This is a genomic window from Agrobacterium sp. T29, from assembly GCF_006970545.1.
In the GTDB taxonomy this organism is placed as follows: domain Bacteria; phylum Pseudomonadota; class Alphaproteobacteria; order Rhizobiales; family Rhizobiaceae; genus Agrobacterium; species Agrobacterium leguminum.
The window spans coordinates 1874553-1987131 of sequence record NZ_CP040640.1 but is presented as its reverse complement, the minus strand read 5'-3'; the positions used below and the strand labels follow the sequence as shown (position 1 = coordinate 1987131).

At 60.4% G+C, this 112579-nt stretch carries 110 protein-coding genes and 1 pseudogene (2 of these 111 only partly in view); 54 read left to right on the top strand and 57 right to left on the bottom strand.

Translation table 11 applies throughout. The annotated features are described in order from the left end of the window. The 4 genes from FGF54_RS10090 to queF form a co-directional block, all read left to right on the top strand. Positions 1-524, top strand: the final stretch of a protein-coding gene (locus FGF54_RS10090; protein ID WP_065655678.1) for a branched-chain amino acid ABC transporter substrate-binding protein. Its footprint begins 583 nt before the window's first position; 524 of the gene's 1107 nt are visible here — the last part of the coding sequence; the start codon falls outside the window, past its left edge; the stop codon is at positions 522-524. Between the two features lie 68 nt (positions 525-592). Then, positions 593-994, top strand: coding sequence for a glyoxalase superfamily protein (locus tag FGF54_RS10085; protein ID WP_142779575.1), 402 nt, complete (start codon positions 593-595; stop codon positions 992-994). A 155-nt stretch (positions 995-1149) separates the two neighbouring features. Continuing rightward, complete coding sequence (locus FGF54_RS10080) at positions 1150-2052, top strand: cation diffusion facilitator family transporter (RefSeq protein WP_142780196.1); 903 nt, start codon at positions 1150-1152, stop codon at positions 2050-2052. Positions 2053-2068: 16 nt separating this feature from the next. Beyond that, positions 2069-2533 (top strand): preQ(1) synthase, encoded by a 465-nt coding sequence (queF, locus tag FGF54_RS10075; RefSeq protein WP_065655680.1) that lies wholly within the window; start codon positions 2069-2071, stop codon positions 2531-2533. A 24-nt stretch (positions 2534-2557) separates the two neighbouring features. Here the strand turns inward: queF and FGF54_RS10070 are convergent, their stop codons facing one another. Next, the gene (locus tag FGF54_RS10070; RefSeq protein ID WP_142779574.1) at positions 2558-3310 is read right to left on the bottom strand and encodes a DUF2076 domain-containing protein; all 753 of its coding nucleotides are present in this window, start codon (positions 3308-3310) and stop codon (positions 2558-2560) included. Between the two features lie 100 nt (positions 3311-3410). After that, complete coding sequence (locus tag FGF54_RS10065) at positions 3411-4001, bottom strand: HupE/UreJ family protein (RefSeq protein WP_142779573.1); 591 nt, start codon at positions 3999-4001, stop codon at positions 3411-3413. 236 nt (positions 4002-4237) lie between these two features. On the opposite strand from FGF54_RS10065, the gene FGF54_RS10060 reads away from it, so the two are divergent. After that, positions 4238-4819 carry an ATP-dependent Clp protease proteolytic subunit gene (locus FGF54_RS10060; RefSeq protein WP_003523060.1) on the top strand — a complete coding sequence of 194 codons (582 nt, stop codon included), beginning with the start codon at positions 4238-4240 and terminating at the stop codon, positions 4817-4819. 72 nt (positions 4820-4891) lie between these two features. On the opposite strand, the gene FGF54_RS10055 is transcribed toward FGF54_RS10060, so the two are convergent. Continuing rightward, positions 4892-5161, bottom strand: coding sequence for a pentapeptide MXKDX repeat protein (locus tag FGF54_RS10055; RefSeq protein WP_142779572.1), 270 nt, complete (start codon positions 5159-5161; stop codon positions 4892-4894). A gap of 218 nt (positions 5162-5379) precedes the next feature. Here FGF54_RS10055 and FGF54_RS10050 point away from each other — a divergent pair, with 218 nt between their 5' ends. Beyond that, the gene (locus tag FGF54_RS10050) at positions 5380-5895 is read left to right on the top strand and encodes a sigma-70 family RNA polymerase sigma factor (RefSeq protein WP_003523063.1); all 516 of its coding nucleotides are present in this window, start codon (positions 5380-5382) and stop codon (positions 5893-5895) included. Further along, positions 5892-6536, top strand: a complete 645-nt coding sequence (locus tag FGF54_RS10045) for an NrsF family protein (protein WP_142779571.1) — start codon at positions 5892-5894, stop codon at positions 6534-6536. The genes FGF54_RS10050 and FGF54_RS10045 overlap by 4 nt, the downstream gene beginning before the upstream one ends. 63 nt (positions 6537-6599) lie before the next feature. Here FGF54_RS10045 and FGF54_RS10040 read toward each other — a convergent pair whose 3' ends face one another. After that, positions 6600-7682, bottom strand: a complete 1083-nt coding sequence (locus FGF54_RS10040; protein ID WP_142779570.1) for an esterase-like activity of phytase family protein — start codon at positions 7680-7682, stop codon at positions 6600-6602. Positions 7683-7959: 277 nt separating this feature from the next. On the opposite strand from FGF54_RS10040, the gene FGF54_RS10035 reads away from it, so the two are divergent. From FGF54_RS10035 to leuA, 4 genes are all read left to right on the top strand, one after another. Continuing rightward, entirely contained in the window at positions 7960-9138 is a 1179-nt protein-coding gene (locus FGF54_RS10035) for a benzoate/H(+) symporter BenE family transporter (protein WP_142779569.1), read from the top strand. Between the two features lie 36 nt (positions 9139-9174). Next, positions 9175-9468: a BrnT family toxin gene (locus FGF54_RS10030; protein ID WP_065655686.1), complete on the top strand. Its 294-nt coding sequence runs from the start codon at positions 9175-9177 to the stop codon at positions 9466-9468. Next, a complete protein-coding gene (gene brnA / locus FGF54_RS10025) occupies positions 9425-9667 on the top strand; it encodes a type II toxin-antitoxin system BrnA family antitoxin (protein ID WP_020808480.1) in 243 nt (80 codons plus the stop codon). Before FGF54_RS10030 ends, brnA begins: the two co-directional genes overlap by 44 nt. A 317-nt stretch (positions 9668-9984) precedes the next feature. Next, positions 9985-11694, top strand: a complete 1710-nt coding sequence (gene leuA / locus FGF54_RS10020; protein WP_142779568.1) for a 2-isopropylmalate synthase — start codon at positions 9985-9987, stop codon at positions 11692-11694. Between the two features lie 213 nt (positions 11695-11907). Here leuA and FGF54_RS10010 read toward each other — a convergent pair whose 3' ends face one another. Further along, the gene (locus FGF54_RS10010) at positions 11908-12858 is read right to left on the bottom strand and encodes a metallophosphoesterase (RefSeq protein ID WP_142779567.1); all 951 of its coding nucleotides are present in this window, start codon (positions 12856-12858) and stop codon (positions 11908-11910) included. 66 nt (positions 12859-12924) lie between these two features. On the opposite strand from FGF54_RS10010, the gene FGF54_RS10005 reads away from it, so the two are divergent. Next, complete coding sequence (locus FGF54_RS10005) at positions 12925-13416, top strand: NUDIX domain-containing protein (protein ID WP_142779566.1); 492 nt, start codon at positions 12925-12927, stop codon at positions 13414-13416. Between the two features lie 16 nt (positions 13417-13432). Here FGF54_RS10005 and FGF54_RS10000 read toward each other — a convergent pair whose 3' ends face one another. Continuing rightward, the gene (locus tag FGF54_RS10000) at positions 13433-14425 is read right to left on the bottom strand and encodes a glutathione S-transferase family protein (RefSeq protein ID WP_142779565.1); all 993 of its coding nucleotides are present in this window, start codon (positions 14423-14425) and stop codon (positions 13433-13435) included. Positions 14426-14721: 296 nt separating this feature from the next. Here FGF54_RS10000 and FGF54_RS09995 point away from each other — a divergent pair, with 296 nt between their 5' ends. Together FGF54_RS09995 and FGF54_RS09990 are read left to right on the top strand one after the other, a co-directional pair. Then, the gene (locus tag FGF54_RS09995; protein ID WP_142779564.1) at positions 14722-15291 is read left to right on the top strand and encodes a GNAT family N-acetyltransferase; all 570 of its coding nucleotides are present in this window, start codon (positions 14722-14724) and stop codon (positions 15289-15291) included. A gap of 337 nt (positions 15292-15628) precedes the next feature. Then, complete coding sequence (locus tag FGF54_RS09990) at positions 15629-16942, top strand: MFS transporter (protein ID WP_142779563.1); 1314 nt, start codon at positions 15629-15631, stop codon at positions 16940-16942. Between the two features lie 59 nt (positions 16943-17001). Here FGF54_RS09990 and FGF54_RS09985 read toward each other — a convergent pair whose 3' ends face one another. Next, positions 17002-17967, bottom strand: a complete 966-nt coding sequence (locus FGF54_RS09985; protein ID WP_142779562.1) for an MBL fold metallo-hydrolase — start codon at positions 17965-17967, stop codon at positions 17002-17004. An 87-nt stretch (positions 17968-18054) separates the two neighbouring features. Here FGF54_RS09985 and FGF54_RS09980 point away from each other — a divergent pair, with 87 nt between their 5' ends. Continuing rightward, entirely contained in the window at positions 18055-19008 is a 954-nt protein-coding gene (locus FGF54_RS09980; RefSeq protein WP_142779561.1) for a LysR substrate-binding domain-containing protein, read from the top strand. Positions 19009-19331: 323 nt separating this feature from the next. On the opposite strand, the gene FGF54_RS09970 is transcribed toward FGF54_RS09980, so the two are convergent. From FGF54_RS09970 to FGF54_RS09950, 5 genes are all read right to left on the bottom strand, one after another. After that, on the bottom strand, positions 19332-19745 hold the full coding sequence (locus FGF54_RS09970; RefSeq protein ID WP_142779560.1) for a GNAT family N-acetyltransferase: 414 nt from the start codon (positions 19743-19745) through the stop codon (positions 19332-19334). Between the two features lie 89 nt (positions 19746-19834). Next, positions 19835-21919 carry a hypothetical protein gene (locus FGF54_RS09965; protein ID WP_142779559.1) on the bottom strand — a complete coding sequence of 695 codons (2085 nt, stop codon included), beginning with the start codon at positions 21917-21919 and terminating at the stop codon, positions 19835-19837. Position 21920: 1 nt separating this feature from the next. After that, positions 21921-24731, bottom strand: a complete 2811-nt coding sequence (locus tag FGF54_RS09960) for a DUF4159 domain-containing protein (RefSeq protein WP_142779558.1) — start codon at positions 24729-24731, stop codon at positions 21921-21923. After that, entirely contained in the window at positions 24728-25654 is a 927-nt protein-coding gene (locus FGF54_RS09955; RefSeq protein WP_003523086.1) for a DUF58 domain-containing protein, read from the bottom strand. The genes FGF54_RS09960 and FGF54_RS09955 overlap by 4 nt, the downstream gene beginning before the upstream one ends. A 25-nt stretch (positions 25655-25679) precedes the next feature. After that, complete coding sequence (locus tag FGF54_RS09950) at positions 25680-26690, bottom strand: MoxR family ATPase (protein ID WP_142779557.1); 1011 nt, start codon at positions 26688-26690, stop codon at positions 25680-25682. A gap of 175 nt (positions 26691-26865) precedes the next feature. Between FGF54_RS09950 and FGF54_RS09945 the strand changes: the two genes are divergently transcribed. From FGF54_RS09945 to FGF54_RS09935, 3 genes are read left to right on the top strand one after another with little or no spacing between them, the layout of a single operon-like run. Beyond that, complete coding sequence (locus FGF54_RS09945) at positions 26866-27495, top strand: DUF1285 domain-containing protein (protein WP_142779556.1); 630 nt, start codon at positions 26866-26868, stop codon at positions 27493-27495. Continuing rightward, entirely contained in the window at positions 27492-28124 is a 633-nt protein-coding gene (locus FGF54_RS09940; protein ID WP_003523089.1) for a CoA pyrophosphatase, read from the top strand. The genes FGF54_RS09945 and FGF54_RS09940 overlap by 4 nt, the downstream gene beginning before the upstream one ends. Beyond that, on the top strand, positions 28121-29377 hold the full coding sequence (locus tag FGF54_RS09935) for a CCA tRNA nucleotidyltransferase (protein ID WP_142779555.1): 1257 nt from the start codon (positions 28121-28123) through the stop codon (positions 29375-29377). Before FGF54_RS09940 ends, FGF54_RS09935 begins: the two co-directional genes overlap by 4 nt. Before the next feature lie 24 nt (positions 29378-29401). Here FGF54_RS09935 and FGF54_RS09930 read toward each other — a convergent pair whose 3' ends face one another. The 3 genes from FGF54_RS09930 to hemF all read right to left on the bottom strand — a co-directional run bounded on the left by FGF54_RS09930 (position 29402) and on the right by hemF (position 31120). Next, the gene (locus tag FGF54_RS09930) at positions 29402-29587 is read right to left on the bottom strand and encodes a DUF1059 domain-containing protein (RefSeq protein ID WP_003523091.1); all 186 of its coding nucleotides are present in this window, start codon (positions 29585-29587) and stop codon (positions 29402-29404) included. Between the two features lie 228 nt (positions 29588-29815). Continuing rightward, the gene (locus FGF54_RS09925) at positions 29816-30085 is read right to left on the bottom strand and encodes a hypothetical protein (protein WP_078051779.1); all 270 of its coding nucleotides are present in this window, start codon (positions 30083-30085) and stop codon (positions 29816-29818) included. 123 nt (positions 30086-30208) lie between these two features. Then, positions 30209-31120: an oxygen-dependent coproporphyrinogen oxidase gene (gene hemF / locus FGF54_RS09920; RefSeq protein WP_142779554.1), complete on the bottom strand. Its 912-nt coding sequence runs from the start codon at positions 31118-31120 to the stop codon at positions 30209-30211. Between the two features lie 129 nt (positions 31121-31249). Between hemF and FGF54_RS09915 the strand changes: the two genes are divergently transcribed. Next, positions 31250-31525: a hypothetical protein gene (locus FGF54_RS09915; RefSeq protein WP_003523094.1), complete on the top strand. Its 276-nt coding sequence runs from the start codon at positions 31250-31252 to the stop codon at positions 31523-31525. A 35-nt stretch (positions 31526-31560) separates the two neighbouring features. Here FGF54_RS09915 and FGF54_RS09910 read toward each other — a convergent pair whose 3' ends face one another. Next, a complete protein-coding gene (locus tag FGF54_RS09910) occupies positions 31561-33213 on the bottom strand; it encodes a Na/Pi cotransporter family protein (RefSeq protein ID WP_142779553.1) in 1653 nt (550 codons plus the stop codon). A 172-nt stretch (positions 33214-33385) separates the two neighbouring features. Then, entirely contained in the window at positions 33386-33847 is a 462-nt protein-coding gene (locus tag FGF54_RS09905) for a tRNA (cytidine(34)-2'-O)-methyltransferase (protein ID WP_142779552.1), read from the bottom strand. Positions 33848-34081: 234 nt separating this feature from the next. Between FGF54_RS09905 and FGF54_RS09900 the strand changes: the two genes are divergently transcribed. The 3 genes from FGF54_RS09900 (at position 34082) to FGF54_RS09890 (ending at position 39397) form a co-directional block, all read left to right on the top strand. Continuing rightward, entirely contained in the window at positions 34082-34957 is an 876-nt protein-coding gene (locus FGF54_RS09900; protein ID WP_142779551.1) for a phosphodiesterase, read from the top strand. Between the two features lie 380 nt (positions 34958-35337). Further along, on the top strand, positions 35338-37188 hold the full coding sequence (locus FGF54_RS09895) for an ABC transporter ATP-binding protein (protein ID WP_142779550.1): 1851 nt from the start codon (positions 35338-35340) through the stop codon (positions 37186-37188). A 199-nt stretch (positions 37189-37387) separates the two neighbouring features. After that, positions 37388-39397, top strand: a complete 2010-nt coding sequence (locus FGF54_RS09890) for an ABC transporter ATP-binding protein (RefSeq protein WP_371259715.1) — start codon at positions 37388-37390, stop codon at positions 39395-39397. A gap of 9 nt (positions 39398-39406) precedes the next feature. Here FGF54_RS09890 and FGF54_RS09885 read toward each other — a convergent pair whose 3' ends face one another. Continuing rightward, positions 39407-40339 (bottom strand): endonuclease/exonuclease/phosphatase family protein, encoded by a 933-nt coding sequence (locus FGF54_RS09885; RefSeq protein WP_142779549.1) that lies wholly within the window; start codon positions 40337-40339, stop codon positions 39407-39409. 309 nt (positions 40340-40648) lie between these two features. On the opposite strand from FGF54_RS09885, the gene petA reads away from it, so the two are divergent. From petA to FGF54_RS09860, 5 genes are all read left to right on the top strand, one after another. Continuing rightward, positions 40649-41227 carry a ubiquinol-cytochrome c reductase iron-sulfur subunit gene (gene petA / locus FGF54_RS09880; protein WP_035239587.1) on the top strand — a complete coding sequence of 193 codons (579 nt, stop codon included), beginning with the start codon at positions 40649-40651 and terminating at the stop codon, positions 41225-41227. A 14-nt stretch (positions 41228-41241) separates the two neighbouring features. Further along, complete coding sequence (locus FGF54_RS09875; RefSeq protein WP_003523102.1) at positions 41242-42564, top strand: cytochrome b N-terminal domain-containing protein; 1323 nt, start codon at positions 41242-41244, stop codon at positions 42562-42564. 22 nt (positions 42565-42586) lie between these two features. Beyond that, complete coding sequence (locus FGF54_RS09870; protein WP_003523103.1) at positions 42587-43471, top strand: cytochrome c1; 885 nt, start codon at positions 42587-42589, stop codon at positions 43469-43471. Between the two features lie 82 nt (positions 43472-43553). Beyond that, complete coding sequence (locus FGF54_RS09865; RefSeq protein ID WP_142779548.1) at positions 43554-43946, top strand: GFA family protein; 393 nt, start codon at positions 43554-43556, stop codon at positions 43944-43946. A 92-nt stretch (positions 43947-44038) separates the two neighbouring features. Further along, the gene (locus FGF54_RS09860; RefSeq protein WP_142779547.1) at positions 44039-44581 is read left to right on the top strand and encodes an adenine phosphoribosyltransferase; all 543 of its coding nucleotides are present in this window, start codon (positions 44039-44041) and stop codon (positions 44579-44581) included. A 43-nt stretch (positions 44582-44624) separates the two neighbouring features. Here FGF54_RS09860 and FGF54_RS09855 read toward each other — a convergent pair whose 3' ends face one another. The 3 genes from FGF54_RS09855 to ychF form a co-directional block, all read right to left on the bottom strand. Beyond that, positions 44625-45092 carry a MaoC family dehydratase gene (locus tag FGF54_RS09855; protein WP_142779546.1) on the bottom strand — a complete coding sequence of 156 codons (468 nt, stop codon included), beginning with the start codon at positions 45090-45092 and terminating at the stop codon, positions 44625-44627. Then, positions 45089-45562, bottom strand: coding sequence for a MaoC family dehydratase (locus FGF54_RS09850; RefSeq protein WP_065655710.1), 474 nt, complete (start codon positions 45560-45562; stop codon positions 45089-45091). The genes FGF54_RS09855 and FGF54_RS09850 overlap by 4 nt, the downstream gene beginning before the upstream one ends. A gap of 299 nt (positions 45563-45861) precedes the next feature. Beyond that, on the bottom strand, positions 45862-46965 hold the full coding sequence (ychF, locus tag FGF54_RS09845) for a redox-regulated ATPase YchF (protein WP_035260423.1): 1104 nt from the start codon (positions 46963-46965) through the stop codon (positions 45862-45864). Positions 46966-47206: 241 nt separating this feature from the next. Here ychF and clpS point away from each other — a divergent pair, with 241 nt between their 5' ends. After that, positions 47207-47518: an ATP-dependent Clp protease adapter ClpS gene (gene clpS, locus FGF54_RS09840; RefSeq protein ID WP_065655944.1), complete on the top strand. Its 312-nt coding sequence runs from the start codon at positions 47207-47209 to the stop codon at positions 47516-47518. Positions 47519-47521: 3 nt separating this feature from the next. Here the strand turns inward: clpS and FGF54_RS09835 are convergent, their stop codons facing one another. From FGF54_RS09835 to FGF54_RS09815, 5 genes are all read right to left on the bottom strand, one after another. Beyond that, complete coding sequence (locus FGF54_RS09835; RefSeq protein ID WP_142779545.1) at positions 47522-47974, bottom strand: GNAT family N-acetyltransferase; 453 nt, start codon at positions 47972-47974, stop codon at positions 47522-47524. 7 nt (positions 47975-47981) lie between these two features. Then, complete coding sequence (gene pth / locus FGF54_RS09830) at positions 47982-48698, bottom strand: aminoacyl-tRNA hydrolase (protein ID WP_142779544.1); 717 nt, start codon at positions 48696-48698, stop codon at positions 47982-47984. A 118-nt stretch (positions 48699-48816) separates the two neighbouring features. Beyond that, positions 48817-49530 (bottom strand): ABC transporter substrate-binding protein, encoded by a 714-nt coding sequence (locus FGF54_RS09825; RefSeq protein WP_080853117.1) that lies wholly within the window; start codon positions 49528-49530, stop codon positions 48817-48819. A gap of 17 nt (positions 49531-49547) precedes the next feature. Continuing rightward, complete coding sequence (locus FGF54_RS09820; protein ID WP_142779543.1) at positions 49548-51935, bottom strand: EAL domain-containing protein; 2388 nt, start codon at positions 51933-51935, stop codon at positions 49548-49550. Between the two features lie 297 nt (positions 51936-52232). Further along, positions 52233-52841 (bottom strand): 50S ribosomal protein L25/general stress protein Ctc, encoded by a 609-nt coding sequence (locus FGF54_RS09815; protein WP_003522887.1) that lies wholly within the window; start codon positions 52839-52841, stop codon positions 52233-52235. A gap of 305 nt (positions 52842-53146) precedes the next feature. On the opposite strand from FGF54_RS09815, the gene FGF54_RS09810 reads away from it, so the two are divergent. The 3 genes from FGF54_RS09810 (at position 53147) to adh (ending at position 57987) form a co-directional block, all read left to right on the top strand. Further along, positions 53147-55231 carry a bifunctional diguanylate cyclase/phosphodiesterase gene (locus FGF54_RS09810; RefSeq protein ID WP_142779542.1) on the top strand — a complete coding sequence of 695 codons (2085 nt, stop codon included), beginning with the start codon at positions 53147-53149 and terminating at the stop codon, positions 55229-55231. Between the two features lie 105 nt (positions 55232-55336). Then, a complete protein-coding gene (locus FGF54_RS09805) occupies positions 55337-56296 on the top strand; it encodes a helix-turn-helix domain-containing protein (RefSeq protein WP_080853118.1) in 960 nt (319 codons plus the stop codon). A gap of 173 nt (positions 56297-56469) precedes the next feature. Then, complete coding sequence (gene adh / locus FGF54_RS09800) at positions 56470-57987, top strand: aldehyde dehydrogenase (protein ID WP_059757421.1); 1518 nt, start codon at positions 56470-56472, stop codon at positions 57985-57987. A 132-nt stretch (positions 57988-58119) separates the two neighbouring features. Here the strand turns inward: adh and FGF54_RS09795 are convergent, their stop codons facing one another. Beyond that, entirely contained in the window at positions 58120-60384 is a 2265-nt protein-coding gene (locus tag FGF54_RS09795) for a methyl-accepting chemotaxis protein (RefSeq protein WP_142779541.1), read from the bottom strand. A gap of 189 nt (positions 60385-60573) precedes the next feature. Here FGF54_RS09795 and FGF54_RS09790 point away from each other — a divergent pair, with 189 nt between their 5' ends. The 5 genes from FGF54_RS09790 (at position 60574) to FGF54_RS09770 (ending at position 65242) form a co-directional block, all read left to right on the top strand. Continuing rightward, a complete protein-coding gene (locus FGF54_RS09790; protein WP_142779540.1) occupies positions 60574-61413 on the top strand; it encodes a glycosyltransferase family 2 protein in 840 nt (279 codons plus the stop codon). Positions 61414-61433: 20 nt separating this feature from the next. Then, entirely contained in the window at positions 61434-61721 is a 288-nt protein-coding gene (locus FGF54_RS09785) for a lipid-A-disaccharide synthase N-terminal domain-containing protein (RefSeq protein ID WP_031233742.1), read from the top strand. Further along, positions 61696-63204, top strand: coding sequence for a glycosyltransferase family 39 protein (locus FGF54_RS09780; RefSeq protein WP_168208050.1), 1509 nt, complete (start codon positions 61696-61698; stop codon positions 63202-63204). Before FGF54_RS09785 ends, FGF54_RS09780 begins: the two co-directional genes overlap by 26 nt. Then, on the top strand, positions 63194-64042 hold the full coding sequence (locus FGF54_RS09775; RefSeq protein ID WP_142779539.1) for a phosphatase PAP2 family protein: 849 nt from the start codon (positions 63194-63196) through the stop codon (positions 64040-64042). The genes FGF54_RS09780 and FGF54_RS09775 overlap by 11 nt, the downstream gene beginning before the upstream one ends. Before the next feature lie 258 nt (positions 64043-64300). Beyond that, entirely contained in the window at positions 64301-65242 is a 942-nt protein-coding gene (locus FGF54_RS09770; RefSeq protein WP_142778744.1) for an IS110 family transposase, read from the top strand. Positions 65243-65433: 191 nt separating this feature from the next. Here FGF54_RS09770 and FGF54_RS09765 read toward each other — a convergent pair whose 3' ends face one another. From FGF54_RS09765 to lgt, 6 genes are all read right to left on the bottom strand, one after another. Next, positions 65434-66366, bottom strand: coding sequence for a ribose-phosphate pyrophosphokinase (locus FGF54_RS09765; protein WP_003522877.1), 933 nt, complete (start codon positions 66364-66366; stop codon positions 65434-65436). Positions 66367-66587: 221 nt separating this feature from the next. Then, positions 66588-67337, bottom strand: coding sequence for a hypothetical protein (locus tag FGF54_RS09760; protein WP_142779538.1), 750 nt, complete (start codon positions 67335-67337; stop codon positions 66588-66590). Positions 67338-67426: 89 nt separating this feature from the next. Next, positions 67427-68578: a Xaa-Pro peptidase family protein gene (locus FGF54_RS09755; protein WP_142779537.1), complete on the bottom strand. Its 1152-nt coding sequence runs from the start codon at positions 68576-68578 to the stop codon at positions 67427-67429. Between the two features lies 1 nt (position 68579). Next, complete coding sequence (gene pgeF / locus FGF54_RS09750) at positions 68580-69374, bottom strand: peptidoglycan editing factor PgeF (protein WP_142779536.1); 795 nt, start codon at positions 69372-69374, stop codon at positions 68580-68582. A gap of 151 nt (positions 69375-69525) precedes the next feature. After that, positions 69526-70626 (bottom strand): class I SAM-dependent methyltransferase, encoded by a 1101-nt coding sequence (locus tag FGF54_RS09745; RefSeq protein ID WP_142779535.1) that lies wholly within the window; start codon positions 70624-70626, stop codon positions 69526-69528. 15 nt (positions 70627-70641) lie between these two features. Then, positions 70642-71454, bottom strand: a complete 813-nt coding sequence (gene lgt, locus FGF54_RS09740) for a prolipoprotein diacylglyceryl transferase (protein WP_035239431.1) — start codon at positions 71452-71454, stop codon at positions 70642-70644. A 308-nt stretch (positions 71455-71762) separates the two neighbouring features. On the opposite strand from lgt, the gene FGF54_RS09730 reads away from it, so the two are divergent. The 4 genes from FGF54_RS09730 to FGF54_RS09715 all read left to right on the top strand — a co-directional run bounded on the left by FGF54_RS09730 (position 71763) and on the right by FGF54_RS09715 (position 74128). After that, the gene (locus tag FGF54_RS09730) at positions 71763-72026 is read left to right on the top strand and encodes an accessory factor UbiK family protein (RefSeq protein ID WP_003522871.1); all 264 of its coding nucleotides are present in this window, start codon (positions 71763-71765) and stop codon (positions 72024-72026) included. Between the two features lie 428 nt (positions 72027-72454). After that, entirely contained in the window at positions 72455-72955 is a 501-nt protein-coding gene (locus tag FGF54_RS09725) for a YbjN domain-containing protein (RefSeq protein ID WP_003522870.1), read from the top strand. A 1-nt stretch (position 72956) separates the two neighbouring features. Next, a complete protein-coding gene (gene proC, locus FGF54_RS09720; protein WP_065655726.1) occupies positions 72957-73775 on the top strand; it encodes a pyrroline-5-carboxylate reductase in 819 nt (272 codons plus the stop codon). Positions 73776-73786: 11 nt separating this feature from the next. Further along, entirely contained in the window at positions 73787-74128 is a 342-nt protein-coding gene (locus FGF54_RS09715; RefSeq protein ID WP_142779533.1) for a tRNA-binding protein, read from the top strand. Between the two features lie 172 nt (positions 74129-74300). On the opposite strand, the gene FGF54_RS09710 is transcribed toward FGF54_RS09715, so the two are convergent. From FGF54_RS09710 to FGF54_RS09690, 4 genes are all read right to left on the bottom strand, one after another. Continuing rightward, positions 74301-75680 (bottom strand): ATP-binding protein, encoded by a 1380-nt coding sequence (locus FGF54_RS09710; RefSeq protein ID WP_003522867.1) that lies wholly within the window; start codon positions 75678-75680, stop codon positions 74301-74303. Between the two features lie 31 nt (positions 75681-75711). Beyond that, positions 75712-76425 carry a response regulator gene (locus FGF54_RS09705; RefSeq protein ID WP_003522866.1) on the bottom strand — a complete coding sequence of 238 codons (714 nt, stop codon included), beginning with the start codon at positions 76423-76425 and terminating at the stop codon, positions 75712-75714. A gap of 2 nt (positions 76426-76427) precedes the next feature. Further along, complete coding sequence (locus FGF54_RS09700) at positions 76428-76934, bottom strand: MarR family winged helix-turn-helix transcriptional regulator (protein WP_031234081.1); 507 nt, start codon at positions 76932-76934, stop codon at positions 76428-76430. Between the two features lie 241 nt (positions 76935-77175). Next, on the bottom strand, positions 77176-77775 hold the full coding sequence (locus tag FGF54_RS09690; RefSeq protein ID WP_142779532.1) for a DUF1236 domain-containing protein: 600 nt from the start codon (positions 77773-77775) through the stop codon (positions 77176-77178). A 231-nt stretch (positions 77776-78006) separates the two neighbouring features. Here FGF54_RS09690 and FGF54_RS09685 point away from each other — a divergent pair, with 231 nt between their 5' ends. Further along, positions 78007-78651: an MBL fold metallo-hydrolase gene (locus tag FGF54_RS09685; protein WP_020811278.1), complete on the top strand. Its 645-nt coding sequence runs from the start codon at positions 78007-78009 to the stop codon at positions 78649-78651. Between the two features lie 118 nt (positions 78652-78769). Here the strand turns inward: FGF54_RS09685 and FGF54_RS09680 are convergent, their stop codons facing one another. From FGF54_RS09680 to FGF54_RS09665, 4 genes and pseudogenes are all read right to left on the bottom strand, one after another. Continuing rightward, a complete protein-coding gene (locus FGF54_RS09680; protein ID WP_003494703.1) occupies positions 78770-78985 on the bottom strand; it encodes a cold-shock protein in 216 nt (71 codons plus the stop codon). 444 nt (positions 78986-79429) lie between these two features. Then, on the bottom strand, positions 79430-80332 hold the full coding sequence (locus tag FGF54_RS09675; protein WP_003522862.1) for a DMT family transporter: 903 nt from the start codon (positions 80330-80332) through the stop codon (positions 79430-79432). A 150-nt stretch (positions 80333-80482) separates the two neighbouring features. Next, positions 80483-80794, bottom strand: a complete 312-nt coding sequence (locus FGF54_RS09670) for a hypothetical protein (protein WP_142779531.1) — start codon at positions 80792-80794, stop codon at positions 80483-80485. A 146-nt stretch (positions 80795-80940) separates the two neighbouring features. Continuing rightward, positions 80941-81868: pseudogene (locus tag FGF54_RS09665) on the bottom strand (EAL domain-containing protein). Positions 81869-82079: 211 nt separating this feature from the next. Between FGF54_RS09665 and FGF54_RS09660 the strand changes: the two are divergent. Continuing rightward, complete coding sequence (locus FGF54_RS09660; protein WP_003522859.1) at positions 82080-83282, top strand: pyridoxal phosphate-dependent aminotransferase; 1203 nt, start codon at positions 82080-82082, stop codon at positions 83280-83282. A 58-nt stretch (positions 83283-83340) separates the two neighbouring features. On the opposite strand, the gene FGF54_RS09655 is transcribed toward FGF54_RS09660, so the two are convergent. Next, complete coding sequence (locus tag FGF54_RS09655; protein ID WP_059757467.1) at positions 83341-84447, bottom strand: calcium:proton antiporter; 1107 nt, start codon at positions 84445-84447, stop codon at positions 83341-83343. A 194-nt stretch (positions 84448-84641) separates the two neighbouring features. On the opposite strand from FGF54_RS09655, the gene FGF54_RS09645 reads away from it, so the two are divergent. Further along, positions 84642-84908, top strand: coding sequence for a DUF2188 domain-containing protein (locus tag FGF54_RS09645; protein ID WP_003522857.1), 267 nt, complete (start codon positions 84642-84644; stop codon positions 84906-84908). A gap of 109 nt (positions 84909-85017) precedes the next feature. On the opposite strand, the gene FGF54_RS09640 is transcribed toward FGF54_RS09645, so the two are convergent. Beyond that, a complete protein-coding gene (locus FGF54_RS09640; RefSeq protein WP_003522856.1) occupies positions 85018-85962 on the bottom strand; it encodes a LysR family transcriptional regulator in 945 nt (314 codons plus the stop codon). 89 nt (positions 85963-86051) lie between these two features. On the opposite strand from FGF54_RS09640, the gene FGF54_RS09635 reads away from it, so the two are divergent. Both FGF54_RS09635 and FGF54_RS09630 read left to right on the top strand, forming a co-directional pair. Beyond that, positions 86052-87089, top strand: a complete 1038-nt coding sequence (locus FGF54_RS09635; protein WP_142779530.1) for an NAD-dependent epimerase/dehydratase family protein — start codon at positions 86052-86054, stop codon at positions 87087-87089. After that, a complete protein-coding gene (locus FGF54_RS09630; protein ID WP_142779529.1) occupies positions 87089-87478 on the top strand; it encodes a DUF6220 domain-containing protein in 390 nt (129 codons plus the stop codon). The genes FGF54_RS09635 and FGF54_RS09630 overlap by 1 nt, the downstream gene beginning before the upstream one ends. A gap of 53 nt (positions 87479-87531) precedes the next feature. Here FGF54_RS09630 and FGF54_RS09625 read toward each other — a convergent pair whose 3' ends face one another. The 4 genes from FGF54_RS09625 to trxB all read right to left on the bottom strand — a co-directional run bounded on the left by FGF54_RS09625 (position 87532) and on the right by trxB (position 91557). Further along, complete coding sequence (locus tag FGF54_RS09625) at positions 87532-88644, bottom strand: alkene reductase (RefSeq protein WP_142779528.1); 1113 nt, start codon at positions 88642-88644, stop codon at positions 87532-87534. Positions 88645-88771: 127 nt separating this feature from the next. Then, a complete protein-coding gene (locus FGF54_RS09620) occupies positions 88772-89062 on the bottom strand; it encodes a helix-turn-helix transcriptional regulator (RefSeq protein ID WP_003522852.1) in 291 nt (96 codons plus the stop codon). Positions 89063-89661: 599 nt separating this feature from the next. Then, positions 89662-90558, bottom strand: a complete 897-nt coding sequence (locus FGF54_RS09615) for a LysR family transcriptional regulator VtlR (protein ID WP_020011327.1) — start codon at positions 90556-90558, stop codon at positions 89662-89664. 24 nt (positions 90559-90582) lie between these two features. Next, complete coding sequence (gene trxB, locus FGF54_RS09610) at positions 90583-91557, bottom strand: thioredoxin-disulfide reductase (RefSeq protein ID WP_003522850.1); 975 nt, start codon at positions 91555-91557, stop codon at positions 90583-90585. A 266-nt stretch (positions 91558-91823) separates the two neighbouring features. Here trxB and FGF54_RS09605 point away from each other — a divergent pair, with 266 nt between their 5' ends. Continuing rightward, a complete protein-coding gene (locus tag FGF54_RS09605; protein ID WP_020811379.1) occupies positions 91824-92291 on the top strand; it encodes an Lrp/AsnC family transcriptional regulator in 468 nt (155 codons plus the stop codon). A 31-nt stretch (positions 92292-92322) separates the two neighbouring features. On the opposite strand, the gene FGF54_RS09600 is transcribed toward FGF54_RS09605, so the two are convergent. After that, complete coding sequence (locus tag FGF54_RS09600) at positions 92323-93378, bottom strand: glycosyltransferase family 4 protein (protein WP_142779527.1); 1056 nt, start codon at positions 93376-93378, stop codon at positions 92323-92325. A 90-nt stretch (positions 93379-93468) separates the two neighbouring features. Continuing rightward, complete coding sequence (gene greA / locus FGF54_RS09595; RefSeq protein WP_003522847.1) at positions 93469-93945, bottom strand: transcription elongation factor GreA; 477 nt, start codon at positions 93943-93945, stop codon at positions 93469-93471. A gap of 221 nt (positions 93946-94166) precedes the next feature. Here greA and FGF54_RS09590 point away from each other — a divergent pair, with 221 nt between their 5' ends. The 3 genes from FGF54_RS09590 to FGF54_RS09580 all read left to right on the top strand — a co-directional run bounded on the left by FGF54_RS09590 (position 94167) and on the right by FGF54_RS09580 (position 98138). Further along, the gene (locus FGF54_RS09590; RefSeq protein ID WP_142780193.1) at positions 94167-95399 is read left to right on the top strand and encodes a putative DNA modification/repair radical SAM protein; all 1233 of its coding nucleotides are present in this window, start codon (positions 94167-94169) and stop codon (positions 95397-95399) included. Further along, entirely contained in the window at positions 95399-96847 is a 1449-nt protein-coding gene (locus tag FGF54_RS09585) for a UdgX family uracil-DNA binding protein (protein WP_142779526.1), read from the top strand. Before FGF54_RS09590 ends, FGF54_RS09585 begins: the two co-directional genes overlap by 1 nt. A 151-nt stretch (positions 96848-96998) precedes the next feature. Then, positions 96999-98138 carry a GGDEF domain-containing protein gene (locus tag FGF54_RS09580; protein WP_142779525.1) on the top strand — a complete coding sequence of 380 codons (1140 nt, stop codon included), beginning with the start codon at positions 96999-97001 and terminating at the stop codon, positions 98136-98138. A 79-nt stretch (positions 98139-98217) separates the two neighbouring features. On the opposite strand, the gene FGF54_RS09575 is transcribed toward FGF54_RS09580, so the two are convergent. From FGF54_RS09575 to FGF54_RS09565, 3 genes are all read right to left on the bottom strand, one after another. After that, the gene (locus FGF54_RS09575) at positions 98218-98406 is read right to left on the bottom strand and encodes a hypothetical protein (protein ID WP_142779524.1); all 189 of its coding nucleotides are present in this window, start codon (positions 98404-98406) and stop codon (positions 98218-98220) included. Positions 98407-98704: 298 nt separating this feature from the next. Then, positions 98705-102193 (bottom strand): carbamoyl-phosphate synthase large subunit, encoded by a 3489-nt coding sequence (gene carB, locus FGF54_RS09570; RefSeq protein WP_142779523.1) that lies wholly within the window; start codon positions 102191-102193, stop codon positions 98705-98707. Between the two features lie 157 nt (positions 102194-102350). Beyond that, positions 102351-103217 (bottom strand): LytTR family DNA-binding domain-containing protein, encoded by an 867-nt coding sequence (locus tag FGF54_RS09565; RefSeq protein WP_168208049.1) that lies wholly within the window; start codon positions 103215-103217, stop codon positions 102351-102353. A gap of 47 nt (positions 103218-103264) precedes the next feature. On the opposite strand from FGF54_RS09565, the gene FGF54_RS09560 reads away from it, so the two are divergent. Both FGF54_RS09560 and FGF54_RS09555 read left to right on the top strand, forming a co-directional pair. Then, the gene (locus FGF54_RS09560; protein ID WP_142779522.1) at positions 103265-103753 is read left to right on the top strand and encodes a DUF2306 domain-containing protein; all 489 of its coding nucleotides are present in this window, start codon (positions 103265-103267) and stop codon (positions 103751-103753) included. Positions 103754-103850: 97 nt separating this feature from the next. Beyond that, positions 103851-104768, top strand: a complete 918-nt coding sequence (locus FGF54_RS09555) for a neutral zinc metallopeptidase (protein WP_142779521.1) — start codon at positions 103851-103853, stop codon at positions 104766-104768. Between the two features lie 30 nt (positions 104769-104798). On the opposite strand, the gene FGF54_RS09550 is transcribed toward FGF54_RS09555, so the two are convergent. Both FGF54_RS09550 and FGF54_RS09545 read right to left on the bottom strand, forming a co-directional pair. After that, positions 104799-105278: a DUF2938 domain-containing protein gene (locus tag FGF54_RS09550; protein WP_142779520.1), complete on the bottom strand. Its 480-nt coding sequence runs from the start codon at positions 105276-105278 to the stop codon at positions 104799-104801. Positions 105279-105401: 123 nt separating this feature from the next. Then, entirely contained in the window at positions 105402-107492 is a 2091-nt protein-coding gene (locus FGF54_RS09545; RefSeq protein ID WP_142779519.1) for a methyl-accepting chemotaxis protein, read from the bottom strand. A gap of 329 nt (positions 107493-107821) precedes the next feature. Between FGF54_RS09545 and FGF54_RS09540 the strand changes: the two genes are divergently transcribed. Then, on the top strand, positions 107822-109219 hold the full coding sequence (locus tag FGF54_RS09540; protein WP_142779518.1) for an MATE family efflux transporter: 1398 nt from the start codon (positions 107822-107824) through the stop codon (positions 109217-109219). Positions 109220-109257: 38 nt separating this feature from the next. Here the strand turns inward: FGF54_RS09540 and carA are convergent, their stop codons facing one another. Next, the gene (carA, locus tag FGF54_RS09535) at positions 109258-110463 is read right to left on the bottom strand and encodes a glutamine-hydrolyzing carbamoyl-phosphate synthase small subunit (RefSeq protein WP_142779517.1); all 1206 of its coding nucleotides are present in this window, start codon (positions 110461-110463) and stop codon (positions 109258-109260) included. Positions 110464-110798: 335 nt separating this feature from the next. On the opposite strand from carA, the gene FGF54_RS09530 reads away from it, so the two are divergent. Then, positions 110799-111251, top strand: a complete 453-nt coding sequence (locus FGF54_RS09530; RefSeq protein ID WP_003522833.1) for a GatB/YqeY domain-containing protein — start codon at positions 110799-110801, stop codon at positions 111249-111251. Between the two features lie 282 nt (positions 111252-111533). Here FGF54_RS09530 and FGF54_RS09525 read toward each other — a convergent pair whose 3' ends face one another. After that, entirely contained in the window at positions 111534-111863 is a 330-nt protein-coding gene (locus FGF54_RS09525) for a BrnA antitoxin family protein (RefSeq protein ID WP_035260970.1), read from the bottom strand. Then, the gene (locus tag FGF54_RS09520) at positions 111826-112119 is read right to left on the bottom strand and encodes a BrnT family toxin (RefSeq protein WP_080707245.1); all 294 of its coding nucleotides are present in this window, start codon (positions 112117-112119) and stop codon (positions 111826-111828) included. The genes FGF54_RS09525 and FGF54_RS09520 overlap by 38 nt, the downstream gene beginning before the upstream one ends. 174 nt (positions 112120-112293) lie before the next feature. Here FGF54_RS09520 and dnaG point away from each other — a divergent pair, with 174 nt between their 5' ends. Continuing rightward, a protein-coding gene (gene dnaG / locus FGF54_RS09515; RefSeq protein WP_142779516.1) for a DNA primase crosses the window boundary here: on the top strand, positions 112294-112579 show its start. It continues 1700 nt past the right edge of the window; only the first 286 of its 1986 coding nucleotides appear in the window; the start codon lies at positions 112294-112296; its stop codon lies beyond the right edge, outside the window.

Here is a 112579-nt window from a genome sequence, read left to right as displayed (position 1 = left end):
ATGCGCTGACGCCCGGCGAAAAGGATCTCGGTGCGCTGACGGCCCGTCTGAAGTCCGACAATGCCGACATCGTCTATTTCGGCGGTTACCATCCGGAAGCGGGTCTTCTGGTGCGCCAGCTGAAGGATATCGGCTCCAAGGCTGCCGTCATCGGCGGTGACGGCCTATCGAACAGCGAGTTCTGGAACATCGGTTCGCAGGCTGGCGAAGGCACGATCTTCACCAATGCCTCGGATGCGCTGAAGAACGACGATTCCAAGGCCGCTGCCGAAGCGCTGAAGGCCGCCAACATTCCGGCGGAAGCCTTCACGCTCAATGCTTACGCTGCCGTCGAAGTGCTGAAGGCAGGCATCGAGAAGGCCGGAAGCGCCAAGGATTCCGAAGCCGTCGCCACGGCCCTGAAAAGCGGTGACGCTTTCCCGACCGCAATCGGCAAGGTGACCTACGGCGAAAACGGCGACCTGACCTCGCAGGCCTTCTCGCTGTTCAAGTGGCAGGACGGCAAGATCGTCGCAGCCGAATAAGCTGATCCTACCGGCCGCACCCTGTGCGGCCGGTATCGTTTTACGGACGGAAAAGGGGTTGGGGCAGTATGGGCGATGCCGGGAAACAGACTGTTGGAGACATCGGCTTCGGGCGGATATTCCCGATCGTCAGAATTTTCGACGAGGCCAAGGCGCGGGAGTTCTATGTCGATTTTCTCGGTTTCGAGATCGACTGGGAACACCGCTTCGGCGATAATTTCCCGCTTTACATGCAGGTTTCACGGGCCGGAATGGGGCTTCACCTCAGCGGCCATCACGGCGATGCGACGCCGGGCTCCAACATCTTCGCCACCATGCACGGCGTTCACGCCTATCAACAGGAACTGGCGGCGAAAGATTATCGCTTCATGAAGCCGGGCGTCGAAGAACTGCCATGGGGCGATGTGATGGAAGTGACCGATCCGTTCGGCAACCGCATTCGTTTCAGCGAGCAGAAAAGCGAAGAGTGATGTTTTGGGCCTGAGCGCAAGGCCCTTGACCTTGTTCTCCGTTTGAACGATAGAACGCGCCAATAGCGAACCGCGCGCACGGAGACCCCGTGCGCGCGGTTCGTGCGTTTTGGCAATCGGTCATGCAATTCGTTCGCATCCGCACGGGGGCAAAAATGAACAGTGAAGGCAATACGCTGGTCCGGAAGCTCGCATTCTGGAGCATTCCGCTTTCTTTCGGCGTGCTGGGCCTCAAGCTCGTGGCCTGGTGGGTCACGGGCTCGGTCGCGCTTTTATCGGACGGTCTGGAATCGACCGTCAATGTGGTCGCGGCCTTCATCGCCTATTTCGTCATTCGTTACGCGCAGAAGCCCGCCGATGACGACCACCAGTTCGGCCACCACAAGGCGGAATATATTTCCGCCGTCGTGGAAGGCGTGCTGATCGTCGTTGCCGCGCTGCTGATCGTCCAGGAGGCCTGGGGCGGTCTTTTCAACCCGAGGCTGCCGGAAGCGCCGGCCCTTGGTCTTGCCATCAATGCGGCGGCGGGCGTCATCAACGCCATATGGGCGACGATCCTGATCCGTGTGGGCAAAAGACACGCCTCACCGGCACTGGCCGCGGACGGCCATCACATCATGTCCGATGTCGTGACCTCGGCAGGCGTTCTCGTCGGCCTTATTCTGGCGCTGCTGACGGGTTATGCCATTCTCGATCCGCTGCTCGCCATCCTGGTGGCCATCAACATCCTGTTCCAGGGATCCAAGGTCATTCTGCATTCGCTTGGCGGGCTGATGGACCGGGCCGTGGAGCCGGAAGAGGACGAGGCGATCAAGAAGGCCATCGCCGAACATTCCGGCGGCGTCATTGGCGTACACGATCTGAGGACACGCCGGGCCGGCTCGGCCGCCTTCATCGATTTTCACGTCGTGGTCCCTGCTGTCATGACGGTGCGCGAGGCGCATGATATTTGCGACCGCCTTGAAGATGCCATAAGGGACGTCATACCGGGCGCCAGCCTTGCCATTCACGTCGAGCCGGAAGGCGAAAAGGCGCATGGCGTCAAAGTGATTGTTTGAAAAACAGGAGTTTTCCATGTCCGTGACGGATGTTTCCGGCCTGTCGCAGCTGGGCACGAAGGTCGATACGCCAGAGAGCCCGGAAAAGGCCGTTCTCGAAAAGGTGCCGAACGGCAATGCCGGCACCGATTACGTGGTGCGCTTCACCGCACCCGAATTCACCTCGCTTTGCCCGATGACCGGCCAGCCGGATTTCGCCCATATCGTCATCGACTATATCGCCGGCGACTTTCTGGTGGAATCCAAGTCGCTGAAGCTGTTCCTGCAATCCTTCCGCAACCACGGTGCATTCCACGAGGATTGCTCGGTCTATATCGCCAGGCGGCTGGTGGAGCTGCTGCAGCCGAAATGGCTGCGCATCGGCGCTTACTGGTATCCGCGCGGCGGCATTCCGATCGACGTCTTCTGGCAGACCGGACCGGTGCCCGAAGGCGTATGGCTGCCGGATCAGGGGGTTCCCACCTATCGCGGTCGCGGCTGATCCGGCTTTTACGAGACTAAAGGTTCAGGCGAACGAACCGTCGTCGCCTGAATCGAAATCCGCATCGTCGGCGCTGTCGTCATCGGCCTGCTGGATATCGTCGTCGTCGTTGTTCTGGGGGCTGGCGTTGTCGCCGTAATAATTATTGATGACGGTTTCCTCGACAGGCGCGTTACCGGCAGCATTGCCGCCGCCGAAGGGCGAGCCAAGGCCGAGCGACGACATGTGGCTGCCGAAAATGCCGCTCAGCGAATTGGCGAGCAACATACCGCCGGCGACACCCGCGGCCGTTCCGAGCGCACCCTGCAGAAAACCACCGCCCGAAGAACGCCCGAATGCGGCGGACTGCTGGCTCCAGGGGCCGCCGGGTTGCTGGCCGGCTGGCGATCCCCAGGGACCGGCCGTCTGGCCAGCGGTATCGTTTCGCCATGAGGTTTGCGGGGCAGCCGGGGAGGGGGCAGGCGTGGGTGCCGGCGGCTGCGGCTGGCCGGTTCCGAAGATGGAACTCAGAAAGCCGCCCTGCGCTGCGGCCTGCGGGGCGCTGTTGCCGCTTTCCAGCGCGTGGATACGGTCTTCGAGCTGCTTGATATGGGCTGCCGCCGCCTCCAGACCCTTTTCCTGAACGATGACCGCCTGGGCAAGATAATAGGGGGCTGCGGGCTGATCGCGCACGGCGTCTGCGATCAGTGTTTCAGCGTCGCGGTCACGCGGGGTGGCGGATGCGGTTCTGGTCCTGTCGAACAGGGCCTTGAGAAGCTGGCTTTCTTCCGGTGACATATGATGCCTCCTTACCGTGAAGCGAAAATCCACGATAAGGAGGTAGGCCTCAATTCCGGCTTTTCAAAGCAGCCCGAATTTTAAATTTCGGTAATGATCGTCAACCGCCGAAGGCGAGCGAGAGACCCGCAATCGCCGTCAACGCGCCAACCGTGCGGCTGGCTGCCGAACCGAAACGGGCAATGCCGAGGCCGAGCGCAATTCCGGCCGCATGCAGGATGGCGGTGGCGATCATGAAGCCGATGCCGAATTGAAGCGCGCCGGCGCTGCCGAGTTCACCGCCATGGGCGTGGCCGTGGAAAAGCGCGAAAGCACCGACCACGGCAGCAGCGGCTGCCGTGGGAAGCCTTGCCGCCATGGCAACGAGCAGGCCGAGACCGATGACGGATGCGAGAATGGCCGGTTCGACGAAGGGAAGCCCGATGCCGTAGACCGCCATCAGGAAGCCGGCGGCCATGGTGCCGACGAAGGCGGAAGGCACGATCCACAGCGCCTTGCGGTCGCCCTGCGCCACGGCGATCTGCGAGGCCCAGATGCCGACGGCCACCATCGCCAGAATGTGATCCGCACCAAAGAACGGGTGGGAGACACCGGCCATGAAGGAGCCGTGTTCTTCCGGGTTCAGGTGGGCGAAAGCGGGCAGGGCGGTAACGCCCAGTGCGGCGGCAGTGAGGCTTAGTCTTTTCAGCATGGTTCCCTCTTGAAATTATGGCCGTCCGCAACGGAATCTTGGGGCTTCCCGCGGCAGGCGGCGCTGCAATGAGGCGTCAACGATATCGCGAAGGCCGACAGGCTGTCCATGCGTCATCTGCCGGGGGTGCAGTTTATTGTTGGCGGGCAAACCTTGCCTTTTTCTCTCATTGCCTTACGTAACAAGTCGCACTATGTCCGAAGGGCATGCACGAATTTTGCTGGAGAGAGCCGTTGATGAACGAAGACGAAGACGACAAGAGCAAGGAACTGCCGATCGGCAAGGAAACGGAAGCGAATCTTTTCAAGTCGCGTTCGATCTTCATCTATGGTGGCATCACGCAGGAACTGGCGCAGAAGGTCTGCACGCAGCTCGTGGCTCTCGCCGCCGCCAGCGACGACGACATTCGCGTTTACGTCAATTCGCCGGGCGGCCACGTCGAATCGGGTGATTCCATCCACGACATGATCAAGTTCATCAAGCCGAAGGTCTATATCATCGGCACGGGCTGGGTCGCTTCCGCCGGCGCGCTGATTTACGTTTCGGTGCCGAAAGAACGTCGCCTCTGCCTGCCGAACACCCGCTTCCTGCTGCACCAACCCTCCGGCGGTACGCGCGGCATGGCATCCGACATCGAAATCCAGGCCCGCGAAATCATCAAGATGAACCAGCGCCTGATCAAGATCTTCTCCAAGGCCACCGGCCAGAGCGAAGAAAAGATCGCCAAGGATATCGATCGCGATTACTGGCTCGGTGCGGAAGAGGCCAAGGATTACGGCCTCGTCGGCAAGATCGTCGAGAGCCAGTCGGAACTCTGAGGTTTCGATTTTTCAGTTGAGAAAGCCCGTATCGGTGAAAACCGGTGCGGGCTTTTTCCTTTCAGGCCGGCGTTATTTCATCATGTCGCAGGCCTTCATCATGTCGGCCTTTTTCATCTTGTCCATTTCCATGCCGGCCTTGTGCATGCAATCCTTCTTGCTGGCTTTCTTGCCGGCCATGGACATGCCGTCCTTTTTCATCGTCTCCGTCTTCATGGTGTCGTTATGCATGGTATCCTTCTTCATCGTATCGGTTTTCATGCTTTCGGCATGGGCGATGCCTGCGAAGGAAAGAGCGGACAGAAAGGAAGCGGCGGCGATGGCGGTGAAAATGCGGGTCATGAAGGGTCTCCTCTGGATGTCGTTGAATGTCCGCCGGCATCGTGCCGGGGCTCACGATTGTCCATTCGTCCGGGAAAGGCCGGCCGTTACATCTTCACGCGCTTGTGACGACAAGTTCGGGCGAGATTTTTTTAAAGCCACTATGTAACAATATCCTGCCGATTGCGAATAACCCGATAGTGACGATGACAGGCAGCCCTTCGGAAGAAACACTGAAAATGCTGATGCTGCGTTCCCTCGATGGGGACGAAGGCGCCTACAGGCATTTGCTTCATGCCCTGAGACGGCTGCTGATCGCCTATTACGGCCGGCGCATGGCTGCTGCCGCCAGAGGCGATGTCGAAGATCTTGTGCAGGAAACCCTGTTGTCGCTTCACGCCAAGCGGGAGACCTATGACCGTGCGCGACCCTTTACGGCCTGGTTCTTTTCGATAGCGCGCTACAAGCTCATCGATCACTATCGGGGCCGGGGTGCGCGCCTGCTGGCGGAAGTGGAACTCGATGAAACGCTGGAGGCGGAACCGTCCGTCGACGCGGTCACGGCCCGCATGGATGTGGAGCGGCTGCTTGATGAGTTGCCGGAACGGCAACGGGATCTCATTCGAAGGGTGAAGCTCGAAGGTCACTCAATTGCCGAAGCGGCGCAAAAATCCGGCCAGACCGAGCTTGCGGCGAGGGTCGGTATTCACAGAACGCTGAAAGTCCTGGCGGCAAAGTTGCGGGGGGACACGTGAGGAAGACGGAAGACATCATCGACCAACTGGCGGGCGATCTGAAACCCGTACCGGCTTTCGCGCTGGAGCGGAGGCTGGCGTTCGTGGCCTTGCCCGCGCTCGGCGTTTCGCTGCTGCTGATGGTCGTCATTCTGGGGCTTCGCAGCGATATGAATGACGCCATGACCGAACCGGGTTTCTGGGTTAAATCCGCCTATAATGCCCTGCTGGCCGTGGCCGCATTTTTCGCCGTCATGCGTCTTGCGCGGCCGGAGGGCGACAGGGGTGGCCTGTTTGCGTGGCTTGCATTGATTTTTGTGGCCATGGCGGTCATCGCGCTCGTCCAGCTTGGATTTGCCGTGCCCGGCACCTACAGGACCCTCATTCTCGGTTCGTCGGCGCTGCATTGCCCGTTTTTGATCGTTGCTTTCGCACTACCGCTGTTTATCGCAAATTTCGCGGCTCTCAAGCGTTCGGCTCCCGCTGATCCCACGCTTGCGGGTTTTGCCGCGGGCATTGCCGCGGGTGCGGCCGGGGCGTGGGTCTATTCGTGGTTCTGCACCGAAAACGGCATGGCTTTCGTGTTGATCTGGTATTCGCTGGGCATCTTGTTGACCGGCATCATCGGCGCTTTTGCCGGTTCACGTCTGCTCCGCTGGTGAAGGCAAGATTGCCGATGCCGGCCCGGACATGGTCCAGAACCGGCATTCTGCTTCATGCGGATTTCATTGACCCAGATTGGCGGGAATTGCGAATGCCGCAAACTGGGTGAACTGCTTGCCGGTGTTGAAATTGTCATCGGCGGCGATGACGAAGAGTTGCTTGCCATCCACCACCGGGCCGAAAGCGAAGCTTTCGATATTGTCGATATCGAGGCCGAAATCGCCTTCGTTGATTTCGAACCAGGCCGATTTGGATACGGCGGCCACGGATGCCGGATCGATCTTGTCCTTGCCGAGAATATTGTCGGCGCGGGACATGTCGGCGATGAAGAAGCGGATGTGATTGCCGACGCCGGAGGCGAAATTGCGCTCGACAGCGACGAAACGGCCATCCGGCAGGGCCGCGATGGCGGAAAGGCCGTTGTCGTTATATTTCGGCTCGGCGGCGGTCGGGGTCTTCGAGATAGGCTCGGTGACATAGACATGCTCGGCGACCGGTTTCAGCGTCGCCGTGTCGATGACGAGGATGCGGGCCGGGCTGCCCGCCTGCGGCGTCGCCTTGGGGCCGTCCTGGGTGAGCGCATTTTCGGTGGCGGCGATCAGCCGGCCGGGCATCAGCGTCAGGCCTTCGAAAGCGAGGTTGTTCTGAACGCCCCTGGTCTTGGCGTCATCGACGAGATAGGCGTTTGGCAGTTCCAGCCGCTTCACATTGCTGCCGTCGAGGTCCGACACGTAAAGCGCCGGCTGGTTCTTCAGGTCGCGTTCGGAGGACCAGTAGAGCTTGCCGCCCTTGCGGTCGAGCGCGATGCCTTCCGCATCGATGCCCTTCGGCGCAAAAGCAGCGCCGGTCTCGTCCTTCAATTCGCGCGTGGCGGCGATGTTGAGCGTGGCGGCGCCTTCCGTCACGGCCAGCTCCAGCTCGTAATAACGGGCCGGCCCTTTTTCCACGCGGTCATCGGAAATTGCGAGATAACGCCCGGTTTCGCTGTCAAAGGCGAGATCGGAAATGCCGCCGAAGGTGACGCCATCGATGGAGAGGCCCGATGGGACGACGATCTGGCCGAGAAAGGCCGGCGGCGGCGGGGTCTGGGCCGCGGCGGGCAAAGCCGCAAAACAGCAGGCGACGGTGGTGACGATGCGGAGCATGGCAAGGGTCCCTCTTGTGGCGGATGACCGGTTGTGATGCAGGGAGGATTAGCGCCGTGCCGCTAAACTTTGATGACGTTTTCCATGCCGCCGTACCTGAAGTCTAGCGGCTCATCTTGCCAAGCGGCGTCTTTTTTGATCCTGAATATAATCACGCTTCATCCAAAGCGTGTCGCCATCCCCGGATTCGCGCGTCACGCTTCAGTTTTGTTTCTGCCTGTCGCCAATGCGGACCGCTGCGGTTGTTTGCGACAGACAGCAGGCCGCAGAGTGCTTCATGCTGAAAGATTTTTCCGTCCAGAGCTTGTTCATGGGCTGCCTCACCGCCTTTGTCGGTTTCGCCAGCTCCTTCGCCGTCGTGCTGCAGGGCCTGAAAGCTGTCGGTGCGACGGATTTCGAGGCGGCGTCGGGGCTGATGGCGCTTTCGGTGGCGATGGGGCTTTGCGCCATTATTCTCTCCGCCGCCACCCGGCTTCCTATCAGCATCGCCTGGTCGACACCGGGTGCGGCGCTGCTTGCAACCACCGGCGTCATTGAGGGCGGCTTTCCGGCGGCCGTCGGCGGGTTCATCATCTGCGCCATCCTGATCATCATCGCGGGCCTGTTCCGGCCGCTTGGAAAGGCGGTCGCCTCCATTCCAGCGCCGCTTGCCAATGCCATGCTCTCCGGCGTCATCATCGGCCTGTGTTTTGCGCCCATCAAAGCGATCGGCTTCAACCCGGCGCTCGGACTACCCATCATCCTCGCCTGGATCGTGGTGGGAGCCTTCAAACGGCTGTTCGCCGTGCCCGCCGCCCTTGCCGCCTTCGTGCTGGTGATGATTTTCGGCGTCGAAATTCCGGCGGGTGCACTTGATAGCGTGGCGCAATCGCTGACGCCGCCAATGGAGTGGGTAACGCCCGTCTTCAGTCTCCACGCGGTTGTTTCCATCGCGCTGCCGCTCTTCATCGTCACCATGGCCTCGCAGAATATTCCCGGTATCGCGGTGCTGAAGGTCAATCATTACGATCCGCAGCCCGGACCGCTTTTCGCCTCGACCGGCTTTTTCTCGCTGCTTTCCGCACCCTTTGGCGGCCATGCCGTCAATCTCGCGGCGATTACGGCGGCGATGTGCGCGGGCGAGGACGCTCATCCTGATCCAAAGCGACGTTACTGGGCGGCGATCATCGGCGGTGTCGGTTATATTGTTTTCGGCCTGCTGGCGGGCGTGGTCACCGCCTTCGTGGCGCTGGCGCCGCCCATTCTCATTCAGGCGGTGGCGGGGCTGGCACTGGTTGGCGCCTTTTCCGGCTCCGCTGTCGCAGCGTTCAAGGAGCCGGAAACCCGCGAGGCGGCGGCCATCACCTTTCTCATCACGGCCTCCGGCCTTTCCTTCGGCGGCATTTCCGGGGCCTTCTGGGGCCTGATCGGCGGCGGGCTAATGATGGCGTTGCAGCGGGTGGTGAAGCGTGGTTAGATAGTGGAAATGGTATAGTTTTTATATTATATTCTCATGGTATTCGAATTTGATCCGATAAAGAGCGCTGGCAATAAAGACAAACACGGCATCGATTTTGTCGATGCACAGGCGTTGTGGCACGATAAATACGGTTTGACGGTTACAGCGCATAATATTGGAGAAGAGCGGTTTGCCCTCATCGCACTTCTCGGGGAGAAGTTGTGGTTGGCTGTCCATACAGTGCGGGGTGGCCGTATTCGCATCATTTCCGTGCGACGTGTCCGAGAATTAGAGAGGTATCATTATGAAGACAATAAGCGCAGAAGAATTCGACAGGATGGCCGATGATGGCGAAGACATCAGCGAATATCTCGACTGGTCGACGGCGCGCCATCTGAACATCGAACCCAAGCGCGTGAACATCGATTTTCCGACGTGGGTCGTCAACGATCTCGACAACGAAGCACGTCGTCTCGGTGTGACCCGGCAATCGCTTGTCAAATTGTGGATCGCTGAAAGGCTGGAGACTGGCCGTCAAGCAAAATAAGCCTGCGCATCACAAGATCACTTGTCAGACCGCCAGCCGCTGTTTATACACATCGCCATGAGCAACAGCATCGCAACCATTTTCGGCATGAGCGCGCAGATTTCTGCGAAGGCCTCGCCGTGCGGTGCACTCTCGCTTCTTAGCCTCGACCTTACACGCGGTTGCCGGGTCCAGTGAGGAGCGCCCGGCGGCCGAAAGCCCGCTGGTGCAAACGCTCCTCATCTCGAAATCTCATTTTATACTGGATTTAGGCCCTCAAGGGCCGCGCATCCGCCGATGGCGAAAGACGCCCGCGGACTGCGCAAGGAGGAAGCGAAATGGACGGCAAGATCACCAATATTTCCAAGGGGATGGCTGACGCGAGCGTGAAGTATCGCCCTTACCCGACCATCAATATCCCCGACCGCACATGGCCGGGCAAGACCATCGACAAGGCGCCGATCTGGTGTTCGGTGGACCTGCGCGACGGCAACCAGTCGCTGGTCAACCCTATGGGTCACGACCGCAAGGCCCGCATGTTCAAGCTGCTGCTCGAAATGGGTTTCAAGGAAATCGAGATCGGTTTTCCTTCCGCCTCGCAGACGGATTTCGATTTCGCCCGCTGGTGCGTGGAAGAGGGCAATGTGCCTGACGATGTCTCCCTGCAGGTGCTGGTGCAGTGCCGCCCGGAGCTGATCACCCGCACGTTTGAAGCGCTGGAAGGCGCCAACAAGCCGATCATCCACTTCTACAATTCCACCTCGGAATTGCAGCGCCGTGTGGTGTTCGGCAAGGATGTGCACGGCATCAAGCAGATCGCCGTCGATGCGGCCAAGATGATCACCGACATGGCGGCCAAGGCCGGCGGCGGTTACCGTTTCGAATATTCGCCTGAGAGCTTTACCGGCACCGAGCTGGAAGTGGCGCTGGAAATCTGCAACGCCGTGGTCGAGGTGGTGAAGCCGACGGCCGACAACAAGCTGATCCTGAACCTGCCTTCGACGGTGGAAATGGCGACGCCGAACATTTATGCCGACCAGATCGAATGGATGTGCCGCAATATCGACAATCGCGAAAACGTCATCATCTCGCTGCATCCGCATAATGACCGCGGCACGGGCATTGCCGCGACCGAGCTGGGCCTGATGGCGGGTGCTGACCGCGTGGAAGGCACGCTGTTCGGCAATGGCGAACGCACGGGTAACGTCGACGTCGTGACGCTGGCGCTGAACATGTATACGCAGGGCGTGGACCCGCAACTGGATTGCCGCGATATCGAGCGCATCAAGGATGTCTACGAATATTCCAACGAGATGACGATCCCCGAGCGCCACCCTTATGTCGGCGAGCTGGTTTACACCGCCTTTTCCGGCTCGCATCAGGATGCGATCAACAAGGGCATGAAGGCGATCAAGGTCGCCAACCATCCCGTCTGGGAAGTGCCCTATCTGCCGATCGATCCGAAGGATGTCGGCCGCTCCTATGAGGCGATCATCCGCATCAACTCGCAATCCGGCAAGGGCGGCATCGCCTATATTCTGCAGCAGGACTACGGCATCAACCTGCCGCGCAACCTGCAGGTGGAGTTCCGCGAGGATATCCAGCGCATCACCGATGAAGAGGGCGTCGAGCTGCCGGCCAAGCGCATCTACGAGCGCTTTATCGAGCGTTACGTGACGCAGCCGAATGCGCGCATCAAGTTCGTCGATCACCACACCTATCCGGCCGGCGATTTCAAGGGCGTGCGTATCGTCGCTGCCGAGATCACCGATAATGGCGAGGTGAAGCGTATCGAGGGCAAGGGAACCGGCCCGATCGACGGGTTCATCAACGCGCTGTCGGTCTATCTCGGCGTCGATCTGTCGGTGAATGACTATTCCGAGCATTCGCTGCAGCATGGCTCGAACGCTTCGGCCATTGCCTATGTCGAGATGGAGCATCCGGGCGGCAAGCTGTTCGGGGCAGGCGTCAATACGAATATCGTAGCGGCGTCGCTGGAGGCGATTGTTTCGGCGGCCAATCGGGTGCTGGAAGAGCGGGCGAAGTAAGTTTGCCTTGAGGGTGGGGCTTTACCCCCCTCTGCCCTGCCGGGCATCTCCCCCTCAAGGGGGGAGATCGACTCGTGGATAGGTCTCGCCTATCACGACGTTTGCGAATGAAGTGGTGGTAGCGCTTCCTGCTGATCTCCCCCCTTGAGGGGGAGATGCCCGGCAGGGCAGAGGGGGGGTGAACTCCACCCACCGACACCACCGCCCCGGACTCTACTCCCCCAGCAGCGAAAACCCCAGCGGCCGCCCGTTTTCATAAAACACCCGCACATCCTCCAGCGCTACACCCGTCCCCGTCTCATTGAGGCTGTGGCGCTCACAGGCGACATTCCAGGTGCCGGGGCCACCGGAAATATGGAAGAGATTATAGGCCGCGCGTGGTTTTTCACCGCCCGGTCCCTGGCTGGCGGAGGAAATGCCGACGACCGGGATGTGGTCTTCCCCGTGGTGGGTGTTCAGCCAGTAGACCGTATTCAAATGGGTATGGCCATGCAGCACGAGTTCCGCGCCACCGACACCGAGAGCGGCGGCGAAACGGCGAACGCCGAACATGCGTTTGTGGGCGGCAGTGGCTCCCCGGATCGGCGGGTGATGTATCATCACCACGCGGAACAGCCCCTGTTCTCCGGCCTTTTTCAAAAGTTCCGCCGTAGCGCGCGCCTGCCGGTTGCCGAAATAGCCGGTGGCAGAGAAGGGTGGCGTCGCAATCGAGGTGGAGCAACCGATCAGTGCGACCGGGCCGCGCACGCGCATATAGGGAAAAATCTTGCGGTCGTCGTCCCATTCCGGCGGGTCGCCATCGCCGCGCACGTAAGGATACCAGGCCTGCATGGCCTTGTCGTGCGCGCCGGAAACATAGGCGTCGTGATTGCCGGGAACGACGGAGGTTTTTTCGGGATCGCCCACTTCCTCCAGCCAGTCAGCAGCGGCGCGGATTTCAATGCCGGTCGCAAGATTGACGAGATCGCCGGTAATAGCCAGATGATCTGGTGACTTTGTCTCCAGATCGTCGAGCAGTTTTTCCAGCGTATCGGTGAAGAGATGCTTGCGGCGGTTGCGGTGCCAGTTGACAAAACCGGTGATACGCTTGGATGCAAGTTCCCGGAAAGTGAGTTTTGGCAGTGGCCCCAAATGGACGTCTGAAATATGCGCAAGTTTGAACATGGCGGCAGAGATAACCTATGATATGCCGCGCGTCCAATAAAAGCCGGCAGGCGGGGAGAAACCAGGGTGAATGACGAAACAACCGGGCGGCAGGCCCGTCCGTTCCATATGCGTGTCCTCATTCGCCTGCTGCATTTCGTTTTTCTGTTCACGCGCGGCGCAACTCTTGGTGTGCGTGCGGCCTGTTTCGATAAAAAAGGCAGGATTTTTCTGGTGCGGCACACCTATCTGCCGGGCTGGTATCTGCCGGGCGGCGGTGTGGAGCGTGGCGAGACCCTGCTGATGGCGCTGCACAAGGAAATCCGCGAGGAAGGCAATCTCGAAGCTGCCTCCAAACCGGAGCTGATCCATATCTATCTCAATCTGGAAGGCAGCAATCGCGATCATGTGGCGCTTTATCGGCTTGACGTCACCCAGAGCCGGCCGAAAAAGCCGGATCATGAAATTGCCGAAAGCGGCTTTTTCGACCTGTCGGAGCTGCCCGAAGGGGTGACGGCCGCAACCCGCCGCCGCCTTGCCGAGCTTGCCGGCGAAGCGGCGATCGCCGACCACTGGTAGCGGCGGCGGCTCTCCGTCAGGAGAGCGCCTCGCGGCCATGGGCCATGGTCAGGTCCAGTTCCGGGCCGACGGGCACGATGCCGGTCGGATTGATGGTGCGGTGGCTGCGGTAATAATGCTCCTTGATGTGGCGCATATCCACCGTCTCCGGCACGCCCGGCGTCTGGTAAAGATCGCGCAGGTAACCCGTCAGGTGCGGATAGTCGTGGATGCGGCGGATATTGCATTTGAAATGGCCGACATAAACCGGATCGAACCGCACCATCGTCGTGAACAGGCGCCAGTCCGCTTCCGTCTGTTCCGCGCCGAACAGGAAGCGCCGGTCCTTCAGGCGATCCTCCAGCATATCGAGCGTTTCGAACACCTTCACGGCATTCTGTTGATAAGCGTCCTGTGTGGTGGCGAAGCCGGCCTTGTAGACGCCGTTATTGACGGTGTCGTAGATCACGTCGTTCAGCGCATCGATCTCGGCACGCAGCGCTTCGGGATAATAATCGGCCTGCGAGCCGGTGAGATCGTTGAAGGCGGAATTGAACATGCGGATGATTTCCGCCGATTCATTGGAGACGATGGTGCCCCGTTTTTTGTCCCACAGGACGGGAACGGTGACTCGCCCCGAATATTTGGGGTCTGCTTTGGTGTAGACCTGCCAGAGCGTCGAGGAGCCGAAGAGGTGATCCTCGGTCGCGCCCGGCGTGCGCTCGCCCTCAGGCTTAAATTCCCAGCCGTTTTCCAGCATCAGCGGGTCGACGACGGAGACGGAAATCAGGTCCTCCAGCTTTTTCAGCTTGCGGAAAATCAGGGTGCGGTGCGCCCAGGGGCAGGCGAAGGAGACATAGAGGTGGTAACGGTCCTTCTCGGCCTCGAACCCGCCTTCTCCGGAAGGGCCGGGCGCGCCATCCGCTGTGATCCAGTTGCGGAATTGCGAGGCGCTGCGCTTGAAGTGCCCCTTGGTTTCCTTGGTGTCATACCAGACGTCTTTCCATACGCCTTCCACCAGCATGCCCATGACGATCTCCTTGATTGTTTCCTTTTGAGCGATCCTAACCGTTCTGCACTCTTCCGCGAACCCGCAAGGCGTTGAACAATGCGTTTCCGGTCCTGTGGGAACTGAATGGGATAGAGCAAAGATTTGTTCTGGACGGGTGGGAATTTTCCTGATAACTGCAATTTTCACAAATCTGAGGAAATTGCTGACTATGATCGAACCACGGATGCTCCGACGACGCTGACGCTCCTGAACGCCCTTACCGGCGCAGCCGTCACCTATTGTCGCATCCGCATTCTGGAAGTTTCGGTCTCTTCATGTCCAAGCACGATCTTGTCTACCTCACCGAGGACGCGTCGCACGGCGCCATCATCGACGTCATCAACGAAGAAGCGTTCGGTCCCGGCCGGCACACCCGTGCGGCAGCGCGCATCCGTGAGCAGGGGCCGCATGACCGGTCGCTGTCCTTCGTCTGCGCCGACGATGGCGAAACCATTGCTTCGGTGCGCATGACGCCGGTTCTGGCGGGCGGGGTGAAGGGCCATATGCTCGGGCCGCTTGCGGTTCGGCCCTCGCACAAGAACAAGGGCATCGGCCGGGAACTCGTCCGGATCGCCATTGCCGCCGCCCGGCGGAAGGGTTCGGAAGCGGTGATCCTGATCGGCGATCCGCCCTATTACATGCCGCTCGGTTTCGAGAAGGTCGCTTATGCGGCGCTCGATTTTCCCGGCCCGGTCGACCCGAACCGGGTGCTTGTCGTGCCGATTGGTGACGACGTGCACCAGCGGCTGAAGGGCAAGATCGGCTGGCGCAAATGCGAGGCCGTGATGCCGGCCGCCACGGCGGAAGATGAGGGTTTTGAGGAGCCGCTCAGGGTTTACGGCTGAGGGGGTATCCGAAGGGGCTTTGTGCTTTTTGGTGCAACATTAAACCCCGTCATTCCGGCCTTGAGCCGGAATCCAGCCAGCCCAAGTCTTTGGGCTGAAAGGACTCTTCCCACGGCGCAGACGCGCCGTGACTGGATGCCGGATCAAGTCCGGCATGACGGAGGGGGCGTTGCGCGCTATGGCAAACATCGAGACTGCCGTGCACGTCTTTTTGTGTGGTGAAATCTTCTTCCGGTAGCCTGTTTCGAAACAACGCGTCTCCCTCCACAGAATTCAATTCCGTTTCCTCCCCCTATGCGATAGCAAGTCAAAGTCGATTTCTGCAAAGGGGCGGGGCATGACGGCTATCACCATGAACGATGCGCTGGAGCGCGCGGGTGCAGGCGCTTATCAGCGGCGGCTGATGGGCATTTTCGGCCTCGTCTGGGCCGCGGATGCCATGCAGGTTCTGGCCGTTGGCTTCACCGCCGCCTCGATTGCAGCAACCTTCGGGCTGACGGTGCCGCAGGCGCTGCAGACCGGAACAGCGTTCTTTTTCGGCATGTTGCTCGGTGCTGCCGGTTTCGGGCGGCTGGCGGATCGTTACGGGCGTCGCCGTGTGCTGATCGTCACCGTGGCCTGCGATGCGCTGTTCGGCGTGCTTTCGGTGTTCGCGCCTGATTTCACTATTCTGCTCGTCCTGCGCTTTCTCACCGGTGCCGCCGTGGGCGGCACGCTGCCGGTGGATTATGCGATGATGGCCGAATTCCTGCCCGCCAAAAATCGCGGTCGCTGGTTGGTCTTTCTGGAAGGCTTCTGGGCTGTCGGAACGCTGATCGTGGCGCTGGCTGCCTGGGGCGCCAGCCTTGCCGGTGTCGCCGATGCCTGGCGTTATATTTTCGCCGTGACGGCATTTCCGGCGGTTCTTGGCCTTGGCCTGCGCTTTCTGGTGCCGGAATCGCCGCTTTACCTTTTGCGCAGCGGGCGGTTGGAGGAAGCCAAGGCCGTCGTCAACCGCATGCTGGTGACGAATGGTCGTGCGCCGCTCGATGCCGGGACCGGGCTTTTCCAACCTGAGGTGGGCAAGGGGCAGGGGATATTTTCGCCGGCGCTCCGGCAGCGCAGCATCATGATCCTCGCCATCTGGTTCCTTGTTTCCGTTTCCTATTACGGCGTCTTTACGTGGATGCCGGCGAAACTGGCCGGAGACGGGTTCGGTTTCGTGCGCGGTTATGGTTTTCTGGTGCTGGTTGCGCTGGCGCAGATCCCGGGTTATGCGCTTGCCGCCTATGGCGTCGAAAAATGGGGCCGCAAGCCGACGCTGATCGGTTTCTGCCTGCTCTCAGCGCTCGGTTGCCTGCTCTTCACGCTGGCTTCGGCGGGCGCGATGATCGCCGCCTCGCTTCTTATCATGAGCTTTGCGCTGCTCGGCACCTGGGGAGCGCTTTATGCCTATACGCCGGAACTTTACCCGACGGAATCGCGGGCGACCGGCATGGGCGCCGCAGGCGCCATGGCAAGGCTCGGCGGCCTGCTGGCGCCGTCTCTGCTCGGTTATGCCATAGCGCAGGGTTTTGGCGTTGCAATCGGCATTTTCGCCGGCCTGCTGGTGCTTGCCGCCATTGCAGCGACGATGATCAATGCGGAAACGCGGCAGGTGGCGCTAAGCTGACGCGTCGTTCCCGCGCAATGGCCTGTCCCGTTGAGGATCAGGCTAGGCTGTTTCGCCCCTTACAGCGCCGTGTAATTGACCGGCAGCCAATCGTAATTGCTGCTGTCGGTGCGCACATGGCCGATGCCGGGGAAGGCGATATGGGCGCCGGCCACCAGATATCTGCCTTCCACCGCCTGCCGGAATGCCAGATCGCGCGCGACGACGGCGGCCTTCTGGTCGACGTCGAATTCGATGGCTACGTCAGGTTCATCGAACTGGAGGATATCGCCATGGGTGATATCGCCCCAGAAGACGATTTTCTGGCCGTCGCTTTCGAGAACGACAGCGCTGTGGCCGGGCGTGTGGCCGGCGTAAAGGATAGAGCCGAGACCGGGAACCGGCGCGGCATTGTCGCCGAATGTCTCGAACTTGCCGGCATCGATATAGGGCTGGATGCTTTCCTTCGCTTCGGCATAACCCTTCTTCAGCGCTTCAGGGGCCGCCTTGGCCTTTGCCGCATCGAGCCAGAAAGCGGCTTCACGCTCGTTGACGTGCAGGGTCGCATTGGCAAAGACGCGTTTGCCATCGGCTGACAGCCCGCCGGAGTGGTCGGTATGGATATGGGTGAGGATAACGTCATCTATATCCGCGGTTTTATAACCGGAGGCCTCGATATTGGCGACGAGCCTGCCGAGGGATGGGCCGAGATAGGCGCCGGTGCCGGCGTCGATCAGCACCAGCCTGTCGCCGGTGTTGACGAGAAAGGCGTTGACCGAGGTAGGCGTCTCTTCCGGCAGGAAGGCATCCTGCAAGACCTTCGAGGCGTGTTCCGGCGTGGTGTTGGTGTAAATCTTGGCGAGCGGCAGCGCGATGACGCCGTCCGAAAGGGCGGTGACCTCCATCTTGCCGACCATCAGCCGATAAAAGCCGGGTGCCTGCGTGGCGGCCAAGGGCGCCTTGGCGAATGCGACGGTGGGGGCAACGAAAGGGGCGGCGAAGATGGCGCTGGCGGCGCCTTGGAGAAGTGAGCGACGGGACGGCATTGGGGGCTCCTGGGTTGAGGGAATGTCTTGAAACTTTCCGCACTCCAGCTAAGTGTAGGCAGGTCAGCAATCAAATCGATGTGACTTATGCAAACTATCGATCATTTCAATCTCCGTTCCTTCGACCTCAATCTTCTCATCGCTTTCGATGCGATGATGGAGGAGATGAACGTCACACGCGCCGCGCGGCGGCTGAAAATCCAGCAGCCGGCCATGAGCCATAATCTCTCCACCCTGCGGACGCTGTTTCAGGATGAGCTTTTCATCCGCGTGGGGCAGGAGATGAAGCCGACGGCGCGGGCGCTTAATCTGGCCGGACCGGTGCGGCAGGCGCTGAGGCAGGCGCAGGCGGCGGTTTTGACGGCGGATGTGTTCGATCCGGCCACCGAGCGCCGCACATTCCGGCTGGGCATGTCGAGCGAGGTGGAGCTGTTGCTTTTGCCGGATCTGACGGCGCGGTTGCGGGAGATTGCGCCCGGCATCCGAATCCTGGCCCGCAGCGGGCAGGAGCAGGAAATTACCGCGATGCTCGATACGGGCGTGATCGACATGGCTGTCGGATGCACCTATTCGAAGGAACAACGCCACCATTGCGAGCCGCTTTATTCCTCCAGCGTGCTCTGCTGTTTCAACCCGGCTCTCCTCGATCTGCCCAATCCCGTCGGACTGGACGCCTATATGGAGGCCAAACATGCGGTCATATCGCAGACGGACAGCCTGCATGGCTGTATCAAGGATGCGCTGGAACTGAGCGGTTTGGAAATCGACGTCGTCGCAGCTGCGCCGGATTTCCTCTCGGTGCTGGCGACGGCGCGATCCTCGGCAGTGCTGGCGACCGTATCTTCACGCATCGCGCTGCGTTATGCGCCAATGCTGGGGCTGGAAATAAGCCCGGTGCCGGTGACGCTGAGTTTCCCGCCCGTCGCCATGGTCTGGACCTTGCAGACGGACGCGGATGCCGGAGCCGTGTGGCTTCGCCAGCAAATCCGCGAGGCTATGGGCCGAACGGTCGACGGTGAGGTATCGGGGATCGCCGCCTAAAGCAGGTCTCCCAAAACTGTATAGTGGTTTTGGGAGACATGCATAAAAACAAAGAGATAAAGCGGGTCACATTTAATCTGCTTCCACAGTACACGAAAGTTGAAATCATCGACGGCGCTGGGTGTCGTTACCCCCCTCTGTCCTGCCGGACATCTCCCCCTCAAGGGGGGAGATTGTTCCGTGGCGATGTCTCGCACCTCTCGACGGTCGAGAATGAAGCGGCGCGAAAGCCTCTTGCCGATCTCCCCCCTTGAGGGGGAGATATCCGGCAGGATAGAGGGGGGTAACGACGTGCGCGATCGTCGACGATTTTCAACAGCCTGCTAGAAGCGTTTCTCGAGCCATGTGATCGTCTGGCCCGTGGAAAGCGGCGCAAGCGAACCTATCTTCGTGAAACCGTAGCGTTCGTAGGTTCTCAGGGCATCCGGGTTCATCGTGTCGATATAGGCACCCATGCAGCCGCGCTTTCTGGCTTCCTCCTCCGCCATGGCAAGCAGCTTCGGGCCTGTGCCCTGACCGCGCATGGCCTCCGGCACGAAAAGAAGCTGCACGTAAAGCCAGCCGCGAGCGGTATAGCCCACCAGACCGCCGGTGACGGTATTGTCGTCATCGCGAATGGTGATGTTGAGTTCGCGTTTGTCGCTTTCGCCGAAACGGGCGAGATTATAGGCTACCAGCGGATCGCGAATGGACTTTTCGACTTCCGCATCCGCGACGTCGCTCAAAACGAAATTCATGTTCATCTTCCCGGGCCGCCGGGCGGCAGCCGTTTCCCGTTTTCCGTTCCGAGACGTGAAGCGCCCTAAGCTCTTCGCTGGAAACTCAGTTACCGGCCCTCACGCCACCACAGCGCGGAGAAGGCGAGCAGCAGGGCGGCAAGCCCGGCAAAACCGGCAAAGAGCGGCAGGGTATTGACGCCTTTCAGCACCGTCTCGTCGGTCATGCGTATCAGCATGCGATCCTCATCGGCAACCCTGATATCTCCGCGCACGGGCAATATATCGGGCAGCGCGATACGGCTGGAATTGTCGGCGACACGGTGCACGCTGCCTTTGGTGGCATCGGCCAGCGGTTTCAGCGTTTCGGTGGTCGAGATCATCGCCTTGAATTCCGGCGCATCCACCGCGCCGACATGGACGAGGGTGGTGAAATCGCCGTTTTTGATTTCGAACAGCCCGGTTTCGTCCATGCGGCGCTCGATCCTGTAAAGACCGGGCTCCGTGCTGGTGAAGGCCATGTTCTCGGTTTTGCCGGAAGGGAAACGCACGCTGGCCTGACCGGGATCGTCGCCGATGGTCTGGCGGGTGATCTGCAGGGTGCGGCCGTTGGCGCGCGCCGTCAGCGCCTCTTCCTCAAGCTCGGGTTCCTTCATCAGCCAGTGGGCGATGCGGCGATAAAGCGCCACATGTGGGCCGCCGCCTTCGAAACCGCGCGCCCAGAGCCAGCCTTGATCCGACAGCAGCATGGCGACACGGCCTTCGCCCTGACGGTTGAGCACCAGAAGCGGGTCCTGCCCGTCGCCCAGCATCACGGTCTGGCCCTGCGGCGGGTCGACGCTGATGGTGCGGAACCAGCGGCCCCATTGCGGCGGCTCGTTGCCCGAACCTTCCAGCCCGCGGGTGACGGGGTGTTTCTTGCCCGCTTCCGAAAGGCGCGGGTAGAAAGCGGCCTGATGCACCTGACCGGTCGGCTGCGCCGGCAGCACGGAGGCGAGTGGCGTCATGGCGATCGAATCCTGACCGGCATGTTCCGGCCCGGCGGCGATCAAGAGCGCGCCGCCCTTTTCGACATATTGGGCGATGTAATCGTAATAGAGGATCGGCAGCACGCCGCGATGCTGATAGCGGTCGAAGATGATGAGGTCGAAATCCTCGATCTTTTCGACGAACAATTCTCGGGTCGGGAAGGCGATCAGCGAGAGTTCGTTGATCGGCGTGCCATCCTGTTTTTCCGGCGGGCGCAGAATGGTGAAATGTACCAGATCGACCGAGGCGTCGGATTTCAGGAGATTGCGCCACGCCCGTTCGCCGGCGTGCGGCTCGCCGGAGACGAGCAGCACGCGGAGATTCTGGCGTATGCCTTCGATCAGGTGAACGGCGCGGTTGTTCGCAGCCGTCACTTCGCCCGGAAGCTCGGCGACGGAAAATTCCATGACATTGTTGCCGCCGCGTGGAACCTTGAAGTTGAACGGCGTCGGCTGGCCGGGCGTGGCTTGAAGCGTGGCGATTTCTTCGCCATTCATCTTCACCGTCACTTCCGCCGAACCGCCACCGGCGGGGCGGCCGTCATCGAAGACGCGCAGTGTCAGCTGCTGTTCCTCATTGACGATGCCGAAGCGCGGGGCGCGGACAATCTCGATGCGGCGGTCGAACTCATCGGCCTTGCCGGTGATCAGCCCATGCACGGGGGCGCGGAAGCCCAGCGCCTGTTCGGCATTGGGCAGGGCATTGGGAATATCGTGAATCTGGCCGTCGCTGAGGAAAATAGCGCCGCCGACGCGGGACGGCGAGACATCCGAAACGGCGGAGGAAAGCGCCGAGAAAAGCTGCGTGGAGGGCGAATCGCTCTCGCCGTCGTCGCGGACTTCGACAATTCGCGGCTCGATGCGCGGGAAGCGGGAGAGCCGGTCTTTCAGCGCATTCAGCGCCGTGTCCGTCATCTGCGGCCGGTCCTGCACGTCCTGGCTCTGCGAACGGTCGACGATGACGGGGACGATGGTGGAGAGCGGCTCGCGCTCCTCCTGCGTCAGCAGCGGATTGGCGATGGCCGCAAGCAAAGCGGCAAGCGCCAGCCCGCGCAGCCATGCGCCGCGCACGCCGCGCCACAGGCCGATGAAGGAGAGGAGAAGGGCGGCGACGGCCAGAACGGCGATCACGATCCACGGCAGGAAGGGGGCGAAGGTCAATGTCATGTCACTGCCCCAACCGTTCGAGAAGTGCGGGAACGTGGACCTGATCGGCCTTGTAGTTGCCGGTCAGCATATACATCATGATGTTGACGCCGGAGCGGAAGGCATGCTCGCGCTGCATCTCATCCGGCGGCACCGTTGGCAGAACCGGCGCGCCCTGCGGATCGACGGCCCAGGCGCCGGCGAAATCATTGCCCGTTATCATGATCGGCGTCACGCCATCGCCGGAGGAGGAGAGGCCCGAGGTGGTCTTCGCCGCCCCCTGCCGTGATTCCACCCAGAGCGGCGAGCCGTTGTAACGGCCGGGAAAATTGGTGAGCAGGTAGAAGGACCGCGTCAGAACGTGGTCTTCCGGCACGGGCTCCAGCGGTGGGATATCGATATTGGCGAGGATCGCCTGCAGACGTTCGCCGTTAGGGCTGGTCGCACCGGTATCGAGCGAAGAGAACTGGTCGCGTGTGTCGAACAGCACGGTGCCGCCGGCGCGCATATAGGCGTCGATGCGCGAGATGGCGGCGCTTGAGGGCATGGGTGCCGTTGCGGAAACCGGCCAGTAGATGATGGGATAGAAGGACAATTCATCCTTGGAAATATCGAGGCCGACCGGCTGGCCGGGCTCCAGCGTCGTGCGCCAGGTCAGGAATTCGCTCAACCCCTGCAAACCCTGCTCGGAAATGCGGTCAACATCGTCTTCGCCGGTGCGGACATAGGCGAGATGCGTCGTGTCCAGTCGCTCGAAAATCTGCTCGTCGCCGGGTTTGGGATCGTCGGCGCGGGCGTCGGTTGGCGACATGGCGGCAAAGACGCCAAATGCCAGAAGCACTGTGGCGGCGGTTGCGCTGCGGGCTTTCGGCAGGCGTGCGAAGGCGCCGTTCATGAAGAGCACGATCAGGCTGTCGGCGATCAACATCAGGAAGGCGGCAATGAAGAGCGCCGGGCGCAGCGATTTCGCGGTTTCGCCGATCAGGGGTTCGCTGGTGGTGCTGACACCGGCGGCGGAGGTGTCGAGCGGGCGCAGCGTCGCGCCTGCCGGCAGGAGGTTGAGAGCCACGAAACCATCCTCTGTGCCATAGAGGCCGGGGGGATTGTCGAAACCGGTCCGGGGCGGCTGGCCGGCGCGCATTTCCAGCGGCCGGGCAGTGCCGATTTCGGCTGAGAGCGCGCCTTCCGCCGTCAGCAGCCGGAAGGGGGGCAGGGCAGCGGCCGGGGCGTTTGCGTTGGCGGAAGCGCCGCCCGCCTTCGACAATTGCACGATACGGCGCAGCATGTCGACGAAATGGCCCGAGATCGGCAGATCAGACCAGCTTGCCTCGGCGCTGACGTGGAAGAGCACGATGCGGCCCGCCTCGACAGTGCGGGTGGTGACGAGCGGCGTGCCATCGGCAAGGCTTGCCCAGGTGCGTTCGGCCAGATCCGGTGTCGGTTCGGCCAGAACCTGACGTTTGACGAGGACACCGTCGGCCTTCGGCATGCCGGCAAAGGCGCCGAAATTCGGGAAATCGGCAAGCGGCTGCGGCTCGGCCCAGGAGAGCGCGCCGCCAAGCGCGCGTTCGCCCTGTCTCAGCGTTACTGGTACCAGCGGGTCATCGGCGGGTGCTGCCGCAAGGCGCGGTCCGGCGAAACGGATGAGCGTGCCGCCGCCGGCGAGCCAGCGTTGCATCGGCTCATAGGTTTCCTGCGGCAGACGGCCGATATCGGCCATGACGATGACCGAGGGATTGGATTGCAGGATTTCCGGGATCGCCTGCGCCAGATCGGCCTGCCGCTGCGGGATGAGATCGGCGAAAGGCTGCAGCGCGCGGCTGATATAATAAAGCGGCTGCAGCAACGGCTGGAAATCATTGCCGGTTTCGCCGGCCAGCAACGCCACGCGGCGGCGACGGAAGCCGTCATCCAGAAGATGCACCGCACCCGCCGTCGATACGCCTTCGAGGGAGAGGCGGGCGAAATCGTTGCGCAGTTCGAAGGGCGCTTCCACCGTTGCCGTGGTTTCGGCCGCGCCGGGCGCGAAGTTTGCGACGCCGTTGGCGAGGATGCGGCCCTGGCTGTCCTGCGCATTGACGGTTATCCGGGTGGCTTCGGCGGTATCGAGCCGCGACAGTGTGACGCTCATGGCGTCGGCATTGTTGGTGGCGCCGGTAATGGCGGTGATTGCCTTGCCGTCGCCCTTCACGATGCGGAATTCGGCGGGGGAGAGGCTGGCAAGCGTTCTCATCGCGCTTTCATCCTGCGGGGTTTGAACGCCATCGGCAATATAGGCGATCGTGCCGGGGGCCGTGCCGTTCAGCGCCTCAGTGATGGCTTCCGCCGTGCGGATACGATCTGGAACGAGCGGCTTCGGCTTTGCTGCTGCGAGCTTTTCCAGTGCAACGGCTGTCGTTCCCGGTACGGCGTCATGTTCCGCATCGGCGGTGAAGCTGATGGAGACGGGGCGGTCGGCGCGCTCCGCATCGCCGATCAGGGCCTGAGCGGTCGCCACGCGCCTTTCCCAGTCGGGTGCGGAGGCCCAGCTATTATCGACCACCAGCACCAGCGGGCCGCTGCCGGCGATGCTGTTGTTGCGCGGGTTCACCACCGGATCGGCCAGCGCGAAAATTACGGAGGCGGCAAGCGCCATGCGCAGCAGGGTCAGCCACCACGGACTTTTCGAGGGCGTTTCCTCGCGTTTCAGCACCGTCGCCAATATCTTCAGCGGCGGAAACACTTCCGCCTTGGGGCGCGGCGGGGTGAGCCGCAGCAGCCACCAGATGGCGGGCAGCGCCAAGAGGCCGAAGAGGATATAGGGGCTGGTGAAGACGAAAGGCAATGCGCTCATCTGTGCCCACCGCCTTGCCCACCGCCCTGTGCTGGCGCGCCGGAAAGATACATGTGCATGGCGACGAGCGCCTCGGAAGCGAGATGATCGGTGCGGTGGAACACGAAGTTCCAGCCGAGACGGCGCAGCGACGAGGACAGCGCCTCACGCCTTGCGAGATAGGCGCGGGTGTAATCCTCGCGAATGGTTTCGGCACGGCCGGACACCAGTTTTTCGCCGGTTTCCGGATCGGTGAATTCGGTGCGGCCGGAATAGGGGAAGGTCTCTTCGGCCGGATCGGCGATTTCCACCACATGGCCGCGCAGGCCGCGCCGCGCCAGAGGCGAAATCCGCTCCATCACGGCTTTGGCATCATCGAGAAAATCGCCGATGAGGACGATGTCGCTCGCGCCGCGGATCATGCCCGTTTCCGGCATGCCCGTTGTCAGCGGTGCATGCATGATGGCGGCGGCCAGCCGTTCGGCGGCGTTTCTGGCCGAGACCGGCTCCATGATGCCGGGGCAGCCGATGCGCTCGCCCGAGCGCGCAAGGATTTCCGCCAGCGCCAGCATCAGTACCAGCGCCCGGCTTTCCTTGGAGACCGAGCCGAGGGTGGATTTGAACATCATCGACGGCGACATGTCGGCCCATAGCCAGATGGTGTGGGCTGCCTCCCATTCCCGGTCACGTACATAGGTATGGTCGTCGCGGGCCGAGCGCCGCCAGTCGATGCGCGACAGGCTTTCGCCTTCGGCATAGGGGCGGAACTGCCAGAAATTTTCGCCGATGCCGCGCTTGCGGCGGCCGTGCCAGCCGGCGGTGACGGTGTTGGCGATGCGCTTTGCCTCGACCATGCAGTCCGGCACCAGTGCGGCACGCTGGCGCGCGCGCGCCAGAACTTCGCTACCCGGCGTCTTGTCTACGATCTGGCCGATGGATGCCACATGCAGTCCTTTCGCGAACGTCGCTTCAGTTCTTCGCCTGCTCCACGAGGGCTGCGATGACATCGCGCACCGACATGCCTTCGGCGCGGGCCGCAAAGGTTAGCGCCATGCGGTGCTCCAGCACCGGTTCGGCCAGCGCATGGACATCGTCCAGCGACGGCGCGAGCCGGCCTTCGTAAAGCGCACGGGCGCGGGCCGTCAGCATCAGCGACTGGCCGGCGCGCGGACCCGGACCCCAGACAACGTGTTTGTCGGTCAATTTGTTGCCATGGCCGGGGCGGGCGGAGCGGATGAGCGAGAGGATCGCATCCACCACCTTGTCGCTGACCGGCATCTGGCGGATGAGGGACTGGATTTCCATCAGGCGCCCGGCATCGATCACGCCGCGCGCTTCACCCGAGGCGGTGCCCGTCGTGTCGAGCAGGATCTGGCGTTCGGCGGCAAGTTCGGGATAACCGACATCGACCTGCAGCAGGAAGCGGTCGAGCTGGGCTTCGGGCAGCGGATAGGTGCCTTCCTGCTCCAGCGGGTTCTGGGTGGCGAGAACGTGGAACGGCTTCGGCAGCTCATAGGTCTGGCCGGCCATGGTGATGTGATATTCCTGCATGGCCTGCAAAAGGGCGGACTGCGTGCGCGGGCTGGCGCGGTTGATTTCGTCGGCCATCAGCAGCTGGCCGAAAATCGGACCCTTGATGAAGCGGAAGGAACGGCGGCCGTTCTCGTCCTGATCCATGACCTCGGAGCCGAGAATATCAGAAGGCATCAGGTCCGGCGTGAACTGGATGCGGTTGGCATCGAGGCCGAGCACGGTGCCGAGCGTGGTGACGAGCTTGGTCTTGGCGAGGCCGGGAACGCCGACGAGCAGCGCATGGCCGCCGGAGAGGATGGCGAGAAGCGTGTTCTGCACCACTTTTTCCTGACCGAAAATGACCTTGGAGACTTCCGTGCGGATGGCCGCGATATCGGAAAGCGCCTTTTCGGCCGCGGCGACGATGGCCTTTTCATCGAGGGTTTCGCCGGTATTCATCACGCCCATGTCGCTCTCCTCATACCTTCGCCGCTGTCACAGTCGCATCCCGGTTTTGCTGACGGTCGGCCGGGACGGATTTTGCGCTGCATATAGCTTATTGCTCTCTTGGCCGCTGACAAGCGCCATTCGAATGACTATGTCGTGACTTAGTATTTCCTTATCGGCAAAGCGAGACTCGAATATGGCAGCGGAGACGATAAATTCGGCGGGCGATGCGGCCGGGCTTGCGGCGATGATTTCCCGCGCCGCCGAACAGAGCGGCGACGCCAAACGTGGGCCGGCCCCGGTGGAACGCTGGAATCCGCCATTTTGCGGCGATCTCGACATGGAAATCCGCGCCGACGGCACCTGGTTCTACCTCGGCACCCCCATCGGCAGGGCGCCGCTGGTGCGGCTGTTTTCCACGGTTCTGCGCAAGGATGAGGACGGTAAAACCTATCTCGTAACTCCTGTGGAAAAAGTCGGCATCCGCGTCGTGGATGCGCCTTTCGTCGCCGTGGAAATGAAGCTGACGGCCGGTGAGGATGATGGCGAGCCGCTACTGACCTTCCGCACCAATGTCGGCGATGTGGTGGAGGCAGGGCCGGAGCATCCGCTGCGGTTCGAGGTTTTCGGTGAGAACCGCGAATTGAAGCCCTATCTTCTGGTGCGCGGCCGGCTTGAAGCGCTCGTGTCGCGGGCGGTGATGTATGATCTCGTCGCACTTGGCGAGGTGATCGACGTGGAGGGCGTCGACATGTTCGCCGTGCGCTCGGGCGGGGTGACTTTTCCGGTGATGCCCGCCAAGGAACTGGAACGGCTTTCGCAATGACGACAACGGCATTCAAGACTTTTACCGCCGCCGATTTCCGCTGCCGCGTGCTGCAGGAAGGCGAGGGCGTGGCGGAGCGGGAGCATGGCGACCATGTGCTCAATCCGGGCGTGGTGCTGTCTGGAAACGGCATCAGGCTGAAGGACGCCGCCGTGCTGGTGCCGGTCATTGATGACGGCAACGATGCGCGGGTGATCTTCACCCAGCGCACGGCCACCCTGCGCAAACATTCCGGCCAGATTTCATTTCCGGGCGGCGGCATAGATGCCGAGGACCGCACGCCGGAAGAGGCGGCGTTGCGCGAGACGGAAGAGGAAATCGGCCTTTCGCGATCTTTCGTGGAAACGGTCGGGCGCCTGCCGGACTATATTTCCGGGACGGGTTTCCGCATCAAGCCGGTGCTGTCGATCGTCCGGCCCGGCTTCGATCTGACGCTCAATCCAACCGAAGTGGATGAGGTTTTCGAGGTGCCGCTGTCCTTTCTGATGGACCCGGCCAACCACGGGCGCGGCAGCCGCATCTTTCAGGGGAAGGAGCGGTTTTTCTATGAAATGCCCTATGGCGAACGTTACATTTGGGGCATTACGGCGGGCATCGTCAGGACGATTTACGAGAGGTTTTATTCATGAGCAGCCTTGCCGGGCGGGACTGGTTTCAAAAACCGGCGCTGAAGCGCATCTTTACGCTTCTGAATGCCGATGGCGGCGAGGTGCGGATCGTTGGCGGCGCGGTGCGCAATGCGCTGATGGACCTGCCGGTGGTCGATGTCGACATGGCGACGACGCTGACCCCTGACGTGGTTGTTGCGCGGGCCAAGGCGGCGGGCATCAAGGCCGTGCCGACCGGCATCGAACACGGCACGGTAACGCTGGTGATCGATGGCGAAGGTTTCGAGGTGACGACGTTGCGCCGCGATGTCGAAACCAATGGCCGCCACGCACAGGTAGCCTTCGGCACCGACTGGCAGACCGACGCCGAGCGGCGTGACCTCACCATCAATGCTCTTTATGCCGATGAAAAGGGCGAGATCATCGACCTTATCGATGGTCTTGCCGATATAGAGACCGGCACGGTGCGCTTCATCGGCGATGCGGCGATGCGGATTTCGGAAGATTACCTGCGGATTCTCCGGTTTTTCCGCTTTTTCGCCCATTATGGTTCCGGCCGCCCGGATGCGGACGGCTTGCGGGCAAGTGCGAGGGCCAAGGACAAGCTGGGCACCCTTTCAGCCGAGCGGGTGTGGAGCGAGCTGAAAAAGCTGCTTTCCGCCCGCGATCCTTCGCGCGCCCTTTTGTGGATGCGGCAATCGGGCGTTCTGGCGGAAATTCTTCCCGAAACGGAAAAATGGGGCATCGACGCCATTCATGGGCTGGTGGCGACGGAGCAGGCTCTTGGCTGGGCGGTGGACCCGATGCTGCGGCTTGCCGCCATCGTGCCGCCGGACAGGGACAGGCTGGCTGCCCTTGCCGCGCGCCTCCGGCTGTCGAAAGCCGAGGCGGCTTATCTTGCTCATTGGGCTTCGGCTCCTGCGGCTGACCCAGAGCTGAAGGAAACAGCGCTAGACCGGTTGCTTTATCGTCAGGGTGTCGAAGGCGTGAAGACGCGGCTGAAACTGGCGCTTGCTTCGGCCCGTGCCGATCTCTCTGTCGGCGACACGGCCATGCAGAAAGTAGCGCGGCTTTCGACTTTGCTGACGAGGGCGGAAAAATTCCACAAACCCGGATTCCCGCTGAGCGGTGCGGATGTGATGGCCGCGGGCGTCGAGGCCGGCCCGAAGGTGGGCGAAGTGCTGAAAAGCCTCGAGGAAAAGTGGATCGACGTCAATTTCTCACTCGACCGGGCAGCGTTGACCGCCCGGCTGAAGGATATGCTGGAGAATTGAGGTCAACAACGGCGGCGTTGCGGCTCAGGCCGCATTTGCCTCGTCGCGAATGCGGGATTTGATATTTTCGATCATGTTCTCGCGGATGACGGTTTCGCCGTGTGCCGATCGCATATGTTCCACGGTGCGACGCACAACTTCGGCGTCGTCATCTGCGCGCGTGTGCCAGGCACAGCCGGGCACGAGCGTTCCACATTCAAACAGTCTCATGGTCTTGCCTCCCTGTTTTAGAGCGCCATGCGTCCGTTCGGACGCATAAAGGACGCTCTAACATTTTGAGTCTGCACATTCTCCCTGTCGAAAACCGGAATCGATTTTCGACAGGGAGAATGTGCGAGAGTGAGGGACAGCAATTCGATTGCCTGCTGTCCCTCCGACAAGAAACGAATGTTCACCGCTTATGTTCCAGAGCGGCGTCCTTCGACCTTATTCAGGCCCCTATTCGGGCATCGCCCAGCACTGGAAAACAGAGGATGTGCCGGCTGCCGGAATTTTTGTACGAGGCATTTCGTCATTGGCTGCCCGCCGTGCCGTTTTTTGTCCGGCAAGGGAGCGTTTTACCTGTTCGACATAAAAGGAATGCGGCAGTTCGCGATCACCCGTGGCGCGCATTTCCGCTGCCAGGCGGTCGATCAATTCCGGGGTATCGATGGATTGCGGTGCTCCCTCGGGGGAAGCAGAGATAGGCATGCTGTTCGAAGTAATCATGACGATAGCTCCTCCAGTACGTCTGCGGGGAGGAGACTATCATTGCCTTGATTTTTCCATAAGTCCTAATTTGCGCTATTTGCGACAAATTGGCTGATGAGCGTCAAATTTACGTGAGGTTTTTTAGGGCCAGCGCACTACCGGCGGTAGAGAGGAGAGAATCGATTCGACATTGCCGCCGGTCTTGAGGCCGAAGATCGTGCCGCGATCGTAAAGCAGGTTGAATTCCACATAGCGGCCGCGGCGGATAAGCTGTTCATCGCGGTCCTCTTCCGTCCAACTCTGGTTGAAATTGGCGCGGACGATTTTCGGATAGACCAGATTGAAGGCGCGGCCGACATCCTGCACGAATGCGAAATTGGCGTCCCAGCCGCCATTTTCCTCCTGCGGGTGCAGCCAGTCGAAAAAGATGCCGCCGATGCCGCGGGCTTCGTTACGGTGCTTAAGGAAGAAATACTCGTCGCACCATGTCTTGTAGCGCGGATAATCGGCAACCGGATGGCGGTTGCAGGTGATTTCGAAGGCGCGGTGGAAAAGCTGGCTGTCCGGGTCTTCCTGCGTCCGTCTGCGCCCCAGCACCGGCGTCAGATCCGCGCCGCCGCCGAACCAGTGGCTGGTGGTGACGACCATACGGGTGTTCATGTGCACCGCCGGCACATTGGGATTGACGGGATGGGCGATCAGCGAGAGGCCGGAGGCCCAGAAACGCGGGTCTTCTTCCGCACCGGGTATCTGCTTGCGGAATTCCGGCGAGAATTCGCCATAGACGGTGGAGGTGTGGACGCCAACCTTCTCGAAGACGCGGCCTTCCATCATCGACATCTTGCCGCCGCCGCCCTCGCCATTGTCGCGCAGCCAGTCTTTCTGGACGAAACGGCCGGGCTCCTGGTCGGAAAGAGGGCCGGTCAGATCGTTTTCGAGGGTCTCGAAGGAGTTAACGATGGTGTCGCGCAGATGCTGGAACCAGGCTTGGGCAAGGGCCTTCTTGTCGTCGATGTCGTCGGGCAAGCCCTTCGGCAAGATTGGCCGTTCCATGCGTATTCTCCTTAGGTGAAGTCGATTCCCTGTCGCGTCTAGCAGGTGCAGGCCCCGCGCACAAATTCGACTCGCCAAGTTCACATGCGGGCACTATCTTTATCGATGTAGGTGCCAGAGGTGAATATCATGACGAAATTTACCGGACCGCCGCCCCTCGACGGGCTGAAGCGCAGGATCGCCAATCACCGCAAGGCGCGTGAAGGCTCGGGCGACGACAAGACGCGCAATGGCATGTTCGTGCGGCAGACCTTCTGTCTCGGACGCGAGGAAGCCCGCGCCAAGGCGCGCGAATGGTTCGACAGCTTTCCGAAAGCGGCCTACTGGACGGAAGTGGAAAGTTGGCGGCAGCTGGAAGGCGACCGCATCGAGTTCACCATGCGGCGGCTTCCTTCGGCCGATTGAATTTTAGAGCGTTTTCGCTTTTCCTGGAAATGCTTTCAGGCGCGGGGCTCGGCATAACGCAGGCGGCTTTCGATCAGCACGCCGCTTTCATCCAGAATGGGATGTGCCACCGTGACGATATGGGCGTTGATACGTTTGAGGTCGCGCAGCATGTCGAGATGCAGCGAACTGGTCTGCATGCTTTCCGCAAGCCCGTCGCGCAGCCGCTCCAGATGGCGGTTGGAGGACTGTTTTTCGAGGCGGCGTATATCCACCTTGCTTTCCATCAGCCTGCGGGCGAGCTCGAAATCGCCGGTTACCAGAATGCTCTGGGCGGCGCGCAGGTTCTCGATGGTCATGTCGAACAGGGTTTTCAACTCCTCATAACCGTCATCGGAAAATTTGAAGCTGTTCAGCACCTTCTTGCGGATTTGCTCGCAGATGCCCTTTTCAATGATGTCGCCGATATGTTCGAGGTTGATGGCATAATCGATGATGGCGATCGAACGGCGGGCTTCTTCGTCGGAAAGCCCCTTGCGCCCCAGCTGCGACAGATAGACCTTCACCTCCTGCTGGCGGCGGTCCACCTTCTTTTCGAGCAGGGAAACCTCCTGAAGCGGCGCCAGATCGTTATGCTTGAAGGCGTTTTCGGCGCGGATCAGCATCCGCTCGATGCTGTCGCCGACGCTTAAGACTTCGCGGGTGGCGTTGGCAAGCGCCACGACCGGCATGTCCAGCGCCTGCTGATCGAGGAAATTCGGGCCGTCTTCGGCTTTCGGATCGCCCGGCACCAGCCTTGCCATCAGGTCGGACAGGAGGCCGGAGAAGGGCCAGGCCAGCGCCGCCAGAATGACGTTGAAGATCAGATGGGCGTCGACCGGCAATTTTGCCGGCGAAAGCGGCAATTGCTGCAGGAATTCCGCGCCATAGGAGGCAAGCGGCAGGGCGATGAGGCAGCCAATGGTGCGCACCAGAAGGTTGCCCATGGTGATGCGCCGCGCCGAGGCGGGGCCGGAAAGCGTGGCGATGACCGGCGGAATGGCGCCGCCGAGATTGGCGCCGAGAATGAGCACGATGATGAGGCCGGTGGAAAGCGTGCCGGTGGCGGCGAGCGACAGGATGAGCACCACGACGGCAAGGCTCGAAGACGAAACGAAGGCGAGCACGGCGGAAAAGATCAGCGCGACGGGCCATGCCCCGTCAAGCAGGCCGATAAAGACGCCGAGAGCCGGCGAGGCGCGCATCGGTTCTGTCGCGCCGCTCAACAGATGCAGCGACAGAAGCATGAGGCCGATGCCGATCAGCGCCGTTCCGCCGCCCTGCCGGGCATTGGAGCTGCCCTTTTTCAGAATAATGCCCGCAAGGATCAGCAGCGGCGACAGCCATTCCACCCCGGCCGCGACGATCCATGCGGTAACGGCGGTGCCGACATTGGCGCCGAGCAGCACCACCTGCGCCATGCGTGGCCTGATGAGGTCTCGTTCAGCAAAGGAGGCGACGGTGAGCGCCGTCGCCGTCGAACTTTGCAGCGCGACGGTGGCGAAGAAGCCGGAAAAGAAGGAACGCGGACCGTTCTGGGTGCCGGTGGCCAGCACGCTTCGCAGTTTCATGCCGAAGGCGCGGGTGACGCCATCCTTGACCTGGGCAAGGCCGAAGAGCAGCAGCGCGACTGCGCCGAGAAGGTTGACGATGACAATGGTGGATTGCATGCGACGTCTCCTCACACCCGCCGGCGGGTGGTTCCGGCGAGCACGATTTTTATTGTCCGGCTAATCAGTATAGGAGCCTCGATGCCCTCGGTACAGGCCGGGTTGCGACAGTTTTGAAGTAAAAACGGTCAAATTTTGTATTTGCCCGAAAAATTGGCGTTAAAAATGACGCCTATGCCCATGCCACCTGGCGCAAAGCCTCGCCGGCGATCATCGCCGCCGACATGGCGACGTTGATGGAGCGCTGTCCCGCCACCATGGGGATGATGATTCGCACCTGCGCCTTTTCATGCACATGGTCGGGTACGCCCGCACTTTCGCGGCCGAAAAGCAGGATGTCATCCGTGCGGTAGGCGATCTTCGTATAGGGCAGGGCGGCTTTGGTGGAGGCGAGAACGAGACGGCGGCCGGTGGTTGCCCGCCATTCCTCGAAACGGTCCCAGCTGACATGACGCGTCAGCGCCGCCGCCGCGATATAATCCATGCCCGCCCGTTTCAGGTTGCGGTCGGAAATATCGAAACCCGCCGGCTCGATGATGTCGACGCCAAGGCCGAGACAGGCGGCCAGCCGCAGGATGGTGCCGGTGTTGCCGGGAATATCGGGCTGGTAAAGGGCGATCCTGATATCGGGCATGGACGTCTCACTACAGTTGGCGTGCCCGTCCGATTATCACGGGCAGGGGCCGGGCGACAGCTATGCTGTGAAAAGTCCCTTTGAGGCGTCGTTCCCGGCCGGATGTTCATTCGCGTGACACACAGGGCGGCTACCCATTCACCGGAACATCGTCGGGCTTGCCGGGACCATCGCGAATGGTCGGGACAGGCTGTTTCGAGCCGGATTTTCTGCACGCAACAACAGGAGGACACAATGTCCGAACGGGTGAATTTCGTCCATCTGACCGATCTGCATGTGGGCAATCCGCAAGTGCAGGACGATGATCTTTATTCCGAGACCTCGGCCACGCTTTCCGCGACGCTTGCGCAGATCAAGGCGCTCGTGCCGCCGCCTGAATTCATCGTCGCCAGCGGCGATCTGACCAACAGGGGCGATGCCGGCAGCTATGAGGAACTCAAGCGGCTGATGGCGGAAGCGGAACTCGATATGCCGGTGCTCTTCGCGCTCGGCAATCACGACCGCCGCGACGGTTTTTATCCGGTCATGCTCGACCGCCATGAGGATATGGATGAGCCCTATGACCATGCCGAGGTCATTGCCGGCATCCACATCATCGTCATGGATACCAGCGTTCCGGGCAAGGTCGGCGGCGCTTTCGAGCCGGGGCAGATCGAATGGCTGGAGGATGAGCTGGAAAACCACCCCGAACTGCCGAAGCTGCTGGTGATGCACCATGCGCCGGCGCTCGATTTCGACCGCCCGGATGCGGAGTGGGAATCGCTTTCCTTCGCGGATACCGAGGCTCTGGACGAGGTGCTGTTCGAGCATGATGTCATCGGCATTCTTGCGGGCCACATCCATTACGACCGCATGTCGCACTGGCAGGGCATTCCCGTCGTGGTCGGCATCGGCCAGCATTTCGCCACCGATCCGCTTTGGCTGCATGAGGGCGTGCGCATGTTGTCCGGTGCGTCCTTCGCCATCGGCACGATAAGGGACACGGGCCTGACCGTCACCTTTGCGCCGCAGCCCAGCGATCGCCGGGAATTGAAGCGGCATACGCAGGCCGGAATGGTTGAGTTGATTGCGAGCTATGAAAGCGCAGAGGCGCAGGACGCGGCCGAATAGGGCGACGTGCGCATCGTTTAACGGGCGGAGACCTCGCGGGGTCATCTCCGCCCGTTCGCCTTTGGGCGGCACCCGCATGTTTTCTCGCGTATTCGGTGTCTTTCCGACTGGTCATTGACTAAATTTTGCGCTACAAGGCCATATCTTCAACACCAGCCAAGGGAGGTTCTCATGCTAAATGATGTTCGTATTCGCCTCCCGGCCCTCGTCGTGCCGCTGCTGGCTTAGGTGTTACTCCGCGGTTCGCCCGCGTTTCCCATTTTTCGATTCGTCATGTGGCTGTCACGGCCATATCCAAAGACTTTTCCGTTCCGTCGTGAGCCATATTTGTGTCCGCTCACCATGTCACGATGGAGCGATTGATTGCCGGAGCTTGGCCTATGTTTGGCTGGTTTGAAAAACGCCTCGATCCTTTTCCCTCTTCGGCGCCCTCCGTGCCGCCAAAGAAGCTTTTGCCGTTCCTGTGGCATTATGTGAAGCCCGCATGGCCATGGCTCCTGCTGCTTGGCCTGATGTCCATGGGCATCGCGATTGCGGAAGCCATGCTCTACAAATTCCTCGGCAATATCGTCGACTGGCTTTCCACGGCCAATCGCGAGACGTTTTTTGCCGATGAGGGCTGGCATCTGATCGGGATGGCGGCGCTGGTGCTCTTCGTGCTGCCGGTGATGGGCGCCGTCCACACCATGACGATGCACCAGACGCTTGCCGGCAATTTCGGCATGATTGCGCGCTGGAAGATGCACCGTTTCCTGCTGCGCCATTCCATGAACTTTTTCGCCAATGAGTTTGCTGGCCGCGTTTCCACCAAGGTGATGCAGACGGCGCTGGCGATCCGCGAAGTGGCGCTGAAGGTGATCGACGTCTTCGTCTATGCGATCAGCTTCGTCGTCTCGATGCTGTTCATGGTCGCGGCGGCGGACTGGCGGCTGGTCATTCCGCTGCTGGTGTGGCTCGGTATCTATATGGCCATCCTCGCTTATTTCGTGCCGAAGCTCGGCCGGCTGGCGCAGGAGCAGGCCGATGCGCGCTCGATGATGACGGGCCGGATCGTCGACAGTTACACCAACATCTCGACGATCAAGCTGTTTTCCCATGCGGGGCGCGAGGAAAGATATGCGCGTGAGGGCATGAACGTGTTTCTCGGCACGGTTCACCGCCAGATGCGCAAGATTTCCGGCTTCAACATCCTGATCGACCTCAACAACGCCCTGGTGCTGTTTTCCACGGCGGCGCTCGGTCTTTATTTCTGGATGCAGGGTTCGGTCACGGCCGGTTCGGTCGCCATCGCCATCAGCCTTGCCATGCGTGTCAACGGCATGTCGCAGTGGATCATGTGGGAAGTCACCTCGCTGTTCGAAAATATCGGTACGGTCTATGACGGCATGTCGATGATGACGAAGCCGCACGACATCGTCGACGTTCCGAAGGCGCCTGAGCTTGCGGCCCCGCAGGGCGCGATCCGTTATGACAATGTCCGTTTCCACTACGGCAAGAACAAGGGCGTGATCGACGGGCTGACGCTCGACATCAAACCGGGCGAAAAGGTCGGTCTGGTCGGGCGTTCGGGTGCGGGCAAGACGACGCTGATGAACCTGCTTCTGCGTTTCTACGATCTGGAAGCGGGCAGGATCACCATCGACGGGCAGGACATCTCGAAGGTGTCACAGGACAGCCTGCGCGAGCTGATCGGTGTCGTGACGCAGGATACCTCGCTGCTGCACCGTTCGATCCGCGACAACATCGCTTATGGTCATCCCGAAGCCACGGACGAGCAGGTGATCGCGGCGGCGAAGCGGGCGAATGCCTGGGACTTCATCGAAACGCTTGTCGACATGCATGGCCGTCAGGGCCTCGATGCGCAGGTGGGCGAACGCGGCGTGAAGCTCTCCGGCGGCCAGCGCCAGCGTATCGCTATCGCCCGCGTCTTCCTCAAGAACGCGCCGATTCTGGTGCTGGACGAGGCGACTTCGGCGCTCGACTCCGAAGTCGAAGCGGCGATCCAGGAAAACCTGTTCTCGCTGATGGAAGGCAAGACGGTGATCGCGATCGCCCACCGCCTTTCGACGCTGACCGAAATGGACCGGCTCATCATTCTCGATAAGGGCCGGATCGTGGAGGCGGGCAGCCATGCGGAACTGGTGGCGATGGGCGGTATCTATGCCGACCTGTGGCGGCGCCAGTCCGGCGGCTTCATTGCCGACCATGAGGCGGAAGTGGCCGCAGAGTAAGGAAAGACGGAGGGCGGCAAGCATGGTTTCCCGCCCTCTCGCCTATGATATGTGCGCTAACCTCTCCTCCGTCATGCCGGCCTTGAGCCGGCATCCAGCCATGGCGCGTCTGCGCCGTGAGAGGAGTCTTTTGCGATCAAGGACTTGATCGCGCTGGACCCCGGATCAAGTCCGGGGTGACGGTGTGGGGATGCAGCCGATGCGCAAAATATCGCTGGGTCGATTTAAGGACGGGGAACGTTTCCCGCCCTTTTTCATTCCCCGAATGTTACCGAAATATAATCTCTTCCCGAAGCCTTCGCGGCTGTTCCCGCTCCGGGAATCCGCCTATATCCGGATCATGGTTATTACCCGCATCTTCGAGTTTTTCGAGAACTGGATAAAGCCCTTCGCCCGCAAGGACGATTTGCGGCCGCCTGAAAGCACGTTCGCCTTTATCTGGTTCTACATCTCGCAGGCCAAGGCGCCGTTTTTCGCCATGCTGGTGCTGGGCGGGCTGACGGCGGCCATCGAGGCGGCGCTGTTCTGGTTCGTCGGGCGGCTGGTGGATATTCTCTCCACCGTGAAGCCGGAAGAGGGCTGGGCGGGGCTGCTTGCGGCCCATGGCGGCGAGCTGGTGGGCATGCTGGTGCTGATCGGCGTCGTGCGTTTTATCGTCACCATGGTAACGGCGCTGGTGGATCAGCAGATCATCACGCCCGGTTTTTACAATCTGGTGCGCTGGCAATCCTATATGCATGTGGCGCGGCAATCGCTGACCTTCTTCCAGAATGATTTTTCCGGCCGCATCGTCACCAAGGTCTGGTCGGGCGGGCAGGCGGCGGGCGATCTCGTCACCTCGCTGATGGAAAGCGTGTGGTTCGTCGGCATTTATTCCGTTTCCATGCTGTTCCTGATTGGCGGGCTGGACTGGCGGCTTGCGGTCGTCGTCGTCGTCTGGGTGGGGATATTCTCGCTGCTGGCGCGCTATTTCGTGCCACGTATCCGCTACCATTCCAAGGAAACGGCGGAAGCCGCCTCGATGCTCTCCGGCCGCATGGTGGATGCCTATAGCAATATCCAGACGCTCCGGCTGTTCGGGCGAGATGATGCCAATGACCGCTACATGCGGCAGGGTTTCGACATTTTCCAGCATGCGACCATGACATTCACCCGGTTCATCACCGGCGTGCGCGCCTCCATGGCGCTGTTGTCCGGCGTGATGATCACCTCCATGGCCGCGCTCTGCATCGATCTGTGGCTTTCCGGCAAGATCAGTTCCGGTGCGGTGGCCTTCACGCTGGCGCTGGTGCTGCGTCTCAACTTCCTGCTCGGCCGGCTGATGACGCAGTTCAACGGCATCATGCGCAATTTCGGCACGGTGCAGAATGCCGCCGAACTGATTTCGCAGCCGATCGGTCTCGTCGATGCGCCGGAGGCGACGGTGCTGGAGGTCAGGAAGCCGGGCATACGTTTCGAAAATGTCAGCTTCCATTACGGGCGCGCGAACGGCGTCATCGACCATCTCAACCTCGAAATCAGGGCGGGCGAGAAGGTAGGCATCGTCGGACGTTCCGGGGCGGGAAAATCCACCCTCGTCAATCTGCTTCTGCGTTTTTACGATGTCGAAAAAGGCCGCATCCTGATCGACGGGCAGGATATCGCCAGGGTGACGCAGGAATCGCTGCGCGCCCATATCGGCATGGTCACGCAGGATACGTCGCTGCTGCATCGCTCCATTCGCGACAACATCCTGTTCGGCCGCACTGACGCCACCGAAGCGCAATTGCAGGAGGCGACGCGGCGCGCCAAGGCGGATGATTTCATCGCCAGACTCGAGGATCAGCGCGGTCGCAAGGGGTTCGACGCGCATGTGGGCGAACGCGGCGTGAAATTGTCCGGCGGCCAGCGCCAGCGCATCGCAATCGCCCGCGTGATGCTGAAGGACGCACCGATCCTCGTGCTCGATGAGGCGACGTCGGCGCTCGATTCGGAGGTGGAGGCGGCGATCCAGAGCAATCTGGATGAGCTGATGCAGGGTAAGACGGTGCTGGCCATCGCCCACCGCCTGTCGACGATTGCGGCTCTCGACCGGCTGATCGTGATGGACCAGGGGCGCATCGTCGAACAGGGCAGCCATTCCGATCTGGTCATGCAGGGCGGTCTTTATTCGGAACTCTGGGCGCGGCAGTCGGGCGGTTTTCTTGCCGCGGACGAAGCGGCGCAATAAGGCCTTCGACTATTTCCCGATCATGAAGTCCGCCATCAGGCCGTAATGATTGGAGCCGAGGCTGTCGGGCAGGCGGGTGGTTTTCATCAGCGTCGCCGGTTCGCGGGCGAAGATGTGGTCGATGGCGATGCCGAAGCGGCCGGCCTCTGTCGGCCATGTGGCGGGTTCGAGGGTCGCTTTCTTCAGATCGTTGGCGGCGAGGAAAGCGCGCATGTCAGGGGCGATGCTGGCCGAATTGAAATCTCCGGCCAGAATGAGCGGCCCGGTGACGCGAAAGAGAATTTCACTGACTTCATCGAGTTCATCGCGATGATAATCGTCGAAATAGGGCTTGGTGATATGCCCGGCGGCGAGCGTCAGTTCCGTGCCGTCGAGATCGATATGGGCTATGGCAAACCGATCCCGGCGAAGATCGCTGAGGCTGTGGAAACGGGCTTCCAGCAACGGTCTTTTGGACAGGATGACCAGATCGCATCCGGGCGTTCCGGTGTAACAGCCAAGCCTGTGCGGATAGGTTTGCTGCAGACGCGGCAGGGCCGATTTCAGCGCCGCCGCCTCGAAAAGATAGACCGCATCCGCGCCCGATTCGACAATCGTGTCGGCAATCGCATCCGCATTGGCGGCATTGTCCATCAGCACGTTGAAGGACAGCAGCCGGAAGGGTTTGGCGCCCGGCGCCGGGGTGGCGGATGTGGAAAATTCCAGAAGCATGGCAATGGCATGGATGGCGAGCGCAAACGACCAGACGACGAGGAGCGCCGAAACCGCGTCGCGCGTCAGCCAGAAAATGAGGCATGAGAGCAGGATACAGACGATGGCGATGTGCAGCTGGAAACTGGTGACGAAGGCGAGAAGCCAGAAATCCGTCACATAACGCAGGCTGGCGACGAAAAGAACGGCAGCCACTGCCGTGGAGACCATGCAAGAGAGCTTCGCCGTCATCCGAATCCCTGCTTTCCGCGCTCTCCCTTGAAGTCTCCTAACATGGTGCATGGATGCGCACAATGTTGCCCGCCTGCCAAGGACGGCGAAAAAATGCGAGCCAAATCGGCCCCCTCCAGCAGAATTACGGCAGCTTTGTGTGCTTTGCTCTTGCCAAGTCAGTCAATATTTTGCGATCAAACACATGACGCGGTTTCTCAAATGCCGCGAGAATGACCAGGACGATGGGACGGAGTTTGTCTTGGATCAAATCATAGCGGGAGGACTCATGCGATTTACGGCAAAAACAGCGCAGAGGATGGTGTAGCGGTGAGCGAGCACGTAACCAATCACGACGCTTCGGGTGAACCGACCCGTCGCGATTTTCTTTACCTAGTGACGGGAATGGCGGGCGCTGTCGGTGCCGCCGCAGTTGCATGGCCCTTTATCGACCAGATGCGCCCCGACGCATCGACGCTGGCGCTCGCCTCCATCGAGGTGGATGTCACGGCCGTCGAGCCGGGCATGTCGCTTACCGTGAAGTGGCGCGGCAAGCCGATTTTCATCCGCAACCGCACGGAGAAGGAAATCGAGGAAGCCAAGGCCGTCGCTCTCGGCGATCTGAAGGATCCCGTGGCGCGCAATGCCAACATCGCCGCTGACGCGCAGGCGACGGATATCGACCGCTCCGCCGGCGAGGGCAAGGAAAACTGGATCGTCATGGTCGGTTCCTGTACCCATCTCGGTTGCATTCCGCTCGGCCAGGCCGGCGATTTCGGCGGGTGGTTCTGTCCCTGCCATGGCTCGCACTACGATACGGCGGGCCGCATACGTAAGGGTCCGGCGCCGCAGAACCTCGCCATCCCGACATTTGCATTCACATCCGATACCGTGATCAAGATCGGATAAGGGGACAGATATTCATGAGTGGCCATTCCAGTTATCAGCCGTCCACCGGCATCGAAAGGTGGATCGATTCGCGGCTTCCCTTGCCGCGCATGATCTATGACAGCTTCGTTGCCTATCCTGTCCCGCGTAACCTGAACTACGCCTACACCTTCGGCGCGATGCTTTCCGTCATGCTGCTGGTGCAAATCCTCACCGGCGTCGTGCTGGCCATGCATTATGCGGCCGAAACGACGGTTGCCTTCAATTCCGTCGAAAAGATCATGCGCGACGTCAACCATGGCTGGCTGCTGCGCTACATGCATGCCAACGGTGCGTCGTTCTTCTTCATCGCGGTTTACCTGCATATCGCCCGTGGCCTTTATTACGGCTCCTACAAGGCGCCGCGCGAAATCCTCTGGATTCTCGGCTGCGTGATCTTCCTGCTGATGATGGCGACGGGCTTCATGGGCTACGTTCTGCCTTGGGGCCAGATGTCCTTCTGGGGCGCAACCGTCATCACCGGCTTCTTCACGGCTTTCCCGGCCATCGGCGAATGGATCCAGCAGTTTCTGCTCGGCGGCTTTGCCGTGGACCAGCCGACGCTGAACCGCTTCTTCGCGCTTCACTATCTGCTGCCCTTCATGATCGCAGGCGTCGTGATCCTGCACATCTGGGCGCTGCATGTGACCGGCCAGACCAACCCGACCGGCGTTGAAGTGAAGAGCAAGACCGACACGGTTCCCTTCACACCCTATGCGACGCTGAAGGATGCGCTCGGTGTTTCCGTGTTCCTGATCGGTTATGCCTGGTTCGTGTTCTACATGCCGAACTTCCTTGGCCACCCCGACAACTACATCATGGCCGATCCGCTGAAGACGCCGGCGCATATCGTTCCGGAATGGTACTTCCTGCCGTTCTACGCCATGCTGCGCGCCATCACCTTCAACATCTGGATCATCGATTCCAAGCTGGGCGGCGTTCTCGTGATGTTCGGCGCGATCGTCGTGCTGTTCTTCCTGCCCTGGCTCGATACGTCGAAGGTGCGTTCCGCCGTCTATCGTCCCTGGTACAAGATGTTCTTCTGGCTGTTCGTGGTCAATGCCATCATGCTCGGCTGGCTGGGTTCACGCCCGGCGGAAGGAACTGGCCTGATCGGCCTGCTCACCGGCGATCTGAAAGGCAATTATGTCGGCTATTCGCAGCTCGGCACGCTTTATTATTTCGGTTTCTTCCTCGTCATCATGCCGATCCTCGGTCTGGTCGAAACGCCCCGGCGTATTCCGAATTCGATTACCGAGGCCGTTCTCGAAAAGAACGCCGCCAAGACGGGTGCCGCATCTGCGGCTGCCGAAGTCTGAGCGCGAAGGAAGGATGACGACAATGAAGAAGCTTGTAACGAGCATCGCGCTTTTCGCCGCCATCGGCTGTTCCGCCGCCGCCTTCGCGGCGGAGGAGAGCCATGATCTCGCCGCCCAGACGGAGCACGCGATTGCCGGGGGTCACTTCCCGGTCATCAAGCCCGAGGAGCAGAGCTGGTCCTTTGCCGGACCCTTCGGCAAATACGACAAGGGCCAGCTTCAGCGCGGCCTGAAGGTCTATAAGGAAGTCTGCTCCGCCTGCCATTCCATGAGCCTCGTTTCCTTCCGCACGCTGGAGGATCTCGGCTATTCGGACGAGCAGGTGAAGGCTTTCGCCGCGGAATATGAAGTGCAGGACGGGCCGAACGCCGATGGTGAAATGTATAATCGCAAGGCCGTGCCTTCCGATCATTTCCCTTCGCCTTTCCCGAACCATGAGGCGGCTGCCGCCGCCAACGGTGGGGCGGCCCCGCCCGACATGTCGCTGCTCGCCAAGGCGCGCGGCGTGGAGCGCGGCTTTCCGCAATTCCTCATCGACATGATCCCGATCGTCGGCGGTTATCAGGAAGGCGGCCCGGACTACATCCATGCGCTGCTGACCGGATATCAGGATCCGCCGGCCGGCGTTGAAGTGTCGGAAGGCACGCATTTCAACCCGTATTTCGTCAGCGCAGCCGCGCTGAAGATGGCGCCGCCGATCAGTGCCGATCAGGTAACCTATGACGACGGCGCGCCGCAGACCGTGGACCAATATTCCAAGGACGTTGCTGCGTTCCTGATGTGGGCGGCAGAACCGCATCTGGAAGAGCGCAAGCGCACCGGCTTCATGGTCATGGTGTTCCTGTTCATCTTCACGGCGTTGATCTATCTCACCAAGAAATCGGTCTACGCCAACAAGGAACATTGATCGGCATCTAGAGATGCCTGTCAGTCATTGGCCCCTACGGTCTTCCGTGGGGGCCTTTTCATGTGTCGAGAAGGATGGTGAAATGACGACAATTCGTAACGGCGGCTGCCTGTGCGGCTCAATCCGCTTTGAAGCGAAGGGCGAGCCCGGTAATCCGCACACTTGCTCCTGCGATATCTGCCAGCGGCATTCCGGCGCCCCCAGCCTTGCCTGGGTGGAGTTCGAGAGGGATGCGGTGACATGGACGGGAGAGGGCGGCGCGCCTTCGACTTTCCGATCCTCCGATTATTCCAGCCGGGCTTTCTGCCCGATCTGCGGCAGCACGCTTGGCGCCATCGACGACGCGCCGACGGTTGCGTTGGTCTCGGGAAGTTTCGATGACAGGGAAGATGAGGCGCTGCGGCCCCTGTCGCATTCCTTCGAGGATGTCTGCCCGGTCTGGGCGCGGATCGAGGGAATGTCGCCGGCGGAATGAGCGCTGGCCCTTTTTAGTTGGTCCGCAGCCGTCAAGTTGATAGGGTGGCCCGAACCTTCTGATCCATTTCCCTAGTCTCAACTGGAAATACCATGACCCTTATCGCTTCGGAGCTTTCCGCTGCCATCCGTTCCATTCCCGACTATCCGAAGCCGGGCATCATCTTCCGGGACATCACGACACTGCTCGGCAACCCCCGCGCTTTTCGCCGTGCCGTGGACGAACTCGTGCAGCCCTATGCCGGAACGAAGATCGACAAGATCGCCGGCATGGAAGCACGCGGCTTCATTCTGGGCGGTGCGGTGGCGCATCAGCTATCGGCCGGTTTCGTGCCGATCCGCAAGAAGGGCAAGCTGCCGCACACCACCGTCCGCGTCGCCTACAGCCTTGAATACGGCGTCGACGAAATGGAAATGCATGTGGATGCGGTCCAGCCGGGCGAAAAGGTCATTCTGGTCGATGACCTGATTGCCACCGGCGGCACTGCCGAAGGTGCGGTCAAGCTGCTGCGGCAGATGGGTGCGGAGATCGTTTCCGCCTGTTTCGTTATCGACCTGCCCGATCTCGGTGGCCGCAAGAAGCTCGAAGACCTCGGTGTCGAGGTGCGGACGCTGGTGGAGTTTTCCGGCCATTGAGATGGTAACGGGGCAATGGTGACGCTATTGCCCCGACGCTTTTCTATTCGAATTCCAGAACCCCGCTCTGGAAGGTCATCACTGTTTCTCCCGACTGGTTGACGCCCTCGTTAAATGTGGTGTTCAGCCAGACGCCGGCTCTGGATTCCAGCGCTCGGGTGTCGACCAGGGTCACGAAATAGGTGACATCGTCTCCGGCGAAGACCGGTTTTTTCCATTTGAGTTCGCGAAAGCCGGGGGAGGGGCCGAGTTTGGGTGGCTCAAGGCCCTGTAGCTTCAACCTTTTCACCTCTTTGGCCCAGTGAGAGAGGAAGCATTTCATCCAGCCTGCGCCGGTGTGCCAGCCGGAAGCGCAGAGAGCGCCGAAAACGCTGTTCTTTGCGGCTTCCGCATCGAGATGAAAGGGCTGCGGATCGAAATCGCGGGCAAAACGGATGATGTCTTCGGCGGAAAAATGCAGCGTATCGAGGGTGACGCGTTCGCCGATGGGAGAAAGTTCCGCCAGTTTCATGCTGCAACGCCTCCATTGCCGCGCATCAGGAACATCACGGTGTTTTCGCCGTGCGATACCAGAACGCCGCGCTGGTTATAAAGCTCGTGGCGTAATTTCACGAGGCCGATGCCGGGGCGCGACGCGGAAGGTCGCTGTTCCAGCACGATGGATTTTCCGACAAGCGTATCGCCCGCCAGAACCGGCTTTTTCCAGTCGACGAAATCGATGCCGGGGCTGCCCTGCGAGGTCGAGTTCGAGATGTAGCTGTCCGCCATCATCCGCATCAGCAGGCTGCAGGTGTGCCAGCCGGAAGCTGCCAGCCCGCCGAGAATGCTCTGGCGGCCAGCCTCTTCGGACAGATGCATCGGCTGTGGGTCGAATTCGCTGGCGAAGGCGATGATCTGCTCTGCGGAAATCGATTGTGGGCCCAAAGGAAATTCCCGACCGACGGAAAAATCCTCATAGGCATATGTCGCGACCGGCGTCATGGTTTCCTCCCTTCGCACAGTCAATATCGGCGGCATCTAAAATGATTTTTCCCTTTACGTAAAGGTCAAATCGAGGATGCAATGCAGAGGAATGGGTGAGCGGGTGCCGCTTGTTTCTTCTCCCCGCGAGGGAGAAGGTCGCGGCAGCGGGATGAGGGGGCGAGGGTAGAGATATTCGGAGAGCCTGCCCCCTCATCCGACCCTTCGGGCCACCTTCTCCCCGGCGGGGGAGAAGAAATCGTGCCGCAATGTTCGGTTATCCTTCTTGGCGGACCTTATCGAAGTCGCCAAAGGCCGGATCAGGTATTGAAGCGGAAGTGGATGACGTCGCCGTCCTGAACCACATACTCCTTGCCTTCGTCGCGCGCCTTGCCGGCTTCCTTCGCGCCGACTTCGCCCTTGAAGGCGACATAGTCGTTGTAAGCGATGGTGTTGGCGCGGATGAAGCCGCGTTCGAAATCGGAGTGGATGACGCCGGCGGCCTGCGGGGCCTTGGTGCCGCGCTCGATGGTCCAGGCGCGGCATTCCTTCGGGCCGACGGTGAAATAGGTGATGAGATCGAGCAGCTTGTAGCCGGCGCGGATCAGGCGGTCGAGGCCTGCTTCCTCGAGCCCGAGGGCCGAGAGAAATTCCTTCGCCTCTTCATCGGGAAGCTGTGCGACTTCGGATTCGATCGCTGCGGAGATGACGACGGATTCCGCACCCTGGGCCTTGGCCATTTCGGCAACGGCCTTGGTATGTTCGTTGCCGTCGACGGCGTCGCTTTCGGCGACGTTGCAGACGTAGAGAACCGGATGCGCGGTCAGGAGGTTGAGCCCCTGAAGGATGCGCAGTTCCTCGGCATCCAGCGTGGAGAGCAGGGTGCGGACCGGCTTGCCTTCGTTCAGAAGCTTCAGCGAGGCTTCCATCAGCGGCAGCTGCGCCAGCGATTCCTTATCCTTGCCGGTGGCGCGCTTGCGGGTCTGTTCCGTGCGACGCTCAAGGCTTTCGAGATCGGAAAGCATCAGCTCGGTCTCGATGGTCTCGGCATCGGCCACGGGGTTGATGCGGCCTTCGACGTGGGTGATGTCGTCATCCTCGAAGCAGCGCAGAACGTGAACCACGGCGTCCACTTCGCGGATATTGGCGAGGAACTGGTTGCCGAGGCCTTCGCCCTTCGATGCGCCGCGCACCAGGCCGGCAATATCCACGAAGGAGATGCGGGTGGGGATGATTTCCTTCGAGCCGGCAATGTCGGCGAGGATTTTCATGCGCGCATCCGGAACCGCCACTTCGCCGGTATTCGGCTCGATGGTGCAGAAGGGATAGTTGGCCGCCTGCGCCGCTGCCGTTTTCGTCAGCGCGTTGAAGAGAGTGGACTTGCCGACATTTGGCAATCCAACGATACCGCATTTGAAGCCCATGGCTTGAAACCTGTCCGTTTGAAAGAATTCGTTGAGGAGCCTTTTGCGGAAACGGCAGGACAAGGTCAAGCCCGCGGGCCGATTTGTGCGGGCAAAGCACCTTTAATGGTGCGGAATTTCGGGCAGGGTTGCCGATGCCGCGGTTGCGGCGCAATATAAGCCGGTCAAGCGATCGATCTTTCGTCATCAACGGGGTTTTCCCATGAACAACCGCGATGAGCGACAGGCACGAGCGACCATGATGAGTGACAGTCCTGTCGATCTCAAGCCGAAACCGAAAGTCAAACCGAAGCTGGAACGGCCGAAGCTCTACAAGGTCATTCTGCTGAATGACGACTATACGCCGCGTGAGTTCGTTACGATGGTGTTGAAAGCCGTCTTCCGCATGAGCGAGGAAACCGGCCACCGGGTGATGATGACGGCGCACCGCTTCGGCAGCGCGGTCGTCGTTGTCTGCGAGCGCGATATTGCCGAGACCAAGGCCAAGGAAGCGACCGATCTCGGCAAGGAAGCGGGTTTTCCGCTGATGTTCACCACCGAGCCGGAGGAGTGAGCGTTAATCCTGCCGGATCTGGAAACCCGTTTTGTTCTGCACGAAACCGCAGCTTTCGTAAAAGGCGTGGACCTCCGGACGCTGCCGGCCGGTCAGCAGCATCACCTTGTAGCAGTTCGCCGCAAAAGCGGCCTCGACGGCATGGCGCACCACCGCGCGGCCATATCCGCGGCCGCGACGGTTTTCCTGCGTCACCACGTTTTCGATAAGGGCATAGGGGCGTGCGGCGCGCGTCAGGTTCGGAACGATCTGCAGCGTGGCGGTGGCGACCGCTTCTTCGCCTTCGGTCGCAAGAAACACGGTCAGGCCCGGCTGGGCGAGCATGGCCGCGAAAGCGGTGTTCGCTTCTTCTGTCGTCATTTCAGGGTCGGACGGATTGAGCGCCCGGTAAAGGTCAAGCAATCCGGCCAGATCGCCGGCTCCGGCTGCGCGCAGGACGATGGGCTCCGAAGACATTTGCGATCTAGTCCTTCTTGCTGAACATGCGTTTCAGCATTTCGGCCATCGGGCCGGTTTCCGGCAACTTTTTCGGCTGGGCGCTGTTGCGTGCCTGATGGATATGGGACTGTGCGGCGGGTTTGGTCGCCTTGGCCGGCTTTTCGGCTTCCGGCTTGCTGCCCGTGGCCAGCGCCAGCTTGTTCATCAATTGTGAATCCTCGGCTTTCACCAGCATGGCGGCATTGTCGGCAATGGCGTCCAGAAGCGGATCGAGCCAGACCCGGTCTGCCTTGGCGAAATCGCCGAGCACGTGGCCGTGCACCCGTTCCTTGTCCCCGGGATGGCCGATGCCGAGACGCAGGCGGCGATAGTCCTTGCCGCAATGGGCGTCGAGCGATTTCAGGCCGTTGTGACCGCCATGGCCGCCGCCGGTCTTGATGCGGGCGCGGCCGGCCGGCAAGTCCAGTTCGTCATGGATGGCGATGATGTCTGCCGGCGCAAGCTTGAAGAAGCGCATGGCTTCGCCGACGGATTCACCCGAAAGGTTCATATAGGTCAGCGGCTTCATCAGCAGGACCTTCTCGCCGCCGATCTCGCCTTCGGAAATTTCCGCCTTGAATTTTTTCGACCAGGGCGCAAAGGACGGCAGGCGCTGCAGCGCATCGACGGCCATGAAGCCGATATTGTGACGGTTTACAGCATATTGCGCGCCGGGATTACCAAGTCCTGCGATGATCTTCATGGGGCATGTCCGCGTTTTGCCTGATGATGCTGTTGTCACCACCCCGAAAACCGCCGGCTGTCAATCTTTTTATGAGTTTTGCTTTTTATGAGTTTTGCGGGAACGCCGAACCGGCCGCTTATGGGCTGACGAGATTATAGCGGTCGAATATTCGCTGCTGCGTTCCGTCGGCGATCAGCCTGTCCAGCCGGGCCTGTAATTTTGCGATGACCTCGTCGGGCACGCTTTTGTTGCAGGCAAGCCCAAGCTGTTGCCGGGTGAGGGTTATCACTTCCCTGAACGTGTCGGCGGGCAGGCTTTTGAAGGTGCTTTCAGACATGGGCATCAGGTCGATGCGGCCGGCCTTCAGCTTGTGAAGCGTGATCTCGAAATCCGCGCCGACATCCACCTGCGGGAAACCGAGCTTTTCCAGAAGCGCTTCGGTGTAGTCTCCACGCTGGGTTCCCACCCGATATTTCTTGGCTTCCTCAAGGCTGGAGGCTTCGATATTCGCGTTGCGGCGCGCCACGAGAATGTTGCGGTCGATATGGATCGGCGTGACCCATTTGAACTGTTTTTCCCGCTCCGGCGTTCTCGCAGCGGCGAAGACGCAGTGCATGGCCTGCGTTCTGGCCAGTGCGATGGCCCGCGCCCAGGGCATGACGGCGACTTCGTAACTGGTGCCGGTGTCTTCGAGCACGGTTCTGAGCTGGTCGAAATAGACACCCCGCACGCTGCCGTCGCTGGCTTGCAGATTATAGGGCGGATAGACCTCGGTGGTCAGGAAGAGCTTGGCCGCGCTGGCCGGAGTGGCGAGCGCAAGAAAGATCAGGCAAAAGCGGATCAATCCCATGGCTGCCCCCTGCCGGTTCATGCTTGCCGCGCCGCGGCGCGGTTTTGCCCGGACGCCGTGTCGAGTAAGGTGATCAGCCTTTCGACCGGTTGCGGACGTGCGAAGAAATAACCCTGTCCGAAATCAGCGCCTATATCGGTCAGAAGCGCCTTCTGTTCTTCCGTCTCGACGCCCTCGGCAATGACGGCGCAGTTCATCTTGTGCGAGATGGCCGCGATGCCTTCGACCAGCATGCGGTTGCGCTGCCTGATATCCATCCTGTCGTCACAGATCGAGCGGGTGAAGGACTGGTCTATCTTGACGATATCGACCGGAAAACGGCTGAGATAGCTGAGCGAAGAATAACCCGTGCCGAAATCGTCCAGCGCGATGCGGCAGCCGAGCTGGTGGATGGCATTGAGGATCGCCCGGATTTGCGGATCGTCCTTCATGATAACGGCTTCGGTGATCTCGATGACCAGCCGTCTGGGAAGAATGCCGTGGCGGTGCAGAACGCCGGCAATGCGCGTCGGCAATCCCGGTTCGAATTGCAACGGCGAGAAATTCACCGCCACATAGGTCTGGTCCATGCCCGGCAGGCGCGACAGCCTGGCAAGATTGGCGATCGACTGATCGAGAATGACATTGCCGATGCGGTGGATAGTGCCGTTTTCTTCCGCAAGGCTGACGATTGCGGCCGGAGAAAGCAGGCCCTTGTCCGGGTGGTTGAGACGCAGCAGCGCCTCGAAACCCGCCGTCTGGCCGGTGGCGAGGTTTTGAATCGGCTGGAAATAGGCCTCGAACCAGTCTTCGGAAAGCGCCTGCGCGATATCCCGTTCCAGCTCCGCATGTTCGCGCGCCCGGTCCATGATCGAGCTGTCGAAGACCTGCGACCCGTTCTTGCCCGTGCGCTTGCGGGTATACATCGCCATGTCGGCATTCTGCAAAAGCTCGGAGGCGCTGGCGGCGTGCAGGGGATAGACCGCCATGCCGATGCTGGCGCTGAGGCGGATGCTGTTGCTTTCGATCTCGAAGGGCGTGTCCAGCATGGCGCAGATGCGCTCGCAGAATTGCAGGGCGCGCTCTTCCACCTTGTCGCCGGCCAGAAGAATGGCGAATTCGTCGCCGCCAAGCCGCGATGCGCTGTCCAGCGGCGTCAGCAGCGGTTCGAGCTTCAGCGTGAACTGTTTGAGAACGGCGTCGCCCGCGGCATGGCCGAGATTGTCGTTGATCGCCTTGAACCGGTCGAGGTCGATGAACAGGCAGGCCAGCTCGCTGCCATTGCGGTCCGCATCGCGGATCTGCAGGTCGAGAATGGCCTCGAAACCCTGGCGGTTGAAAAGGCCGGTCAGGTGGTCGGAAATGGCCTGCTGGCGGTTGCGCTTTTCCGACTGGCGCAGTTCGGTCACGTCCGTCATCACGCAGAGGCAGGTGCTCTGATGGGCCGCATCGCCGGAATCGAGGGCCTTTTCGAGGATGAGCGCATCCATGACGCTGCCATCCATGCAATGGAAACGCACGGTAATGCCGCTATGCGAGGCGTCGGGCAAGGGATGAGCCGTCTTGCGCTGCTGGAACAGAAGCCGGTCATCGGGATGGATGAGATCGGCGAAATTCAGGCCGAGTATCCGGGTGCGGTCGTAACCGGTCGCCTGCACCCAATAGTCACTGACGGCGGCAATGCGGTCGTGCCTGTCGAGCGAAAACAGCATGGCGGGCGTGCGGTTGTAGATTTCTGTCTTACGCTCGTGCGCGTTCTTGATCTCCAGCTCTTCCTTTTCGAGCTGGGTCTGCATTTCGTTGAAGCTTTTCGCCAGCCGGCCGATTTCGTCCTTCGAACGCCAGTCGACGTGGTGGCGCGAGCCGAGACGCCGCGTCGCCTCGATGGCGGCCGCCAGCCGCATTAGCGGGCGGATGACCATGAAGCGGTTGCCGGCGATGGCGGCAAGAACGATGGTGAGGACGGCGAGGATGAAAATCGTGATGAAGGCCAGTTCGGTGCGGCTGAGAGAAGTCAGAAGGCCGACATCGTCGTAATAGACCGTCAGTTGCCCGACGGTGACGGTGCCCTTCGTGGTCTTGTAGGTGACCTCGCGGGTCATCGAGGCGGCATCCTGAATGATGTCGCTGCCGGCAGTCTGGACGACATCAAGCTGGCCGGATGTATCCTTGACCTCGACCATGCGGATCATGGGATCGGAAACGAGAGTTCCGGTAATCTGGTTTATCGTGTCGTCATCAAGGTCCCACAGGGGCCGGGCAAGCGCCTGAGTATTGGTCGACAGCAGAATTTCAATATGATTGCGCTGGCTACGGATGGCTTCGTTGTAGGAAAGCGTCAGCAACAGCGTGAATAGCGGGGCGACCACTGTAAGAAGTGCGCCGGAAACAATCGCGATAAAGCGACTTTCGACGGAATGAGCCATGTTCGATTGCAGCTACCCTTTGCCCCAGACTTGCTGCGCCCCGTTTCGTCCGCCCGGAGGGTTTTGCGAGGGTTTTCGGCAAAAGCCTGTTTTCCAACGCATTTCCTCAGCCCGACCGGTGTTCCACGACAGCGCGAGGGTATCGTTTCATGGAAGTGTTAATCGACACTGAAACGGGTTCCGTATCAGGTGAGGATGGCAAGCTTTCTGGTTTTAAAGTTCATAAAAACTAAAAGGCCCGTTCCGAAAACGGAACGGGCCTCATTGTTCAAAGCTGTCCGGCCTTGCGGCCGCCGATTATTCCTCGGAAGCTTCTTCGGTCGTTTCTTCTGCAACGCCAGCGGCCGGAGCAACGATCGTTGCGATCGTGAAGTCACGGTCGGCGATAACCGGCGTGATGTTCTTCGGCAGCTTCACATTCGAAATGTGGACGTTGTCGCCGATCTTCAGACCAGCGAGATCGACCGTGATGAATTCCGGAATGTCGTTGGCCGGGCAGTGGAATTCCACCGTGTGGCGAACGATGTTCAGAACGCCGCCGATCTTGATGTCCGACTTTTCTTCGTTGACGAAGTGAACCGGAACTTCGACGTTGACGAGCGTGTTGCCCGAAACGCGCAGGAAATCGACGTGCATGGTGAAGTCGCGGACCGGATCAAGCTGGTAGTCCTTCGGGAGAACCTTGATCTTCTTGCCGTCGACGTCGATGATCGCAACCGTCGTCATGAAACCGCCGGCGTGGATACGCTTGGTGACTTCGTTGGTCGACAGGGCGATGGAGATGGGGGCCTGCTTGTCACCATAGATGACAGCGGGAATCAAACCGTTGCGGCGAAGTTCACGAGAGGACCCCTTACCAACTCGTTCGCGCGCCTCGGCCTTGAGCTCATACGATTCTTTGCTCATGGCAATTCCTTTCGAGGTTATATGGAGAGTTCACGCCGAACGAAGCGGCCTGAACCGGAGAGGCCAAAGGCCATCCCGCCCGCGTTGCCTCCAAGGGTGTCTACACGGGTGCGGGCGCTATAATACAAACGGGGCATAAAGACAAGAGCGGCCCGTTTTTGACGGTTGCCGCTTTATAATTTTATTAGTTATCACTAATTCACTCGTTTGTTGCAACCTTTAATATATGCTTATCCATGCGCATAAACCGGGTGAAAACTCGGCGAATGATAAGGCTACGCAAAATTCCAATTGCGTAGATGACAATGTTCAAAGTTCTCCAGTGCCTCACCATCGATCACGACTATCGATACACCGCCGCAGCGGTCTTCGTCTGCATGCTGGGTAGTTTCGTTTCGATGCGCCTTTTTTCGAAAGCACGTCTGGCGACGGGGGTGCAGAAGGTCAACTGGCTGTTTCTGGCGGGCGTCAATGGCGGGGCGGCGATATGGACCACCCATTTCGTAGCGATGCTGGGCTATGTCGCGGCGGGCGATGTCGGATACGATCCCTATCTGACCGGGCTGTCGCTTCTGATCGCCATTACCACGACGACTGCCGGCTTCGGCATTTCCGCCTATGGCGGGCGCAGCGTGCTGGTGGAAGCCGGTGGCATCGTCCTCGGCCTCGGCATTGCGGCCATGCACTATACCGGTATGGCCGCCTATAATGTTCAGGGCATGATTTTCTGGGATCAGGCCTATGTCATCGCCTCGCTGATATTGGGAGCTGTGCTGGGCGCCATCGCGGTCAATCGCATTGCCCGGCCTCTCAACCGTTTCTGCCAGTATAGCGCGGTGGCGTTTCTTATTCTGGCCATTGCCTCGATGCATTATACCGGCATGGCGTCGATGTCCTTCGACTTCGACCCGCGCATCGTTATTCCGGAAAACCTGCTGCCGCCGGCCATCATGGGCGGAGGCGCCATTGCGGTGACGCTTCTGCTTCTGGCGCTCGGGCTATCCACCTATGTCATCGATGCGCAGTCCACTCAGCAGGCGGTTGCCCGCTATCGCCATCTTTCGTTGCACGATCCGCTGACTGGTATTCCCAACCGGGCGGCATTCATCGAGCATCTCAATCGCCGCACACGCCATGTCTCGATGGGGGCGCATACGGCGCTTCTGTCCATCGATCTCGACCGTTTCAAGGAAATCAATGACGTGCATGGCCATGCGGCGGGTGACGCCGTGCTGCGCGCCATCGCCGACCGCGCGAGTTCCGTGCTGAAGACCGGAGAGTTTCTGGCGCGCATGGGCGGCGATGAATTCGTGGCGATGACCCATTCCTATTACACCCGCGCCGACGGCGCGGAATTCGCCCAGCGATTGATCGAGCAGATCAGCAAGCCGGTGGAATGGAACGGGCAGACATTTTCGGTCGGCGCAAGCGTCGGCATATCAGTTCGCAATACCGGCTCCATCGATGCCGATACGCTGATGGCCCAGGCGGATGTCGCCATGTACCGGGCAAAAAGCGGTACTTCGGACACCATATGCTTTTACGACAAATCCATGGACGAGGCCGCGCGTGAGCGCAACGTGCTGGCCGTCGCCATGCGCAGCGGCCTCGCCAATAACGAGTTCGAGCTTTATTACCAGCAGCAGAACGACACCAAGAGCGGCAGCATCGTCGGTTTCGAAGCGCTTTTGCGCTGGAACCATCCCGAACGCGGCATGGTCTCCCCGGCCGAATTCATTCCGATCGCCGAACAGACCGGCTTTATCGTCGAACTGGGCGAATGGGTTCTGAGAGAAGCCTGCGCGCAGGCCGCTCAGTGGAAAAAATCGCTCGCCATTGCCGTGAACGTCGCGCCGCAGCAGCTTGCGGATAATGATTTCCCCGACAAGGTTGAGAAAATTCTCGCCGAGACGGGGCTTGCGCCGGAAAGGCTCGAGCTGGAAATCACCGAAGGCAGCATCATCGCCGACCATCGCCACGCGCTCGTCACCATCCGCAAACTCAAGTCGCTCGGCGTCAAGATCGCCATGGACGACTACGGCACGGGCTATTCCTCGCTTTCGACGCTGCAGAGCTTCCCCTTCGACAAGATCAAGATCGACCGCGCCTTCATCGATGGCCTCTCGACCAACGTGCAGTCGGAGGCGATCGTTCGCTCGACGCTCATTCTGGCGCACAGCCTCAATATTCCGGTGCTTGCGGAAGGGGTCGAAACCAAGGCCCATATCGAGTTCCTGCGGCGTGAAGGCTGCCTGCAGGTGCAGGGCTTCTTTTTCGGCAAGCCCGGTCCGCTGACCTCCATCGCCAATCTCGTGGACGATACGTTCCTCTCGGCCGAGGATGAAACGGACGTGACCGCCGGCCGGCGTTATTTCAAGGCGGTCCGATAGTCTGACGCAGCCTGCGGCTGCGCCCGGCAAGGCCGGTCGCGAAATTTTTTGTTGAAACATGGCCGCTTCCAGCGCACCATCGCCGAAAAGCTTTGGGAGGAGCGTATGCCGACAGACATCGCCCATGCGGAACGCGTGTATGAAACCGCGCGCCATCGTTCCGCCGCCGCAAGTTCTCCGATTGTCGCCTCCTGGCGTCGCTGCATGGTCAAACATCATCTTGCACCGGAGGAAAACCGCAAGCCGATCTTTCTCAACGAATATGAATTCCGCCGCGCCCGCGAAAGTGCGGCCGGCCTGATTGCCGAAAGCACGGATGAACTCGACCGCATTTTCCAAAGCGTCGGCAAATCCGGCTGCTGCCTGCTTTTGACCGACGCGCAGGGCGTTGCGCTGGAGCGCCGCGGCGCTTCGGGCGATGACCGTGATTTCCGGGCGCTTGGCCTCTGGTCCGGGGCGGTCTGGAGCGAAGAAAGCGTGGGCACCAACGGTATCGGCACGGCGCTGGTGGATGAGCGCTCGGTGGTGGTCTACCGCGATCAGCATTTCTTCACATCGAATACCGAACTCTGCTGCACCACGGCCCCCATCCGCGATCATACCGGCCGGGTGACGGGCGCGCTCGATATTTCTACCTGCCGCGACGACATCAACGAGATGACCTTTTCCTTCGTCACCCAGGCGGTGAAGGATGCGGCGCAGCGCATCGAGGGCAATCTTTTCCGCCGCGCCTTTCCGGGTGCGCGCATCGTCGTCGTGCCGAGCGGGTTCGGCGCGGCGCTGTCGCTGCTGGCCGTGGATCAGGACGATCTCGTGCTGGGCGCGACCCGTGCCGCACGCCTTGCGCTGAAGCTGGACGATGCCCGCATCGCGCAGGGACTGCCCGCCGCCGATGTTCTTCAGGAACAGCGCCACGATGGCGGTTCCGACCTTGCGGAAGCGGAACGCTCGGCGCTGCGGCGCGTGTTGTCACGCACCAACGGCAATGTCACGCAGGCCGCTTCGCTGCTCGGCATCAGCCGCGCCACGCTTCACCGCAAGATGAAGAAATTCGACGTGCATTAAAGCGCGTGCGGGTGCGATCCGGCTAATCGTGCCGGATCGAGGCGCCTTTGTCGCAGATGTGAGACAATGTGCGCTGCGGAACCGCGCCGCCCCTCTACCGAACCGCGCCATCTAGGCCCACCTTTCTCCCATGCGATCCGCTGCGGATCGTTTTCATCAGGGAGGATGAAATCATGAACATTCAGGTTCAGCAGAAAGCGGGCGAAGCGCCCTTCAAGCTGAAATACGGCAATTACATCGGCGGCAAATGGGTGGAGCCGAAATCCGGCCGCTACATGGATAATCTTTCGCCGGTCACCGGCCACAAGATCTGCGAAGTGCCGCGCTCGGACGCATCCGACATCGAGTTCGCGCTGGATGCCGCCCACAAGGCCCGCGATAAATGGGGCAAGACGAGCGTGACGGAGCGCTCCAACATCCTGCTCAAGATCGCCCAGCGGATCGAGGACAATCTCGATCTCATCGCCCGTGCCGAAACATGGGACAACGGCAAGCCGCTGCGCGAAACCACCAATGCGGATATTCCGCTCGCCATCGACCATTTCCGTTATTTCGCGGGCTGCATCCGCGCCCAGGAAGGCACGATCGGCGAAATCGACAACGATACCGTCGCCTATCACTTCCATGAGCCGCTCGGCGTCGTCGGCCAGATCATTCCCTGGAACTTCCCGATCCTGATGGCCGCGTGGAAGCTTGCACCGGCGCTTGCCGCGGGCAATTGCGTGGTGCTGAAGCCCGCCGAACAGACACCGGCCTCGATTCTCATCGTGATGGAACTGATCGAAGACCTGCTGCCGCCCGGCGTCCTCAACATCGTCAACGGCACGGGCCTCGAAGCCGGCAAGCCGTTGGCGCAGAGCAACCGCATCGCCAAGATCGCCTTTACCGGCTCCACCTCGGTCGGCAAGGAAATCATGCGTTATGCGGCTGACAACGTCACCAACATCACGCTGGAGCTGGGCGGCAAGTCGCCGAACATCTTCTTCGCCGATGTGATGAACGAGGACGATGCCTTCCTCGACAAGGCGCTCGAAGGTTTCGCCTTCTTCGCGCTCAACCAGGGCGAAGTCTGCACATGCCCGTCACGTGCGCTGGTCCATGAATCGATCTATGACCGCTTCATGGAAAAGGCGATCAAGCGGGTGCAGGCCATCAGCCAGGACGATCCGCTCAATCCGTCGACCATGCTGGGCGCGCAGGCCTCGCAGGAACAGTTCGACAAGATCATGAGCTATCTGGAGATCGGCAAGAAGGAAGGCGCCAGGGTTCTGACCGGCGGCGACCGCAAGACGCTCACGGGCGATCTGAAGGATGGCTATTACATCCAGCCGACCGTCTTCGAAGGCAACAACAAGATGCGGATTTTCCAGGAGGAAATCTTCGGACCGGTTGTCTCCGTCACCACCTTCAAGACGGTGGAAGAGGCGCTCGAAATCGCCAATGACACGGTTTACGGTCTGGGCGCAGGCGTCTGGAGCCGCGATACCAACATCGCCTATCGGGCCGGCCGGGGCATCGAAGCGGGCCGCGTGTGGACGAATTGCTATCACGTCTATCCCGCGGGCGCTGCCTTTGGCGGTTACAAGCAGTCGGGCATCGGTCGCGAGACCCACAAGATGATGCTCGACCATTACCAGCAGACCAAGAACCTGCTCGTGTCCTACAGCCCGAACAAGGTCGGTTTCTTCTGAGGTCCTCCCCGGAAGCCGGCGAGGGGCTGTGGTGCCAGATCGCCGGCGTGTTCCCAGGGGCTTCGGCCCCTGGGAGCCCGGCTTCAAACAGAAAGGCCGGAGGTTTTGCCTCCGGCCTTTTTTCGTTGCGGTTTATGCCGCGTAACGCTGGTCCCGTTGGCGGGCGCCACCGACCGAGAATTGCCCCACCTGTTCGGTCAGGCCATCCGCCTCGCTGGATAGCGAGAAGGCGGCCGCCGTCGTTTCCTCCACCATGGCCGCATTCTGCTGCGTTACATGGTCGAGTTCGTTGACGGAGGCGTTGATTTCGCTGAGGCGGCCGGACTGTTCGCGCGATGCAGTGGCGATCTCGCCGATCTGGTCGTTGACTGACTGGATGCGTTTCTGAATCTGCTCGAGGCTTTCACCCGTCTTCAGCACCAGCGCCACGCCGCTTTCCACATCGCCCGCCGAGGTGGCGATCAGCGTCGTGATGTCCCGGGCGGCGGCTGCCGATTTCTGGGCAAGCTCGCGAACTTCCTGCGCCACAACGGCAAAGCCCTTGCCGGCTTCTCCGGCGCGCGCGGCTTCCACACCGGCATTCAGCGCCAGCAGATTGGTCTGGAAGGCGATCTGGTCGATGACATCGATGATCTGGCGGATCTTGGCCGACGAGGTCTCGATGCGTTCCATCGCGACGATCGCTTCTTTAACGACAGCCGTGGACTTGTGCGCATCCTGCATCGTGCCCGCCGTCGCCTCGACGGCGACATTGCAGCGCGACAGCGAGAGATTGACGGCCTGCGTCATGTCTCCGAGTGCTGCTGCCGCTTCCTCGAGTGCTGCGGCCTGGCGTTCGGTGCGCCGCGACAGGTCTTCCGATGCGCTTTTCAGTTCGCCGGAGCCGGAGCGGATGGCATTGGCGCTTTCGCCGATGTTGGAGATGGTCGCTTCCAGGCCTGCCATGGAGTTGTTGAAGTCGATGCGCAGATGATCGAGCGACGGCACGAAGGATTTGTCGATGCGGAGATCGAGCCTGCCGGCGGCAAGATTGGCAAGGCCGGTGGCGAGTGCGTCGACAGCCTCTTCCAGTTCTTTCGCGCTTCTTGCCTTTTCCATTTCCCGCTGGGCGCGTTCCTCGTCCAATTCTTCGCTCTTGCGATGGGATTCGGCTTCCATGCGCTGCTTGTCCAGAATGCCCTGGCGGAAGGATTCAAGCGCGCGCGCCATGGTGCCGATCTCGTCGCCACGGGAAACGGCCTTGATCTCAATGTTGTTTTCACCGCCGTTCAGGCGCTCCATCAGCCCCGCAAGGCCGGTCAGCGGCTTGGTAAGGCTCGCGGAAACGAAAATGCCGATCAGCGTCATGATCGCAAGCACGGCCAGCGTCGCGACCGTTGCCCAGAAGGCGAGATCGTTGGCGGCGGCGAGGACCTTGCTTTCCTGCTGGCCGATGGCCAAAAGATGTTTCTGTCCGAAGACGGAGACCGGGCGATAGGCATAGAAGATGTTGCCCGCAGGTGTCTGCGCCATCACCGTTCCGGCGTTGTTTGCGTTGGAAAGGGCGGCGAGGCTTTCGGAAACCGCAGCATCAGCGCCGCCCGAGAGTACGCCGGCCCGACGTTTGCCGTCGGCGCTCAGGAGAACGGCGTCATCGATGGTCTTGCCGGTTTCCTCGGGTGTTACCACCGCGCCGATGCGATCGGCGGCGATGCGCATGATGACGGCGCCCTTGCGCTGGAGCTGGCCCCAGTTGGAGACGGCGAGCGGCATGCCGATCATGGCCGAATCATTTTCGCCGCCGCTGAAACCGGTGGTGCTGACGACGCCGTCCTTGCCGGCTTCGATGCGGTCGAACAGGTCCTTGATCGCGGCGTTTTGCGGTTCCGTCACACTGGTGAGGAAGTTCTTCCCCTTGGTCACGGTGTAAATAATGAGGCCGGTCTTGTCGATCACATAGATGTCGCTGACACGGGTGTTGCGCCAGACGCTGGCGATGGCGGCGTTGATGGTGGCGTGGCGAATGGCGTAAAGCAGTCGCAGGCCTTCGCCATTGAAGGAGGCGCGCTCCTCTTCGGAGACGCCCTCGCGCCGGAAAGCCTGGATGATCGCATCCCTTTCCGTCGGTACAACGGTGGTCATCGTTTCCAGCGCCTGTGCGACCGCGGCGTTCTGCGACAGCTCGGAAATGCTCTGTTCGACGCGCAAAGTATAGGCGTCAAGCTGCTTGGACTGGTTGCCTGCAACCGTTTCGAGCCTGATTTCGCTGGCGTCGATCAGTCCTGACTTCCCCATTTCGTAGGACAACAACCCCACGGAAAGACATGAAACCAGCGTCGCGCCCGTGACGAGCGCTGCGAATTTGGCCTTGATCGACAATGATTTAGCTTTGACAGCAGTCGGATTTACACCCGGCATCCTGTTTCCTCCCCCCAAAAAACGTGGCCATACCGTGGCAAAAATTGTTTACGGTCGCGTTAAAAGCGCTGGGAATTGTACGATTATTTCCCGCATGCCGTGAAAAAATAGCCGGCCGCCACTGACGCGTTTCCCGTAATAAAACTGCAATAGAACGGGCGCATATCGAGTGAAGTTCAACGGCTGTTCATGTTCATGCAAGCTTTCCGCGCTCCTTCTCTCGCCACTATCAATGATGTCTGCGGACTGAATGCGGACGGATATGACGGAGCCAGCGTGAAACCGAGGCCGGATTTCGCCGTTGTCGTGCCCATGCACAATGAGCAAGCGAGTGTGGAAACGCTCGTGGCGGAGATTTTTGCCGCCTGCCAGCCCGTCGGCGCCTTCGAGATCGTGGTGGTGGACGACGCATCTTCGGACGGCACGGTCGATGCGGTGCTTGCGCTTGGCGATCGTTACCCGATGCTGCGGCTCGTCCGGCATGATCGTCAGGGCGGCCAGTCTGCGGCGATCCACAGCGGTGTGCAGGCGGCGCGTGCGCCTGTCATCTGCATGCTGGATGGAGACGGGCAGAACCCGCCGGACAATCTGCCGGCTCTTCTTGCGCCGCTTCTTTCCGCCAGCGCTCCCAGCCGGCTCGGCCTTGTGGCAGGCCAGCGCGTCGGCCGGCGCGATACGCTTGGAAAACGCCTCTCCTCCCGCTTCGCCAATGGGCTTCGGGCGCGGATATTGAAGGACGGCACGCGCGATACCGGCTGCGGGCTCAAGGCCTTCCGCCGCGACGCCTATCTCGCCTTGCCCTATTTCGATCATCACCACCGCTATTTTCCGGCGCTGTTCAATCGCGACGGCTGGCAGGTCACCCATGTCGACGTCACGCACCGGGCGCGGCTGCACGGAAATTCCCATTACACCAATATCGGCCGCGCGCTTGTCGGTATCCACGATCTGATCGGCGTCGCCTGGCTGCTGCGCCGGCGAAAGCGCTCAAGCTGGGCTGAAACTTTCAAAACGGAGACATCGCCGTGAATGCACCGGCTTTATGGTCCATGCTGCATGTGAACAGCTGGAAGGAATTTCTGTGGGTCTGCACCGGCTTCATGGGCCAGATGCTGTTTACCATGCGTTTTCTGGTTCAATGGATTTCTTCGGAACGGGCGAACCGCTCGGTCATTCCGGTGGCTTTCTGGTATTTTTCCGTTCTTGGCGGTCTGGTGCTGCTTTCCTACGCCATCTGGCGGCGCGATCCAGTCTTCATTCTGGGTCAGGCGTCCGGCCTTTTCATCTATGCCCGAAATCTCTGGTTGATTCATGCAGAACGCCGCCAGCATGCATGAGGCGGCGACCCTGCCTTATGCGCAGGCAGGCGATGAGCGCCGATGGCTGACATTTGCATTCGTGGCGATCGTCCTCGTAACCGCGCTGCGCGTCCTTGGGCTGGCCTTCAACCGCACCGACCTTTTCGTCGATGAGGCGCAATATTGGCTATGGGGCAGGGAGATGGCGCTCGGCGCCTATTCCAAGCCGCCCCTGATCGGCTGGCTTATCCGCGCGGCAACCATTCTGGGCGGCGGTGAGGGCACGTTTCAGGTTCGGCTGGCCGCACCCGTGGTGCATGGTGTGGCGGCGGCGGCCATCCTTGCGCTCGGCCGCATGATCTACGATGTCAGGCTGGCATCCCTGGCCGCCCTTATCTATCTGACCCTGCCGGCCGTAACGCTCGGCAGCCTGCTGATCTCGACCGATACGCCGATGATGCTGTTCATCGTGCTGTCGATGATCTCCGTGCGGAAGCTTGCGCTGGCCCGCAGCGAGGGCATGGCGGCGTTGGGCTGGAGCATCGCCCTCGGTCTCTGCTTCGGCCTCGGACTGATGTCGAAATATGCGATGATCTATTTTCTGCCCTGCTTCATCGCCGCCGGCTGGCTCTGTGAGGCATGGCGAATCCGGCTGCGTGACGCGGTCATTTCTGCGCTCGTCTGCGTTGCCGTCATCGCGCCCAATCTGTGGTGGAACGCGGCGCATGATTTCATGACGGCACGCCATACGGCGGATAATGCGAACTGGCATGGCGTCCAGCTGAAGATCGGCTCCGCGCTGGAATTCTTCTTCTCGCAGGCGGGTGTGGTCGGACCGTTCGTTTTCGTCGGCATGATCGTCGCAACAATTCGTGCGAAAAATGCCGAAACCCGGGCGCTGGTCGCTCTTTCGGTGCCGATCGTTCTGCTGATCACCGCGCAGGGTTTGATGTCACGGGCGCTTGCCAACTGGGCGGTCGGGGCCTATGCGGCCGGCGTGCTTCTGGCGGTGCCGGTCCTGGCGTCGCGGCGTTGGCTCACCGTGTCCACGCTTGTGCTCGGCGGCATCGTGGCCGTCGTGCTGCCGCTGATGACCATTGCCGGAACGCAATTGCGCCTGCCGAAAGGTGAACTGGCGATGGCGCGGTATCTAGGTCGCGCCGAGCTGGTATCGACCGGCCTGTTACGGGCGCGCGAGGCGGGTGCGGACGCCATCGTCGCTACCGACCGTTCGATACTTGCCGAGCTTTTTTATCAGCTCCGGGATGAGAAGCAGGTGATGACGCGCGCGCTGCCCGAAACCGGCGTGCCTTCCAGTCACTATGCGCTTCTTTACCCGCTGAAACCCGCTGAGGCGAAAAATCCCCTGTTCCTGGCAAGTGCGGATGGCCTGCCGGCCTGCCTTGCCGGCGAGGCGCCGGTCGCTCGCTGGACCGCCGGGCCGGGTTTCCTCGAAGGCAGGGAAATCGGCCTCTGGCGCCTGCTGCCGCGATGCATGCCGGAGGGCAGCAATGGACAATGATCTTTCGCATATGCGGATCACGATCTGGGTGACATTCGCCACATTGGCGCTCGTCATCCTGTTCGCGACCTTTCCCTCCATCGATCTCAGATTCTCTGCCCTGTTTTTCTCGCCCGTCGAACAGCCATGGTCCGGCCGTGAGCCGTTTCCCGAATGGTTGCGGGATACGCTGCGCGAAGGTACGGAGCTTGCCACCCTTCTGGCTTTCGTGATCCTTGTCGGTAATCTTCGGCTGGGTACGCTGCAAAGAACCGGCTGGCGGGTCTGGGCCTTCCTGTGCGGGCCGGTGATCCTCTGCGCCGGGCTTCTCGTCAATGGCGTGCTGAAGGCGACCATCGGTCGCGCGCGCCCATTCAGCGTCACCGAATTCGGTGGGCAGCAGCTTTTCACGCCGCCTTTCCAGTACAGTGCGCAATGTTATTCGAACTGCTCGTTTTCTTCCGGCGAAACCGCGCTGATCGCCAGTTTCTTCCTGCCGCTCTGCGTGCTCGTCTGGCCCCGGCTGCAACGGCGCGGACGGTTGGCGATGGGAAGCCTTGCTGCCGGCATGATCGTCCTCATGTCCGGTTTGCGCATCGCGGCCGGCGGGCATTTCCTCAGCGATGTGGTGATGTCCATCCTGTTTTCCGCCCTCACGACCCTGTTTCTCTACCGGGCGCTGGTGATCGGACGTCATCGCCATCTGTTTACCGGCGATGCGGTCACAGCCGATACGGTCAGTATCTGGCGTAACGGTTGTCATGCTGTTCTGACCCGGGTTCGGCGCTGGTGGCCGAAAATCAAGGCCGCAGCCTCACGTCTGCAACGGCCGCCGGATGCGGGCACGGCATCGTCTTAAGAGGAACTTCGGAGTTCGCTTAAATGAGGTGAATGGCGAAGCGCGCCAGACACTCCTGCGTCATCCTCGGGCTTGTGTGGAGGATTTGTGGTTTACTGGATGCATCAGCCGGGCATCGCAAACCCGGCTGATGCAGGCAGGCGGCCGTTTTTTCGGGCTGGTTTAGACAGCCGAGGACAAGCAAGGCCCTGCCTGCTCCCTTTGACCCCGAACGGTTGATCGGGCTTTTGCCCGCACCACAAGCCTGGGAGCAAGGCCATGATACACGATATCGCCGTCGTCGGCATTGACGTTTCCAAGCAGTATTTCGACATCCATATCCACCCCGCCGGTAAAAGCTTTCGTTGCGGTTCGTCACCGCACGAGATCACGCAGCTTGCCCGGCGTCTTTGGGAGCTGGGGCCGGTCGCCGTCGGCCTCGAAGCCTCGGGCGGCTATGAAAGTAGGCTGGCCGATGGTCTTCATGCCGCCGGCCTTGAGGTTTATATCGTCGCCCCCGCCCGCGTGCGCAGCTTTGCCCGCGCCATCGGCCAGCTGGCCAAGACCGACCGCATCGATGCGGCCATGATTGCGCGTTATCTGGCGGCGGTGCGGCGTGACCTCACACCCTACGCGCCTGATCCGGCTTGCCGCAGGATGCATGCGATCAGCGCCCACCGCCGGCGCCTGCTGGCCGAAAGGAGTGGGCTCGTCAGCCAGCTCGACACCATCGACGAACCGCTGGTGCGCGACCTGATCGAGGAGCGTCTGCGGACCATCGCACAGGATATTGCCACATTGGATGCGGCAATCGACGATGTGCTGACGCAGACGCCGAGGCTGCGCAAAAGCCATGCCCGCCTTCGCCAGGTCACCGGCGTCGGGCCGGTCCTGGCAACGGCGTTGCTTGCCGACATGCCGGAGCTGGGAAAAGTCTCTGCAAAAGTCGCCGCCGCCCTTGTCGGGGTGGCGCCTTATGCTCGCCAGTCGGGCGCAACCGAACGAAACGGGCGATGTGCAGGGGGCAGAAAACATCTGCGCGACATCGCCTATATGGCCGTACTCAGCGCCATCAAGGTCAGAGACCCTGTTCTTGGCGGCTTCTATCAACGGCTCAGAATGCGCGGCAAGCCTTTCAAACTCGCCATCATCGCAACCGTGCGAAAGCTCATCACAATCCTCAACGCAATCGCTCGATCAGACCCGGCATTCGCACAGTAGATCCACGGTTGCTTGTCCCTGAGGATCTGCGACCTGTTGATTTTATTCAACGTGACTAGGTCCTCGGCACAGGGCCGAGGATGACGTCGAGGCAACCAGCGATTTCAAGATGGAGCGCAGCCTGCCCGGAAATCTAAATCGGGCGGCAATTCGCCAAGCCCCAGAATGATTACCGAGGTTTCCGCAGCTGCTCAGTCGAACAGGCCGGAAACCGACTGTTCCTGTGCGGTGCGGTTGATCGCTTCGCCGAGCAGGCCTGCGGTGCTGACCACGCGGATATTATGCGCGGACTGGACACCGGTGGTCGGCTGGATGCTGTCGGTGATGACGAGTTCGCGTAGCTTCGAGGAGGCCACGCGGGCAACCGCGCCGCCGGAAAGCACGCCGTGGGTGATATAGGCGGTGACGCTGGTGGCGCCCTTTTTCAGCAGCGCCTCAGCGGCGTTGCAGAGCGTGCCGCCGGAATCGACGATGTCGTCGATGAGGATGCAGTCCTTGCCGGAGACATCGCCGATGACGTTCATGACTTCGGATTCGCCCGGACGGTCACGACGCTTGTCGACGATGGCCAGAAGACAGTCGAGGCGCTTGGCGAGTGCACGGGCGCGAACCACGCCGCCGACATCGGGCGAAACGACCATGACATTGTTGGTGTCGTAATGGTCCTTCACGTCGCGGGCCAGAATGGGCGCTGCGAAGAGATTGTCGGTGGGGATATCGAAGAAGCCCTGGATCTGGCCGGCATGGAGATCGAGGGTGAGAACGCGGTCGGCGCCGGCTTCGGTGATCAGATTGGCGACGAGCTTGGCGGAAATCGGGGTGCGGGGGCCGGCCTTGCGGTCCTGGCGGGCGTAACCGAAATAGGGAAGCACCGCGGTAATGCGCTTGGCAGAGGAGCGGCGCATGGCGTCGATCATGATGAGCAGTTCCATCAGATGATCATTTGCCGGGAAGGAGGTGGACTGGACGATGAAAACGTCTTCGCCGCGCACGTTCTCGCTGATTTCTACGAATATTTCCTGGTCAGCAAACCGCTTTACAGTGGCATTTCCGAGAGGAACGTTAAGATACTTGCAGATCGCTTCGGCAAGGTGCCGGTTCGAATTGCCTGCGAAAACCTTCATTGCGGCCGCCTGTTTCCATGCCATCGCCTTGCATCACGGGGCTCAATCCACCGTAACCAAGCGTCGTTCAAGGGGAGGAACATCCGGCTGAAAAGCCTTTGCCGGATACGCCTTGTTGCCATGCGCGCCTTAATAGCGCTGTTGCTTCCGATTGCAAGAGGACTCCGCGCTTTCGCAATGATTTTCGTGAAATCTCTGTGACTTCTCCCGCCGTTTTCACCTCATCCCTGTTGAGACTGCTTCCATGACGAATAGTCGTTGAGCGTTTTTGCAGCGATATCCTGCATGACCCTGTCGGTCACGGCGGCCCATGGATCGCTGCCTTTTGCCGCCACCGTTTCCTGCCCCTGCAGGCGGTGAAGCCGCACACCATTAGCGTCCAGAATGTCCCAGACGTAGACGACATTGACCTTGGCGCCATCGGCAAAGGCGGAGAAATATCCCTTCAGGATGTTTTCGGCCGAATTGTCGTTGGAGGCCCGGATGGTCAACCCCTTCGCCCGCGCTTCGGCCCCGAGCTGGCGCGACAGCGGTGTCACCGCCTGAACCGGCGCTCCGATGATCGGCAGGAAGCGGATGGAGTTTGCGGAAGAGGCGGGCGCAAGCGATGCCGTCTGCTGTGCGGGTGCGGGTTGAGCGGCGGCGGGTGGCTGGGCTGCGGTCTGGTTCTGGCGAAGCGGCTCGCCATACTGGCTGCCGTTGGACAGCGCCTGTGCCTGCGCCTGCAACGAGTTTTGCGGTGCGTAGGCGGGAACGGATGTTGCGGTTGCCGGAGCGCCCATGGGGGCGCGGTCGGCGGCGGCGGCCATCTGGTCGAGATCGCCCTGGGTCACGGGTGTCGATTGCGAGGCATTGTGGCCGACATCCACCTGCGGTGTCAGCGCTTCCGTCGTGTTGCAGCCTGACAGGGCCAGCATCATCGCTGGAACAATAATGGCCGGAAAAAGGGGGGTGAACCCCGTCCGGCTCATGCGATTTTCCCTCTCATGTTCCGCTCCTTCTTGCCCAAGGTGGCGCAATGTAAGGGCGGTTTTCCCGCTCTGTCAAACCCGGCGGCGATTTAAGCTGTGAGAAGATCGAGGTTGTGGCGCGAGAGCGGCTCCGGCGCGCCCTCCGTGGTCAGATAGGTCTGGCCGAGCGTCATGGCCGTGCCGGAATCGGAATCCATCACGATCATATGCACGAAGAGCGTCATGTCGGCGGTGATCTCCTGCGGATTGCCGGCGTGGAACATCTGATGCTCCATCCAGGACGGCGAGAAGCGCGCGCCCAGCGAATAACCGCAGGAGTTCAGCCGATGACGGGTCAAGCCGCGTTCATCCATCACGCGGGCATGGACGTCGAAGACATCGCCGAAGGTCTTGCCCGATCGCAGCACTTCCTCGATGGCGGTGAGGTTTTGCAGGCAGGCGCTGTATAGCTCCTTCTGGCGGAAATCCTGTTCGCCGATCACCACCGTGCGCATCATGGCGGCATGGTAATGGGCGCTGACACCCGCCCATTCCAGCGTCAGCTGATCCTTGGCGTCGAGCCTGCGGCGGCCGGCCTTGTAACGGCACAGCAGCGCATCCGCGCCGGAACCGACGATGAATTCATTGGCGGGGTAATCGCCGCCGCCGGCCAGAACCGCTCCCTGCATTGCCGCGAGGATCGCGGCCTCGTCCGCGCCGGGCCTGATGAGCGGCAGCGCCGCGTCCAGCGCCGCATCGGCCAATTGGCCCGCCTTGCGCGCATAGGCGATCTCGGCCGGGCTTTTGACGAGCCGCAGGGTGCTGACCAGATAGGAAGCGTCGCTCATCTGGCAGAAGCTGGCGAGCTGATTATCCAGCAGGCGGGCGACGCGGCCGGTCATGCCGTGCGTGTCGTATTCGACGCCGATCTTTGCGCCCAGCAGGTCGAGATCGCTCAGCAGGTTCTTGAGATCGAGCGTCGGGTCGGCATTGGGCCGGTCGACCCAGATCAGGATATTCTCGATGATGGAGGTATTGCGGGCCTGGCGCAGATCCGCCGAGCGGGTCAGAAGCGTCATGGAGCCGTCCGATTTGACCACCAGCGTCTGGAAGAAGCAGTAGCCGAACGTGTCATAGCCGGTCAGCCAATACATGCTTTCCTGCGCGAAAAGCAGAAGGGCGTCCAGCTTCTCCTCGGCCATTTTCGCGAGCAGCCGCTCGCGGCGGGCATCGAATTCCGAAAGCTCGAAATGCAGGGCCATGTCAGTCCTCCAGAATTGCGATTGCGGAAATCTGCCGGCCATAATCGGGTTCGGCGCGGTGGGTGGTGCGGCGGTAGGAATAAAAGCGATGTTCGTCGGGGTAGGTGCAGAGGCCGAGATTTTCCGCCTTCACACCGGCTTTCGTCAGCCGGTCGATGGTGAATTGCTTGAGGTCGAACAATGCGTGACCTTCCTTCTCCGTCCCGGCGAAATAATCCGCATAGGCCGGATCGATATCGGTGAAACGTGCGACATATTCCGGACCGACCTCATAATTGTTCTGACTGATCGAAGGGCCGAGCGAGGCGGCGATGCGCTCCCGGCTGGCGCCGAGCGTCGTCATGGTCTCAATGGTGTTTTCGAGCACGCCGAACAGCGCCCCTTTCCAGCCGGCATGGGCCGCACCCACGACGCCCGCTGCCGCATCGGCAAACAGGATCGGGCCGCAATCGGCGCTCAGCACGCCAAGCACGAAACCCGGTGTCGCGGTTACCATGGCGTCGGCCTGCGGGCGGCTGCCGTCATAGGTTTCATCGACCACGAGCACATCGGGGGAATGGATCTGGTGCACGGTGGCGAGGCGCTCCGCCGACAGGCCGAACCATTGCGTCACGCGCCGACGGTTTTCCTGCACCCGTTCCGGTTCGTCATGCGAGCCGAGGCCGACATTGAGGCCCTGATAAAGCCCCTCCGACACTCCGCCCTGCCGGGTGAAAAAACCGTGACGGATACGGTTTTTGCTATAGTCGGCGAGCAGGGGACTCTGGATGGGGAGCGGCAGCGTTGCGTTCTGCATGGTGCGGGAATTCCTTGGAGAATATCGCTGTTGGCCAGTGAGGTACGGTTAAGCGAGATGTTTCCGGTTGCCGCGGCGTTGCGCGGCGTGTGTGATGCAGTGTGCCTGCTTCGTGTGTCGCAGCGATGTTGGCCCAGAGGTGATTGCGCTGTCAATCCACCGCGCGAAACGGCAGGAGATGAAGCGCGGGACTTGAAACGGCGATGACCTTGAAAAGTTCCCCCATCTTGCCGGCGCCCTCGCCGGCGAGGCGGTTGACCGCTTCGGCGATTTCCAGCGTCTGGTCCGGCGTGGCCTTGGCGGCAAGCGCGGCCGCGCGTTCCTTGAGACCGAGGCCATAGAGAAAGTCGCCCTGTCTCAGGGTGCCGTTGACGTGTACGCCGGTTGCTTCGGCCGTTTTCACGAGGCTTTCGAAATCGACATGGCTGGTGAGATCGGCTTCGCCGGGATGCGCAAGCGCCGGGTCGAAGGCATGGTTGCGCATGGCCTGCAACGTATCGCCATAACCGGCGATCAGATGGCCGTAATCGATGGCGAGCGCCGTGCCGCCATGGACGGAGAGGCGCTGGCAGATCGCGGTCATCACGGCTTCGCGGGCAGGCGAAATCTCGAATATGGTGCCAATCGGCTGCCGTTCCGGCTGCGGCGGCAGCGAAGCCGGATCTATGCCGGCAAGCCCGGTCGAGAACACAAGTTCGTCATTGGCATCGAGGCTGACGACCCGTTCGCGAAAACCCTGCGGCGTCTTTATGAATTGCCGGATCGGAATGGCGTCGAAAAGCTCGTTGGCGACGAGGAGCAGGAAACCTTCCGGCACGTCGTCGAAACTGTCATGCCAGATCAGTCTGTCCGCATGTGCGGCCAGCGTTTCCTTCTGGATGGCGGAAAGGCGGGGGCTGGTTTCGACCAGATGCACCTGCATCGTCTCGTAAAGCGGCGGTGCGATGCGGCGGATGACGCGCAGCATGTCCGACATCATGGTGCCGCGGCCGGGGCCGATTTCCACCAGCTGCGTTTCCATGGGGGCGCCGTGCCTCTGCCAGGCATGAACCACGAAAACGCCGAGCATTTCGCCGAAAAGCTGGCTGACTTCAGGTGCGGTGATGAAATCGCCCGAACGGCCGAAGGGCTCGCGACTCCTGTAATAACCGTGCTCCGGATCGGCGAGGCAGAGCGAGAAGAAGTCGGTAACGCTAAGCGGACCGTTGAGCCGGATAAGTGATTTGATGCGTTGCGCGAGCGGTGTCGTCATGGCGGGTCATACCGTTCAGGCGCTTTTTGCCGCGCTGCGCGCCCGCAGAACCGCCCAGAGGCCGAGAGCGAACATGGGGGTGGAGAGCACCATGCCCATGGTCAGCCAGTTGCCGGCGAGATAACCGATCTGCGCGTCCGGCTCGCGGAAGAATTCCACGAAGATGCGCGACAGCGCGTAACCGCAGACGAAGATGCCGGTGACGACGCCGGGCGTCTTCAGCGCCCTGAAGGCATAGATGGCGATTGCAAGAACGATGACGAGCACGAGGCCTTCGAGACCCGCTTCATAGAGCTGGCTCGGGTGCCGCGCGAAGGGGCCGCCGGTCGGGAAGACGACCGCCCATGGCACGTCGGCGATGCGTCCCCACAATTCGCCATTGATGAAATTGGCGATGCGCCCGAACAGCAGGCCGATGGGTGCTACGGCCGCGACGACGTCGAACATGCTCCAGACCGGGATGCCGTTCTTGCGGGCGAAGAGGATCATGGCGACGGTGGTGCCGATCAGGCCGCCATGGAACGACATGCCGCCATTCCATATCTCGATTGCCCTGATGGGATTGGCGGCAACCGCGGCGAGATCGTAAAACAGGATGTAGCCGATGCGCCCGCCGAGCACGATGCCGCCGGCTGCCCAGAGGATGAAATCGTCAAGATGCTGCGCCGAGATCGGCGACGTCTCGTTCGGCCACAGGCGATCCGTGCGGGCGAGGCGGCGGGCGTAAAACCAGCCGAGCATGATGCCCGCGACATAGGCGATGCCGTACCAGTGGATCGAGAGCGGGCCGAGGGACAGCGCCACCGGATCGATATTGGGGAAGGGCATGATGGCGATTTGGGTGGGAGCGGCTAACAATCCGTATATTCCGTCATCGTTGCGGGGTGGACAACGGAACGAGCCATTGCCTGAAGGGGCCGGGCGATGATGCTCACCGGTCTCCCTGACGCCAAGGAAAATGGCGATTGCGATGGCGGCGGTCAAGGTGATTCTTCAAGCTCCGGTTCAAGATACCGTAGGCCATGCAAGCTCTTGCGATTTTTCGATTTCGCTTGCAAGGCGGCGATGGAGTGCCTACCTGAAGGCTAGCAACAGCGGGCAAGACGATGCCCCTGAACCGACGAAGGATGAGCGCCATGAGCACGACAGGCACCAACCGTTTTCTGGATGAATTCGCCAAGCTGATGACCGATGCGGCCGGCGCGGCGCAGGGTGTACGCAAGGAAGCCGAAGCCGCCTTTCATGCGCAGGCGGATCGCTGGCTGAACAGTCTGGACGTCGTCCGGCGCGAGGAATTCGATGCCGTTCGCGAAATGGCCATCCAGGCACGTGATGAAAACGACGCGCTGCGCGCCCGCATCGAGGCTCTGGAAGCGAAGCTTTCCGCCGCCAAAGACTGATTTTTCAACGCTTTTTCCGATGGGTCCCGGATCGCTTGCGATTCCGGGACTTTTTGTTTTCGGCCCATTCCGCCCGAAATGACTCCCGGTTGTTAAAAACGTCCCTCCGGCGCGAATTTTTTGGGGCCTGTGGACACTTCCAAAAAACGCAATCGGCAGAGTCGCTTATGTATCTCGCCTGAGGTGATGGGGGAGGAGATATCCACTGTTCAAAAAGCAAAAATGGCGGGGAAGGGGTGGCAGCAGGACTCGGCCATTATACACTGATTTTAAATGATGATTCGAAAAGACCTGGTAAGCTCCAGACAGGGTGAATGCGTAATTCTGGTGGTGTCGGGCAATCGTCTCAAATGTTTATCCCGGTTTGTATGTGCGTTTTGTGCCCGGCGTTCAAAACAGGACATTCCTACCGGCTGAGAAGGTGCCGCATGAGTCTGATAGAATTTGAAATTGAGCGTCAGTCCAATCCCGTGGACATGATCGAGATCGTCGCCGCCTCGAACGACTGGTCGTTCGAACGTTCAGGCGAAGATGAGATCGCCATGACTGTCGCCGGTCACTGGGCCGACTATCACGTCTCCTTTTCATGGATGGAAGAGTTCGAGGCGCTACATCTTGCCTGCGCCTTCGACATCAAGGTGCCGGACCAGCGCGTCAACGAAGTCATTCGTCTGCTCTCTCAGGTCAACGGTCAGGTGCTGATGGGGCATTTCGATCTGTGGCGGCAGGAAGATGTGGTGATTTTCCGCCAGTCCCTGCTTCTGGCGGGCGGCGCCGAACCGAACAACCAGCAGGTGGAAGTGCTGCTTTCCAGCGCTCTGGAAGCCTGCGAACAATATTATCAGGCATTCCAGTTCGTCGTCTGGTCGGGGCTGGATGCGAAAAGTGCAATCGAAGCGGTCATGTTCGAGACCGTCGGAGAAGCGTAAGATGGTATATAAGGCTTCCGGGCCGCTCGTCCTGGTGGGCGCCGGCAATATGGGCGGCGCTCTGCTTTCAGGCTGGCTGAAAAAGGGCGTGCCGGGATCGCAGGTCATCGTGATCGATCCGCGCCCTTCCGACGCGATGCGGACGACGATTGCGGAAGCCGGAGCCACCCATAGCGAAGGCGTGCCCGAGGGCGTGAAGGCCGGAATTCTTTTCGTGGCGGTGAAGCCGCAGATGATGGAAGCCGTACTGCCCTCACTGAAACCCCTGCTGGGCCCGCATACGGTCGTCGTTTCGATTGCGGCGGGCACCACCATCGGCACGTTCGTTTCGCATTTCGGCAAGGTTGCCGCCGTGCGGGCCATGCCCAATACGCCGGCCATGGTCGGCCGTGGCGTCACGGGGGCCTATGCCAACGAGCTTGTGACGCCGGAGCTTAAAACGGTGGTGGACGGGTTGCTGAAAGTCAGCGGCCCGGTCGAATGGGTGGATGCCGAAAGCGATATCGACGCGGTGACCGCGGTTTCGGGAAGCGGCCCGGCCTATGTCTTCTATCTGGTGGAATGCATGGCCGAAGCCGGCCGCAAGGCCGGTCTGCCGGCGGATGTGGCCATGCGTCTGGCACGCGAAACCGTGGCCGGCGCCGGCGAGCTGCTGCATCAGTCCTCCGACGAGGCGGCGCGCCTGCGCCAGAATGTCACCTCGCCGGGCGGCACCACGGCTGCGGCGCTGTCCGTTTTGATGGCCGAAGACGGCATGCAGCCGCTGTTCGACAGGGCGGTCGCTGCCGCAAAAACGCGCGCCGAAGAGCTGGCGGGTTGAAGGGGCGGGCCATGAGCAGTGAAATTTCCTATGCCGATTTCGAGAAGGTCGATATCCGCGTCGGCACCGTCATCGAAGCCGAGCCTTTTCCCGAGGCGCGCAAGCCTGCCTTCAAGGTGAAGATCGATTTCGGGCCGGAGATCGGTGTCAAGAAATCCTCGGCGCAGATCACGGTGCATTATACGCTGGAAAGCCTTGTCGGCCGGCAGGTTCTGGGCGTGGTGAATTTTCCGCCGCGCCAGATCGGCCCTTTCCGGTCCGAGGTCCTGACGCTCGGTTTTGCCGATGCCAATGGCGATATCGTGCTTGCGGCCGTTGAGCGCCCGGTGCCGAACGGCGAGAAAATGTGCTGATGGAACACGACGGCTCAGTGCCGGAGTGACGGAAACCGCAAGTCCGTGACACACTTTTCGATCCGGTGCTCTAGAGCATTTCCAGGAAAAGTGGAGCCCGGTTTTCCGTCCGGAAATGTGCCGAAACAAGGAGTTAGAGTGTTTTCGCGATTCGAAAAAAAGCGAAAAAACTCTAAGCCGGAATTTTTACGATTACCCGCAATCCGCCCATCGGGCTTTCATCGAGCGTTACGTCGCCGCCGTGGCTGCGGGCGATATCGCGGACGATGGAAAGGCCAAGGCCGGTGCCCGAAGCATTGAGGTTGCGCGCTTCGTCCAGCCGGAAGAACGGCTTGAACACATCCTCGCGTGAGTTTTCCGGAATGCCCGGCCCGTCATCGTCAAAGGTCATGATGATGGAACGCGGCGCCTTGCGGATATCGATGTGGAGATTGCCGGCGTAGCGCCGTGCATTTTCGGCCAGATTGGCGACGAGCCGGGACAGCGCATTCGGCCGCGCGATGATCCGCTCGATATTATAAAGCTCGTAGCTGAATTTTTTGCCGTGCAGCTCGAAATCATGGCCGATTTTTTCGAGAAGGGCCGGAAGCTCCAGCGTGCCGACATCCTCTTCGACATCGGTACGGGCGAAGGTCAGATAGGCCTCCAGCATCGACTGCATGTCCTCGACATCCTTGTCGAGCCCCTCGAGGTCGGGATTGTCGCCCGCGAGCGCCAGTTGCAGCTTGAAGCGGGTGAGGATGGTGCGCAGGTCGTGGCTGACGCCGTTCAGCATGGCGGTGCGCTGCTCCATCTGCCGCTCGATACGCTCGCGCATCAGGATGAAGGCGAGGCCGGCGCGCCGCACCTCGTCCGCACCGCGCGGGGAATAGCCGCTGATCTTCTGGCCCTTGCCGAAGTTTTCCGCCGCCTTGGCGAGCGCTTCGATGGGTTTGATCTGCCCGCGCAGGAAGAGGATGGAGATGGCGATCAGCACCAGCGACGCCCCGACCATCCAGACAAGGAAGATATGGGTGTTGGAGGCATAGGCCGAACTGCGGCGGGTGAAGACGCGCAGGGTCTTGTCTTCGAGCTGGATGCGGATTTCCACCAGCGAGCCGTTGCCATAGGTATCGATCCAGAACGGTCGGCCGATCTGCTGCGTTAACTGATCCGCCAGAATCCTGTCGAGGATCGAAAACAGCGGCTCCGGTCTTGGGGCCGGCAGGTCGGTCTTCGGTTCGATATAGACGCTGAGATCCAGCTTGTCGCGGGCGATGCGGATGACGCGCTGATAGTCGTCTTCCTCCGGGTCCGTCTGCAGCAGCTCGATGATCGCGGCGATATCGCGCGTCACGGCGGAGGAGAGGCGTTCCGTCACGAGCTGCCAGTGGCGTTCCATGAAAACGGCCGCGACCACGGCCTGAAGCAGGATCATCGGCAGGATGATGATGAGCAGCGAGCGGGTGTATAGGCCGGTTGGCAGCCAGTGGCGCAGCCATCTGCCTGACATGCGCCAGGCCTTGGCCGCGCCGCTGTTTCTGACCGTGCTGAGAAAATCGAGGCTCGCCATGGCCGTGCGTTCGCCCTTCGTTGAGTGCTCGTCAGTCCACGCTCAGGCGGTAACCGATGCCGCGCACCGTTTGCAGATAGACAGGATTGGCAGGGTCGTCCTCGATCTTTCGGCGAAGACGGTTGATCTGCACGTCGATGGTTCTTTCGCCCACTTCCGATTCCGCTTCCACCAGCTCGTGGCGGGGAATGGTATCGCCGGCGCGCAGCGCAAAAAGCAGCATGATCTCCTGTTCGCGATCCGTCAGGCGGATCGTTTCGGGGCCGCGCCGCAATTCCTTTTTGGGGATGGAGAAGCTGTAGGGGCCGAACATGATCTGTTCGATCTTGGGCGTATCGGGCGAGGTATTGCGCCGCAGGATATTGTTGATGCGAAGGACGAGCTCGCGCGGGTCGAAGGGTTTGGCGAGATAATCGTCCGCACCCGCTTCCAGCCCGGCGATGCGCGAATCCGCTTCCGACCGGGCGGTCAGAAGGATGACCGGCACGGATTTGTCCTCGTTCAGCGAGCGGGTCAGCGAAAGCCCGTTTTCGCCCGGCATCATCACGTCGAGGATGAGCAGATCGAAACGGATGCCCACCATTTTGCGCCGGGCTTCGGCCGCATCGGCCGCCACGGAGATGCGATAGCCCTTGTCGCCCAGAAAGCGCTGCAGGAGATCGCGAATGCGGGCATCGTCGTCGACGATCAGGAGATGGGCCGCATCGTCATCCGCCGGCGGACGTTTTGTCGGTGCTGTCGCCATCGTCACTCGTCCTCCACGGTGGTCGTCGTCGTCGGGCTGCGCATCTGCGCCAGGAACTTGCGCACGCAGGCGCGGGCGTCCGGCCCGAGACCTTCCAACGCACGGTCGATGCGGCGCGATTGCGGCTCGCTCAGCGCCAGCGCGAGTTCGCGGCCCGTCAGCGTGGGGTAAAGCCTGCGCTGGCGGCGGTCTTCCGGGCCTGCCATCTGGCGGATGTAACCGTCGTCGATCAATTGCTTCAGCACACGGGCAAGGCTCTGCTTGGTAATCTGCAGCGTATCGAGCAGATCCGCCACCGTCATGCCCGGCTGCCGGCTGACGAAATAGACCACCCGGTGATGCGCCCGCCCATATTCCAGTTTCGACAGAATGACATCGGGATCGGAGACGAAATCGCGATAGGCGAAGAACAGCGCCTCGATCGTGTCGAAGTCGATCTTGCCGTCGTCAACCTTCGGGAGTGCCGGTGTCTGCCTGGCGGCGGCGGTTTTGAGCGATTGCGGTGGCACTGCGGTTCCTTCATATTCTGCGGCTGTCTGATCATAGGCTGACGGGCGTCGATGCGCCAATATTCTGTAAACATAGCCGAAAATGCGTCCGCTCGGGAGAATGCCGCGATCATTTTCTGTTGCGGTGGATAATATGGCGCGGGTGCGGGTGCAACTGGAATCCTGAGTGGCCTTTACCGGAAATAGAAAAGAGCGCGGAAACTCCGCGCTCTTCATCCGTCTCTTGATGTCCGCCGTGCGTTTACTGATAGACGTAAACGATCCGTCGCGTCGAAGGTTCGACCAGAACCGGCACGTCGTTCACCTGGACATAACGATATTGATAGTCCGGAATTTCAACGAGACGCGTATCCGAAGGCAGCACACTACCGACGGCTATGTCACCATCATAGGTGACGGTGTCTGCGGGATGTTCGTCAATATAGGTCATCACCGATTGCGGTGGATCGACTTCGCCGACGCGGCCGAGGTTCGGATCGCCGGGATTGGGTTCTGCCTGCACGCTTGAGGTCGTTTCATAGGTCACGACCGGCACGCTGAGTTCCGAGCGGCGCTGTTCGAGAATGACCGGAGAGCCCTCATACATGACATTCAGATAATCGGCATGGGCCCAGCCGCGCAGGCCGTTGACTTCAATGCGGCACCAGCTGCTGCCTTCCATGCAGCCATCCAGAACCGCATTGCTGCCACGGGTGGCCAGCCCCACTTCGGGATAGTCTTCACCGGGGCCTGAGCGAACGGAAATATCCGATGCGGTGGTGGCGACCATGGCGGCGTTCGCGAAACCGGCCATCAAGGCGAAGGCGCCGCCAGCGATCAGCATTTTAAGCGTCTTGTCCATGTTCATCACTCCTTTCAAGACTGGAGCTAGAACGTCGCAACCATCGGGGCGTTCCACATTTTTTGCCGGCAATTCCCGCCATCCGCCGAAGCTTTATTGCTATCTAACTGTTTCTAATTCGATTTTTAGACTGCTTCAGTCGCCGGAAGCCGGCGTCTTTTCCGCCGCCATTGTGCCGCCACCGGTCGCGGGCTATAGGAGGCAGGAGCTTTCAGACAGGAGACGCAGGATATGGGAAAATTGCAGGCGGGCATTATTCCGGTCACGCCATTCGAGCAGAATTGCACCATCCTGTTCGATCAGGATACCAAGGAGGGCGTCGTCGTCGATCCCGGCGGGGATGTGGACGTCATTCTCCAGGTCGTGTCTGAAAACGGCATCGCGCTGAAGGAAATCTGGCTGACGCATGGGCATCTCGATCATGCCGGCGGTGCCGATGAACTGCGTGAAAAGCTGTCGCTGCCGGTCATCGGGCCGCATGAGGACGACCGGCCCTTGCTCGAAAGAGTTGAGGCGCAGGCCGAAAAATATGGCATTAGCGGTCTTCGGAACGTTGCGCCCGACAAATGGCTGAAGGACGGCGACAGGGTATCCTTCGGGGATCATGTCTTCGAAGTCTATCATTGCCCGGGCCATGCGCCCGGCCACGTCATATATTACAACCGCGACCAGAACTTCGCCCATGTCGGCGATGTGCTGTTTTCGGGATCGGTGGGGCGCACGGACCTGCCGGGCGGAAACCACGAGCAATTGATGGCGTCCATTCGCGACAAGCTTTTGCCGCTGGGTGACGATGTCGGTTTCATCTGCGGCCATGGTCCGGGCGGACGACTGGGTGAGGAACGGCTCACCAACCCCTATCTCAAGGGGCTCTGAGTACCGGCCCATTAGAGTTTTTCCGCTTTTCCTGGAAATGCTCTAAGGCCTGCGGGACCGCACAAAAAAACCCGGCATTCCTGCCGGGCTTCAACTAGAAAAGAAAGCCGTTTTAGGGTCAGCCAGCAATCTGCAGATTGACTGCCTTCGGCCCCTTGCCGCGACGATCCGGTTCCGTGTCGAAGCTCACTTTCTGATTTTCTGAAAGTCCGGACAGGCCAGAAGCCTGTACAGCAGAGATGTGAACAAAGATATCAGCGCCACCATTGTCTGGCTTGATGAAGCCGAAGCCTTTGTCTGTATTGAAGAATTTTACGGTGCCAGTTTCGGCCATGCATCAGGTCCTTTTCGCTCTGCCCGCGTTCAGCTACAGGCAGCATTACAGTTTTGCCCCGCGTGGGCGTTGGCAGGCAGTTTTTGACTATTGAGAAAATGGACCTTCGCAGCGGGAAGTAATGGCGTTCTCATCCAACGTTTTTCGTCCCACCGCCCGAGGTTTATAGCGTCCCCAGTGCGCAAAATTATAGGCCTTCCCATGCTCGCAAATTGCCCGAACCGCGGTAGAGTGATGCGTTTATCGAAAATTGGCAAGCAAAAGTTTTCACGGGCTTTTTGTCAGATAAAAAACCTGCGGTAGAATAACATCGTGCAATCGCATATTTTTTCCGCAGAAGTGACAGTTGATGAAATAATTGCCGTTTGCCGCAGGATTTCGCGGCAAAATTTGAATGCCCTATCTGGATTTATGGCGGAAAGAGAAAAATAAGTTCTTTTTGCGTCAGGCCGCTCCAGCCATGGATTTTTGCCGTTTGCGCGTCAATTCCGGCACCAGTTCCACGATTAGGATTGCGACGAATATGATCAGGCAGCCGATATAGCCGGCGCCTGAAATGGTTTCCTTCAGGAACACCGAAGCCAGCAAAGCGCCGAAAAGCGCTTCCGAGGACAGGAATATCGCGGCCTGCGGGGCGGTGGTGTAACGCTGGCCGATGACCTGCAGCACGAAGGCGAGGCCGGAGGAGACGAGGCCGACATAGAGGATTTCCGCCAGCGACGCCTCGATGGAGGCCATGCTGATCGGTTCGAACACGACACCGATCATGCAACTAAGAAGGGAGCAAACGGCGAACTGGGTGCAGGAAAGCGCCAGCGGCCTTCCGCTTTCGGAGACGAAGCGCCCGGCCAGCGTGATCTGGATAGCCCAGAAAAAGGCGCAGATGATGCTGAGAATATCGCCCGTGGTCAGCGCCTCGAAAGCGCCGCCGGAGAGCAGGAATATGCCGCCCAGCATCATGAGCGCGCATGGCCAGACGATCCAGTGGGGGTGACGGCGGTAAAGCACGACGGCGATCACGGGTACGAAGATGACGTAGAGCCCGGTCAGGAAGCTGGAATTGGTGACGGTCGTGGTCAGGAGCCCGACCTGCTGGGTGGTGGCGCCGCCGAACAGGGCCAGACCCACGAGGATGAAGCTGCCGATTTCGCGCCGGCGCGGCGGCGATTTCAGCGACCGTGTTTCCATGAGCGCGAAGGGCAGCACGGCGATGGCGGCGATGGCGAAACGCAGGCCGACGAACCAGAACGGGCCGATCGAGGCCATGGCGGAGGATTGCGCGACGAAGCCGCCTCCCCAGATTGCTGCGGCGAGCAGAAGCAGCATATTGGCCTGAATACGCGTCATTGTTGGCACCAGCACGGCAGGGCCGGAAGATCATTCAGTCGCGGCCGCGGCAATTCGGGGATTTTTGAAATATCGATCCGCGATGCGGATGACTGTTTCCGGGTGCTTTAGCAGCAACCTGCCGATGCCGCAAGTCGAGGGGAGGGCCGCTTATTTGTAGCGGCGGGCCTCGTCCTTCAGGCTGCGCCGGGTGAGCGTCAGGCCGCCAATGCCGAGGCCGATAAAGGCCGCGGCCGAAAGGACGATGAGCAGGATGTGGGGACCCGCTTTCGTCGTCGCCGCCACCTGCGGAATGGCGGATGTATGCAGGGTATCGACCGCCTGGGTAGCCGCATTGGCTGAGGTTGCGATGCCGGCGGCCATGGTGACGATGACGAGAAAAGCCGCAACGGCCATCCAGAGGGAAAACAGCGTTCTCTGCGCCCTTAACCTTTCAACGGAAGTCCGATCGTTGGTAAACATGGCTGTCGCCTCTTGTCCCTGTTCTTAAAGGATAAAAGAGGCTTCGAAATGGACGGCTTGGAGACCGAATTCTGGCGTTCCGCGGCATTTATTGCGGCAATATTGTGGCAAAGCCGGTCAGGAGAGCCGTTTGGGCGGATTTGGCGTCAGAGGCCGCGTTTTCCGAAGGTTCGGGTCTGGCGCAGCGGGTGCGGATCGGCGGGGCGTTCTTCCCGGAAAAATGCCGGTGGCGCAGGGCGTCTTTCCGCCCTTGACGGGGCAAAATATTCACTGCCGAGTTCCGGGAAACGTGTGTCGAAACTGGTCGGGGCAAGTTCGGGCTTTGCCAGCACATAGCCCTGCATCAACAGGACGCCGAGTTCCTCGCACAGATCGACCTGCCACGCGGCTTCCAGTCCTTCGAAGACCGGCTCTATGCCATCGGCGCGAAACTGGCTGACGATGACGCGCAGAAGGGCAGCACCCGCCGAATTCTGCATGAAATCGCGCACCCAGCCGGCTTCGAATTTCACATAGTCCGGCTTGATGAGCTTCACCCGGTCGATGTCGGAATCGCCCGCGCCATAGTCATCGAGCGCCACGCGAAAGCCGATATCGTGCATGTGGTAGGCGAAGTCGGCGACCATCTGCGTGTCGGAGGCTTTTTTCTCGGAGATTTCGCAGACGATGCGATCCGCCGTCATGCCGGCCTCGTGGGCGGCAAGACGCATGCGCTCCACTTCCTGGCGCATCTTGGCCGGGGTCTGGAACAGCCCCGGATGGAAATTGACGAAGATGCGGGCGCGGGACCGGTTGAGCCTGCCGGTGTTGAGAATGTGGATCGTGCGCAGGATGCTGTCGATATTTTCGATGTCTTCCGGCGCGACCAGCGAGAAAAATTCGCCCGGCGTTACCGGCTCGCCGTTTGCGATGGGGACGTACCAGACCCTCGAAGGAATCGATGTCAAGAATACCGCTCGCCGTGCGGCGGAAAATGGGCTGCAGGGCCGATTTCAGGTTGAAGGTGCTATAGGCCGTGGACCATGTGCCATCGACCTCGCGGACAAGACTGGAAAAGATGCTTTTGAGCGCCATTTTTCAACCAGCTATAGAGACACGACCTCTAGGCTCGCGAATGTAGCGTATCAAGCGTTACTTCCGGGTTAAGGAAGGTTTAAATTCTGCGATGCAGTACATAAGCCGGCTTTTGACCTTGAAAGAAGGCCTGTCTTTCGACATAGAAAATGCCGCAGATGACAAGTTTTCCAACCTCTGCTGATGTCAACCCCAATAGGACCGATTAAAAATGGCCTTCCTTGCCGACATTCTCTCCCGCGTAAAGCCATCCGCCACCATCGCCGTTACCCAGAAAGCCCGTGAGCTGAAAGCGAAGGGCCGCGATGTGATCAGCCTTGGCGCCGGCGAGCCGGATTTCGATACGCCCGAAAATATCAAGGAAGCGGCCATCGACGCCATCAAGCGCGGCGAGACGAAATACACGCCGGTTTCGGGTATTCCGGAACTGCGCAAGGCGATTGCCGACAAGTTCAAGCGTGAAAACGGCCTGGACTACAAGCCGGAGCAGACGATTGTCGGCACGGGCGGCAAGCAGATCCTCTTCAACGCCTTCATGGCCACCCTGAACCCAGGCGATGAAGTCATCATTCCGGCGCCCTACTGGGTCAGCTATCCGGAAATGGTGGCGATCTGCGGCGGTACGCCGGTTTTCGTCGACGCCACGCTGGAAGACAATTTCAAGCTGAAGCCGGAAGCGCTGGAAAAGGCGATCACGCCGAAGACCAAGTGGTTCGTGTTCAACTCGCCGTCCAACCCCTCGGGCGCCGCCTATTCGCATGACGAGCTGAAGGCGCTGACCGACGTGCTCGTCAAGCATCCACATGTCTGGGTGCTGACGGACGACATGTATGAGCACCTGACCTATGGCGATTTCAAATTTGTCACGCCGGTCGAAGTCGAGCCTTCGCTCTATGACCGCACGCTGACGATGAACGGCGTCTCCAAGGCCTATGCCATGACCGGCTGGCGTATCGGTTACGCTGCTGGCCCGCTGCCGCTGATCAAGGCCATGGACATGATTCAGGGCCAGCAGACCTCGGGCGCAAGCTCGATTGCGCAATGGGCCGCTGTCGAAGCCTTGAACGGCACGCAGGATTTCATTCCGGCCAACAAGAAAATCTTCGAAGGCCGCCGCGATCTCGTCGTTTCCATGCTCAACCAGGCGAAGGGCATCAGCTGCCCGGCTCCGGAAGGCGCATTCTACGTTTATCCGTCCTGCGCCGGCCTGATCGGCAAGACCGCGCCGTCGGGCAAGGTCATCGAGACGGATACGGATTTCGTTTCCGAGCTTCTCGAAGCCGAAGGCGTCGCCGTCGTGCAGGGATCGGCTTTCGGCCTCGGCCCGAACTTCCGCATTTCCTACGCCACGTCGGAAGCGCTGCTGGAAGAGGCCTGCAAGCGCATCCAGCGCTTCTGCGCCGATTGCCGCTGATCGGTTGTGATCTCAAATGAAGAAGCCCGGCAGCGATGCCGGGCTTTTTTCGTTTTGGTCAAAGCCCCAGAAACAGCAGCATGATGAAGGTGGCGAATAGAATGAAATGCGTCATTCCTTCAATCGCGTTGGTCTCGCCGTCATTGAGATTGATGGCGGCGGCGATGAGGGTGATGAAGACCATGACGGTCTGAACCGGCGTCATCGCCATGATGAAAGGCTGGCCCGTATAGAGCGCGATACCCTCCATGACGGGCACGGTGAGGATGACCGTCGACAGCGATGCGCCCATGGCGATATTGACCACGGCCTGCATGCGGTTTCGCAAGGCGGACCGGAGCGCGGTGAGGATTTCCGGCGATGCCGAGATCGTCGCCACCACCACCGCCATCAGCGCCGGCGGCGCGCTGGTGCCCTCGAGGCTTTCGCTTAAGAAGGCCGACATGAATTCCGCCAGCACACCGATCAGCACCACGCCGGCGATGATGAGGCCGATGGAGAGCGATACGCTGCCTTCGTCCTCCTCTTCCGCATGACCGTCCGATGCCTGCCCGGCCGGATGCGCCTTGCGGGGATAGGCGTAGCTGAAGAAATAGCTGTGCGGGCCGACCTGCATTTTGAGGAACAGGGCGTAAAGCGCGATCATCGCGACGATGGTGAAGGCGGAGTAGACATGCCAGCTTTCATTGGGGATGAATTCCGGCACGATCATCGAAATACCCATGGCGGTGAGGATCATCACGCCATAGGTCTTGCCGGAATCGTCATTATAGGGCTGCTCGCCGTGGCGAAGCCCGCCGAGCAGCGCCGCGAGACCGAGAATGCCGTTGATGTCGATCATCACGGCGGAATAGATCGTATCCCGCACCAGAGTGGGCGAACTGGATTCGCTCATGATGATGGCGAGGATCAGCACTTCCACCGCGACGGCCGACAGCGTCAGGATCATGGTGCCGTAAGGGTCGCCGACCTTGGTGGCGAGGATTTCGGCGTGATGGGCAACCCGCATCGAGACCAGGACGATGAGTCCGATCAGCGCGACTGCGGCGATAAGCGCCGCCGTTTTTCCGGCTTCGAATATTGCATGTTCGGCCAGATAGGCGACGATTGCCGCCGGTATTGCCAGCAGCAGCATGCGCTCCTGTTTCAGAATAGAACCCGCCATCGATTTCCCTTCCCCCTGATCGGCTCAGGCTGTGACGTATCGTCCCCCAGATCAAGCAGGATTTGCGCTTGAATGCTTTTGGTAGGATAGTGGTGTTGCAGGACATGCTGCTCATGCCGCGGTGTCCCATCGGGTGCAATGCTTGAAACGCGGTTGTGGTTGCCATGTCGCCTACCGAGACAGGAGGACCATGCATGACCAAAGTGGTATATGAAATTGTCGAACATGACGGAGGCTTTGCCTACCGCATGAACGGCGCTTATTCCGAAACATTCCCTTCTTATGCGGATGCCGTCGAAGCTGCGCGCATCGTCGCCGCCGAACAGCAGGTGGGGGGCGATGACGAGGAAATCAGCTATCAGGATGAGAGCGGCCACTGGCATGAAGAATATAGCCAGGGCGGTGACCGGCCGGAAGCCGAGGTGGTCGACAAGACGACGCAGCAGGCCAGACCGTTTTGATCGGCGATCCGTGGATTTCCAGCAAAGCCGGGATCACTTTGCGTATTCCGCCGGTCTCTTTCAGGCAATTGCGGATGCCGGCCCGCGTGGCATCGATGCGGGATCGGCATTAGCGCCGTTTCGGCGGTGCGCCCGGATCGGTTTCTTTAAGATGCCCCTTGAGGCCTTCGACGAGGGCGCTGAACACGGCACGACATCGCGGCGAGGTCTTGAGATTTTCATGCATCGCGACCCAGGTGTGGAGCGGGATGTCGATTTTCGGAAGAACCTGAACGAGCCGGGGGTCCTTGCGCGCCAGGCCGATCTGACAGACGCCGATGCCTGCGCTGGCGCGGATCATGGCAAGCTGGGCGAGATTGCTGTCGGCGCGGATTTCAAAGGAAATTTCCTCAATATCGGGTATGTCCGGATCGAGCGAGCGCATCCGCTGGATGGCCGCCCGAATGAAAGGCGTCTTGCGGTCGAAACCGACCATCCGGTGATGGTTCAGATCTTCCATGCTCTTCGGGGTGCCGGCTCTTGCCAGATAGTCGCGCGTCGCATGAAATCCCAGACGGAAATTGCCGATATAACGCATCACGATCGCATCCTGCTGCGGTTCGGTCATGCGAATGGCGATATCCGCCTCGCGCCTTAAAAGGTCTTCCAGCGTATCGGAGAGCGAAAGCTCGATTTCAAGCCGCGGGTGAACCTCCTGCATGGCCGTGATGATCGGCGGCAGCATTTCCACGCCGATGATATCGGATGCGCTGATTCGCACCGTGCCTTCGATCTTGCCGACTTCGCCGGAGGCCGCGCGCATGAGGGCGGCGGTCGTCGCCGCGAGATTTTCCGCATAGGGGCGGAGCGCAAGCGCGGCTTCCGTCGGCATCAGCCCGTGCGGCGAGCGGATGAACAGCGGAAAGCCGACGGCCTCTTCCAGCGCGCCGATATGACGTCCCGCCGTCGGCTGGGTGATGCCAAGCTCGCGGGCGGCGGCGGACAGTGAACCGTCGCTCAGCACGCTGAGGAAGGTGCGATAGAAATCCCAGCTGATGTCACGGTTTCTGGTCATAAGATTTTGTATAGCTGCTCCACTCATTTCGATAATTTCGTATACCGCGGAACGGGGCGATACTCCAGCCCACAACAAGGAGTACGGCGATGATATATGAAAACAACGCAAATACAGCGCGGAATGAACGGCCTCTGGCCCTGATTTTGGGGGTGAATGGCGGTGTCGGCAGCCAGGTCTCCAGAATGCTGCAGCAACGGGGATGGCGGGTAAGGGCGATGACGCGCCAGCGGGCGTCAACGGGCGCTACGGATGGCGTCGAACGTGTGGCCGGGGACGCCATGAACCGGCAGGATGTGATGGATGCGGCAAAAGGCGTGAGCCTCATCGTCCATGCGGTCAATCCTCCCGGATATCGCAATTGGGAAAGCCAGGTGCTGCCGATGCTCGACAATAGCATCGCCGCCGCCGAGGCCTGCGGGGCGAGGATCGTCTTTCCGGGCAGCGTCTATAATTTCGGCCCGGACGCCTTTCCGCTTCTGACGGAAGACAGCCCGCAAAGGCCTTTTACCCGCAAGGGCGCATTGCGTGTGGAGATGGAGCGGCGGCTGAAAATGGCGTCGATGCGCGGCGTGCCGGTGCTGATCGTCCGCGCCGGGGATTTCTTTGGGCCGGACGCGAGAAACAACTGGTTTTCGCAGATGCTGGTGAAGCCCGGAAAGCCGGTCCGGCGTGTCCAGAATCCCGCCGCGCCCCATGCCGGGCATCAATGGGCCTATCTGCCGGATGTCGCCGAGACCATTGGCCGGCTGCTGGACCGCGCAGGCGAGCTTCCGGCTTTCGCCGTCTATCACATGGAAGGTTTCTGGGATTTCGACGGGCTGCAATTGGTTGAAGCCATCGAGCGAGTTGTCGGGCATCCGGTCAAGAGGCGGCAGCTATCCTGGTCGGGCATCAAATTGGCCGCTCCCTTCGTTCCCCTGTTCCGTGAAGTGCTGGAAATGCAATATCTCTGGCATATGCCGATCCGGATGAGCAATCGCAGGCTGACGGATTTTCTCGGAACGGAACCCAGAACACCGATCGACATCGCGGTAGCGACGACGCTTGCGAGCCTCGGCTGCCTTGAACAGAGGCCGCAGCCGTCGAGCCTTCCGCATCCGGCCGATGCCGGGGGCAGGGTGTGATGGCCGCGGTTGCGAATGGGATGTCGGCCCGGCGTCGCGTGTTTGCCGTGATTTCGGCAAGCGTGCCGGCGCTGATCTTCGCGCAGGTGCTGCTGGCCGGGCTATCGATCTATTACGATGGATCGCTGCTTTCGCTGCACAAGGGGCTCGGCTTTCTGATCGCCGTTCCGATCCTGTCGCTGGCGGTTCTCGCTTCTCTATATGACGATCTGCGGCCGAATCTTGCCCGCACGCTGGTCCTGCTTGGTCTTTACTGTCTTCAGGTGGCCCTGATGAGCATCGGTCGGGAAACGGGCAATGGCTTCCTGCAGGCGCTGCATGTGCCCAACGCCTTCGTCATGGGCGCGTTTTCCGATTTTGCCGCGCGGCAGACGCGAAGCCTGCGCTGAAAGAAAACGCCGCACTGCTTTCGAGCAGTGCGGCGTCTTTGCTTTATCCCTTATCAGGCAAGCGCTGGATAGTCGGTGTAACCTTCGGCTCCGCCGCCATAGAAGGTCGGCTGGTTCGGCTCGTTGAGCGGCGCGTCGTTTTTCAGGCGGCGGACCAGATCCGGATTGGCGATGAAGGCCTTGCCGAAAGCCACGGCGTCGACTTTACCGCTTTCAACTGCCTCGATGGCGCTCTCACGGTCGTAGCCATTATTGGCGATCCAAAGGCCCTTGCCGCCGGCATTGCGATAAGCGGCCTTGAAGGCTGCATAATCGAAAGGCTTGTCGCCCTGCTTGAAATCGCGCGGGCCGCCGGTTGCGCCTTCGACGACATGGATGAAAGCGAGATCGCGCTTGCCGAGCTGTTCCGCCACGTAATTATAAAGCGGCTGCGGATCGGCTTCGAAAATGTCGTTGGCGGGCGTGACGGGCGAGAGGCGGATGCCGGTGCGGCCTGCGCCGATCTCTTCCGCCACCGCGTCGACAACCTCGAGCAGGAAGCGGGCGCGGTTTTCAATCGAACCGCCATAATCATCCGTGCGCTGGTTGGTGCTGGATTTCAGGAACTGCTCGATCAGGTAGCCATTGGCGGCATGGATTTCGACGCCGTCGAAACCGGCCTCCAGCGCCGCGCGGGCGCCGCTGCGGTAATCCTCGAGGATGAGGCCGATATCGTCGATGGTGAGCGCACGGGGCTCGGAGGTTTCGGCAAAGGCGCCGGTGCCGTCATCATTGATGATATAGGTCTTCGACTTGGCAGGAATGGCGGAAGGCGCGACCGGCTGGCCGCCATGCGGCTGCAGCGAGGTGTGGGAAATGCGGCCCACATGCCAGATCTGTGCGACGATTTTGCCACCGGCCGAATGCACGCCATCGGTAACCTGTTTCCAGCCCGCGATCGCTTCCCGCTTGTAGAGGCCGGGAACGTCAGCGTAACCCTGACCCTGCTGGGAAATCGGCGTGCCTTCGGTGACGATCAGCCCGGCCGTGGCGCGCTGCTCGTAATAGGTGGCGTTGAGATTGTTGGGAATAGCGCCCGGCGAACGGTTGCGGGTGAGGGGAGCCATGACGATACGGTTGGCGAGTGCGATATCGCCGGCCTGTGCCGGTTCGAAAAGACTGGTCATGCGACTTCACTTTCTGGTCGGTTGGCGAAATTGCGCGGGGGACGCGCTGTCTTTCTGTCTGGGTGCCGGAATGAAAACCGCCTTGCGGTTTCCGGTCCGACACCCCGAGGCTCAAAGCTTGGGAGGCTCAGAGATTGGCTTGCAGATAATTGCGGAAGGCGTCGATGGTTTCCTCGTTGCGTTCGAAAAACACCCATTGCCCGACCTTTTTCGACCTTATCAGGCCGGCTGCCTGCAACACCGCCAGATGCGACGAGACGGTGGATTGCGACAGGCCGCTGATCTGAAACTGGTTGGCGCATACACCCATGCTGAGGGGATGCTCCTGGCAGAAGTGACTTTCCGGAGACTTCAGCCATTCCAGGAATTTCAGCCTTGCGGGGTGCGAAAGGGCTTTGAGGATTTCCTCCGGGTTCATCGGTGCTTCTTCAATATCTGGCATGTCCGATATTTATATCGGTCATCATCGATATACAAGTCACGTCTCTGTGAGGATCGAGGGGGCGGGCAGGCATTTCCAAAAAAGAAGGCCGCTGGATATCTCCGCGGCCTGATAAGTTTGAAGGTCAAAACCTCCAGAGGGGAACAGCTGTCGCGTGCCTTGGGCGAGCGTGACAGCTGACTAAAATATGGGTGTGGGAATAATGCAAAACAAGGTTGCATCATGCGATATTTCGCCAATTCGGAGAAAATTCTTGCGGGTAAAAAAAGAGGGCCGCCGGATGGATCCAGGGCCCTTTAAGTGTGAAGGTCAAAAACCTCCAGAGGGGAACAGCTGATGCGGTGGAACTGGGAGGAAAAGCCACCGTGTGCATCAGCTGAGAGCGATATGGTGCTTTTTTGTGCACGAAACAACTCTTTTTTGTGCAGGTCAGGCATGCGCACCACGCAGCCCTCGATATTTCCGGTATATTTTATGTGCAATGCTCCCGGGCGGCGCATGTGCGCCGCTCGAGTATTTCGTAAGATAAGTTATTGAAATTTAATAGCTATGACCGAGTGTCGATTATTTTAACGTCAGAAGTTCCAGTTCCGCGCCTTTGCCACGATGAAGTCGCGGAAGGCTTTCAGCTTTGCAGCGTTTTTCATCTCGTCGGGATAGCAGAAATAGGTATCGAAGGACGGAATATCTGCGGCGAGCGATAGCTGGATAAGGCCCGGATCGCGGCCGACGATATAATCCGGCAAGCAGGCGATGCCGATTCCCAGCAGGCAGGCGCGCTTGATCGAGGTCTGGCTGTTGATCTGCAGATGCGGCGTGCGCGTATTGTCGGAAGAGCGTCCGGCATTTTCCAGCCAGTTAACGTCCAGCAGATAGTTGGGCGCCGGTTCACCGAAGGAGATGATGCGGTGATTGTCGAGATCCTCGATCGATTGCGGCTCGCCGTGGCGATTGATGTAGGACGGCGCGGCGTAAACGTGCATGTGCACCGTGAACAGCTTGCGCTGAATGAGGTCCGACTGCTGCGGCTGGCGCAGGCGGATGGCGCAATCGGCGTGACGCATGTTCACGTCCAGCTCTTCATTATCGAGGATGAGCTGGATCGACATTTCCGGATAGAGCTGTAGGAATTCCTGCACCTTGTCCGTCAGCCAGCCCTGGCCGAGACCGACGGTCGTCGTCACGCGCAGCTTGCCGCTCGGCTTCTCCGTCGTTTCGGTGAGCTGCATCTTCACCGTTTCGAGCTTCAGAAGCACGTCATGGGCGGTGCGGTACAGCAACTCGCCCTGTTCGGTGAGGATGAGACCGCGGGCGTGGCGATGGAACAGCTTGACGCCGACATCCTGCTCCAGCGCGCTGACCTGACGGCTAATGGCCGACTGGGACAAATGCAGCTTGTCGGCAGCATGGGTGAAAGACCCTGCTTCGGCTGCGGCATGAAAAATGCGCAGTTTATCCCAGTCCAATGGCATTGCCATGCCTATCCTGCCTTTCGGTTATTCCGCTGCGACAGCAAGCGGTTGATGCGCGGTGAGATAACGTTCCGCTTCCAGCGCGGCCATGCAGCCCATGCCGGCGGCGGTGATCGCCTGACGGTAGATGTCGTCGGTGACGTCGCCAGCCGCGAAAATGCCTTCCACGTCGGTCGCCGTGGAATCGGGGGCGGTCCACATGTAGCCGTTGTCTTTCAGCTTCACCTTGCCCTTGAACAGCTCGACTGCCGGCGCATGGCCGATGGCGACGAAGACGCCGTCGATGGGGAATTCGCTGATCGTGCCGGTCTTGGTATCACGCAGCTTCACGCCGGAGACGGAAGGCGGCATTGGCGGCTTTGCGGGTGCACCGGTAATTTCGGCGATTTCCGTGTTCCAGAGAATCTTGACGTTTTCCTTGGCGAACAGCCGTTCCTGCAGGATTTTTTCCGAGCGGAAGCTATCGCGGCGGTGCACGACGGTGACCGACTTGGCGATATGGGCAAGGTACAGCGCTTCTTCCACGGCGGAGTTGCCGCCGCCGACCACGATCACATCCTTGTTGCGATAGAAGAAGCCGTCGCAGGTGGCGCAGGCGGAAACACCGAAGCCCTGGAAATGCTGCTCGCTCTCGATGCCAAGCCACTTGGCCTTGGCACCGGTGGCGATGATCAGCGTATCGGCGGTCCAGACCTGACCGGAATCGGTCTTGACGACGAAAGGCCGTACATTGGTTTCAACTTCGGTGACGAGGTCGCTAACGATTTCCGCGCCCACATGCGTCGCCTGCTTCAGCATCTGGTCCATCAGCCACGGACCCTGGATCGGATCGGCAAAGCCCGGATAGTTCTCGACATCGGTGGTAATCATCAGCTGGCCGCCCTGTTCCATGCCGGCGATCAGCACGGGTTTCAGCATTGCGCGGGCCGCGTAGATCGCCGCGGTATAACCGGCGGGACCGGAGCCGATGATCAATACCTTCGTGTGGCGGGCAGACATGGAAGCGTTCCTTTCAATAACGGGGCCTTTCCCTGGCAGCGCCTTTCGGCACCGGGCCCTGGAGCCGCATGACGGCGGACAGGCCGCAACCCCTTCGTTGCCCGGTATTTAAGGTTGTCTAGTGTCTTTATTCAAGGGCAGCCTTGCGTTACCAACAAGGCAGTTGTGGATGCGCGCGCAATTTTGTGACCGGGCGGTGGCATAATGTTGCGAATCCCGCGCTGAATAGTACAAGGAAGTTCCACAGCTTAACGAGGTACTCCTCCGTGACCAGCGTCGAACTCGATGCCATCGATCTGAAAATCCTGCGCGAATTGCAGCGCGACGGGCGCATGACCAATGTGGAACTGGCCGAAAGGGTCGGTATTTCCGCGCCGCCCTGCCTCCGGCGCGTCCGCAAGCTGGAAGAGGCAGGCGTGATCGAAGGTTATCACGCCATGTTGAACGCGCCGAAGCTCGGTTTCGATCTCGTTGCCTTCTGCATGGTCGGTCTCAAGCGCCAGTCGGACAGTAATCTAAAGGCTTTTGCGGCGGCAACCGCGGGCTGGTCGCTGGTGCGTCAGGCCTGGATGGTATCGGGCGAAAGCGATTTTCTGCTGCATTGCGTGGCGAAAAACCTGACCGAGTTTCAGGATTTCGTCATCGAGGTTCTGACGGCGGACGAAAATGTCGATACGGTGCGCACCATGCTCACCATCCGGCAGGTCAAGCGCGTCGGTCTTGTGGAAATCTGAGCGGCAGGCTTTGTTCCTGCCTTAAGACGCGTTAACCGCGCCGCAAAGCCTCATAGACTTCGCCGAGACTCGTGGCCTCTTTCTCAAGCGGAAATGTGCTGCGTACATGCGAAAGCCCGGCCTTTGCATGGCTCTCGGCCAGAGCCGGATCGGCAAGATAGGTCCTTATCGCATCCCTGAGCGATGCATAGTCACCCGCCTCGACGACAGCGCCGGTTTCGCCCCTGACGATCATTTCCTCATAGGCGCCGGCAGTGCTGGTGACGACGGCCGTTTCCGATGCCATGGCCTCGAGCGGCGTCAGGCCAAAACCTTCGTTGCGGGATGGGGCGACATAGAGCGTCAGCCGCCGGTACCACGGCTTGATGTCGTCCACCTCACCCTGAAACACGATGCGGTCCGAAAGGCCGGCGGCCTTGACATCGGCCTCGAGTGTCTCGGCAAAAGCCTTGTGTTCCGCCGTTACCCGGCCGGAAACAATGGCTGTCCATTGCGGATGGGCGGGCAAAAGCTCGATCATGGCGCGCACGAAGAGATCGGTGCCCTTCTGGCGGCGCACCCGTCCAAAGCAGCCGATGAGATATTGTCCCGGCAGGCCGGTTGCCGCGATTGTGTCTTCCGGGCCGGTTGCCGGATGGAACAGGTCGGTATCGACGCCATGCATGACAACGCGATGGGGTACTTCCAGAAACGAGCCGGAGCGGGTGCTGGTCGCAACCACGGCGTCCATCTTCGAAATCAGAAACCGGGTATAGGCGGAATGCCGCCTCTGTGCGGCTGAGGTGAACAGCAGCTTCACCTTCATGCGCAGCACGTCACGCATGAAAAGACCCGGCAGCATTTCAAGATTGCGCCGGGCATGCCAGATGCGCGGGCCGCCCTGCGGGCCGTTTTGCCAGAGCCGCCACAGATCGCGGAAACGCACATGCGGCAGATGCGGCGGCAAACCCGGTCCAATGACGGCCACCTTCTGTCCCAGCCGGTTCTGCACCGGAATAAGTTGAACGATGGTGGAGGTGACGCCGGAGAGCCTGCGTTTGAAGTTCGGCGCAAGCACCTGCACATCTTTCAGACTGACGTGGGACAAGATGGGCTTCCGTCTTTGCGGCTAATTCGGGGGATTGAAGACGTCAAGAAAAGCAATGCGCCCGCATGGGGCGCATTGCATGTGAGGGGATCAGCCCCACTGTACCGCGAGAATCTCGTAGCCCTTGGCGCCGCCAGGCGCGTTGACTTCGATGCTGTCGCCGACTTCCTTGCCGATCAGCGCGCGGGCGATGGGCGAGGAAATGGAGATGCGGCCGGCCTTCACATCGGCTTCTTGGTCGCCGACGATCTGATAGGTCTTTTCCTCGTCGCTATCCTCGTCCACCAGCTTGACGGTGGCGCCGAACTTGATCTTCGAGCCCGACATCTTGGAGAGATCGATGACTTCCGCACGCGCGGTCAGGTCTTCGAGTTCGGTGATGCGGCCTTCATTGTGGCTCTGTGCTTCCTTGGCAGCATGGTACTCGGCGTTTTCCGAAAGGTCGCCATGGGCGCGCGCTTCCGCAATCGCCTCGATGATACGGGGGCGTTCCTCCTGCTGGCGCCAGCGCAGCTCCTCCTGCAGCTTGACGAATCCACCCTGAGTCATCGGTACTTTTTCTACCATTTTTTTATCCTTCGCATTCCGGTCGCGTTACTTGCAGACACAAAAAGAAACAGGTTCCGGAGGGGAACTCCGGAACCATGCCAAAATCATAACTGAGCCGACTATATCAGAAGACGACAGCGAAATGCCAGTAAATTTGAGGCGCGCATATTTTCTTACGTAATCAATGCCTTACCCTATGTCATTGACATTCGTCTATGGAACATATAGTGAACATAGACATGAAGAAGTCGATCAGGCAACGGCTGGCCATTCTCTCCGACGCAGCGAAATACGATGCCTCCTGCGCATCCAGCGGCACGACAAAACGCAACTCCGCAGCATCGGGCGGTCTGGGCTCCACGGAAGGGTCGGGCATCTGCCATGCCTATGCGCCGGACGGGCGCTGCATTTCGCTTTTGAAAATCCTGCTCACCAATTTCTGCATCTATGATTGCGCCTATTGCATCAACCGCTCCTCCAGCAATGTCGAGCGGGCGCGGTTCACGCCGGAAGAGGTGGTTTGGCTGACGCTGGAGTTTTACCGGCGCAACTATATCGAAGGGCTGTTCCTGTCCTCTGGCATCATCCGTTCCTCCGATCATACGATGGAGGAGATGGTGCGCGTGGCGCGGGAGTTGCGGGTTACCCATGGTTTTCGCGGTTATATCCACCTGAAATCCATTCCCGAAGCATCGCCCAAGCTCATCGAGGAGGCAGGGCTTTACGCGGATCGTCTCTCGATCAATATCGAATTGCCGACCGATAGCGGCATTGGCCGTTTCGCGCCGGAAAAGCAGCCCGTCAATATTCGCCGCTCCATGGCCGATATCCGCCTGAAGATCGAGGAGGCCGGGGAGCCGACCGTCCGGACACGCAAGACCAGGCGCTTTGCGCCGGCCGGGCAGAGCACGCAGATGATCGTGGGGGCGGATGGCGCTGACGATAGCACCATTCTCTCCACCAGCGCCCGGCTTTATGGCAGCTACGGTTTGCGGCGCGTCTATTATTCGGCCTTCAGCCCCATTCCCGATTCGTCGAAAAACCTGCCGCTCATCAAGCCGCCGCTGATGCGGGAACACCGGCTTTATCAGGCCGACTGGCTGTATCGCTTTTATGGCTTCGATATCAGCGAGATAACGGCAATCGGGGGCGACGGCATGCTCGATCTCGATATCGACCCGAAACTCGCCTGGGCGCTGAAACATCGCGACCGTTTCCCGGTGGACGTCAATGCGGCGGATCGGGAAATGCTGCTGCGCGTGCCCGGTTTCGGCACCAAGACGGTGGCCTCGGTTCTCTCGTCGCGGCGGTTCCGGCGGCTGCGGCTGGAAGATATCGCGCGTTTCGGCGTTTCCCTGAAAAAGGTGAAGGCTTTCATCGTCGCCCAGGGCTGGACGCCGGGCAAGCTGACCGAGCGGCCGGATTTGCGGGCGATGTTTGCGCCGCAGCCCGAACAATTATCGTTGTTGTGATGTATGGCCCGGTGCTGGAAGGGCGGGGCGATTTCGGCGAGTGGCGCGATGTCGCGCGTGCGGCCCTTGCCGCCGATATTCCGCCGCAGACGATTGACTGGCGGTTGCGGGATGACGGGGCAGGGCTGCTGGATTTCGCCGGTGAGCCCTTGCCGACGGTCGATGCCGGCAATGGGCAGGTTTCCGTTCCGGCCTCGTTCGTGGCGCTGGCGCAGGCCGTCATCTGCCACGGCGATCCCGGCCGGTTTGCGTTGCTTTACCGGTTATTGTGGCGGCTGAATCGGGATCGCGCCCTGTTGCAGTTCAAGTCCGATCCGGATGTTGCAGAGGCCCGCTTGCTCGAGAAATCGGTGCGCCGGGATTGTCACAAGATGACGGCCTTCGTCCGTTTCAAGGAATTGCCCTTGCCGCAGGGGCAGGGCGGGCGACGGCGGTTCGTTGCCTGGTTCGAGCCGGATCATTTCATCGTCGAGCGAACGGCAACGTTTTTCCAGCGGCGGTTTACCGATATGGACTGGCTGATCGCCACGCCGAAAGGGTCCGCCCGATGGGATGGACGCGAGCTGCAAACCTCGCGGGAGGCGGCGGCGAAGCCTGATCTGACGGACGAGACGGATGAACTCTGGCGGACCTATTATGCCAATATATTCAATCCGGCGCGCCTCAAGATAAAAGCCATGACGGCGGAGATGCCGAAGAAATACTGGAAGAACCTGCCGGAAGCCGATCTCATTCCGGGTCTCGTTCTCGGTGCTGAGGCGCGGGTGCTGGAGATGGCCGCCAGGGCGGCAAGCCAGCCGCAGCCCTTTCACCATCGCCTGCAGGCTGCGGCCGCTGCCCGGGAGACGACGCAACCCGTGCCGGACGGGACACTCGCGTCGCTGGCGCGCGAGGCTGGCCACTGCACCCGCTGTCCCCTGCATTGCAGCGCCACGCAAACGGTTTTCGGTTCGGGGCCGGAGGATGCGGAAATCATGATCGTTGGCGAACAGCCGGGCGATCATGAAGATCTGTCCGGCAAGCCTTTTGTCGGTCCGGCCGGCCAGCTTTTCGATCGGACTCTTGCCGATGTCGGTATCGAGCGCAAAAAGCTTTATGTCACCAATGCTGTCAAACACTTCAAATATGAAACGCGCGGCAAACGGCGCATCCATCAGCGGCCGAATGCGGGCGAAGTGGAGCAATGCCGCTGGTGGCTCAATCAGGAAATCGCGCTCGTCCGGCCGAAGCTGATCGTTGCCATGGGCGCAACGGCGCTTTATGCGCTGACCGGCGGTAAGGAAAAGCTCTCGGAGATTCGGAGCCGTCCTCTGCCGATGGAGGAAGGCCGAACGCTTTTTGTCACCGTGCATCCGTCCTACCTCCTGCGCCTTGCCGATGCGCAGGTGAAAGAGGCGGAAACGATGCGGTTCAAGGAGGATATAAGTTTTATTAGAATATTCGAATAAATTTCCATTTGCGCGTTGGGGATTTATTCAATATTTGAGGCATAACTTGCAGTAGTATCATTTACTGATTATTTATCTGTTATTTTGATTGAAATTTTATACTTACTACTATAATTAATCTCTCCGAATTTATTTACCGTATGGACAAATCATGTTGGGTGAACTCGACCTTACGACAGTCATACTGATGCAAAAGTGTTCTTACATCGTTGGGCTTTTGAGTTTTATCTATCTGAAAATGACCAATCGCGGCTTGCGCGGTCCCGTCCCCCCTGCGGCGGGTTTCGCCTCGATGGCGATTGGCTCCACGCTTGCCGGTTACGGCGAATGGGGAATATTGTCGCCGGCCCTGTGGCGGCTCGGCAGTGTCGTTTTCGGTATTGTGGGTTACGCGTTGATCTGGCTCGGCTTGAAGGCGTTGAGCGATGGGCGTTCCGTCGACCGACGGACCGTATCCATTGTCTGTCTCATCTCCGTGCTGGCGATGATGGTCGCGCAGCAGGTGGCGGACAATAATGCGTATCGCGCGGCGCTCTTCAATGGCTGCGCATCGCTTGCCTATCTCGCCGGGGCATCGGTGCTTTTGGCCAGATGGCGCAGGGAGCCGCTGCTGTCTCGCCTGGCGCTGGGTGGCATCACCGGCGTCTCCGGTCTCATTTCGCTATCGGTGGTGAAAAGCGTGCTTTTGCCCGATTATGCCACCATCAATCTGGTCAATGCGTTTTTCTTCATCATCATGCTGAACTTCGCCATTGCCCTGTTCGTGATGATGCTCGTGGCCGAGCGGTCGGAACGCAAACTGCTGGTTCTTGCGAATACCGACCCGCTGACGGGCGTCAAGAACCGGCGCTTCTTCTTCCAGACCATGCCTGCGACGCCGGATCCCGCCGATGCGGCCATGTTGCTGGATATCGATCACTTCAAGTCGATCAACGACCGTTTTGGCCACGCCGTCGGCGATAGCGTGCTGCAGGAAGTGGCGAAGCGCATCGGCGGCAGCATCCGCGGCGGGGACGTGCTGGCGCGTTACGGCGGAGAGGAATTCATCATCTACCTGCCGGGCGCCGGCGTTCGCAAGGCCTGTATGATCGGCGAGCGCATTCGCGATGCGATTGCGGTAACCGAGGTCGATTGCGGCGGCCTGCGTGTCGGCGTCACCATCAGCATCGGCGTTGCCGCCACTGGCGAGATGCGCTGCGATCTCCAGACGCTCGCGGAAATGGCGGATCGCGCACTTTACCGCGCGAAGATGGAAGGGCGCAATTGCGTTCGGGAGGCGCAGGCGGCATAGGCGGGGCTGCGGGCCATCGATCTTTCCGCAGGGCCGCACCGCATCTTCGTGTCGTGTAGCGTCGTTGTTGCCCTTCGGTCTAAATGGGCGGCTTGTCTGCTTCATCCGCCGTGGCGCGGCGGGACAGGGCCTCTTTTAGAAGAACCTCGATCTGGGCATTGACGCTGCGCAATTCGCCGCTCGCGGTGTGCCGGATCATGTTCAATATTGCGGGTTCGATCCGCAGCGGAAAAGCCACCCGCTCCGGTCCCGGTGGACGTCCAGCCATGGTCAGTCCCTCAAGGCGGTGCTTTGGCCTGTCGGGGCCAGGTGTCCCATCGCTGGGATACTATGGCGGGGTGCCTCAGCATCTTCATGGAGCGTTTGACCGGAGCTTTCTCAACGGCGCGGCGAATGGCTGCGTGCGATCCGTCATTGAGCAATAGGGACATCATGGGCCTCGTTCGAACCTGATGTTTTGATACCGGCAATGAATTGCAGCAGGATTACGCAATGCAAAACGCCGCGGGCATGGTGACCCGCGGCGTTTTGTTTTCATTCAGCGCTGGAACCTGCGGTCCTGCAGCTTACTGGAAGTAGCTCTGCAGCGGCTTCACTTCCAGATTGCCGGCCTTCAGCGCCTTGATAGCGAGGGCTGCGGCTTCTGCGCCGGCCATCGTCGTGTAATAAGGCACCTTCTGCATCAGCGTCGCGCGGCGCAGCGACTTCGAGTCAGAAATCGCCTTGTTGCTGTCGGTGGTGTTGATGACGAGCTGGACCTGACGGTTGCGGATGGCGTCTTCGATATGCGGACGGCCTTCCTGCACCTTGTTGATCTTTTCGGCATTGATGCCCTTTTCGGCAAGGAAACGCTGGGTGCCGCCGGTGGCCAGCACCTTGAAGCCGCTTTCCACGAGAATGCGGATGGCGGGCAGAACGCCTTCCTTGTCCTCGTCACGCACCGAGACGAAGACCGCGCCGGAGCGGGGCAGGTCGACGCCGGCGCCGAGCTGGCTCTTGGCGAAGGCCAGCGCGAAATCGGTATCGAGGCCGATGACTTCGCCGGTCGAGCGCATTTCCGGTCCGAGCAGAATGTCAACGCCGGGGAAGCGGGCGAAGGGGAAGACGGCTTCCTTGACGGCAATGTGCTTCAGGTTGCGCGGATCGGGCTTTGCGCCGTAAGCGGCAATCGCCGGATCGAGCTTCTCGCCGGCCATGACGCGGGCGGCGATCTTGGCGATCGGCGCGCCGATGGTCTTCGCCACGAAAGGCACGGTGCGCGAGGCGCGCGGATTGACCTCGAGAACGTAGATCGTGCCATCCTTGATGGCATATTGCACGTTCATGAGGCCGCCGACATTGAGCGCCTTGGCAAGCGCCGTCGTCTGGCGTTCCAGCTCGTCGACGATCTCCTTCGACAGCGAACGGACCGGCAGCGAGCAGGCCGAGTCGCCCGAATGGATGCCGGCTTCTTCGATGTGCTCCATGATGCCTGACACGAAGACGCTTTCGCCGTCACACAGCGCATCGACGTCCACTTCCACGGCATTGGTCAGGTAGCTGTCGAACAGCAGCGGGTTCTTGCCGAGCAGGGTGTTGATCTGGCCGGTCTTGTCGTTCGGGTAACGCTGCTTGATGTCCTCGGGTACGAGGCCCGGAACCGTGTCGAGCAGATAGGTCTGGAGCTGGCCTTCCGAATGGATGATCTGCATGGCGCGGCCACCCAGAACGTAAGACGGGCGAACGACCAGCGGGAAGCCGATTTCCGAAGCGACGAGGCGGGCCTGCTCGACCGAATAGGCAATGCCGTTGTTCGGCTGGGCAAGATCGAGCTTCATCAGCAGCTTCTGGAAGCGGTCGCGGTCTTCGGCAAGGTCGATCATGTCAGGCGCCGTGCCGAGGATCGGGATACCGTTCTTTTCCAGCGCTTCGGCGAGCTTCAGCGGCGTCTGCCCGCCGAACTGCACGATGACGCCGACCAGCTCGCCTTTTTCCTGTTCGGCGCGCATGATCTCGATCACGTCTTCGGCCGTCAGCGGCTCGAAATAGAGGCGGTCGGAGGTGTCGTAGTCGGTGGAAACGGTTTCCGGGTTGCAGTTGATCATGATGGCTTCGAAGCCGGCATCCTTCAGCGCGAAGGCGGCGTGGCAGCAGCAATAATCGAACTCGATGCCCTGGCCGATGCGGTTCGGACCGCCGCCAAGGATGACCACCTTCTTGCGGTCGGAGACCTGCGCTTCCGAGCGGGCTGCGCCGACGAAGGGAATTTCATAGGTCGAATACATGTAAGCGGTCGGCGAGGCGAATTCGGCCGCGCAGGTGTCGATGCGCTTGAAGACCGGACGAACATTCAGGCTGTTGCGCAGTTCGGCCACTTCCTTCGGACGCTTGGACGTCAGGCTGGCGAGGCGGGCGTCGGAGAAGCCCATGGCCTTCAGCATGCGCAGGTTTTCGGCATCCTGTGGAAGACCATGCTCGCGGATGCGGGCTTCCATGTCGACGATGGCCTTGAACTGGGCGATGAACCAGGGGTCGATCTTCGAGTTTTCGTGGACTTCCTCTTCGCTCATGCCCATGCGCAGCGCCTGGGCGACCATGCGCAGGCGGTCCGGCGTCGGCGTGCCGATGGCGGCGCGGATGGCGTTCTTGGAGCCTTCGCCTTCCTCGTAACCGGGGATTTCGATTTCATCGAGACCGGTGAGGCCGGTTTCCATGCCGCGCAGCGCCTTCTGCAGCGATTCTGCGAAGGTGCGGCCAATCGCCATGACTTCGCCGACCGACTTCATGGCGGTGGTGAGGATCGGCGAAGCGCCGGGGAATTTCTCGAAGGCGAAACGCGGGATCTTGGTGACGACGTAGTCGATCGACGGCTCGAACGACGCCGGGGTCGCACCGCCGGTGATGTCGTTTTCCAGTTCGTCCAGCGTATAACCGATGGCGAGCTTGGCGGCGATCTTGGCAATCGGGAAGCCGGTTGCCTTGGAAGCGAGAGCAGACGAGCGCGACACACGCGGGTTCATTTCGATGACGACCAGGCGGCCGTCCTTCGGGTTGACGGCGAACTGCACGTTCGAACCGCCCGTTTCCACGCCGATCTCACGCAGCACCGCAATCGAGGCGTTGCGCATGATCTGGTATTCCTTGTCGGTCAAGGTCAGCGCCGGCGCAACGGTGATCGAGTCACCCGTGTGGACGCCCATCGGATCGATGTTTTCGATGGAGCAGATGATGATGCAATTGTCCGCCTTGTCGCGGACGACTTCCATCTCATATTCCTTCCAGCCGAGAACCGATTCTTCGACCAGAACTTCCGTCGTCGGCGAGGCGTCGAGACCGCCCGAGACGATATCGAAGAATTCCGAGCGGTTATAGGCAATGCCCCCGCCGGTTCCGCCAAGCGTAAAGGACGGGCGGATGATGGCCGGCAGGCCGACATGATCGATGGCCTGAGCGGCGATTGCCATGGCATGGGCCATATAGCGCTGCTTGCGGTCGGTTTCGCCGAGGTTCCACTGGTTTTCGAGATCGTCCAGCGCCTTGTCGAGATCGGGACCGGAAAGCTTGCCCTTCAGCTCGGTGCGGGCTGCCTCGTGCTTCTTGCGGTCGGCATCCTTGATTTCGGTGGCGTTTGCCAGCATGGAGCGTGGGGTTTCAAGGCCGATGCGGGCCATGGCTTCGCGGAAGAGAGCGCGGTCTTCGGCCATGTCGATGGCTTCCGGCTTTGCGCCGATCATTTCCACATTGTAACGGTCGAGAACGCCCATGCGCTTGAGAGAGAGCGCGGTGTTGAGCGCGGTCTGGCCGCCCATAGTCGGAAGAAGCGCATCCGGACGTTCCTTGGCGATGATCTTTGCCACGACTTCGGGCGTGATCGGCTCGACGTAAGTGGCGTCGGCAAGGCCCGGATCGGTCATGATCGTCGCCGGGTTGGAGTTGACCAGGATGACCCGGTAACCCTCTTCCTTCAGCGCCTTGCAGGCCTGGGTGCCGGAATAGTCGAATTCACATGCCTGACCGATGACGATCGGTCCCGCGCCGATGATGAGGATGGACTTGATATCTTGGCGCTTCGGCATGGCTCTCTCGTTCCGCTTTTCGGTTGCGCAAAACACCGGCCAGGGTGAAGGATCACCGGTCGGGGGGCGCAATTCAAATGTTTTCAGGCTAGAAGCGGCTTATAGGCAAATGTTTTTGAGAACGGAACCCCATAAATTCCGGAATCGACAGAAACTCTTAACGGGCAGGGGCGTGTGCGGTGAAACGGGCCTGTACCGCAGCACTGTAAGAGCGGCTGACGGGGATTTCACTGCCGTCTCTGGTCATGACATGCAGACGGCCGGCCTGTTTGCGCAGGGAGACAAAGTCGGCATCGGCAATCCAGTGGGAACGATGCACCTGTAAACCCGCCGTCTGGCCGAGTTCTTTCAGCGCATCGGCAAAACGTAGCAGAACCAGCTGCTGCCCGCGCGTGGTGACGATTTGCGTGTAATGATCCTGCACCGACAGCCGCAGCAATTCTCCGCGCTTTTGCGGCGGCAATCGTTCCAGCAAGGGGATGATGCTTTTCACGTCCCTATCTGCATTTGCCTTTGTGTCCGTTTCGGCGTCCGCCACCTTTTCGAAGGACTGGCGGGTCGTAAGGTAACTCAACAGGCAGAAGATCGCGCAGAGCGGGAGGGATGAGAGGCTGCTCTTCAGAACCGGCGTGAGACCCATCTCCTTGCCGTAGAAAATCTGATTGGTAATGGCGAGCAGTAGCCCGATCGGCAGTGCCGCCGTCAGCGAGCCGATCATCATGCGTGTCAGCATGTTGTCGATGTGGCCTGCAAGGATCGTCTTGGCGATGACCGAAAAGGAGATGGCGAGCATCCAGGCGCCCGCCTGAACGATTGTCCAGTAAAGCAGCCGGTCGGCGAAGCCCATGGTTTCGCTGGTCCCGAAAGGCCCGGTCAAGATGAAGATCGCCAGCACGGCAAGAAAGGTCAGCCACAGCCTGCGCGATTGCAGCATGGCGTGCATTTCACGAAGCGTGAATTGCAGAGACGGGTGATCCACGAAGTTTTCCTGCTGATGGCGCCAATCCGTTTTTCTTCTCCGCATGTTTTGCCGAAATTGGCTTCGATTTCAACCGAACCGAAACAGCGCCCATGTCATTCCAGCCTTTGTTAGATGCATCGCTTGCCGTGCAGTTCCATGTTGCCACCGTCGTGCCCGCAGCCCTTCTTGGGGCCTTCATTTTTCTGCGCCCAAAGGGCACCGCCATTCACCGGCTGCTCGGCAAGATCTGGGTGGTGCTGATGGTCGCGACTGCGGCGTCTACCTTCTTCATCCATGAATTGAAGGTGTTTTATGGTTTCAGCCCGATCCATCTGCTTTCCATCTTCACCATCTACGGGTGTCTGCAATCAATCTATTTCGCCCGCCGCGGTGATATCAGACGCCATATGCGGATCATGCAGAGCGTTTATCTCGGCGGCATCGTGATCGCCGGAGGTTTCACCTTCGTTCCCGGCCGCATCATGCATGAGGTTTTTTTCGGCGATGGAAAAGCCGGTTTTGTGGCCCTTTCCGCCGGCGCACTGGTGTTCGTCCTCCTGTTTCTGACGGTATTGAAACAGCGACGCCGAACCGTCTGAAAGGTTCCTTTGGCCGCCTCTGCTTTCTTCCGGAACAAGATGTATTATAGTGCCGTTATAAGGCAGCTTGTTGAGGCGGAACCGCCGGGAGAAGAGCATGGAATGGAGAGGGCGCCGCCAGTCGGACAATATTGAGGATCGGCGCGGCATGTCGGCGGGGCCGAGTGATCCTTTTTCCCGAGGCGGGATGCGCGTGCCAATCGGGCGTCGCGGCGGCGGTATCGGGATCGGGGGTCTTCTGGTCATTCTATTGATCAGCTGGGTGCTCGGCATCAACCCGCTGACGCTGCTGACCGGCGGTGACCTGTCGATGGATGGCGGGGGTACGACGCAATCGGGAACCCAGCAGTCCGGCACGCGACCACAGGGGCAATCGTCCGACGAGACGACGGCCTTCGTCCGCACCGTCCTTGCCGAGACCGAGGATACGTGGAGCGGCATCTTCCAGTCCGCTGGCGAAACCTATCAGAAACCGACCCTAGTGCTGTTTTCTGGCCAGGTCGCATCTGCCTGCGGTTCTGCGTCGGCGGCCAGCGGTCCGTTCTATTGCCCGGGTGACCGCAAGGTCTATCTCGACACCAGTTTCTTCAATGAGCTGGACAAGCGTTTCGGCGCGGCTGGGGATTTTGCTCAGGCTTACGTGATTGCGCATGAGGTGGGACACCACGTTCAGAACCTGACCGGCGTCCTGCCTGAGTTCAACCGCCGCCGTCAGTCCATGAGCCAGACGGACGCCAACAAGATGTCGGTGCGTGTGGAGCTTCAGGCGGATTGTTACGCGGGTATCTGGGGCAAATTCACTGAACAGAAGGGCATTCTCGAGGCCGGTGATCTTGAGGAAGCGCTCAACGCCGCCCATCAGATCGGCGACGATACGCTGCAGAAGCAGACTCAAGGCTATGTGGTGCCCGATAGCTTCAACCACGGCACCTCGGCGCAGCGCGTGGAATGGTTCAAGCGCGGCTTCCAGAGCGGTCGTGTCGAGGACTGCGATACTTTCTCGGCGAATATCTAAGGAGAGGGGGCTTATCAGCCCCCTTTTCGTTTAGCGCATCAAGAGCGCCACCACATACATGCCTAGGGCGAAGATGGTGTGAGCCACGAGGTTGAGGACGCGAGCCTTCGTGGGGTTCGGTGTTTTCGATGCGGCCCAGCCAATGCCGAGTCCCGGTTGCAGCAGGAACCAGCCTGCGCCCACCGTGATGATGCCGACGATCCACGGCGCTATGAAAGACGGGTTTGCAAACCAGGCGGCCGGGACCACCAAGGCAAGAATGACACCATAGAGAATGCCGACGGCGTAATGCGAAATCCAGCCGAGCGCCAGTTCGTGCTCATAGGGTTCAGCCGTGGCGATGCTGTCGTGAAATAGCCGGCCCTTCGGCACATGCCAGAACCAGCGGCCGACCGGCGCCCAGTTCGGCGCGGACTGGCCAAAGAACCGGTGCAGCACGATTGCCCATATATCCATAAACACGGTGCCGCCAATGCCCATGGCAATGCCGCGCCAAATCAGTTCCAGCATGAATCCCTCCGCATGATCATGATCGATCAAGCTCTAGCGGATCGCGCCGGTGGCGGAAACCGGCTATTGCCGGGACGGACAAGAAAAATGGCCGGATCGCTCCGGCCATTTCTGTTTTTGCCATCATGCAGCGCGCCCATATTCCGCCTGCCGCCGCGTAGCCGCGGCGAGCTGGAATTGTGCGAGCAGCTCGTTGAGCGCCGCCGCTTCCGAGGCGAGCCCGTGGCTTGCGGCCGTCTGTTCCTCAACCATGGCGGCATTCTGCTGCGTGCCCTGATCGATGGTGTTGATGGCGGTGTTGATTTCCTGAAGGCCGGTCGATTGTTCGCGCGACGAGGTCACGATGGCGTCGATGTGGCGATTGATTTCCTGCACTTCGCGGACGATGGTTTCCAGCGCCTTGCCGGCATTGCCGACGAGATCGACGCCGGACTGCACCTGCGATGTGGAGGCGTTGATCAGCGTCTTGATCTCCTTCGCCGCATTGGCGGAGCGCTGGGCAAGCTCGCGCACTTCCTGGGCGACGACGGCAAAACCCTTGCCGGCCTCACCTGCGCGGGCGGCTTCCACGCCGGCATTCAGCGCCAGAAGGTTGGTCTGGAAGGCGATCTCGTCAATCACGCCGATGATGTTGCTGATCTCGGACGACGATTTTTCGATGCCTTCCATGGCGCGAACCGCATCTTCGACGATGACGCCGGACCGTTCGGCATTGTTGCGGGCGCGGTCGACCAGACGGCCCACTTCTTCCGCACGGCGGGCGGAATCCTTGACGGTGGTTGTGATTTCCTCAAGCGCCGCCGCGGTCTCTTCCACGGAGGCCGCCTGCTGCTCGGTGCGTCGCGCCAGATCGTCGGCGGACTGACGGATTTCGCCGGCGCCGGCGTCGATGGCGCGGGCGTTCTGGCCGACGGTGCTGAGCGCTGCGTTCAGCTTGGCGACGGAATTGTTGAAATCATCGCGCAGGCGGTCGATGCGGGTCACGAAGGGCGTGTCGATGCGGTAGTTGAGGTCGCCATCGGAAAGATGCGCCAGTCCCCGGGCGAGCGAATCGACCGCGAACTGGATGTCGGCGGCGTCCTTTGCCGCCAGTCTTTCGCGCTCGCTACGCTCCCGTTCGGAAAGCGTGCGGTTTTCTTCGGCATCGCCTTCGAGGCGCAGGCGTTCCATGGCGTTCGACCGGAACACGGCGACGGCTGCGGCCATGGAGCCGATCTGGTCGGTGCGCTCCTGACCGGGAATGGCGACTTCGAGATTGCCGGATGCGAGGCCTTCCATGGCCGAGGTCATCTGCGTCACCGGGCGAACGATGAAGCGGGACAGCACGGTGGCCAAGAGACCGATCATGATCGCGGCGGCGAGAATTGTGGCGATGGTCGCCGCCAGGCGGAACTGGCCAATGGCGCCATAGGCAACATCGGAATCAACGACAAAGCCGAGATACCAGTCGACCGAGGGCAGGCCCGCCACCGGAATGAAGCTGGTGATCTTGCCCTTGCCGTCGATTTCGGTCTGCGAAATCGCCGAGGAAATGGCCGGCGTATTGACCTTGAAAAGATCGGTCAGCGGCTTGTCGATGAATTTCGGATCGGGGTGAATAAGGATCTTGCCGTCCTTGCTGACGAGGAACGCATATCCGTCCGTGCCGGCATCCACCGACTTGATCATGTTGACCAGCGAATTGAGCGAGAAGTCGCTGCCCGTCACGCCGGCCAGCTTGCCATCGATGGAAACGGGAATGGCGGCGGTGATGATGAGCCCGCCGGTCGAGGCGTCGTTATAGGGTTCGGTCAGAACCGTCTTGCCGGCCTTGGCCGCATCCAGATACCACGGACGCTTGCGCGGGTCATATCCTTCCGGCAGCGGTGTTTTGGGGAAGGTGGTGAAGCTTCCCGTTTCGGCATTGCCGAAATAGGTCGACATGAACTGCGCGGTCAGAACGTCGTTTTCCAGAAACCGCAGCTTCGCCTCTTCATCCGGAAGCTTGGCAAGCGTCTTTGCCACTGTTTCCGTCAGCATGATGCGGCCATTCAGCCAGTTGGCGATGCTTTGCGCGGCCTGCTTGCCGGAAGAATCGATATTTTCCGCCACCGCTTCCGTCGTGACGCGGTGCTGAAGGCTGTCGATGTAGAAGGAAAAACCGGCAAAGGCGGCGACGACAAGCGAAGACGCCGCAAAGAGGATGCGTGTCATGAGGTTGGTTTTTTTGGGCAAGCTACACGTCCTTGGAACAGGATGTACCGTTCGGCTCATCTTGTGAAATGGTGGGAAAGACATGCCAGAAAGGCGGGAATATTCTGCATCATGCAGCTTGTGATTTAAAAGAACTACGCGATGTTCTAATGAATAAAGCGGAATGGTAAAATTCAGCTAAATTTGTCTTATGTCATGTCGTTTGCGCTGAGGCCGGAGCGGCGCCGTTTGTTTGCGTAAATTTTGATCACTCATCCGCAAAGGTTGCGTGCAGGAAGGGAATATTTTATTCATCACCATGCTGCCGTTGCGCAATTCGCGGGCAACGGCCAAAGTTCAGGTGAATTACAATGTCTTCGTCGGTTGTTGCAGAAACCGTTCCGTCCGGATCGGGGTCGTGGTTTTCGCATTTTCAGGCTACGCTTGCGCTGGGAATTCCGCTCATCGGTGCGCAGCTCGCACAGCTTGGCATCCATACAACGGATATGGTCATCGTCGGACAGCTTGGCGCTGAAAAGCTGGCGGCCATGGTGCTGGCCGGGCAGTTCTTCTTCGTCGTCTTCATTTTCGGCTCCGGCTTTTCCGTGGCCGTGGTGCCGATGGTGGCGCAGGCCTACGGGCAGGGGGATGCGACGGCGGCCCGTCGCTCGCTGCGCATGGGCATGTGGGTGGCGATCGCCTATTGGCTGCTCGCCCTGCCGATCTTCTTTAATGCCGAGCGCATTCTCATTTCTCTCGGGCAGAACCCCAATGTGGCGGCGTTGACCGGCCATTATCTCGCCATCGCCAAGTTCGGCCTTTTGCCGGCGCTGCTGTTTTATGTCCTGCGCGGTCTCGTCAGCGCCATCGGGCGCGCCGGAATCATTCTTTATGTCACCATCATCATGCTGGTGATGAACGGTGTGCTTGCCTATGCGCTGGTGTTCGGCCATTTCGGATTGCCCGCTATGGGCATGAACGGTGCTGCTGTCGTTGCCGTCATCGTCAATGCCTTCAGCTTCATCTTCATCGTCGTCTATGTGCAGACGCGGGAGGAAACCAGGAAATACGAGCTGTTCGTGCGCTTCTGGCGGCCAGACTGGCATGCGCTCTTCGAAGTGCTGCGCCTCGGTCTGCCGATCAGTATCACCATCCTTGCCGAAGTGACGCTGTTCGCCGCCGCTTCGATCCTCATGGGGCAGATCGGCACCGTGCAGCTTGCGGCACACGGCATCGCCCTGCAGCTCGCCTCCATCGCCTTCATGATTCCGCTCGGCCTGTCGCAGGCGGCGACCGTGCGGGTGGGCATCGCCCGCGGTCAGGGGGACTTCAAGAACCTCATCCGCGCTTCCATCATGGTCTATGCGATTGCCTGCGGCATTGCCATTTGCGGCGGCATCCTGTTTGCGGCCGTGCCGGAATTTCTGGCGAAATGGTTCCTGGATGCGAAATTGCCCGAGGCGGCGGAAGTGCTTGCCTATGCCAGCAGCCTGGTGGTGATCGCCGGCATCTTCCAGCTTGTCGACGGCATTCAGGCCGTGACGGCGGGCCTGCTGCGCGGATTGAAGGATGCGCGCATTCCGGCGATGCTGGCACTGATTTCCTATTGGCCGATCGGGCTGGCGCTTGCCTGGACCATGGCCTTTCCGCTCGGCTTTGGCGGGCGCGGTGTCTGGTTCGGTTTCGTGATCGGCCTTTCGACGGCGGCCGTTCTGCTCACCATCCGCTTCGTCCTTCTGGTGAAGCGTGAAATGCAAACGGCCCGCTGAAAAGCGGGCCGCATAATCTTTCCTGATTTTACGAGGTATCAGCGCTCGGCGAGCGCTGCCTCACCTTGTCTTTCGCGCAGCAGGTTGACGAAGCGGCGGAAGAGATAGTGGCTGTCCTGCGGACCGGGCGATGCTTCCGGGTGGTGCTGGACCGAGAAGACCGGCTTGCCGACGATGCGCAGGCCGCAATTGGTGCCATCGAACAGCGAGATATGGGTCTCTTCGACGCCTTCGGGCAGCGACTTGGTGTCGACCGCAAAGCCGTGGTTCATGGAGACGATTTCAACCTTGCCGGTGGTGAAGTCCTTGACCGGGTGGTTGGCGCCGTGGTGGCCCTGATGCATCTTTTCGGTCTTTGCGCCGACGGCAAGCCCGAGCATCTGGTGGCCGAGGCAGATGCCGAAGATCGGCAGCTCGCTCTTGATGAGGTTCTGGATAACCGGCACGGCATATTCGCCCGTCGCGGCCGGGTCTCCCGGGCCGTTGGACAGGAACACGCCATCCGGCTTCAGCGCCAGAATGTCTTCGGCCGATGTCTGGGCCGGAACGACCGTGACCTTGCAATCCAGACCGGCAAAGAGGCGCAGGATGTTGCGCTTGACGCCGAAATCGACGCAGACGACGTGGTATTTAGCATCGGCTTCGCCGAGCGTGCCGTAGCCCTTGTTCCACACCCACGGCGTTTCCGTCCAGGTGGAGGACTGGCCGGAGGTGGCTTCGATGGCGAGATCGAGACCGACGAGGCCGCTCCAGGCCTTGGCTTCCGCTTTCAGCGCTTCGATGTCGAAGACACCGTTAGGATCATGGGCGATCACCGCGTTCGGCGCGCCGTTTTCGCGGATCCATGCGGTGAGCGCACGGGTGTCGATGCCGCAGAGGCCGATGACGCCGCGGGCCTTCAGCCAGGCATCGAGATGCTTGGCGGCGCGGAAGTTCGACGGATCGGTGATATCGGCCTTGAAGATGACGCCGACCGCGCCGCGACGGGCGGCGGGCGTCAGGTCTTCGATGTCTTCCTCATTGGTGCCGACATTGCCGATATGCGGGAAGGTGAAGGTGACGATCTGGCCGAGATAGGAAGGATCGGTCAGGATTTCCTCGTAACCCGTCAGCGCCGTGTTGAAGCAGACTTCGGCCTGAACCTTGCCGGTTGCGCCGATGCCCGTTCCTTCAATCACCGTGCCATCGGAAAGAACAAGCATTGCGGTCGGTTTGCGGGTAGTCCAGGGCGCTGTCTCGGTCATCTCGTTCCGTTTCTGCCGCTTCGCACCCCGCCTCTTGAAAGGCAGGGGGTAAGGGGCCATTTTTGTCGCAGGCTTCGTGACATAAAGGGGCGCGCGATAAAGCTCGCGTTCCGACCCTTCGTTAAAATCTCGTGCAGGTGCCGGAAAATAACGAAAGCAGCCCAAGCGGTCAACCGCAGGGCCAAGATTTACGTGGAATTAAACCACCGTATTTTCAAGGTCTTATGCATTTGATTTGCTTGAGCGTGTTTGCTCGTTTATGTCGTTTCGCAAAATGAGGTGGAAAGTTTCCGTATCGAGAAGCTGCGGAAAGCGCTTTCCCAAGGAGAAGAAAAATGATGCGCGACACGTTCGCAAACGCTTTGAAGGACGCATTGAAGGCTCGTGATGCACGCCGCACCTCGACCGTGCGCCTCATCCAGACCGCCATCAAGGATCGCGATATCGCCAATCGCGGCGTGGGCAAAGACCCCGTCAGCGATGAGGACATCATGCAGATCCTGACCAAGATGGTGAAGCAGCGGGAAGAATCCGCCAATATCTATGAAGGCGCCGGCCGCCCCGAGCTTGCCGCTCAGGAGCGCGAGGAAATCGTCATCATCAAGGAATTCATGCCGGAAGAAATCCCGGCCGAGAAGGTGCGCGAACTCTGCCAGGCCGTCATCACTGAGACCGGCGCCTCCGGCCTGCGCGACATGGGCAAGTGCATGAATGCGCTGAAGGAGCGCTACCCCGGCCAGATCGACTTCGCCAAGGCTTCCGGCGTCGTCAAGGATTTGCTGAAGTAAGTTCGGGCATCCTTAAAAAGTAAAGGCAGGGCAGATGTGGGCTGCCCTGCCTTTTTTCTGTCGACGAAAACGCATTCCGGCGGATCAAAATGCGGTCCTTCACAGGCTTTTTTCGGGGGACGTGCCTGCGGGCGTCGGCAGATTATACGGAGGTCAATTGCTGCCTTCGTTTATGTTTTTATATCGCCGCTTTGGCCGGCTCAAATTACAAAAACATAATTTTTGGTGATGCTGCGGTGCCATAAATTTGCCCGAAGCGGGCGCAATGGCGATTTGCGGTCTTCAACCCTGCCGCTTTTTCTGTTCATGCACATAATGGCGCAGAACGGCGTTCATACGTGTCTGATATCCTTTGCCGGTGGACTTGAAAAAGTCCACGACGTCCTGATCGACACGAATGGAAATGGATTGTTTGGCTGTGGGGAAAACCACATCGGCCTTCGACCAGTCGATATCCTCAAAGCCCGCCCAGTCCGGGTCGTCACGTGTGGCGCGTTCGATGTCCTCGTCGGTCATAGCGTCGACGCGCGCCCAGTCGGTTCGATCTTCGCCCTTGGCGATCTTTTTGCGGATTTCATCCGGAGAATATCTGACGATACGTTCTTCGCTCATTTTTCCTCGTCGCCCTTGCTGATATGATCCGGCAAACCTCGCCCCGCATCGTATAAATGATGGCGATGAGATCGCCTGTATCCGGGCATATCGCCAGAATACGACTTTCCCCGTTTTGATCGGAGCGACTTTCCAGATGGGGTTGCGAAAGCGCCCGCGCCGCCCGTGGAAAGTCGATGCCGTGCTTCTGAATATTAATCTGCCGCTTGTTTTCATCCCATTCAAAGGAAATGAAATCTTTCGTCACAATGTCCATGAGCAGCCTGAAGCCGGCTCCAGTTCAAAAGCGCTCATGCACCGTTTGTGTATATTCATCTGTATATACATTAATGTCAACGCCGCCTGTGAATAGTGGGTATTATTTACCTGCCCGTTTTGTATTGCGGCTTTTCTGCGCTTATATGAAAGACTGGCCTCGAATAGGTAACCCATGCGCTTTTCCAACTCTTTCCTCGATGAGATACGCGACCGCGTGAACATCTCCGATGTGATCGGCCGACGTGTGTCCTGGGACAAGAAGAAGACCAACACGTCGCGCGGGGATTATTGGGCCTGCTGCCCGTTCCATGGCGAGAAAAGCCCGAGCTTCCACTGCGAGGACCGCAAGGGGCGGTATCATTGCTTCGGTTGCGGCGTTTCCGGCGATCACTTCCGCTTTCTGACTGAGCTTGAGGGCCTGAGTTTTCCGGAGGCCGTGCAGCAGATTGCCGATATGG

Coding starts and splice junctions, on each gene's coding strand:
- FGF54_RS09770 (WP_142778744.1), top strand. CDS start 64,301: ATGATACACGATATCGCCGTCGTCGGCATTGACGTTTCCAAGCAGTAT.
- FGF54_RS09725 (WP_003522870.1), top strand. CDS start 72,455: ATGAGTCTGATAGAATTTGAAATTGAGCGTCAGTCCAATCCCGTGGAC.
- FGF54_RS10055 (WP_142779572.1), bottom strand. CDS start 5,161: ATGACCCGCATTTTCACCGCCATCGCCGCCGCTTCCTTTCTGTCCGCT.
- FGF54_RS09915 (WP_003523094.1), top strand. CDS start 31,250: ATGACGAAATTTACCGGACCGCCGCCCCTCGACGGGCTGAAGCGCAGG.
- FGF54_RS10010 (WP_142779567.1), bottom strand. CDS start 12,858: ATGTTCAAACTTGCGCATATTTCAGACGTCCATTTGGGGCCACTGCCA.
- FGF54_RS09995 (WP_142779564.1), top strand. CDS start 14,722: ATGTCCAAGCACGATCTTGTCTACCTCACCGAGGACGCGTCGCACGGC.
- FGF54_RS09715 (WP_142779533.1), top strand. CDS start 73,787: ATGAGCAGTGAAATTTCCTATGCCGATTTCGAGAAGGTCGATATCCGC.
- FGF54_RS09900 (WP_142779551.1), top strand. CDS start 34,082: ATGTCCGAACGGGTGAATTTCGTCCATCTGACCGATCTGCATGTGGGC.
- FGF54_RS09905 (WP_142779552.1), bottom strand. CDS start 33,847: ATGCCCGATATCAGGATCGCCCTTTACCAGCCCGATATTCCCGGCAAC.
- FGF54_RS09745 (WP_142779535.1), bottom strand. CDS start 70,626: ATGACGACACCGCTCGCGCAACGCATCAAATCACTTATCCGGCTCAAC.
- FGF54_RS10040 (WP_142779570.1), bottom strand. CDS start 7,682: ATGCTCCGCATCGTCACCACCGTCGCCTGCTGTTTTGCGGCTTTGCCC.
- FGF54_RS09645 (WP_003522857.1), top strand. CDS start 84,642: ATGACCAAAGTGGTATATGAAATTGTCGAACATGACGGAGGCTTTGCC.
- FGF54_RS09950 (WP_142779557.1), bottom strand. CDS start 26,690: ATGGGCGTGATGAATACCGGCGAAACCCTCGATGAAAAGGCCATCGTC.
- pgeF (WP_142779536.1), bottom strand. CDS start 69,374: ATGCAGAACGCAACGCTGCCGCTCCCCATCCAGAGTCCCCTGCTCGCC.
- FGF54_RS10065 (WP_142779573.1), bottom strand. CDS start 4,001: ATGCTGAAAAGACTAAGCCTCACTGCCGCCGCACTGGGCGTTACCGCC.
- FGF54_RS09865 (WP_142779548.1), top strand. CDS start 43,554: ATGACGACAATTCGTAACGGCGGCTGCCTGTGCGGCTCAATCCGCTTT.
- lgt (WP_035239431.1), bottom strand. CDS start 71,454: ATGCCCTTCCCCAATATCGATCCGGTGGCGCTGTCCCTCGGCCCGCTC.
- FGF54_RS09785 (WP_031233742.1), top strand. CDS start 61,434: ATGCTGCATGTGAACAGCTGGAAGGAATTTCTGTGGGTCTGCACCGGC.
- FGF54_RS09990 (WP_142779563.1), top strand. CDS start 15,629: ATGACGGCTATCACCATGAACGATGCGCTGGAGCGCGCGGGTGCAGGC.
- leuA (WP_142779568.1), top strand. CDS start 9,985: ATGGACGGCAAGATCACCAATATTTCCAAGGGGATGGCTGACGCGAGC.
- trxB (WP_003522850.1), bottom strand. CDS start 91,557: ATGTCTGCCCGCCACACGAAGGTATTGATCATCGGCTCCGGTCCCGCC.
- FGF54_RS10035 (WP_142779569.1), top strand. CDS start 7,960: ATGCTGAAAGATTTTTCCGTCCAGAGCTTGTTCATGGGCTGCCTCACC.
- FGF54_RS09970 (WP_142779560.1), bottom strand. CDS start 19,745: ATGAATTTCGTTTTGAGCGACGTCGCGGATGCGGAAGTCGAAAAGTCC.
- FGF54_RS09790 (WP_142779540.1), top strand. CDS start 60,574: ATGTTCATGCAAGCTTTCCGCGCTCCTTCTCTCGCCACTATCAATGAT.
- FGF54_RS09615 (WP_020011327.1), bottom strand. CDS start 90,558: ATGCCATTGGACTGGGATAAACTGCGCATTTTTCATGCCGCAGCCGAA.
- FGF54_RS10060 (WP_003523060.1), top strand. CDS start 4,238: ATGAACGAAGACGAAGACGACAAGAGCAAGGAACTGCCGATCGGCAAG.
- brnA (WP_020808480.1), top strand. CDS start 9,425: ATGAAGACAATAAGCGCAGAAGAATTCGACAGGATGGCCGATGATGGC.
- FGF54_RS10070 (WP_142779574.1), bottom strand. CDS start 3,310: ATGTCACCGGAAGAAAGCCAGCTTCTCAAGGCCCTGTTCGACAGGACC.
- FGF54_RS09555 (WP_142779521.1), top strand. CDS start 103,851: ATGGAATGGAGAGGGCGCCGCCAGTCGGACAATATTGAGGATCGGCGC.
- FGF54_RS09560 (WP_142779522.1), top strand. CDS start 103,265: ATGTCATTCCAGCCTTTGTTAGATGCATCGCTTGCCGTGCAGTTCCAT.
- FGF54_RS09910 (WP_142779553.1), bottom strand. CDS start 33,213: ATGCAATCCACCATTGTCATCGTCAACCTTCTCGGCGCAGTCGCGCTG.
- FGF54_RS09755 (WP_142779537.1), bottom strand. CDS start 68,578: ATGGCCCTGCATTTCGAGCTTTCGGAATTCGATGCCCGCCGCGAGCGG.
- FGF54_RS09680 (WP_003494703.1), bottom strand. CDS start 78,985: ATGGCCGAAACTGGCACCGTAAAATTCTTCAATACAGACAAAGGCTTC.
- greA (WP_003522847.1), bottom strand. CDS start 93,945: ATGGTAGAAAAAGTACCGATGACTCAGGGTGGATTCGTCAAGCTGCAG.
- FGF54_RS09870 (WP_003523103.1), top strand. CDS start 42,587: ATGAAGAAGCTTGTAACGAGCATCGCGCTTTTCGCCGCCATCGGCTGT.
- FGF54_RS09540 (WP_142779518.1), top strand. CDS start 107,822: ATGTCTTCGTCGGTTGTTGCAGAAACCGTTCCGTCCGGATCGGGGTCG.
- FGF54_RS09675 (WP_003522862.1), bottom strand. CDS start 80,332: ATGACGCGTATTCAGGCCAATATGCTGCTTCTGCTCGCCGCAGCAATC.
- proC (WP_065655726.1), top strand. CDS start 72,957: ATGGTATATAAGGCTTCCGGGCCGCTCGTCCTGGTGGGCGCCGGCAAT.
- FGF54_RS09670 (WP_142779531.1), bottom strand. CDS start 80,794: ATGTTTACCAACGATCGGACTTCCGTTGAAAGGTTAAGGGCGCAGAGA.
- FGF54_RS09805 (WP_080853118.1), top strand. CDS start 55,337: ATGCCGACAGACATCGCCCATGCGGAACGCGTGTATGAAACCGCGCGC.
- FGF54_RS09885 (WP_142779549.1), bottom strand. CDS start 40,339: ATGACGGCGAAGCTCTCTTGCATGGTCTCCACGGCAGTGGCTGCCGTT.
- queF (WP_065655680.1), top strand. CDS start 2,069: ATGTCCGTGACGGATGTTTCCGGCCTGTCGCAGCTGGGCACGAAGGTC.
- FGF54_RS09620 (WP_003522852.1), bottom strand. CDS start 89,062: ATGAACCCGGAGGAAATCCTCAAAGCCCTTTCGCACCCCGCAAGGCTG.
- FGF54_RS10030 (WP_065655686.1), top strand. CDS start 9,175: ATGGTATTCGAATTTGATCCGATAAAGAGCGCTGGCAATAAAGACAAA.
- FGF54_RS09730 (WP_003522871.1), top strand. CDS start 71,763: ATGAGCACGACAGGCACCAACCGTTTTCTGGATGAATTCGCCAAGCTG.
- FGF54_RS09795 (WP_142779541.1), bottom strand. CDS start 60,384: ATGCCGGGTGTAAATCCGACTGCTGTCAAAGCTAAATCATTGTCGATC.
- FGF54_RS09710 (WP_003522867.1), bottom strand. CDS start 75,680: ATGGCGAGCCTCGATTTTCTCAGCACGGTCAGAAACAGCGGCGCGGCC.
- FGF54_RS09775 (WP_142779539.1), top strand. CDS start 63,194: ATGGACAATGATCTTTCGCATATGCGGATCACGATCTGGGTGACATTC.
- FGF54_RS09940 (WP_003523089.1), top strand. CDS start 27,492: ATGACGACAACGGCATTCAAGACTTTTACCGCCGCCGATTTCCGCTGC.
- FGF54_RS09855 (WP_142779546.1), bottom strand. CDS start 45,092: ATGAAACTGGCGGAACTTTCTCCCATCGGCGAACGCGTCACCCTCGAT.
- FGF54_RS09660 (WP_003522859.1), top strand. CDS start 82,080: ATGGCCTTCCTTGCCGACATTCTCTCCCGCGTAAAGCCATCCGCCACC.
- carB (WP_142779523.1), bottom strand. CDS start 102,193: ATGCCGAAGCGCCAAGATATCAAGTCCATCCTCATCATCGGCGCGGGA.
- FGF54_RS09890 (WP_371259715.1), top strand. CDS start 37,388: ATGCGCAAAATATCGCTGGGTCGATTTAAGGACGGGGAACGTTTCCCG.
- FGF54_RS10080 (WP_142780196.1), top strand. CDS start 1,150: ATGAACAGTGAAGGCAATACGCTGGTCCGGAAGCTCGCATTCTGGAGC.
- FGF54_RS09580 (WP_142779525.1), top strand. CDS start 96,999: ATGTTGGGTGAACTCGACCTTACGACAGTCATACTGATGCAAAAGTGT.
- FGF54_RS09850 (WP_065655710.1), bottom strand. CDS start 45,562: ATGACGCCGGTCGCGACATATGCCTATGAGGATTTTTCCGTCGGTCGG.
- FGF54_RS09810 (WP_142779542.1), top strand. CDS start 53,147: ATGTTCAAAGTTCTCCAGTGCCTCACCATCGATCACGACTATCGATAC.
- ychF (WP_035260423.1), bottom strand. CDS start 46,965: ATGGGCTTCAAATGCGGTATCGTTGGATTGCCAAATGTCGGCAAGTCC.
- FGF54_RS09625 (WP_142779528.1), bottom strand. CDS start 88,644: ATGACCAGTCTTTTCGAACCGGCACAGGCCGGCGATATCGCACTCGCC.
- FGF54_RS09590 (WP_142780193.1), top strand. CDS start 94,167: ATGAAGAAGTCGATCAGGCAACGGCTGGCCATTCTCTCCGACGCAGCG.
- FGF54_RS10085 (WP_142779575.1), top strand. CDS start 593: ATGGGCGATGCCGGGAAACAGACTGTTGGAGACATCGGCTTCGGGCGG.
- FGF54_RS09685 (WP_020811278.1), top strand. CDS start 78,007: ATGGGAAAATTGCAGGCGGGCATTATTCCGGTCACGCCATTCGAGCAG.
- FGF54_RS09825 (WP_080853117.1), bottom strand. CDS start 49,530: ATGGGATTGATCCGCTTTTGCCTGATCTTTCTTGCGCTCGCCACTCCG.
- FGF54_RS09815 (WP_003522887.1), bottom strand. CDS start 52,841: ATGAGCAAAGAATCGTATGAGCTCAAGGCCGAGGCGCGCGAACGAGTT.
- FGF54_RS09930 (WP_003523091.1), bottom strand. CDS start 29,587: ATGAGACTGTTTGAATGTGGAACGCTCGTGCCCGGCTGTGCCTGGCAC.
- carA (WP_142779517.1), bottom strand. CDS start 110,463: ATGACCGAGACAGCGCCCTGGACTACCCGCAAACCGACCGCAATGCTT.
- hemF (WP_142779554.1), bottom strand. CDS start 31,120: ATGGAACGGCCAATCTTGCCGAAGGGCTTGCCCGACGACATCGACGAC.
- FGF54_RS09985 (WP_142779562.1), bottom strand. CDS start 17,967: ATGCCGTCCCGTCGCTCACTTCTCCAAGGCGCCGCCAGCGCCATCTTC.
- FGF54_RS09875 (WP_003523102.1), top strand. CDS start 41,242: ATGAGTGGCCATTCCAGTTATCAGCCGTCCACCGGCATCGAAAGGTGG.
- FGF54_RS09585 (WP_142779526.1), top strand. CDS start 95,399: ATGTATGGCCCGGTGCTGGAAGGGCGGGGCGATTTCGGCGAGTGGCGC.
- FGF54_RS09835 (WP_142779545.1), bottom strand. CDS start 47,974: ATGTCTTCGGAGCCCATCGTCCTGCGCGCAGCCGGAGCCGGCGATCTG.
- FGF54_RS09565 (WP_168208049.1), bottom strand. CDS start 103,217: ATGCGGAGAAGAAAAACGGATTGGCGCCATCAGCAGGAAAACTTCGTG.
- FGF54_RS09945 (WP_142779556.1), top strand. CDS start 26,866: ATGGCAGCGGAGACGATAAATTCGGCGGGCGATGCGGCCGGGCTTGCG.
- FGF54_RS09550 (WP_142779520.1), bottom strand. CDS start 105,278: ATGCTGGAACTGATTTGGCGCGGCATTGCCATGGGCATTGGCGGCACC.
- FGF54_RS09640 (WP_003522856.1), bottom strand. CDS start 85,962: ATGACCAGAAACCGTGACATCAGCTGGGATTTCTATCGCACCTTCCTC.
- FGF54_RS09575 (WP_142779524.1), bottom strand. CDS start 98,406: ATGGCTGGACGTCCACCGGGACCGGAGCGGGTGGCTTTTCCGCTGCGG.
- clpS (WP_065655944.1), top strand. CDS start 47,207: ATGAGTGACAGTCCTGTCGATCTCAAGCCGAAACCGAAAGTCAAACCG.
- FGF54_RS09690 (WP_142779532.1), bottom strand. CDS start 77,775: ATGGACAAGACGCTTAAAATGCTGATCGCTGGCGGCGCCTTCGCCTTG.
- FGF54_RS09965 (WP_142779559.1), bottom strand. CDS start 21,919: ATGACATTGACCTTCGCCCCCTTCCTGCCGTGGATCGTGATCGCCGTT.
- FGF54_RS10050 (WP_003523063.1), top strand. CDS start 5,380: ATGCTGATGCTGCGTTCCCTCGATGGGGACGAAGGCGCCTACAGGCAT.
- FGF54_RS09520 (WP_080707245.1), bottom strand. CDS start 112,119: ATGGACATTGTGACGAAAGATTTCATTTCCTTTGAATGGGATGAAAAC.
- FGF54_RS09980 (WP_142779561.1), top strand. CDS start 18,055: ATGCAAACTATCGATCATTTCAATCTCCGTTCCTTCGACCTCAATCTT.
- pth (WP_142779544.1), bottom strand. CDS start 48,698: ATGAAGATCATCGCAGGACTTGGTAATCCCGGCGCGCAATATGCTGTA.
- FGF54_RS09760 (WP_142779538.1), bottom strand. CDS start 67,337: ATGAGCCGGACGGGGTTCACCCCCCTTTTTCCGGCCATTATTGTTCCA.
- FGF54_RS09765 (WP_003522877.1), bottom strand. CDS start 66,366: ATGAAGGTTTTCGCAGGCAATTCGAACCGGCACCTTGCCGAAGCGATC.
- FGF54_RS09630 (WP_142779529.1), top strand. CDS start 87,089: ATGGCCGCGGTTGCGAATGGGATGTCGGCCCGGCGTCGCGTGTTTGCC.
- FGF54_RS09820 (WP_142779543.1), bottom strand. CDS start 51,935: ATGGCTCATTCCGTCGAAAGTCGCTTTATCGCGATTGTTTCCGGCGCA.
- FGF54_RS09635 (WP_142779530.1), top strand. CDS start 86,052: ATGATATATGAAAACAACGCAAATACAGCGCGGAATGAACGGCCTCTG.
- FGF54_RS09530 (WP_003522833.1), top strand. CDS start 110,799: ATGATGCGCGACACGTTCGCAAACGCTTTGAAGGACGCATTGAAGGCT.
- FGF54_RS09705 (WP_003522866.1), bottom strand. CDS start 76,425: ATGGCGACAGCACCGACAAAACGTCCGCCGGCGGATGACGATGCGGCC.
- FGF54_RS09655 (WP_059757467.1), bottom strand. CDS start 84,447: ATGGCGGGTTCTATTCTGAAACAGGAGCGCATGCTGCTGCTGGCAATA.
- FGF54_RS09935 (WP_142779555.1), top strand. CDS start 28,121: ATGAGCAGCCTTGCCGGGCGGGACTGGTTTCAAAAACCGGCGCTGAAG.
- FGF54_RS09895 (WP_142779550.1), top strand. CDS start 35,338: ATGTTTGGCTGGTTTGAAAAACGCCTCGATCCTTTTCCCTCTTCGGCG.
- FGF54_RS09525 (WP_035260970.1), bottom strand. CDS start 111,863: ATGAGCGAAGAACGTATCGTCAGATATTCTCCGGATGAAATCCGCAAA.
- FGF54_RS09860 (WP_142779547.1), top strand. CDS start 44,039: ATGACCCTTATCGCTTCGGAGCTTTCCGCTGCCATCCGTTCCATTCCC.
- FGF54_RS10000 (WP_142779565.1), bottom strand. CDS start 14,425: ATGGGCATGCTGGTGGAAGGCGTATGGAAAGACGTCTGGTATGACACC.
- FGF54_RS09925 (WP_078051779.1), bottom strand. CDS start 30,085: ATGATTACTTCGAACAGCATGCCTATCTCTGCTTCCCCCGAGGGAGCA.
- FGF54_RS09780 (WP_168208050.1), top strand. CDS start 61,696: ATGCAGAACGCCGCCAGCATGCATGAGGCGGCGACCCTGCCTTATGCG.
- FGF54_RS09960 (WP_142779558.1), bottom strand. CDS start 24,731: ATGAGCGCATTGCCTTTCGTCTTCACCAGCCCCTATATCCTCTTCGGC.
- adh (WP_059757421.1), top strand. CDS start 56,470: ATGAACATTCAGGTTCAGCAGAAAGCGGGCGAAGCGCCCTTCAAGCTG.